General features: G+C 65.0%; 93 protein-coding genes and 2 pseudogenes (2 of these 95 running past the window's edge). 49 read left to right on the top strand and 46 right to left on the bottom strand.

What is annotated here, in order from left to right; translation table 11 throughout:
* The 3 genes in view from moaCB to ACZK08_RS09825 are tightly spaced (at most 31 nt apart) and all read right to left on the bottom strand, a layout consistent with a single transcriptional unit that may run on beyond the window.
* A protein-coding gene (moaCB, locus tag ACZK08_RS09835) for a bifunctional molybdenum cofactor biosynthesis protein MoaC/MoaB (protein WP_026070513.1) crosses the window boundary here: on the bottom strand, positions 1 to 552 show its 5' portion. The gene continues 447 nt to the left of window position 1, outside the view; 552 of the gene's 999 nt are visible here — the first part of the coding sequence; it begins with the start codon at positions 550 to 552; its stop codon lies off the left edge, out of view.
* An 8-nt stretch (positions 553 to 560) separates the two neighbouring features.
* On the bottom strand, positions 561 to 1601 hold the full coding sequence (moaA, locus tag ACZK08_RS09830) for a GTP 3',8-cyclase MoaA (RefSeq protein ID WP_017354497.1): 1041 nt from the start codon (positions 1599 to 1601) through the stop codon (positions 561 to 563).
* 31 nt (positions 1602 to 1632) lie between these two features.
* Positions 1633 to 3906: an FdhF/YdeP family oxidoreductase gene (locus tag ACZK08_RS09825; protein WP_026070515.1), complete on the bottom strand. Its 2274-nt coding sequence runs from the start codon at positions 3904 to 3906 to the stop codon at positions 1633 to 1635.
* Positions 3907 to 4383: 477 nt separating this feature from the next.
* Between ACZK08_RS09825 and fdhD the strand changes: the two genes are divergently transcribed.
* The 3 genes from fdhD to cydB all read left to right on the top strand — a co-directional run bounded on the left by fdhD (position 4384) and on the right by cydB (position 7767).
* The gene (gene fdhD, locus ACZK08_RS09820; RefSeq protein ID WP_026070516.1) at positions 4384 to 5244 is read left to right on the top strand and encodes a formate dehydrogenase accessory sulfurtransferase FdhD; all 861 of its coding nucleotides are present in this window, start codon (positions 4384 to 4386) and stop codon (positions 5242 to 5244) included.
* Between the two features lie 109 nt (positions 5245 to 5353).
* The gene (locus tag ACZK08_RS09815; protein WP_017354500.1) at positions 5354 to 6742 is read left to right on the top strand and encodes a cytochrome ubiquinol oxidase subunit I; all 1389 of its coding nucleotides are present in this window, start codon (positions 5354 to 5356) and stop codon (positions 6740 to 6742) included.
* Between the two features lie 11 nt (positions 6743 to 6753).
* Positions 6754 to 7767 carry a cytochrome d ubiquinol oxidase subunit II gene (gene cydB, locus ACZK08_RS09810; RefSeq protein ID WP_017354501.1) on the top strand — a complete coding sequence of 338 codons (1014 nt, stop codon included), beginning with the start codon at positions 6754 to 6756 and terminating at the stop codon, positions 7765 to 7767.
* A gap of 2286 nt (positions 7768 to 10053) precedes the next feature.
* On the opposite strand, the gene ACZK08_RS09805 is transcribed toward cydB, so the two are convergent.
* From ACZK08_RS09805 to ACZK08_RS09795, 3 genes are all read right to left on the bottom strand, one after another.
* Complete coding sequence (locus ACZK08_RS09805; protein WP_017354502.1) at positions 10054 to 10503, bottom strand: phosphatase domain-containing protein; 450 nt, start codon at positions 10501 to 10503, stop codon at positions 10054 to 10056.
* Between the two features lie 206 nt (positions 10504 to 10709).
* Complete coding sequence (locus ACZK08_RS09800) at positions 10710 to 11144, bottom strand: NIF family HAD-type phosphatase (protein WP_017354503.1); 435 nt, start codon at positions 11142 to 11144, stop codon at positions 10710 to 10712.
* Positions 11145 to 11239: 95 nt separating this feature from the next.
* The gene (locus tag ACZK08_RS09795) at positions 11240 to 12040 is read right to left on the bottom strand and encodes a hypothetical protein (RefSeq protein ID WP_017354504.1); all 801 of its coding nucleotides are present in this window, start codon (positions 12038 to 12040) and stop codon (positions 11240 to 11242) included.
* 95 nt (positions 12041 to 12135) lie between these two features.
* On the opposite strand from ACZK08_RS09795, the gene ACZK08_RS09790 reads away from it, so the two are divergent.
* A complete protein-coding gene (locus ACZK08_RS09790; protein ID WP_017354505.1) occupies positions 12136 to 12381 on the top strand; it encodes a helix-turn-helix domain-containing protein in 246 nt (81 codons plus the stop codon).
* 432 nt (positions 12382 to 12813) lie between these two features.
* Here ACZK08_RS09790 and ACZK08_RS09785 read toward each other — a convergent pair whose 3' ends face one another.
* The gene (locus tag ACZK08_RS09785) at positions 12814 to 14001 is read right to left on the bottom strand and encodes a hypothetical protein (protein ID WP_146257381.1); all 1188 of its coding nucleotides are present in this window, start codon (positions 13999 to 14001) and stop codon (positions 12814 to 12816) included.
* A gap of 119 nt (positions 14002 to 14120) precedes the next feature.
* On the opposite strand from ACZK08_RS09785, the gene ACZK08_RS09780 reads away from it, so the two are divergent.
* The 10 genes and pseudogenes from ACZK08_RS09780 to ACZK08_RS09735 all read left to right on the top strand — a co-directional run bounded on the left by ACZK08_RS09780 (position 14121) and on the right by ACZK08_RS09735 (position 24931).
* Positions 14121 to 14360, top strand: coding sequence for a hypothetical protein (locus ACZK08_RS09780; protein WP_049399270.1), 240 nt, complete (start codon positions 14121 to 14123; stop codon positions 14358 to 14360).
* Between the two features lie 532 nt (positions 14361 to 14892).
* Positions 14893 to 15636: a hypothetical protein gene (locus ACZK08_RS09775; RefSeq protein WP_017354507.1), complete on the top strand. Its 744-nt coding sequence runs from the start codon at positions 14893 to 14895 to the stop codon at positions 15634 to 15636.
* The gene (locus ACZK08_RS09770) at positions 15633 to 17483 is read left to right on the top strand and encodes a hypothetical protein (protein ID WP_049399271.1); all 1851 of its coding nucleotides are present in this window, start codon (positions 15633 to 15635) and stop codon (positions 17481 to 17483) included. Before ACZK08_RS09775 ends, ACZK08_RS09770 begins: the two co-directional genes overlap by 4 nt.
* Positions 17483 to 18487, top strand: a complete 1005-nt coding sequence (locus tag ACZK08_RS09765) for an ATP-binding protein (RefSeq protein WP_332840906.1) — start codon at positions 17483 to 17485, stop codon at positions 18485 to 18487. Before ACZK08_RS09770 ends, ACZK08_RS09765 begins: the two co-directional genes overlap by 1 nt.
* A gap of 1717 nt (positions 18488 to 20204) precedes the next feature.
* Positions 20205 to 20413 (top strand): annotated as a pseudogene (locus ACZK08_RS09760) (integrase); the annotation flags it as partial.
* Between the two features lie 215 nt (positions 20414 to 20628).
* Positions 20629 to 21594: a CBASS oligonucleotide cyclase gene (locus ACZK08_RS09755; RefSeq protein WP_026070609.1), complete on the top strand. Its 966-nt coding sequence runs from the start codon at positions 20629 to 20631 to the stop codon at positions 21592 to 21594.
* A gap of 7 nt (positions 21595 to 21601) precedes the next feature.
* Positions 21602 to 22117 carry an HORMA-1 domain-containing protein gene (locus ACZK08_RS09750; RefSeq protein ID WP_026070608.1) on the top strand — a complete coding sequence of 172 codons (516 nt, stop codon included), beginning with the start codon at positions 21602 to 21604 and terminating at the stop codon, positions 22115 to 22117.
* On the top strand, positions 22117 to 23049 hold the full coding sequence (locus ACZK08_RS09745; protein ID WP_017355006.1) for an AAA family ATPase: 933 nt from the start codon (positions 22117 to 22119) through the stop codon (positions 23047 to 23049). Before ACZK08_RS09750 ends, ACZK08_RS09745 begins: the two co-directional genes overlap by 1 nt.
* 135 nt (positions 23050 to 23184) lie before the next feature.
* The gene (locus ACZK08_RS09740) at positions 23185 to 23910 is read left to right on the top strand and encodes a DUF6602 domain-containing protein (protein ID WP_026070607.1); all 726 of its coding nucleotides are present in this window, start codon (positions 23185 to 23187) and stop codon (positions 23908 to 23910) included.
* 670 nt (positions 23911 to 24580) lie between these two features.
* Positions 24581 to 24931 carry a DUF3653 domain-containing protein gene (locus ACZK08_RS09735; protein WP_065182347.1) on the top strand — a complete coding sequence of 117 codons (351 nt, stop codon included), beginning with the start codon at positions 24581 to 24583 and terminating at the stop codon, positions 24929 to 24931.
* 38 nt (positions 24932 to 24969) lie between these two features.
* On the opposite strand, the gene ACZK08_RS09730 is transcribed toward ACZK08_RS09735, so the two are convergent.
* From ACZK08_RS09730 to ACZK08_RS09695, 8 genes are all read right to left on the bottom strand, one after another.
* Positions 24970 to 25368 carry a DUF4124 domain-containing protein gene (locus ACZK08_RS09730; protein WP_065182240.1) on the bottom strand — a complete coding sequence of 133 codons (399 nt, stop codon included), beginning with the start codon at positions 25366 to 25368 and terminating at the stop codon, positions 24970 to 24972.
* Positions 25369 to 26064: 696 nt separating this feature from the next.
* Positions 26065 to 26916, bottom strand: coding sequence for an aldose epimerase family protein (locus tag ACZK08_RS09725; protein WP_065182239.1), 852 nt, complete (start codon positions 26914 to 26916; stop codon positions 26065 to 26067).
* Complete coding sequence (locus ACZK08_RS09720) at positions 26906 to 27943, bottom strand: glycoside hydrolase family 43 protein (protein WP_065182237.1); 1038 nt, start codon at positions 27941 to 27943, stop codon at positions 26906 to 26908. Before ACZK08_RS09720 ends, ACZK08_RS09725 begins: the two co-directional genes overlap by 11 nt.
* Positions 27944 to 27959: 16 nt before the next feature.
* The gene (locus ACZK08_RS09715) at positions 27960 to 29444 is read right to left on the bottom strand and encodes an MFS transporter (protein WP_065182236.1); all 1485 of its coding nucleotides are present in this window, start codon (positions 29442 to 29444) and stop codon (positions 27960 to 27962) included.
* Positions 29431 to 32136, bottom strand: coding sequence for a glycoside hydrolase family 3 protein (locus tag ACZK08_RS09710; RefSeq protein WP_478452706.1), 2706 nt, complete (start codon positions 32134 to 32136; stop codon positions 29431 to 29433). The genes ACZK08_RS09715 and ACZK08_RS09710 overlap by 14 nt, the downstream gene beginning before the upstream one ends.
* Entirely contained in the window at positions 32136 to 33818 is a 1683-nt protein-coding gene (locus tag ACZK08_RS09705; RefSeq protein ID WP_478452718.1) for a glycoside hydrolase family 43 protein, read from the bottom strand. The genes ACZK08_RS09710 and ACZK08_RS09705 overlap by 1 nt, the downstream gene beginning before the upstream one ends.
* A 59-nt stretch (positions 33819 to 33877) precedes the next feature.
* Positions 33878 to 35854 carry a sialate O-acetylesterase gene (locus ACZK08_RS09700; RefSeq protein ID WP_478452717.1) on the bottom strand — a complete coding sequence of 659 codons (1977 nt, stop codon included), beginning with the start codon at positions 35852 to 35854 and terminating at the stop codon, positions 33878 to 33880.
* A 2-nt stretch (positions 35855 to 35856) separates the two neighbouring features.
* Positions 35857 to 38031, bottom strand: a complete 2175-nt coding sequence (locus ACZK08_RS09695; protein WP_065182233.1) for an alpha-glucuronidase family glycosyl hydrolase — start codon at positions 38029 to 38031, stop codon at positions 35857 to 35859.
* A gap of 92 nt (positions 38032 to 38123) precedes the next feature.
* Between ACZK08_RS09695 and ACZK08_RS09690 the strand changes: the two genes are divergently transcribed.
* On the top strand, positions 38124 to 39182 hold the full coding sequence (locus ACZK08_RS09690; RefSeq protein WP_053516379.1) for a LacI family DNA-binding transcriptional regulator: 1059 nt from the start codon (positions 38124 to 38126) through the stop codon (positions 39180 to 39182).
* Positions 39183 to 39255: 73 nt separating this feature from the next.
* Here ACZK08_RS09690 and ACZK08_RS09685 read toward each other — a convergent pair whose 3' ends face one another.
* The 8 genes from ACZK08_RS09685 to ACZK08_RS09650 all read right to left on the bottom strand — a co-directional run bounded on the left by ACZK08_RS09685 (position 39256) and on the right by ACZK08_RS09650 (position 52938).
* Positions 39256 to 41814, bottom strand: coding sequence for a glycoside hydrolase family 3 N-terminal domain-containing protein (locus tag ACZK08_RS09685; protein ID WP_478452705.1), 2559 nt, complete (start codon positions 41812 to 41814; stop codon positions 39256 to 39258).
* Positions 41811 to 43220 (bottom strand): sugar porter family MFS transporter, encoded by a 1410-nt coding sequence (locus ACZK08_RS09680; protein ID WP_081284415.1) that lies wholly within the window; start codon positions 43218 to 43220, stop codon positions 41811 to 41813. Before ACZK08_RS09680 ends, ACZK08_RS09685 begins: the two co-directional genes overlap by 4 nt.
* Before the next feature lie 45 nt (positions 43221 to 43265).
* Positions 43266 to 44600: a xylose isomerase gene (xylA, locus tag ACZK08_RS09675; RefSeq protein ID WP_065182230.1), complete on the bottom strand. Its 1335-nt coding sequence runs from the start codon at positions 44598 to 44600 to the stop codon at positions 43266 to 43268.
* Between the two features lie 46 nt (positions 44601 to 44646).
* Complete coding sequence (gene xylB / locus ACZK08_RS09670) at positions 44647 to 46140, bottom strand: xylulokinase (protein ID WP_065182229.1); 1494 nt, start codon at positions 46138 to 46140, stop codon at positions 44647 to 44649.
* Positions 46141 to 46337: 197 nt separating this feature from the next.
* Entirely contained in the window at positions 46338 to 47870 is a 1533-nt protein-coding gene (locus ACZK08_RS09665) for a tryptophan halogenase family protein (protein WP_065182228.1), read from the bottom strand.
* 8 nt (positions 47871 to 47878) lie between these two features.
* Positions 47879 to 48895: a cupin-like domain-containing protein gene (locus ACZK08_RS09660; RefSeq protein ID WP_065182227.1), complete on the bottom strand. Its 1017-nt coding sequence runs from the start codon at positions 48893 to 48895 to the stop codon at positions 47879 to 47881.
* Positions 48896 to 48904: 9 nt separating this feature from the next.
* Positions 48905 to 49663, bottom strand: coding sequence for a SapC family protein (locus tag ACZK08_RS09655; RefSeq protein WP_065182226.1), 759 nt, complete (start codon positions 49661 to 49663; stop codon positions 48905 to 48907).
* 137 nt (positions 49664 to 49800) lie between these two features.
* Entirely contained in the window at positions 49801 to 52938 is a 3138-nt protein-coding gene (locus ACZK08_RS09650; RefSeq protein WP_065182225.1) for a TonB-dependent receptor, read from the bottom strand.
* A gap of 402 nt (positions 52939 to 53340) precedes the next feature.
* On the opposite strand from ACZK08_RS09650, the gene ACZK08_RS09645 reads away from it, so the two are divergent.
* On the top strand, positions 53341 to 54588 hold the full coding sequence (locus ACZK08_RS09645) for an arsenic transporter (protein ID WP_065182224.1): 1248 nt from the start codon (positions 53341 to 53343) through the stop codon (positions 54586 to 54588).
* Positions 54589 to 54612: 24 nt separating this feature from the next.
* Here ACZK08_RS09645 and ACZK08_RS09640 read toward each other — a convergent pair whose 3' ends face one another.
* Entirely contained in the window at positions 54613 to 54675 is a 63-nt protein-coding gene (locus ACZK08_RS09640; protein ID WP_196768755.1) for a CGNR zinc finger domain-containing protein, read from the bottom strand.
* 86 nt (positions 54676 to 54761) lie between these two features.
* On the opposite strand from ACZK08_RS09640, the gene ACZK08_RS09635 reads away from it, so the two are divergent.
* Both ACZK08_RS09635 and ACZK08_RS09630 read left to right on the top strand, forming a co-directional pair.
* Positions 54762 to 56957 (top strand): AsmA family protein, encoded by a 2196-nt coding sequence (locus ACZK08_RS09635; protein WP_065182223.1) that lies wholly within the window; start codon positions 54762 to 54764, stop codon positions 56955 to 56957.
* Positions 56958 to 57023: 66 nt separating this feature from the next.
* Positions 57024 to 57509, top strand: a complete 486-nt coding sequence (locus ACZK08_RS09630) for a TspO/MBR family protein (RefSeq protein ID WP_065182222.1) — start codon at positions 57024 to 57026, stop codon at positions 57507 to 57509.
* 13 nt (positions 57510 to 57522) lie between these two features.
* On the opposite strand, the gene ACZK08_RS09625 is transcribed toward ACZK08_RS09630, so the two are convergent.
* Positions 57523 to 57822 carry a hypothetical protein gene (locus ACZK08_RS09625; protein WP_065175681.1) on the bottom strand — a complete coding sequence of 100 codons (300 nt, stop codon included), beginning with the start codon at positions 57820 to 57822 and terminating at the stop codon, positions 57523 to 57525.
* Positions 57823 to 58017: 195 nt separating this feature from the next.
* On the opposite strand from ACZK08_RS09625, the gene ACZK08_RS09620 reads away from it, so the two are divergent.
* The 4 genes from ACZK08_RS09620 (at position 58018) to ACZK08_RS09605 (ending at position 63748) form a co-directional block, all read left to right on the top strand.
* Complete coding sequence (locus tag ACZK08_RS09620) at positions 58018 to 58560, top strand: biliverdin-producing heme oxygenase (protein ID WP_231107782.1); 543 nt, start codon at positions 58018 to 58020, stop codon at positions 58558 to 58560.
* 97 nt (positions 58561 to 58657) lie between these two features.
* Positions 58658 to 60895: an ATP-binding protein gene (locus ACZK08_RS09615; protein WP_065182220.1), complete on the top strand. Its 2238-nt coding sequence runs from the start codon at positions 58658 to 58660 to the stop codon at positions 60893 to 60895.
* A complete protein-coding gene (locus ACZK08_RS09610) occupies positions 60892 to 61359 on the top strand; it encodes a response regulator (RefSeq protein ID WP_053518529.1) in 468 nt (155 codons plus the stop codon). The genes ACZK08_RS09615 and ACZK08_RS09610 overlap by 4 nt, the downstream gene beginning before the upstream one ends.
* Entirely contained in the window at positions 61352 to 63748 is a 2397-nt protein-coding gene (locus ACZK08_RS09605; RefSeq protein ID WP_065182219.1) for a hybrid sensor histidine kinase/response regulator, read from the top strand. Before ACZK08_RS09610 ends, ACZK08_RS09605 begins: the two co-directional genes overlap by 8 nt.
* Before the next feature lie 21 nt (positions 63749 to 63769).
* Here ACZK08_RS09605 and ACZK08_RS09600 read toward each other — a convergent pair whose 3' ends face one another.
* The 3 genes from ACZK08_RS09600 to ACZK08_RS09590 are packed head-to-tail and all read right to left on the bottom strand — an operon-like array spanning position 63770 to position 65771.
* Complete coding sequence (locus ACZK08_RS09600; protein ID WP_231107772.1) at positions 63770 to 64438, bottom strand: NAD(P)H-binding protein; 669 nt, start codon at positions 64436 to 64438, stop codon at positions 63770 to 63772.
* A gap of 32 nt (positions 64439 to 64470) precedes the next feature.
* Positions 64471 to 65151 (bottom strand): ChrR family anti-sigma-E factor, encoded by a 681-nt coding sequence (locus ACZK08_RS09595; protein WP_065182217.1) that lies wholly within the window; start codon positions 65149 to 65151, stop codon positions 64471 to 64473.
* Positions 65148 to 65771, bottom strand: coding sequence for a sigma-70 family RNA polymerase sigma factor (locus tag ACZK08_RS09590; protein WP_065182216.1), 624 nt, complete (start codon positions 65769 to 65771; stop codon positions 65148 to 65150). Before ACZK08_RS09590 ends, ACZK08_RS09595 begins: the two co-directional genes overlap by 4 nt.
* Before the next feature lie 132 nt (positions 65772 to 65903).
* Here ACZK08_RS09590 and ACZK08_RS09585 point away from each other — a divergent pair, with 132 nt between their 5' ends.
* From ACZK08_RS09585 to ACZK08_RS09545, 9 genes are all read left to right on the top strand, one after another.
* Positions 65904 to 66671 (top strand): hypothetical protein, encoded by a 768-nt coding sequence (locus ACZK08_RS09585; protein WP_065182215.1) that lies wholly within the window; start codon positions 65904 to 65906, stop codon positions 66669 to 66671.
* 175 nt (positions 66672 to 66846) lie between these two features.
* On the top strand, positions 66847 to 67716 hold the full coding sequence (locus ACZK08_RS09580) for an acyl-CoA desaturase (protein WP_478452702.1): 870 nt from the start codon (positions 66847 to 66849) through the stop codon (positions 67714 to 67716).
* Between the two features lies 1 nt (position 67717).
* Complete coding sequence (locus ACZK08_RS09575) at positions 67718 to 68995, top strand: NAD(P)/FAD-dependent oxidoreductase (RefSeq protein WP_065182213.1); 1278 nt, start codon at positions 67718 to 67720, stop codon at positions 68993 to 68995.
* Positions 68992 to 69759 (top strand): DUF1365 domain-containing protein, encoded by a 768-nt coding sequence (locus ACZK08_RS09570; protein ID WP_065182212.1) that lies wholly within the window; start codon positions 68992 to 68994, stop codon positions 69757 to 69759. The genes ACZK08_RS09575 and ACZK08_RS09570 overlap by 4 nt, the downstream gene beginning before the upstream one ends.
* A complete protein-coding gene (locus ACZK08_RS09565; RefSeq protein ID WP_065182211.1) occupies positions 69756 to 71015 on the top strand; it encodes an SAM-dependent methyltransferase in 1260 nt (419 codons plus the stop codon). Before ACZK08_RS09570 ends, ACZK08_RS09565 begins: the two co-directional genes overlap by 4 nt.
* Before the next feature lies 1 nt (position 71016).
* Positions 71017 to 71565: a DUF2878 domain-containing protein gene (locus ACZK08_RS09560; protein ID WP_053518549.1), complete on the top strand. Its 549-nt coding sequence runs from the start codon at positions 71017 to 71019 to the stop codon at positions 71563 to 71565.
* The gene (locus tag ACZK08_RS09555) at positions 71562 to 72347 is read left to right on the top strand and encodes a DUF1295 domain-containing protein (RefSeq protein WP_065182210.1); all 786 of its coding nucleotides are present in this window, start codon (positions 71562 to 71564) and stop codon (positions 72345 to 72347) included. Before ACZK08_RS09560 ends, ACZK08_RS09555 begins: the two co-directional genes overlap by 4 nt.
* Positions 72344 to 73417, top strand: a complete 1074-nt coding sequence (locus ACZK08_RS09550; RefSeq protein ID WP_065175693.1) for an SAM-dependent methyltransferase — start codon at positions 72344 to 72346, stop codon at positions 73415 to 73417. Before ACZK08_RS09555 ends, ACZK08_RS09550 begins: the two co-directional genes overlap by 4 nt.
* 7 nt (positions 73418 to 73424) lie before the next feature.
* Positions 73425 to 73958, top strand: coding sequence for a lipocalin family protein (locus ACZK08_RS09545; RefSeq protein ID WP_065175694.1), 534 nt, complete (start codon positions 73425 to 73427; stop codon positions 73956 to 73958).
* 31 nt (positions 73959 to 73989) lie between these two features.
* Here the strand turns inward: ACZK08_RS09545 and ACZK08_RS09540 are convergent, their stop codons facing one another.
* The 12 genes from ACZK08_RS09540 to ACZK08_RS09485 form a co-directional block, all read right to left on the bottom strand.
* Positions 73990 to 74895 (bottom strand): hypothetical protein, encoded by a 906-nt coding sequence (locus ACZK08_RS09540; protein WP_065182209.1) that lies wholly within the window; start codon positions 74893 to 74895, stop codon positions 73990 to 73992.
* Entirely contained in the window at positions 74892 to 76826 is a 1935-nt protein-coding gene (locus ACZK08_RS09535) for a caspase family protein (RefSeq protein WP_196768751.1), read from the bottom strand. The genes ACZK08_RS09540 and ACZK08_RS09535 overlap by 4 nt, the downstream gene beginning before the upstream one ends.
* 187 nt (positions 76827 to 77013) lie before the next feature.
* Positions 77014 to 77766 (bottom strand): SapC family protein, encoded by a 753-nt coding sequence (locus ACZK08_RS09530; RefSeq protein ID WP_065182207.1) that lies wholly within the window; start codon positions 77764 to 77766, stop codon positions 77014 to 77016.
* Positions 77767 to 77876: 110 nt separating this feature from the next.
* Entirely contained in the window at positions 77877 to 78149 is a 273-nt protein-coding gene (locus tag ACZK08_RS09525) for a hypothetical protein (protein WP_019659661.1), read from the bottom strand.
* 156 nt (positions 78150 to 78305) lie between these two features.
* Positions 78306 to 80342, bottom strand: coding sequence for an elongation factor G (gene fusA / locus ACZK08_RS09520; protein ID WP_065182206.1), 2037 nt, complete (start codon positions 80340 to 80342; stop codon positions 78306 to 78308).
* A 370-nt stretch (positions 80343 to 80712) separates the two neighbouring features.
* Positions 80713 to 81474: a heme ABC transporter ATP-binding protein gene (locus ACZK08_RS09515; RefSeq protein ID WP_065182205.1), complete on the bottom strand. Its 762-nt coding sequence runs from the start codon at positions 81472 to 81474 to the stop codon at positions 80713 to 80715.
* The gene (locus ACZK08_RS09510; protein ID WP_065182204.1) at positions 81471 to 82514 is read right to left on the bottom strand and encodes a FecCD family ABC transporter permease; all 1044 of its coding nucleotides are present in this window, start codon (positions 82512 to 82514) and stop codon (positions 81471 to 81473) included. Before ACZK08_RS09510 ends, ACZK08_RS09515 begins: the two co-directional genes overlap by 4 nt.
* The gene (locus ACZK08_RS09505) at positions 82511 to 83563 is read right to left on the bottom strand and encodes a heme/hemin ABC transporter substrate-binding protein (RefSeq protein WP_065182203.1); all 1053 of its coding nucleotides are present in this window, start codon (positions 83561 to 83563) and stop codon (positions 82511 to 82513) included. Before ACZK08_RS09505 ends, ACZK08_RS09510 begins: the two co-directional genes overlap by 4 nt.
* Positions 83564 to 83614: 51 nt before the next feature.
* Positions 83615 to 85003 (bottom strand): YncE family protein, encoded by a 1389-nt coding sequence (locus tag ACZK08_RS09500; protein WP_065182202.1) that lies wholly within the window; start codon positions 85001 to 85003, stop codon positions 83615 to 83617.
* Positions 85004 to 85125: 122 nt separating this feature from the next.
* The gene (locus ACZK08_RS09495; protein ID WP_065182201.1) at positions 85126 to 86154 is read right to left on the bottom strand and encodes an alpha/beta hydrolase; all 1029 of its coding nucleotides are present in this window, start codon (positions 86152 to 86154) and stop codon (positions 85126 to 85128) included.
* Positions 86155 to 86355: 201 nt separating this feature from the next.
* Entirely contained in the window at positions 86356 to 86745 is a 390-nt protein-coding gene (locus ACZK08_RS09490) for a DUF805 domain-containing protein (protein ID WP_065182200.1), read from the bottom strand.
* Positions 86746 to 86826: 81 nt separating this feature from the next.
* The gene (locus ACZK08_RS09485) at positions 86827 to 88104 is read right to left on the bottom strand and encodes a replication-associated recombination protein A (protein ID WP_227255445.1); all 1278 of its coding nucleotides are present in this window, start codon (positions 88102 to 88104) and stop codon (positions 86827 to 86829) included.
* A 320-nt stretch (positions 88105 to 88424) separates the two neighbouring features.
* Here ACZK08_RS09485 and ACZK08_RS09480 point away from each other — a divergent pair, with 320 nt between their 5' ends.
* Positions 88425 to 89585 (top strand): hypothetical protein, encoded by a 1161-nt coding sequence (locus ACZK08_RS09480; protein WP_065182199.1) that lies wholly within the window; start codon positions 88425 to 88427, stop codon positions 89583 to 89585.
* A gap of 34 nt (positions 89586 to 89619) precedes the next feature.
* On the opposite strand, the gene lolA is transcribed toward ACZK08_RS09480, so the two are convergent.
* From lolA to ACZK08_RS09465, 3 genes are all read right to left on the bottom strand, one after another.
* Positions 89620 to 90258, bottom strand: coding sequence for an outer membrane lipoprotein periplasmic chaperone LolA (lolA, locus tag ACZK08_RS09475; RefSeq protein WP_065182198.1), 639 nt, complete (start codon positions 90256 to 90258; stop codon positions 89620 to 89622).
* Positions 90259 to 90369: 111 nt separating this feature from the next.
* Complete coding sequence (locus tag ACZK08_RS09470) at positions 90370 to 92313, bottom strand: DUF3857 domain-containing protein (RefSeq protein WP_065182197.1); 1944 nt, start codon at positions 92311 to 92313, stop codon at positions 90370 to 90372.
* A gap of 38 nt (positions 92314 to 92351) precedes the next feature.
* Positions 92352 to 94715 (bottom strand): DNA translocase FtsK, encoded by a 2364-nt coding sequence (locus ACZK08_RS09465; protein ID WP_053517949.1) that lies wholly within the window; start codon positions 94713 to 94715, stop codon positions 92352 to 92354.
* Between the two features lie 233 nt (positions 94716 to 94948).
* Between ACZK08_RS09465 and trxB the strand changes: the two genes are divergently transcribed.
* The 5 genes from trxB (at position 94949) to ACZK08_RS09440 (ending at position 98796) form a co-directional block, all read left to right on the top strand.
* Positions 94949 to 95920 (top strand): thioredoxin-disulfide reductase, encoded by a 972-nt coding sequence (trxB, locus tag ACZK08_RS09460; protein WP_053517948.1) that lies wholly within the window; start codon positions 94949 to 94951, stop codon positions 95918 to 95920.
* Between the two features lie 83 nt (positions 95921 to 96003).
* Positions 96004 to 97128: a GNAT family N-acetyltransferase gene (locus ACZK08_RS09455; protein WP_065182196.1), complete on the top strand. Its 1125-nt coding sequence runs from the start codon at positions 96004 to 96006 to the stop codon at positions 97126 to 97128.
* A gap of 43 nt (positions 97129 to 97171) precedes the next feature.
* Complete coding sequence (gene aat, locus ACZK08_RS09450; RefSeq protein ID WP_053517945.1) at positions 97172 to 97912, top strand: leucyl/phenylalanyl-tRNA--protein transferase; 741 nt, start codon at positions 97172 to 97174, stop codon at positions 97910 to 97912.
* A gap of 86 nt (positions 97913 to 97998) precedes the next feature.
* Complete coding sequence (gene infA / locus ACZK08_RS09445) at positions 97999 to 98217, top strand: translation initiation factor IF-1 (RefSeq protein WP_005409596.1); 219 nt, start codon at positions 97999 to 98001, stop codon at positions 98215 to 98217.
* A gap of 201 nt (positions 98218 to 98418) precedes the next feature.
* Entirely contained in the window at positions 98419 to 98796 is a 378-nt protein-coding gene (locus ACZK08_RS09440) for a hypothetical protein (protein WP_065182195.1), read from the top strand.
* Between the two features lie 75 nt (positions 98797 to 98871).
* On the opposite strand, the gene clpA is transcribed toward ACZK08_RS09440, so the two are convergent.
* Positions 98872 to 101151 carry an ATP-dependent Clp protease ATP-binding subunit ClpA gene (gene clpA / locus ACZK08_RS09435; protein ID WP_065182194.1) on the bottom strand — a complete coding sequence of 760 codons (2280 nt, stop codon included), beginning with the start codon at positions 101149 to 101151 and terminating at the stop codon, positions 98872 to 98874.
* Between the two features lie 135 nt (positions 101152 to 101286).
* Here clpA and ACZK08_RS09430 point away from each other — a divergent pair.
* Positions 101287 to 102093, top strand: a pseudogene (locus ACZK08_RS09430) (APH(6) family putative aminoglycoside O-phosphotransferase); the annotation flags it as partial.
* 49 nt (positions 102094 to 102142) lie between these two features.
* On the opposite strand, the gene clpS reads toward ACZK08_RS09430, so the two are convergent.
* Complete coding sequence (gene clpS, locus ACZK08_RS09425) at positions 102143 to 102469, bottom strand: ATP-dependent Clp protease adapter ClpS (protein WP_053517940.1); 327 nt, start codon at positions 102467 to 102469, stop codon at positions 102143 to 102145.
* 108 nt (positions 102470 to 102577) lie between these two features.
* Here clpS and ACZK08_RS09420 point away from each other — a divergent pair, with 108 nt between their 5' ends.
* The 9 genes from ACZK08_RS09420 to ACZK08_RS09380 all read left to right on the top strand — a co-directional run bounded on the left by ACZK08_RS09420 (position 102578) and on the right by ACZK08_RS09380 (position 109286).
* A complete protein-coding gene (locus ACZK08_RS09420; RefSeq protein WP_053517939.1) occupies positions 102578 to 103048 on the top strand; it encodes a hypothetical protein in 471 nt (156 codons plus the stop codon).
* A 1-nt stretch (position 103049) separates the two neighbouring features.
* Complete coding sequence (locus ACZK08_RS09415) at positions 103050 to 103511, top strand: NUDIX hydrolase (protein WP_065182192.1); 462 nt, start codon at positions 103050 to 103052, stop codon at positions 103509 to 103511.
* Positions 103508 to 104650, top strand: coding sequence for a tRNA 2-thiouridine(34) synthase MnmA (mnmA, locus tag ACZK08_RS09410; protein ID WP_053517935.1), 1143 nt, complete (start codon positions 103508 to 103510; stop codon positions 104648 to 104650). The genes ACZK08_RS09415 and mnmA overlap by 4 nt, the downstream gene beginning before the upstream one ends.
* On the top strand, positions 104647 to 105261 hold the full coding sequence (hflD, locus tag ACZK08_RS09405; protein ID WP_065182191.1) for a high frequency lysogenization protein HflD: 615 nt from the start codon (positions 104647 to 104649) through the stop codon (positions 105259 to 105261). Before mnmA ends, hflD begins: the two co-directional genes overlap by 4 nt.
* 191 nt (positions 105262 to 105452) lie before the next feature.
* Complete coding sequence (locus ACZK08_RS09400) at positions 105453 to 106643, top strand: methyl-accepting chemotaxis protein (RefSeq protein ID WP_053517932.1); 1191 nt, start codon at positions 105453 to 105455, stop codon at positions 106641 to 106643.
* Positions 106644 to 106741: 98 nt separating this feature from the next.
* Positions 106742 to 106960, top strand: coding sequence for a hypothetical protein (locus ACZK08_RS09395; RefSeq protein WP_065182190.1), 219 nt, complete (start codon positions 106742 to 106744; stop codon positions 106958 to 106960).
* A gap of 119 nt (positions 106961 to 107079) precedes the next feature.
* Positions 107080 to 107544, top strand: a complete 465-nt coding sequence (locus ACZK08_RS09390; protein ID WP_065182345.1) for a hypothetical protein — start codon at positions 107080 to 107082, stop codon at positions 107542 to 107544.
* A gap of 144 nt (positions 107545 to 107688) precedes the next feature.
* The gene (locus ACZK08_RS09385) at positions 107689 to 107871 is read left to right on the top strand and encodes a hypothetical protein (RefSeq protein WP_231107771.1); all 183 of its coding nucleotides are present in this window, start codon (positions 107689 to 107691) and stop codon (positions 107869 to 107871) included.
* A 5-nt stretch (positions 107872 to 107876) separates the two neighbouring features.
* Positions 107877 to 109286 carry a GAD-like domain-containing protein gene (locus ACZK08_RS09380; protein ID WP_231107770.1) on the top strand — a complete coding sequence of 470 codons (1410 nt, stop codon included), beginning with the start codon at positions 107877 to 107879 and terminating at the stop codon, positions 109284 to 109286.
* Between the two features lie 84 nt (positions 109287 to 109370).
* On the opposite strand, the gene ACZK08_RS09375 is transcribed toward ACZK08_RS09380, so the two are convergent.
* Positions 109371 to 112133, bottom strand: coding sequence for a bifunctional diguanylate cyclase/phosphodiesterase (locus ACZK08_RS09375; RefSeq protein WP_065182188.1), 2763 nt, complete (start codon positions 112131 to 112133; stop codon positions 109371 to 109373).
* A 131-nt stretch (positions 112134 to 112264) separates the two neighbouring features.
* Between ACZK08_RS09375 and ACZK08_RS09370 the strand changes: the two genes are divergently transcribed.
* A complete protein-coding gene (locus ACZK08_RS09370) occupies positions 112265 to 114367 on the top strand; it encodes a sensor histidine kinase (RefSeq protein ID WP_065182187.1) in 2103 nt (700 codons plus the stop codon).
* Between the two features lie 4 nt (positions 114368 to 114371).
* Positions 114372 to 115343 carry the 5' portion of an EAL domain-containing protein gene (locus ACZK08_RS09365; protein WP_065182186.1) on the top strand. The gene runs 804 nt beyond the window's last position, so the window shows 972 of its 1776 coding nt (coding positions 1-972); it begins with the start codon at positions 114372 to 114374; its stop codon lies beyond the right edge, outside the window.

Raw genomic sequence — 115343 nt, 5'->3', positions numbered from 1 at the left:
GCTCAGCGTGATCACCGCGCAGGCCGCGCCCTCCAGGCCCTTCGGCGCACGCGGCTTGAAACGCGTGCGCTCGGCATCGTCCATGCCGTCGGGGTGCAGCCAGACACCGCGCTTGCCGCCTTCCTTGAACAGCAGGCGGATACCTTCGATGCGCAGGGCCGGTTCCACCGGCTTGCTCAGGTCGTACAGGGTAAGCAGCGCCGCGTTGACGCCGGCCAGTGCCTCCATCTCCACGCCGGTGCGCGCCTCGCTGGCGCACTCGCACCACACGCGGATCGCCTGCCGTTCCGGTACCGGCGCGCAGAACACCTGCACCAGTTCCAGCGGCAGCGGGTGGCACAGTGGCATCAGCATCGAGGCCATCTTGGCGCCCTGCAGGCCGGCAATCTCGGCCATCACCAGCGCATCGCCCTTGGGCAGGCGGCGCTCGACGATCAGCGGATAGGCCACTGGACCGGCATGCAGCTCGCCCACCGCCACCGCACGTCGGCGGGTGATGCGCTTGTCGCGGACATCGGCCATATGGAAGGCCGCATTCAATTCCCCACTCATCGTGTTGCTCATCCTCCGATGGAGGCCAGGTGCGGGGTCAGCCCGGTCTGGCCCTGGTGCAGTCCATGCCCGGCCGCTTTCAGGCCAAGCTGCGTGGTAATGCGTGCCAGCAGCGCGTCATGGTCATCGTCGCTCTGCAGCAGCGGGCGCAGCGGCACGCCGAACTCGCCGAACAGGCACAGCCGCAGGTCACCCTTGGCGGTCACCCGCAGGCGGTTGCAGCCCTTGCAGAAGTCACGCGAATACGGGGCGATGATGCCCACCGTGCCGCGATGGTCCGGGTGGCTGTACTCACGCGCCGGGCCGGCATCGGCGGCGCGCGGCCGTTCGTGCCAGCCAGCCGCCAGCAGCTGCTCGATCACCACGTCGGCGCGCAGGTGGTGGCGCTGGAAATAGGCTTCGTTGTCGCCGGTGCGCATCAGTTCGATGAAGCGCACGCTGAAGGGGCGGTCACGCAGGTAGTCCATCCACTGCGGCAGCTCGTCGTCGTTCAGGCCACGCAGCAGCACCGCATTGAGCTTGATCGCCGGCAGGCCCAGCGCCTGCGCCAGGGCCAGGCCCTGTTCGATCTCCGGCAGGCGGTCATGCCCGGTGATGGTCTTGAAACGTTCGCGCTGCAGGCTGTCCATGCTCACGTTCAGCGCGGTCAGGCCGGCGCGGTGCCAGCCCGGCAGGCGCCGCGGTAGCAACGTGCCATTGGTGGTGATGGCCACCTTGCGGATGCCCGGCACCGCCGCCACGGTGGCGATGATCTCATCCAGGTCCTTGCGCAGGCTGGGCTCGCCGCCGGTCAGGCGGATCTTGCTCATGCCCAGCGCGGCAAACGCACGCACCAGGCGCGCGATTTCTTCCACCTGCAGGAAGCGCGGGCGGCCATCGGCCTGGTAGCCGTCGGGCAGGCAGTAGCTGCAACGGAAGTTGCAGGCTTCGGTCAACGAAAGGCGCAGGTACGGAAAGCTGCGTCCGAAACCGTCGGTGAGTTGGCGGGGATGATCTGCCAGTGCGCCCTCACCTACCGGCTCTGGCGCCCGAATGAGCTCGGCTGACATTCTTAGTCCTCCCTACGACATGCCGGCGCAATCACTGTGAAATGACCACCCTGACCGGGATCGACTTCGCCGCGGGGGTACCACTGATGCGATCGAAGTAATCCAGAGGTAGCAGTGGATTGAGTTCAGGGTAGTAGCCCGCAATCGCGCCACGCGGCATCGGATAGTCAAGCACAGTCAACCCATCGACCCGCCGGCAGACGCCATCACTGGAGATCGTCTCGAGGCTCACCTGTTCCTCCTTCCCAATCCCTCGTGCTACTCGATCTTCCAGGTTCATGAAGAGGATCATTCGATCGTTATACACACCGCGATAGCGATCGTTGTAGCTGTAGATTGTCGTGTTGTACTGGTCATGGGAGCGAACCGTGGCCAGCCGAAGCATAGTGGGATCCTCGACCAGGTCGTTCACTTCAAGACCCGGCAACACCAGAATATTGGCCTTCCCGTTAGGTGTCGGCCACTCACGGCGGCGCGGCGGAATGTCCAAGTGGAAGCCACGCGGCGCCTGGATCCGTTCATTGAAGTCTGCGTAGATGCTGGGATAGACCGCCGCGATCAGCTCACGAACATGGTTGTAATCGTGCATGCAAGCTGCCCAGTCGACCTTGCTGTCCGGCAGTGTTGCCATTGCCATGCGGCACACGATCTCAACTTCCGGAAGAACATGTTCACTCACAGGCTCCAGTACTCCACGGGATGCGGTGACATTCGACATGGCATCCTCAATGGTGACAAACTGCTCACCCAGCGGGGTATGGATCCACTCCGAGCGCGCCACCACCGGTAGGATCAGCGCCTCCTTGCCATGCACTAGGTGGCCACGGTTGAGTTTGGTGGCGATGCCAACCGTAAGCTCAAGACCACGCATTGCCCTGTAGGCAATTTCGGTATCAGGAACAGCATGGATGAAGTTCCCGCCCATGCCGATGAAGACCTTGGCGGTTCCAGCCAGCATCGCCTCAATAGACTCAACCACATGGTGCCCATGTTCGCGCGGCGGTTCGAACCCGAACACGTCGCGAACTTGGTCCAGGTAGCGTTGCGTCGGCTTCTCATCAATGCCGACGGTACGGTCGCCTTGCACGTTGGAATGGCCGCGAATAGGAGCAATGCCCGCCCCGGGCTTTCCGAAGTTGCCGCGCAGCATCAGCAGATTGGCAACCTGCTGCAAAAGGCGAGATCCTTGCTGGTGCTGGGTCAGGCCCATGCCATAGCAGATAATGGTCGCACGGGAACGGATGTAGATCTCTGCACAACGCAGAATCTGCTCCTTCTTGATCCCGGACACTTGGACGATCTGGCTCCACTCCAGGGACATCACTTCTTCACGCAATGCCTCCAGCCCGACGGTGTGCTCGGTCAGGAATTCGTGATCGAGAACAGACTCGCCGGCCGCTTCCCGCTCGAACATAGCCTTCATGATGCCCTTGATCAGGGCCAGGTCACCGCCGATGCGAATGTGTACAAATTCACTGGAAATCTCGGTGGAGCCAAACGTGGCCATCTGCACGACGTCCTGGGGCTCGGCAAAGCGAATCAGCGCACGTTCCGGCATAGGATTGACCGCGACAATTGGAGCATTACGCTTCCGCGCCTCCACCAAGTTGGACATCATTCGTGGTGAGTTGGTGCCTGTGTTCTGGCCGATGACGAAGATGGCCTCAGCATGCTCAAAGTCATCGAGCACGATAGTGCCCTTGCCGACACCAATTGCCGGCGGCAACCCCCGGCTGGTCGGCTCGTGGCACATGTTCGAGCAGTCCGGGAAGTTGTTGGTTCCGAACTCGCGCACGAAGATCGAGTACAGGAACGCGGCTTCGTTCGGCGTCCTCCCCGAGGTGTAGAACTCAGCCTCATGCGGGCTGGACAGGGCCTGCAGGTGTCGCCCGATCAGCGCGAAGGCCTCATCCCAGCTACAAGGAACGTAATGGTCGGATACCGGGTCATATCGCATCGGCTCGGTCAATCGACCCTGCATCTCCAGCCAATAGTCGGACTGCGCCATCAGCTCCTGGACAGTGTGCTCCGCGAAGAACTCACGCGTGGCGCGATGCTTGGTTGCCTCCCATGCCAAGGCCTTCGCACCGTTTTCGCAGAACTCCAGCTTCTTGGTGTGATCTGCATCCGGGAAAGCGCAACTGGGGCACTTGAATCCCCCAGGCTGATTCATCGACAAAAGCGCTTTAGATCCCTTGGCAATGACGCTCTGCTGCATCAGAACCTTGGCGGTTGCACCGGCGGCACCCCAACCACCGGCAGGATGGTCGTAGGCTTTGTAACGGGGGATCTTCTGCTCTGACATGACAGGCACTCGCAGCATGCAATTGGGAGTGGGAAAAGTTAAGCACGCGACGGCCTCCCCTTCCACGGACAGTATGTCCACCCTGCCCAGACAAGACGTCCGGCGTACACGCCGGGGATCGAATCGAGGCACTGGTGTCCGATACGAGTGCCTCAACGGACCCGAAGCGCTCATCCTGGCCCTCACCACGAACAGGTCTTCACGCCACCCGCCATCGATTGTAACTATCTAATTTATCGGGCGTTTTCTAGCTACAGGCACATGTAGCGGACAGGCGGGCCACAGCCCCTCGAACAGAATGTCGGATCAACTCAGCCAAACTGTCCATCTGCGAACATTTGTAAATTTTGACCGCAGCGGGGTGTACGCCTTGGGATACTCTCCGCACTGTCAAACCACTAAGAAGTCCCCGACCCGAGGGACCCTGCACGCCCAGATCATCGTTACCGGCTTCCCTCCCCGCCAGGCCTCATCTCCATGCAAGCGCCCAGCCCAGTACCTGCCAACGAGCCCTGCGGCATCGCATATCGAAGAACCCTTCGGTGGCGTGGTGGCGAGCGCGGCTCAATCATGGACAGCGTTGCCGAAGAAGTGCCTGTCGCGATGCTCTACAACGACAGTCCTTTCTCGGTGATGATGGCCAGCCCAACGGATCTGGAAGACTTTGCGCTGGGCTTTTCCATGACGGAGGGAACAATTTCTGATCCCTCCCAACTTCTCCGGATTGAAGTGAGGCCATCGCTGGAAGGCATTGAGCTGGCGATGGAAGTCACAGATAGTGCGCCCATCGTGTCAATGCCCAACGACGCCACCCGCAACCTACCCGGGCGTAGCGGTTGCGGGCTATGTGGAGCTAGTCGACTGGAGCAAGTGCTCAGAATGCCTTTGCCAATCGACCGACCCACCACCTACTCCGCCTTGGCGCTACGCGTAGCACTGTCCTCGCTAAAAGGGCTACAGCCAATGAACGAGGCTGCCGGCTCAACCCACGCAGCAGCATGGGTTCTCCCGGACGGAGCTATCGAAGTGGTACGCGAAGACGTGGGCAGGCACAACGCACTAGATAAGCTCATTGGTGCAATGAGGCGCTCATCGACTTCAACCAACGAAGGTCTCGTGCTTCTATCTAGCCGTGCTAGCTACGAAATGGTGAGTAAGGCCGCCTATGCAGGCATGGCGATCGTTGCAGCGGTATCGGCACCCACAGCCTTAGCCATAGATCTCGCAAAGGCCGCAGGGATCTGTCTTGTCGGTTTCGCGCGCTCGGATGGCTTCAACATCTATTCACACCCCCAGCGCCTACTCGATTTGGAAGCTGCACACCTAGCAGCCGTATGACGCCAGATGACGCCTGCCGTGCAATGAGCAAGGATCTCCGCCGATGAAATTGCTAGGCACCATCGGAACTTGAGCCGCTAGCCACCACCCACCCCCTATTGGGATCGTTATGGACGCCCTCCTCCTTTCCCGAATTCAGTTCGGCTTTCTCATCAGCTTCCATGTGCTCTTCCCTGCCTTCACCATTGGCTTGGCCAGTTGGCTTGGTTTCGTGGAATGGCGCTGGCTTCGAACCCGCAACCCGGTGTGGCGGGATCTGTTCTTCTTCTGGCAGAAGATCTTTGCCGTGTCCTTCGGCATGGGCGTGGTAAGCGGTATCGTCATGGCGTTCCAGTTCGGCACAAACTGGCCTCGTTTGAGCCAGATCGCCGGAACCGTAATCGGCCCCCTACTGACTTACGAGGTCCTGACAGCCTTCTTCCTGGAGGCAAGTTTCCTCGGAGTGATGATGTTCGGCTGGGGGCGAGTATCACCACGCCTGCACTTCTTTTCCACATGCATGGTCGCACTTGGAACGCTCTTTTCAACGTTCTGGATTCTTGCCTCCAACAGCTGGTTGCATACGCCTGCGGGCTACGAAATGATCAACGGAGTGGTCCATCCGGTTGACTGGTTCGAGGTTGTGTTCAATCCATCGTTCCCCTATCGACTGGCCCATATGGCAATAGGGTCATTCATAACAACCTGCTTCGTGGTGGGTGGTGTTGGCGCCTGGTACCTGCGGCGTAAGGAGCACGTCGAAGCCGGCCGCAAGATGCTTGGGGCGGCTGTGATATTTGCGGCCATTACCGTTCCTGTTCAGATTTTCGTGGGTGACATGCATGGTCTGAACACCCTCAAGCACCAGCCGATGAAGATCGCAGCGGTAGAGGCTCACTGGCATCAGGGCCAAGAAGGTGAAGGAGTTCCGCTGGTCGTCTTCGCTGTACCAAATGAGAAGGAAGAGCGGAACGATCTTGAGATCGCGATTCCGCGTGTTGGCAGCCTCATCCTGACTCACTCCATGGATGGAACCTTCGCACCGCTGACATCCGTACCGGCGAGCGAACGACCTCCGGTCACGCCTGTGTTCTTCGCATTCCGGATCATGGTTGGGATAGGCACCCTCATGCTACTGCTCGCCTGGCTTTCTGCTTTCACCCTGGCCCGCCGTAAGCTGTTCGATTCCGGGGCCCTGCTGCGCGCTTGGAACTGGATGCTTCCAAGTGGGTTCGTTGCTTTGGTGGCCGGCTGGTTTGTCACCGAGATGGGGCGCCAGCCTTGGATTGTCTATGGCGTTTTGCGAACGGCTGATGCCGTGGGACCGCAAACGGCCTGGATGACAGCGATCTCACTCGCGGTCTATGTCGCTGGATATGCGTTCGTATTTGGTTGGGGCATCTGGTATCTGGTCAAGATCCTCCGACATGGCCCACATGCCCAAGACGGAAGTCCGTCGCTAGAGGGTGGTGATCGCACACCTGCACGGCCTATCTCGGCCGCTGATCAATCTCTCTGAGGAACGCTGACATGGACTCGATGACCTGGTTGCCCATCGCCTGGTTCGCCGTCATCAGCTTCGGCGTCCTGATGTACGTCGTCCTCGACGGCTTCGTACTCGGTATTGGCATTCTCGCGCCCTTTGCCGAGGATGAAGAGCAGCTCGATGTGATGATGAACACCGCTGCCCCAATATGGGATGGCAACGAAACCTGGCTGGTGCTCGGCGGAGCCGGATTGCTAGCAGCGTTTCCAACAGCCTATGCAGCGCTTCTTTCGGCCCTGTACCTTCCAGTACTTCTGCTGCTTGTATCATTGGTTTTCCGGGGGGTCGCCTTTGAGTTCAGGTTCAAAGCCCATCGCTCCAAGAGGCTTTGGAGCGTGGCTTTCGGCCTTGGCTCGCTTCTGGCCGCGTTCTCTCAAGGAGTGATTCTTGGCACGGTGGTGCAAGGCGTGCCAATGACTGGTGACACCTACGCTGGCGGGCCATTCCTATGGTTCAGCCCCTTTGCCATGCTTACCGGAGCAGCCTTGGTTGCCGGCTACGCCTTGCTTGGAGGCACCTGGCTAATCTTGAAGACCGAGGGGCGAACCCACGCACTTGCCAGGCGCCTGACCCGCCCCCTGGTGGTCGCCGTGATCGTGGCCATGGGGCTCGTGAGCAGCTGGCTGCCGTTCCTTGATCTGCGACTAATGACTCGCTGGTTCAGTGACGGGAATTTCTGGTGGCTGTCCCCCGTCCCCCTTCTTACGCTCGCCGTGGCAGTGGCGCTGTGGCGCGCGGAGAAACGCCCCACTCATGATCTTGCCCCTTTCCTACTGAGCCTGTCGTTGTTTGTCCTGGGTTACCTAGGCCTCGTACTCGGCATGTGGCCGTACCTGCTCCCCCCGGCATTGACGATCTGGGATGCAGCAGCGCCAGTGTCGTCGCTTGGCTTCAGCCTGGTCGGCTTGGCGGTCATGCTTCCTGTCATCCTGGGCTACACCGCCTGGTCATACCGCGTTTTCCGCGGCAAGGTGAGTGCGAGCACGAGCTATCATTGAGCGTGATATGCCGCCCATTCGCCTGAAGTGGAGAATGGGCTCAACTAAAGCCCGGAAAGGGCGAGTGGGTTCGGTGGCGGCCGACTCATGAACTGAATGTCACTGGACTATCTTCAGCTAAGCCGAAGGTCAAATGCCACCGCCTCTGGCCCTCGACTTGACTCAATCAGTTAGCCAATACGCCCGGCCTCCCAGAATCGTGTATCGCCCTAAGACACACAGGATGTGATGAGTGGGGCCTTCAGCCGACCCTGAATCGTATGCCTTCGGATCGAACTGACTTGAAGGAAAGTCGATGATTCACGGTGAGGTGGTAGAAGAACGCCTCACACCAACGAAGTCGCCTAGAAAGAAGGACTACATCATGTATGGGGCCGCTACGAGATAGCCACCTGACAAGAGTGAGTGGGTCCCTTCCCGACAGCATGGGGCTAAGTAGCTCAACAGTAGAGCCTCTGGCCAACGTGCAAACCCACGGCCGTACGGATCTTAACCATAGGTGGAAGCCCTCCCGCTCAAGCCTACGCCTTTCAGCAAGCTCCGCTCTGAGCTGACGCCGGCGAACTTGGCGGGCTATCTCCAAGTGTGGCGAGTACTCCCCCTTGCCATGATAGGCAACCTTCAGGACGTAGCCCCGGGCCCTGGTAGGAATCGGTGAGTACGAAGCTCGAACACGCGCAAAGAAGTACCCCGCGAAAACGGCAGTTGCGACGAGAACAACATGAAGTTCGCTCGGGGCGATACGGTATCCACTCGCGGTGAAGAACTGGACGCAAACAAGTCCATCACAACCCGTAGGAATCAACGTTCGATACAACGTCGTCCCGGGAACATACAAGAGAAAAATGAAGCCATAGGCGCACCATTTCCAGCAATGAACTCGCTGATCCAGCACCGGCTCCCAACTGAGCTCTCTTTTGGGGCGGCGCAGAACGTAAGCGCCAATGAAGAGCAGCGAAGGAACGCCCAATAGCAGCAGCAGGTCGATGATCTTCTGAATTGAGTACATGGCAGGGTACTTAGAACGTCGCTCCGGAGCTCCTGGGCAAACGGGATGCCATCGACTGGATTCGTGGCCGGGACGACCCGCCAGGAGTCTGGACAGGGCTGTATCGGCCGCGCGACATGGAACTTGAACCACTGATTCGTCCATGCTCAATGGCCTACTCGCGCTCCTCGGCATAGCACGGCTCCCCAAAGAACCTAGAACACCGCTGGAGGAAGCGACGGGACTTTCACTCACAACTCCAGCGCAGCCACGGACAGCAGTGTGGCGATATCTGAAGATCAGATAGACGCGGACTCGCCTCGCTGCTATGCTGGTGAGCTAGGCGAGCGATCTGAGAGACAAGTGGCCTATGTTGTCACCCAACCGACCCTCATTTCGCATTGGCCAGAGTTGGACGATTTCGTTCGTTCAATCGGCCCGTTCTTAGCCTGCGCCTGGTGCGCACTGGAGCGCTCAAGGACCGTAAGCGGGCCTGTTGCCGCCGAGGGCTTGGCCTCAGCCGCACTCGATACGCTTGCCTCACTTCGCGTACTGCAGCGCATTCCCATCGCAGCCCCCAATTCCGGGGCGAGGTCCTTGTATGAGCCTCTGGCATGGACCTATCAGGCCGCTTGGTCACGTCAGGACGTGAGTCTGGAGGCCAGGTTGACCAGTACGCTTACCCGATGGGCTGCCGAATGCCCGTCCACTGCCAAACGGACCTTGGGAACCTCGCTCGCAGAGAGCGAAGCCCGTGCATACCTGGCCAACCTGCTACGCAAGTATCGGCTATCTCCCACGCTGGGCAATGGCCTGAGATCGACCCAGCTCCCGGAGTGGAATGCACTGAGCTTGGGACGCAAGAGGTATGTACTGTGGGCCGGCATGCGCAACGTTGCGTCGGAGTTCCTGAAAGCTGATCTGGACGAGGAGGCCGCCCGTCGGGTACTTGATCGAGAGATCAGCAGGAGATGCACTTGGCTCGTTAGCCGAGTTCAATCGGGAGCACTTGGCCCGACTGACTTTTGCTTCGTGCCAGGCCATGGCTGGCGTCAGCCGTTGATCTTGGACGTGGCAATGGAGACGTTTATCCCTCTGGGCAGACAGTACTGGCTGCAGCCAAGTAGCGACTGGAGGCTTTAGCGGATACTCTCCGCGCCGCGTCCACTAGTGGGCGCGCGACCCAGCGAATCCGGTGTCAGCGGTCGACTAGATCGCGTAGGTATCGGTGGCGCCAATAGCCAGGGCTGGCCTTGAACGACTGATGAGCTCGCCACGCGTTTGATCTGGAAGGGCAACTACGAGCGCAGTCCCTGTGCCCATTGCTGCAGGAAATCCTCCTGGACAGCGGTCTCGATGGCACCCGGCCTGACACGTCGCACCGAGCCAATGGCAGCCTGCGCTGTTCGCTCAGCCCCTGACTGCAGTAGAAGCATCGCTGCGACAGTGCCGGCTCGCCCCAGCCCACCCTTGCAGTGGACCACAATGCGCAGGCCCGAATGCAAACTCCGAACGAGCATTGACCCCAGTACTGGCCATCGTTCGAGCAACCTCTGGTCAGGTGCTGCGCCATCCGTGATTGGAAGGCCATGCCATGAGATGCCCTGCCCTTCAACCACTTGAGGCAAGCACTCGATCCGCAACTCACTGAACTCCCACGGCTCGAGTAGCGTGATCAGGTGGCTGGCTCCCCAACACTGAATCACAGAGACATCCACATCGATGTCTCTCGCCCATGCCCCCGTCATCGCAACTTCTTGGTACTTACCTGGCGCGAAGGTCACACCAATTGCCCCTCCCCTTTCGCCAACCGGGAGTTCCGCGATAGCTAAAGGGTGGGTCAAACTTGTTCGAATCATGTCGGATCTCCTGAACGACAGCCCATTCCTATGCAGCAACCGGCGCTGCTGGCTGGAAGAGCTGCACCCGCCAACCCACTCACTAAGCACACCAACTACAACGGAACAACCAATCGTTCCTTCAGCATCTCAAGGGCCACTTCCAGGCCGGCGTCATCCGCGTCATATGGAGCGCCGAACAAAGAGACCTCAATCCAATAGCGCTCCTGCCCCGGATGGATGTAGTCCGCGTGATCGTCCAGCAACAGCGCTGCACCCAGGATCGGAGACACATACCGGAGGTCCTTCGTTGCCCCTCCCCAGAATGTATATGGCAACTCAGCGAACCAGCCTGGCGCGCTCCCTTCCTCGACCAGCAGCCGCGAAATCCTGCGGAAAGCTGCCTCAGGGACCGTGGTGTAGATGACCAGATGCTCGAAGAGTTCATGAGCGACCTCAAGGAACTGATAAAGCCCTGGGCGTGGAATCTGGCTGACAGCATTTGAGATCAGCGTCCCCTCGAGATCGAGAGCAAGGATGGTCGGTCGCATTGAGCGCTAGGATCCTCATCAGCAGTTGGACACTTGGATCTGGAGCGTTCCGCGCTGCGCTTGGTCATCGGACGCAGTTGCGGAACGCCAATGAGTCAGATATCTGAGAACTTCTCGGCTTGCTTAAGCTGATTCTCCAGAGACTGGATCTTTTCCCTATAGTTGGCAGCTATGTAGGGCTTGTCATTGAAGTCCAAAGCCGTCTGAGGAATTAGTTCGAGCTCGACTCGCGTTGAAGACGCTTGTCGAATTGCCAGTGTCGACCACGCATCATCACCTTTTACGAAGCCAACATTGAAGCGCGCCGTGACGCCGCGGCTCGGCTTGAGGCCATCAATCGATCGGAAGTCGCTGTGCACCCGCGACTTTGCCGTGGGCTGAGCTTCGCCATTGATGTAGAGCGTCGCCGCCCAGCTGGCCTGGCTGAGCGCCAAAGTTGAGCTATTCGCAATTCGCGCCTCAATGACCGGCTTCGGGCCAAAGAAGCTGTCCTCGATCCGTAACGTTGCGCCACTCGCACGCACTCTTTCTAGTTCGGTGATCGTCGGCCGCTGCGCGTTGGCCTGCTCCTGCAGAGCAAGAATTTCTTTTGGATGGGCATCCCTAATCTGCTTGATGTGCCCCCTAACCACCTGTCTTATAGATGCATTCGGGTAGGCCTTGTTCAGCTCAGCCAGATCAAGGCCGGCAACGGCCCAGTTGAAGGCATCCCGCTCATGGGCACTCAGCTCGGCGTCAATTGCGTCAATCGACGCTCTGTATTGCTCCTGCGTGCCGTCAGTGACCAACTTCCTGTCTACTGGACCGCTGCAGGCGGCAACTAGGACCGTCAGAGCAAGCAGCAAGCCCTGCCTGCCCCAGCCAGCTGCGTCGCGTCGACGTTGTTCTTTGATCATGCCCTTCCCCTGTCAATGAGAAGCACAGGATATCTGGTTTTTAGATATCGGAGAACTGGATATAGCTTCTGAAGCCGCTCAACCAGGGTGCGGCCGTGGCCAAGACAATCCATCGCAAGGAATACGCCGCCCTGATTGAGACCGTCAGAGACGCGCGCTTGGCTGCTGGCCTTACCCAAGTACAAGTGTCCAGCAAGCTGGGGCGCAGCCAGTCGTTCATTAGCGATGTTGAGACAGGGAAGCGCAGGGTTGACGTCGTGGAGCTTAGGGACATAGCGCGCCTGACAGGCCTATCCCTGGGCAAGCTCATTGCCGACTTTGAGAAGCGACTCAAAGACTGACTTTACTGAGCTAAGGCTCAGTCTTCTTCAGATGCGTACCACTAGGCTCACGCCTAGTGCCCACCCCACTATCCCGCTCAACGAGCATGCGACCACTTTGAGCAAATGGCTTCTTGCCAGTTCTGGCTACACAGGACTGGCTGGTCAAGTGGTGGCCTCCAGCGCACCATCCGAGCTAGAAGGGAAAGCATTCATAAGCCCTGTCGGCGCGCTTGACTGACGATTCCTTCGCAATAAGAGGTTCAGCGCTTCAAGGAAATCCCTTTGGGGCGACCTCTTCGTACTGACCATAGCTTAAAAGGCTCGGCATGCATTGCAGAACCAGCATGCGCATCTCCCCGCAAGAACAGTGACCTCCACCGCGCGGCTAGCGTTGATACCTCTCCCTTGTTGACGCCACTTCAAGGTAACGAAAGATCCTGGAGGCGCATCTCACGGCTCATCAACCATGGGATGCGGATGCTCAACGTCAACCAGCATGTCGACAGAACGCATGAACTTCAGAAGCACTGCGCCCAGAGGCTTGATGCGGGTGTAAGGCGAGCTTCCGATGCTAGAAGTGGGCAGGACTTCCGCCACGCATGCCGCTACCGGACTGATTGGCGCAAACTGCTTGAGAGTTGCAACCTCGCCGTGACAAACATCCTCCGGCACGTCCAGCAGCCCAAGAAACAGGTCGTCAATTGCATCTTGAGTCGGCAAAGATCCGCCGAGCTCAGTCCCAGCCAGCTGCGCGAATGCTCCTTGCCTTGTCAGATCATTCACGAAAGCAAGATAGTGCGAGTGAAACCGGGCGAAGAATGTATCCACCCCACCTGTGCGAGGAGTCACCGGAAGCATGCACGGATAGTCATCTGCGAAGAATACCCCCTTCGCCGAATTGCTACTAAACGCGCTGGAATCCGTATTGCCAAGTGGAAACCCAACATCCTTTGGCAACAGCGATCCCCTACGAAGCCTGACCACCCGCTGCTCCATCAACAGCTGGATTGCCGTGCATGCGTCGGGGCGCAATCCCCAAACAGCACAAAAACGAATAATTGCCCAGCGTAGTGCATCCCGGACATCTACTGCAGTCTCGAGCCTACCGCTGTCTATAGCTAACAGATAGTTACACGCACACAGGCCTATCGCGTCCAAGGAGCCACCTTCGGCCACGTTGAACATGGACTCCAAGGCATCTACCCGACTTGGCGCATAGCTGCTGAGGCCAGGGAGATTGTGATGAGAAGCCACCAGGCGTTCGGTGATGGACGGCATCAGTAGCCCAAGACGCTCCATTAGTGATCGACGTACGCCCCGCAATTGCTCCGCAGTGGGAGCCTCTGTGCTGCAGATCATCCAGATCGGATGCTCGAAGGCCTCCTTTGCAGCCGCGAACGCTGGATCCCCATGCACCGAGTCAATCAAGTATCCACCAGGACCGCGTAGCTTCCCTGGATGATGCCCCTTGCTGAAGAACCGGTAGAAGGATCGGGGACGACCGTTGGCCGCTTGCGCGTGTATATCGAGCCCAACTCTAGGCAAGAGCAACTGATCAAGATCATCCCAGGTCAGTCGATCGCCATGCAGCCTTCGCACAACGCAGGCCCACACGCTATTGCGGACGACCAGCGCCACGTCTGTTGGAATCTTGCCACGAGGCATACTTATGGATCTTCTGAAGCGGGACTAAAGAATCCCCTAGAACTGGCTGCAATTGTGCATGATGGGGTCCAACGGTAGCTAGGAGTTGCGTCATGCCTATCCAGAATCCAGAAGCAGCAGTCTCCACCGAACTCAGTCGCGAGCTGCTAGAGCGGCATGGGGAGCTCATGGGCGGCAGCGACCTCCAGCGGAACCTTGGCTTTCCAAACGGCCGCACCTTCGGCCGAGCCGTCCAGCGTGAACTTTTGCCGGTTCGCACCTTTCCGCTGCCAGGTCGGCGGGGGTTGTTCGCCAAAACGCGAGATGTCGCTGAGTGGCTGAACTCGCTGTAATTCCTGAGCACGCGAGCTGAGGCCGAAGCCAAAAGGCCCGCACCACTTCTGATCTGCTGAAACTCACCTAGGCGCACAGTGCGCCCCTGAACGGCTTGACGCCAAAACTCCAGCTTCAAAGGAGGCATTTAGCCCCCCAGTTCATCAAATCTCCGACCCCGGAAATGAAATCGCCCCCGCAGCAACGGGGGCGATAGCCTCTCGCCGGAGCGAGAGGGGGTGAAGCTCTACGATAACGTATGTAGGCTCCCGCAATTCCGACTTCGTGTCAAGCGGCAAAGCTGCTTGAGCGGGCATCTGCGCGCTCCGACTGCCATCGTATGGCAATCGGCACGGCACCCCATGCCCGAAATCCCCAATGACCCTGCTGGCCATTGCCGCCAGTACCGAGCCTCATTCTCCGAGGCCAACCGGGAAGTCGATCGATGAAGATCCAACACTCAGCTGACCATGCATTGAGTCATCCCTCAATCGCGATTGCGCAGCGCCACTCCTCGACCATGCGAACTGCAGTCATCCACAAGGAGGCAGCATGAGCAACCACGCGACCAATCCCGTGAGCCCGTTCCAAGGCGTAGCGTCTGCACGCGCCTCCGACCCGCTCCACAATGGGAAGGATCGACCGCTGGCCCCCCGTGAACTAACCGCTGGCCAGATCAAGAGGGGGGACATCTTCACCTTCTTTAGCCCGAAAGAGAACCGGACGGTTACCGTACACGGCCCCCTGCAACTCGCGCTTCGACTGCAATTGGAGTTTGATCCATCAGTGGCGGCCGTGACCGAGAGGCCTCGGTCCATCCCGGTAGGACTTGACAGCATGGAACTCCATTTCTGGTTTCAGAGGCGCGGAGGCCAGGAGATCTATGCAAACGTCATTCCGAATTCGCAGACAGTACCCGGCGTGGATGGCAAGCGTCGTCCTCGCGAGCTGGACCGGCTTCGTTCAGCAGCCAAGGATGCAGGCATCTCTTTGTGGCTAATCACGGAGGACGAACTCAAGGCGCCCGGCGGCAGGAATGAGCTCTGCTACCAACTGCTCGGGTTCTGCCAGTCAGCCAAGGATCTGGGGAGCAGCCTGGCGTTGCGACAGGAAATCGCCGCGACCATCGAGCGAAGCGGCAGCATCAGTGCAGATGAACTCATCCATGAGCTCAGGCACCACCCTCGAACTCACATTCAGGGGGTCGTGGCTGAGTTGCTTCACGTCGGATTTCTGGCGACCGATGCATTTCCTCGAATGACGGGGCGATCAAGGATCTGGAGGGCCGACCCATGAGTTCCAAGTTCAATGCCGTCGACCTCGAGTCGATCCGGGCAACTCCAAGGCCAAATGGGATCGTACTTCCAGCTGATCAACAGTCGGAATTTCAAGCCCGCCTGTCAGCACTCACCAGCGTCCTTGATGGGGCAACCTTGGTCGACGCAGCCCTTCGATGGGGCGTGCCGCGAAATACCCTCTCTCGAATGATCCGGACCGCACTGCTCTTCGACGAGAGCGGTCATCGAGTCGGATACCGAGCCTGCATTCCCTATGCGCGATTCAGCGTGTCAGATCGCAACAACTCGGTCGTCCCCGATAGTTCACATCCGTTCGCCATAGATGCTGTCCTGCAAGCGATCCCCGAACTCGGCGATGCAGTCGCAAGATTCAAGGGCGCCTTGCCAACACAGTCCAAAAGGAGCCCCGCGTTCGACAGGCTGCATTCCCAGTTCGTGAAGGTGCTGACTGGGAAGGGCTTTCAGGCCATGTATCCGCTCAACATCCGTGACAAGGGAAGACGAGCACTGACCTCCCTCATAAAGCGCATCCGAGGCACAAAGAGCGAAAATGAGATGCTCTTGGCTGCGGATGAGCCTACTTCCACCCGAATCGAGAACCTACTCAGCATTCGGCCATTTGATCGAGTTGAGTACGACGAGCATTCCGTCGACATCGACGCATGGCTGGCCATGCCGATGGCGGACGGCTCATTCCGGCTAGAGAAGATTAGTCGGATCTGGCTACTGGCAGTTGTTGATGTCGGGAGTGGCGCCATCCTTGGTTGGGAAATGGTGCTTGGCCGGAAGTACGAGCAACACGATGTAGTCAGCCTGTTCGCGAAGATCATGAGCCCCTGGCAACCAAGGGATCTGAGCACGTCGAACTTGAGCTACTCGACTAGTGCATGGATGCCGTCGATCTACCTAGTGGATGAGGTAGTGATGAGAAGCGCAATGATCGCAATGGACAACGACTCATCCCATCACGCCAAGATGACAGTCCGAAATCTCATTGATCATCACAAGGGAATCCTGCACTTTGGACGATCCGGGATGGGCGAAGGTCGCCCCTACATCGAGGCTCTATTCAAGAAGATTGAGAATGGCCTGCTGCGCCACATCGCCGGCGGCTTTGCTCCCGCAACGCAAGTGAATGAGCGTCAAGTCACTACAAAGCTTGACGGGAAAGACCACCCCATTCTCCTGGAGGTCTTGAAAGACCTCATTGACACCTATGTTACCTCGCACAATGTGACGAGCCGGTCCACTCGCGAACCCAGGTCGCCCAAGCGAATCATTGATGAGCATCTGGCATCTGGGGAGTGGGTGTGGCATGCACCTGGCACCGAAGATGACGTGAGAAACATGACCGTTAGGCGGATGAAGGTGACCATCAGAGGCTCCAGAAGGAGTGGTGTACCTCCCCTCGTCTATCTCGACCACGCTAGGTACAGGTCACCAACACTGTCTGGACAGTGGCACCTGATTGGGCAGTCATTTGACGCAACCTACGAAGACTGGCGAGACATTCGCAAGCTGACCCTCTGGAGAGGCGGTAAGCGTGTACTCACACTTCACGCTCTCGCCCCATATGCGAGCGTGGCCCACACGCTGTCGATCAGGAAGCGCGCGGCACGCTGGGCGAAGAGCGACGCGTCACGGGAGCCCGGTAACTACTGTTTAGCCGACAACATTGAGGCCTATCACGCAGCCGTCCGATCGGCGGCCGCTGGCGTCAGGGACAGCGCCTCGCTCATGGCAGCTGGCGATGTGCCCAAGCCACCTTCCACGACCAACAGTCAGGGGCAAGGCTCTCCACTGATGGGAATCCGCAGGGCCACGTTCAACACGAGGCTCCGCTGATGAAGGCCCCGGCGAGCCTTGAGAACCACCCAATGCACGCGCGACATCGCCCCAATATCCAGACTCTCCCCTTACTGCGAATGGCATCTGGATTCGCCACGTGCCTGGAGTATGGGCGGCCGAGCCTGAGGATCATTGGCGATGGCCGGTGTGGGAAGTCAACTGCCACGCGAATACTTGAAACCACCACTTCTTGGCGACCATTTCCTATTGGATTCCTCCGGATGGTCGTCGGAAAACCGACTACCCCTAGCGAAGGCAACTTCTTCCGCGAGGTCATCCTTGGACTGGGCATGAGGGCAACAACCGTAGCCAGCCCACAGGATCTCCTCCTCAGGATCATCCGGGCAATTGAGCAGGAAGCCGCTAGAGCATCGGCCGACGTGGTCGTGATTGCGATCGATACGGCTGAGCAGCTCACGCTCAAGGACTACGCCCACCTTGCAAAGCTTCAGAACCACTTCCTCGGATCATCAGTGCAACCGTTCTTTCTCTTCATCCACCAGAGCAACAGCGTGATTGGAGGCGCAGACGATCTTAGTCAGCTGGCGCCGCCACATCTGTATGGCCGATTCTTTGTCGACAGCCATCCTTTTACCGGGCTTCTCTGGGACATCCCGACGGAGGACGCTGACGTGCAGGACGCATGTGATGTCGCCTTGGCATTTCGCCAGCTTGACCAAGTTATGAGGTGGCCGGACGAGGGAGGAAAGACCTACACCGAAGCATTCGCACCCTATGCTTACAGCGTTGGCTGGCGCCTTGAGAAGGAGACCGAAGCGATACGCGAACGAATTGAGAACCTTGCCAATCAAGGCAACTATCCCGTTCCCAAGGATTGGCTCATGGCCTCCTTCAACCAGTTTGTCTACCACCTACTCACCAAGATCGCTGCTGGGCGCAACGATTTCGAAGGGCTTACTACCCAGCACATTGATGAAGCTCTCCTGCGCAGCGCATACGCCGGCTTCGAAAGCTCAAGAAATAGGGCCGTAGGCAAATGAGGAGCGGCGCTCAGCTGGTCGGCGGCAACCTCCGACTTGTTCCATACCAATCGGCTTTTGGCTGCGTCGCGAGGCTATCGCGACTGAACCAGGCCAGGCGGGTCACGGAGTACTCACAACTCCTCGGAATCAAGCCAAACAGAAACATCAACCTGCTCTTGAGCCTGACGACCTCGCAAGTACAACAAGAGGCACTCTCTACAACCCTTGGGATCGAGACTCCGCCCGAGTGGGACTTGGCGGCGTGGTATCCGTTCATGACGGACGACCCGAGACTGCCCTCCCATCTCAGGTTGAGGTACTGCCTTCCTTGCATCAGACTCGGGTATCACACCACACTGCATCAGCTGCCCTGGATTTCCACGTGTCCCTGGCATGGCGTTCGCCTGCGCCAGAGTTGCCCACGATGCAATGGATTTCCGGTGACAGTCGCTGGCACGCCCACGAAGTTGCTCACCTGTGCGTGCGGCTTTGACCTTATGAATGAGTCGGCTTCCGCCTTGCAGAGACACCCCCACCCCAATGCCACGGCGTATCTACAGGCCTACCTCAACTGGTGTGCGGAGCAAAGGCGTACAAGTCGGCTGATCGTAACTCCAGGGGTACACGTTGATCCCAGCAGGATTTCCAGCCTTGTGGACCTTCCTCCTGGCCTGGCGCTACGCCAGGCCAGGAGGGTCTGCAACGCTAAAAGGTACAGGCTCACGACACACCCAGATCAACAATCACCACCAGCAGGCGCAGATACAGCACTACGTGCAAACCATACGGGCTCTGAGGACGACTCAGGCCCAATCCTCCGTTACATTGACCAGAATGCAGCCAGAGGTTCCCGACGAGGTCGATCAGATCAGGCCTTTAGCCCTCAAGGCGAGCGAGTCGCCGGAGCTCGGGATCAACCGGCTCCGGATGGATGGAGCAGCTACGCCGCGACCAGGCCAGGCGGGCGCTATCGAGTGATTCACCCCAACTATTTGAACTTCGTAGATGAGCTCCTGGGCAAATTCAGCCATTCCAGCCCGCAGCGGGTGAGCAACTCGGGATTGGGACTACGAGTGAGACTAGCGGTGCTCGCCCAGGGCTACGCGGACGGCATCCTCCTCTCGGAGCATGAGGGCAACTTGAGCGCGCTTCCGGAGCGTTATAGATCGCCCAGTCCCATTGCGCTTTTGGATACGAGCCATCCACACGAATTGCGCGTGGCGTTCGGATAACGCAACCCTAAGCAAAGGCATCGATCGCCCCACCCTAAACTTCTGACGCACAACTCAGCTGCCGAGATAGAGAAGCCGCCTGTTTGCACCTGGAAATGGGCGGCACCCATTTATTCGTAGCATTTGCCAACAACAGCAATCGAATCCACGCCAGGGCCAGGCGCCTTCAATCCGTGATGCTGATGCACCAGTCAATGCCAGATGGCGCCATCGGGCAGAGACTCTGGCTGGTCTACCATCAGTAGATAGTCAGGAGCAAGATGACGCTGAGGGTTCGGCGCCGCGCGATAGGCCTGAATGACGTACTGGACCAGCGGGACTTCCACCCCAAACCGAAGACCTTAGGTGCCCCGCATGTACTCCTCGCGCACCATCTGCCGTTGTGCGCCAGTCAGTTGCGGATACTGCCCACCGCTAGGATCACCGATGACGCGCTGTCCTGCCGCGTGCGGGCACCCGGGTTGACTTGGCGATAGGCGCCCCACACCACCGCCGTGGTCATCCAGCACCGCGCCGCACTCGCCGGCCTGGAGGGGACTTCGGCGGACACAACCTGCGCTCGGGCTTCATCACCGAAGGGGCGCACCAAGGCTTGGCGCTGCCCGCCCTGATGGCGAATACCGATCACCGCTCGGTGGCCAGCGCGGCTGGCTACTTCCAGCAGGGCGGCGCCCAGCACAACCCGGCCGCACGGCTGCTCGACGCGGATTGAGCCCGTCCCAGGCGCGCCGCGTCCCGGCACCCACCCACGCCCTTGAAACTGTGAAAGCCATCCCAATGTTGATCGGGAGCTATCAGCTTTCCGGCCCGTGATCGGGGAAGAGTCGCAGTTCCTGCGACAACGAGCCGGCAAGTTGGCAGCGGGGAAGTCGCAGTACCACCTCACCTATCCGCCGGTCGGCACGCGCCCGGCTTGGAGATCGATGCATGGGAACGCAGCACGTAGGCCATAGGGAGCTTGTCAATTTTGCCGACGATCGGGTCAATCTGCCACGCGATAAAGCCAATGAGCTACGCGCGCAGGCGCGTGGACTGAGAGAGCGTCTGGAGACCTACCTAGGGCAGCACCCGGATTTCACCCTTCGAAAGATGATCCTTTCGGGAAGTCTGGCAAAAGGCACCGCATTGCGGTCGCTCAACGACATTGACGTGGCCTGTTACATCAGTGGGGCAGACGCCCCCAAGGACATTGGGAGGCTGCTGGAGTACTTGGCAGAGCGGCTTCGAAAGGCTTATCCAAATTTCAAGCCCGAACAAGTCAAGCCCCAGACTTACTCCGTAACAGTCTCGTTCCAAGGTTCTGGGCTGGATGTGGACGTGGTGCCGATCCTCTATGACGGCGATCCTGACTGGTATGGCAACCTAGTCAGTCAGGATGATGGCTCGTTCTTGAGAACCAGCATTCCCCGGCACCTAGAGTTTGCCAAGCGGCGTAAACAATTGCAGCCTTCGGATTTTGTGCAGGTGGTGCGCTTGGTCAAGTTCTGGGCAAGGCGCATGAAGACGGAAGTTCCCGGCTTTCGTTTCAAGTCCTTCATGATCGAGATGATCCTGGCAAAGCTGTGCGATGAGGGGCGTGATTTCTCCAACTACCCCGAAGCGCTCCAGCACTTCTTCACCTACGTGGCGCAGAGCGGCCTTCGCGAACAAATCGCATTCCAGGATTACTACCCTACCGCCATTATCGCCGCCTTCTCCGAGCCTATGCAGATCATTGATCCGGTGAACGAGAAGAACAACGTGGCCAAATTGTACGGTCACGCGCAGGTCGATGCCATTGTCGAGGCGGCATTGGATGCCGGCGACGCGATTGATGCGGCACTGGCTGCACCGACCAAGCAGGAGACCGTGCGCTACTGGCAAAAGGTCTTCGGCTCTTCCTTCCAAGCGTGAGGGCCCTATGACTGGCAGCTACACACAATCAAGCACCAGCACCTTTACGATCACTCATGCCCGCCACATGGCAGCGAAATTGGCCGCCGACCTCAAGCGTATGCAGCGCTTCTATGGGGCGCCCAGCGATGACAGAATCGCCGCTTATGAGACCGAAGTGGTTGAATTGTTGAAGGCCGGCTATCTGGACACAGTCACCTACGGTTTCAAGCGGGGTGATAACTGGATCGAGCCCACACTGCGCTACACCGCAAAAGATCTTGCAGGCATGTCCGGAATCGATGACGATCCCGGCAAGCTCCGCCCAGGCGCAGATGTATCCGGGGCGAGCTTCTACAACTACCTGACGTATTCCTCTGCCTGGTTCACGCTGTCGGCTCCTCAGCGGGAGTCATTTGAAAAGTCGCTTCCATTTCAGCGTACCGGGGCAGCCGAGCCTGGTATCAGCGGAAGCCTGGTGTCTGACCGCAGCTACTCTGCGGGTGGCAAGGCACTCGACCGCCTCAGTGTCAGGAGCTACTAATGCACTCAAAGCCAACCCTTGACGAGTTGTTTGATCAACGTCGCATCTATCCGGACATCGACGCCCGCACCCGATTGGATCGGCTGATTGGCGTGGACGATCAGAAGGCTCGCTTGTCGAAGATTCTCGGCCTGCTAGTCCACCCAGCTGGCCTGGAATTGTGGGCCAAGCGCCATCACCCAGGTGCCGCAACGCTGCTTGATTCCGTACTGCGCCGACCTCCTTTGGTCATTCTTTCCGGTGACGTCGGCTCTGGCAAAACCGAATTGGCAGAGACTATCGGTGATGCCGTGGCGCGACAGGAGAAGATTGATATCACCTTGTTCCCGCTCAGCCTGGCCACCCGAGGCAAGGGACAGGTTGGCGAGATGACCCAGCTACTCACCACAGCGTTCGACTACGCGCTGGCAGAAGCGACCAAATTGCAAGGTCGCGGAAAAAGCACCGGAGGGGTCATCTTGCTGGTGGATGAGGCCGATGCGCTGACCCAGTCTCGGGAATCGGCGCAGATGCACCATGAGGATCGAGCAGGGGTCAATGCCTTCATCAGGGGTATCGATCGTCTGGCGCAGACGAAGGTGCCCGCCGCCGTGATCATGTGCACCAATCGCCTCAACGCGCTGGATCCGGCCGTACGCCGTCGCGCCGCTGACATTTTGACCTTCAACCGTCCTGATTCAGCTCAGCGACGCTACGTCCTGGAACACCAGTTGCGACCGCTGGGTCTATCCTCCGTGCAGATCGAAGGGCTGGTAGAGGCCACTGGAGCGAAGGATGGACAAGAGGTCGGCTTCACCTACTCTGACATCACACAGCGGTTGATCCCCTCGATCGTACTAGATGCTTATCCAGACCGATCGATTGAGAGCAAACGCGCGCTTGAGATTGCTCGCCCAATGCAGCCAACGCCGGCGTTTCAGGATCATGGCTGAGATGCCTTCCCAGCACGCGCCGGGGCGCCGCTGACACTGTTTCGTGTGGCACAGCTGGCTGCCCCACCCCAGTCGCTGCTATTTCACATTGTTGACCAGGCAAGCGCCTGCTGCTGAGTGTATGGAGGTCCCAAGATGTCCCAATGGTCACTTTCACAGCTGCTTTCTTCATTGCATGAGGATGTTCAGCTGCGCCTTGCCACTGTCCGGAAGACGTTCAATCACCCAGGGTCCAAGGGGGATGCCAGTGAGAACGTGTGGATCAGCTTGCTGGATACCTACCTACCAAAGCGCTATCAAGCTGCGAAGGCACACGTGGTGGATAGTCAAGGAAATTTCAGCCAGCAGATTGATGTGGTGATTTTCGATCGGCAGTATTCACCGTTTATTTTCACCTACGAGGGTGAAATCATTGTTCCTGCCGAGAGCGTCTATGCGGTGTTCGAAGCCAAGCAGACAGCGAATGCAGAGCTGGTGGCGTACGCCCAGCAGAAGGTGGCAAGCGTTCGACAGTTGCAGCGCACTAGCCTGCCAATCCCGCACGCGGGTGGGGTCTATCCGCCAAAGGCCTTGATGCCAATTCTTGGCGGGCTGCTGACCTTTGAAAGTGACTGGAGTCCAGCGCTTGGGCCCTCCCTGGAAAGGGCACTGACCGCCAATCCCGGCGACGGGCGCTTGGACCTTGGCTGCGTTGCTGCGCATGGTCACTTCTTCTTTGACCATTCCAAGGATCGCTATCTCTTTGTGAATGAGAACAAGCCCGCGACGGCGTTCCTCTTCAAACTCATCGCCCAACTTCAGTTCAGTGGGACCGTACCGATGATTGATGTTGAGGCTTACGGCCAGTGGCTGACGAAGTGATGGCTTGGTCATGGCAGCTGTTGGGCGCGACATGAGGCATGCCTGCCCGGGTACTCCGCGCTGTTTAGCGAGGAAGCTTGCCTGAGGGAGACGCCTCTAGGCTTCACGCGCTTCGTGCCCAGCTCGAGGTGCACCGAGTGAGGTCGCTGCCTTCCGGCCCGGAGCACGGATGTTTCAACTTGGGGCGTCGCGCGATTAGCTTGTGCACAATCAGCGTCAGCGGGCCAGCGCGAGGCTGGCTGAATCTCTAGCGATGCCGCGACTATCCCTTCCTCCGAGTCCGAGTCCGAGCCCCACCTCGACCACGTGGCGGGGCCGACCTAAAGGAAGAGGTTCGCAACCTCCAATGGCCACCTCGACTGCTGCGAGAGCGGCTCGGCCACAATCATCGATAGCCTGCCGGACAAGAGCATTCCAGTCCCCACAGCATTGATTACGCTCGTTTGAACTACGCCGCCGGGCACAGCCGCTCCATTGGCTTTGCCTCAAATTAGAAGCCGTGCATTGGCGCCGCACCAAATTCATGCACTAGCGTTGTGCAATGTCCAACTACACAGCATTGGCGCGCGCGCGATTGTGGTGCAACACCGCATCGATCCATTGATTAATCAATGAGATACAGAATCATAGTTTTGCGCGTGCAACACCTACTCTGGCATGGAGCCTGATCGTGCGTGATCGGAAACTGACCGGTCCTTGGGCTGCTTTTTCGTTTAAGGGTGGCCGACTGGTCACGCCCGAGGGCCGCGAGCTGGAGCCGCAAGACCTCGCATGGCTGTCGCTCACCGCTGCGCAGGCACAGGAATGGCGCCGGATGATGGAGAGCGGCCGCGCGATCGGCAAGCCTCGCAAACCCTTGTCCTTCAACGCCGCCAGCGTGGTGAGCCTCTCCGATGCCTTGGCACAGCGCCGGAAAGTGCGGTCACCGGGAGCGATCGCTGGCCCCGACACCGAGCCACCCGCAGCTGGCCAGCTGGTACCGGGTCGGGACCTCACCAGCGCGTGTGAGGCGCTTCCGTAGGGCGCTGCCCCTACACCCGGCGTGATGCGTCACGATAATTACTTGCACGCCCGCCAGACCAAATCGTCCATACGCCTGCCAACATCAAACGGGCGGTTGGTACCGTAGGCCCTGAAAACGCGCTCACGCTCCGCACGTGCGGCCTCGCACGCGTTGGCATCCCTGTACTGAGAGATATGGTGCAACTGCCCGCCACCGCCGCCTTTTCTGTAAACAGGTGCTGGGCGCGGCGCCGGCCGAGGCGCGACGGAAGCCGAGTTCTGCTGCCGGATCATGTCCAAGCGCCGCTCATTGGCTACCGATTCCGCGGAACGTGGCGCGACCTCTACATTCCACGTCTTGGCGGCTTCACCGCTGGCGCATGGCATTGACTGGTACTCGACGCCGCCCTGGGTGACGCACTTGTAAATCTGCTGGGCGCCCAATGGCGCAGCCATCACACACAGCAGCACTGCTGTCGCAATCCTTGTGACCATGACTTCCCCCTGTAGCTGGGCCGAAGCTTACCCCCTTCGCCTTCGGGTTGGCGAGCACAGGCGGAGTCACAGTCTTGTAGGGATCGCCGGCGTGGTCATGTGGCTGGCGGACTGGAACGAGGGCGTATCCGGGAAGCTGCCGAGTGCCCTATCCCCGCGCGCAATGGCGTTCCCATTGATGACCGCCCCACTCTGCTCGATCCGTTCTGCTTGTGCCGCTGGCTGCTGCTTGTGCCCAGCGGCAACGCCGCGATCCTCACGTGCCTGGACTGCGCCGGGAGCCTTGAACGGGTTGTCCGGCTCACCCCACCTTGCAATGTCGCGACAAATGTCATCAGCCATCGTTAACGGTGTACCACGCGCCTCCGGGGGAAAGCGCGGCAACCGGAAGGATCATCAGTGCACGCATTCACCAATGCTGGCATCTGATACTTGATCTGATGCGTCTGCGCGGAGTCGTAGCACGCGAAGTATCGCGGCTTGAACTTGTAGACCTCTGCGCCGAACCTGCACTACATCGTGCATCCTGACCAGTTCAACGAACCTGCGCGCCAGCGTGACCTGCCGGATGCGCTGATTGCAGGCCTGCGCATCGATTGGAGCCTGTGATGGCCCGCTCCGTCGCAGTTCCCGCCCTGCGCTGGACCGCGCCGCAGTTCAGGGGGCGTCCTGGTCCCAGACCAGCTCGAACGTCTGCGCCAGCTGCTGACCGGGCTGCAGCCGGCGCGGCGCAAGCGTGAAGCCATCAGGTGGCCCGCTCTGCGGTTCGACGCAGGTGGCGTGGGGGGCACCGTCGTAGACAACCCAGTGGTCGCCGTCCGATCGCAGCCGCAGGCGCTGCCCGCCGCGCACCAGCGCGATGTCACGATCACGGTCGGTGATGAAACAGTCATCCCATGGACCTGGCGTGGGCGGCACGCACGGCAGAACGGCAATACCCTCCTCGTCACGCGGGTACATCGCGCGAGGCTTGAACAGCAGCCGGTCCGGCTTACGGAACCACGGGTGCCAGCCCAGTACTGCCGGCATGGCCTGCTGCGCAGCCTGCACCGAGAGGTGCAGCTGCAGGCAGTGTGCCTGCAGGCGTATGACCTGTCGGGCAACGCCACCGAAGGGCCAGTACCTGTCACGCGGCAGATCAAGCGTCAGCGTGGTACTCGTCGCGTCGAGGCTGTCGATCTGCCAGGGCCTGGAGAAGCCGACCCCGTGAATGGCGTGCCCGCCGAAGTTGACCGGCAATTCATGGGGTGCACCGTCGAAGCTGAACTGTCCACGACGAATGCGCCCAGCCCACGGCACCATCGGATAGCAGCCCCAGGCGATCGTCGCCGCTCCGCCCTCCTCTGCGTCCACCAGCCAGTCCACGCCCCGGTAACGCATCTGTGCCAGGCGCCCCCCTGCCCCGGCCGCCAGCGCCACTTCGAGATCGCCTGCCTGAAGCCAGTGCAGCTCACCGGCCGGTAGCGGAGCAAGTGCGTCGTCCACCGGCAGCATGCGCTCATGCACCATAGGGTTCGATGGTCCGGATGCGACCATCGGCCTCCATGTGCAGCGGCGTGCACTTGGCCGAGCGCAGATGCGTCACGCCGCCGGACATCAGCGCATCGTGGTAGAACAGATACCACTGTCCCTTGAAGCTGCAGATAGAGTGGTGCGTGGTCCAGCCCACCACGGGCGTCAGCAGCACGCCGGCATAGGTGAACGGGCCATAGGGGCTGTCGCCGATCGCATAACACAGCAGATGCGTGTTGCCCGTGGAATAGGACAGGTAGTACCGGCCCTGATACTTGTGCACCCACGGCCCTTCAAAGAAGCGGCGCGCATGATCGTCCGCGCGCAGCGGCTGGCCGTGCTCGTCCAGGATCTGCACCTCGCGCGTGGGCTCGGCCAGTTCGGTCATGCCGGCATCGAGCCGGCCCACCCTCGGCCCCAGCGCCGGCGCACTGCCTGTCGGCTCCTCGTGCGCGGTGTCGTACCGATTGTCACGATAGTGCTGCAGCTGCCCGCCCCAGATACCACCGAAGTACAGATAGTGGCTGCCGTCCTCGTCCTCGAATACGGCCGGGTCGATCGAGTACGCGCTCTGCATCGGTTCGGGCCGGGGAATGAATGGTCCCTCCGGCCGTTCGCCGACCGCCACACCGATGCGGAACAGGCCCTGCGCATCCTTGGCCGGGAAATAGAAGTAGTAGCGCCCGTCGCGGCAGGCGGCGTCGGGCGCCCACATCTGCTTGTGCGCCCATGGCACGTCGTCAAGGTGCAGCGCTTGGCCGCAATCGATGGCGTCGCCGTCGGGCGCATCCATCCGCAGTACGTGGTAGTCCTGCATGCCGAAGTGCCCACCCTCGTCGTCGAACGGCTGGCCGCCGTCGATGTCGTGCGAGGGATAGATGTAGAGCCGTCCCTCGAATACATGGGCCGACGGATCGGCGGTGTAGATATGGGTCACCAGCGGCTGCGAGATGGCGTGCCGGGTGAGCTGCGCGAGGCGGGCGTCGTCGGCCCGGCCGTCGTCGCCTGGAGAGAGGTCGATCATGGTCGTCATCGTTGGGTTACGCGGACGCGTCGGCCGTGCGGCGACGCAGTTGGAGGTCCTGTTCGATGCGGGCTTCCGCGCGCTTGTCGATTTCGTACGCGAACAGCAGCGCCACGGCGAGCAGGAAAGGAAGGGAGCAGTAGACGCTTACGGTCAGGCGGATGCCCTCAACCACGCCCTCGGGCTGTGTCGCCATACCCGCCTGGTAGCCGTAGTGGGCAAGAATGCCGGCGACCAGGGCGCCTCCCACGCTGAGGCCGATCTTCAGGCCGCACAGCATCGCCGAGAAGATGATCGCGGTGGCCCGGCGATGGTTCTTCCATTCCGAGTAGTCGGCAACGTCGGCGATCATCGCCCACAGCAGCGGGATGGTGATGCCGTAGCAGAATCCATGCAGCATGAAGGCAGCAAAGGCGACGCCGACCGCCGTCGGCGGAAACAGGTAGAAGGCCAGCAGGAACAGGGTTGAGATGAACAGTGCGCCGCCGAAGACGTCACGCTTGCCGAAGCGGTCTGCCAGCCGTCGCGACACGCCGATGCCCAGGATCATGCAGATGATTCCGCAGGCATTGAACAGGCTGAAGGCCGAGGTTGCCGCGTCCCTGGGCCAGCTGAAGCCAGCGAATCCGGCACTACCCAGACCTGCATTCAGGGCCCTGATCAGGCCGTTGAATCCTGAGTTCTCCAGGAAGCCGGCCAGCGCAGCGTCGCTCATGTAGTACTGGAAGTAGTAGATGTACGTGCCGCCCTTCAGCGCCAGGTTGATGAACACCAGGACGGTCAGGGCCAGCATCACCTGCCACGGCCGGTTGTGCAGCAGGTCAGACAGATCCTGCAGCACGCCTCCGGTCTGCTCGCGGGTGGGAACGATGCGCTCGCGCGTGGTGGCGAAGGTGATCAGGAAGAACACCGTCCCGACGATGGCGAACACGGTCATCACCTGTTCGAAGCCCCGCACGCGGTCACCGTCACCCAGGATCAGCACCAGCGGCATCAGCAGGACCTGGATGATGAACTGCGCGATCATCACGGCCACGAAACGGTAGGCCGACAGGCTGTTGCGCTGTGCCATGCTGCCGGTCAGCACACCACTCAGTGCGGAGTACGGCAGATTGTTCGCTGCATAGACGAAGACCAGCAGAGCGTAGGTGCCCAGCGCATAGATGACCTTGCCGCGCTCGCCCAGTTCTGGCGTGCTGAACGCCAGCAGCGACAGCACGCCGAACGGGATCGCCGTCCACAGGATCCACGGACGGAACCGCCCCCAGCGCGTCGAGGTGCGGTCTGCGGCGATGCCGATCAGCGGGGTGAAAACGAACGCGCCGAGCATGCCGACCACGAAGATGATCGTAGCCGCCGTTGCCGGCGGCAGCCGGTAGACATCGGTGTAGAAGAACGCCAGATAGGTGATCAGGGTCTGGAAGATCAGGTTCGCCGCGAGATCGCCCAGGCTGTAGCCCAGCTTCTCGCGCACCGTGAGGGTGTGTTCAGTGCTTGCCATGCACGGCCTCCACCGAGAACCCGGCCCGCGCGCGGATATCGGCACTCGAGGCGCCGACCCGCACCTCGTAGGCCCCGGGCAGCACCGCATAGGCACCGCCCGCTTCGTCGTAGCGGCGCAGGTCCCGCGGTGCCTCAAGCGAGAACGTCACGGTGCGCCGTTCGCCGGCGGCGAGATGGACACGCTGGAAGCCACGCAGTTCCTGCACGGCCTCGTCGCTGCCAGCCTGCTGGCGTCGCACATAGAGCTGCACGACCTCGTCACCGCTGCGTGTGCCGGTGTTGGTCACGTCCACGTGCACACCCAGCCGGCCATCGGCATTGATCCTGTCCGCATCAATGCGCAGTGCGGCGTAATCGAAGCGGGTGTACGAGAGCCCGTGGCCAAACGGATACAGGGGGGTGCCGCGGAAGTATCGGTAGGTACGGCCCTCCATGCTGTAGTCGTCGAACGCCGGGAGCGCTTCACCGGCCTTGTAGAAGGTCACCGGCAGACGACCTGCGGGGTTGACGTCGCCGAACAGCGCCTGGCCCACGGCAGTGCCGCCGCGCTGCCCCGGGTACCAGCTCATCAGGATCGCCGGCAGATGGTCCTGGGCCCAGTCAACGGCCATTGCCGATCCGCCGGTCAGCACCATCACCACCGGCTTGCCGGTGGCATGCAGTGCCTCCAGCAGGGTGCGCTGAGGTGCAGGCAGCCGCAGATCGGTCCGGTCCCCGCCCGCGAAGCCCGGATAGTTGACGGTCATCTCCTCGCCCTCGACGTCGCCGGTCAGGCCGCCGACAAACACCACGACATCGGCGTCGCGGGCCGCATCAAGGGCTTCGTCGAAGGGTGCCTTGGCGCCCGGCATGCGCCAGCCCAGCCGCACGCCCGCATCACGCTCGTCGTCGTAGTACTCCAGCTTCAGCTCGTAGGCGCGGTCCGCCTGCAGATCGACGTCGATGCCTTCGGCGTGCAGACGATCCGAGTTCACCCAGTGGTCCAGCACGCGCTTGCCGTCCAGATACAGCCGGAAGCCGTCGTCGCCGGCCACCTCCAGCCGATAGCGCCCGGATACCGGCGGCAGCAGCTGTCCGGTCCAGCGGATGCTGAAACCATCGCTCGGAATGCCCTGCCCCGGCGCCGCCTCGCCACGGGCAAGCAGATTGTCGGTTGGCGAGCCGCGGTCCCAGCGGAAGCCGATCTGCGCGTCGGTGCGGACCAGTGCCGGCGTGCCCGACAGGTCGGCCGTGCGGAAGTACTCGCCACGCAGGCCACGCTCGGTCGACGCCGCCGACGGCCGCAGGAAGGTCGGCTCGATCAGCGGCGTCGCGCTGGGATCATCACGCCCCTCGACCAGGTCCACGCCACGGGCGTAGCGCACGTCGATACCCTTCGCCGCATCGCGGATACCCTGCAGTATCGTGACCGGCGCGGCCGGTGTGCCGAAGTAGTTGCCGAGCAGCGCCATGGTGTCGTCAGCCGTGGGACCGACCACGGCAATGCGCTTGAGGTCACGCGACAACGGCAGTACCCCCTCGTTCTTCAGCAGGACCAGCGATTCCTGGGCGGCCTTCAGCGCCAGGGTGTCGTGCGCGGGCGCCTGGTTGACCGAGGCGGGAATCCGCGCCCAACGCACCCGCTCCGGTGGATCGAACATGCCCAGGCGCATCCGTGCGGCGAACAGGCGTGTCACCGCGTCGTCGATCTCCGCTTCGGTGATCAGGCCCTGGCGCACGGCTGCGGGCAGCGTGGCGTACTCCTGTCCGCACTCCAGCTCGGTGCCATTCCTGACCGCCAGCGCTGCGGCGGCTTCGCGGGTGGCAACGATCCGGTGATGTTTCCAGATATCGACGATCGCCCAGCAGTCCGAGACGACGTAGCCCTTGAAGCCCCAGTCACGCCGCAGCACGTCGCGCAGCAGGAACCGGCTGGCACTGGCTGACTCGCCATACACCCGGTTGTATGCGCCCATCACCGCATCGACATCGCCCTCCTTCACCAGCGCCTCGAACGCCGGCAGGTAGGTGTCGTACAGGTCGCGCCGGCTGGGCCGCGCGTCGAAGTGGTGACGGTCGGCCTCCGGCCCGCTGTGCACGGCCAGATGCTTGGCCGTGGCATCGAGCTTGCGGTACACCGGGTCATCGCCCTGCAGGCCACGTACGAAGGCGACGCCCATGCGGGCAGTCAGGTAGGGATCCTCGCCGTAGGTTTCCTGGCCACGGCCCCAGCGCGGGTCACGGAAGATGTTGACGTTCGGGGACCAGAACGTGAGCCCCTGGTAACGCCCGTGCGATCCCTCGCGGAGAAACTGGTGATGCTTGGCACGGGCCTCGTCGCTGATGGTCGTCGCCACCTCGCCCATCAGCGGCACGTCGAACGTTGCCGCCAGGCCGATGGCCTGTGGAAAGACAGTGGCCTGCCCTGCCCGCGCCACGCCATGCAGCCCCTCGTTCCACCAGTCGTAGGCCGGCACACCGAGGCGCTCGATCGCCGGCGCGGCATTCTGCATCTGCGCGGCTTTCTCCTCCAGCGTCATCTGGGCGACCAGCGATGCGGCCCGCTGCTCGAAGCTGGCCGAAGCATCCAGCCATGGCCGCGGCGCAGCGGCCGACGCGGCGGTCGCCACGCACAGCAGCGCAGCATAAAGCGCCCGCCGGCCATGCCGCGTGCCGCGGTGGACAGCGTCTTTGGACGAAGTCGATATCATCACTTGCTCCTCCCGGCGCGCTCATCGCGCGCGAATGGTCCCAGCAGTGCGCCTACGAAGCCGCCTGCGCGATCAGTACTCAGAACCGTGCCATCCACACCGCGTGCCAGCGTTTGCCAGCCCTGCCCGTCACCGGTATCGAACGAGAACGCGTAGTCGGCCTCATCCCCGGCGATCTTCAGACGCAGGACCGCGGATGCGGGGACCTCGCGGCTGGCCAGCGTTCGCGTGGTGCCGCTGCCGTCGCGGCCCTCGAGGAAGACCGACAGACGATCACCGCGTACGCTGCGGACGCCAAGGAAGTACCAGTAGGCCTCGCTCTGGAATGCAGCCAGGCCCGCCGCGACACCGATGGCCGGACGGGACATCTCGGTACTCGCCTCGAAGCGCAGATGCTGCTGGCGGCGACCGAGGAACGCCGGATTGCGCAGCGTGTCCAGATTCTCCGCAAGCGGGTGCACGGCCAGCATGCCCGGCCGGTCACCCAGGTCGGCCCAGGCCTGTTTGGGCACCCGAACGCGCAGCCAGTGGGCGGCAAGCGTCGGCCCATCAAAGGTGTCGCGGTCGACGAAGTTGCCGGTCAGCGGCGCCTGGGACGCCTGCCCCTGCATCCAGGACGGTGCCTTGACCACATAGGGAATGGCCTGGTCGGTCGGCAGGATCTGCGGCCAGCCATCCTGCCAACGGACCGGCAGCAGATAGGTTTCGCGCCCGGTGTTGTAGTGCCGCTTCTGGTAGTTGCGGCTGGCAAGGAACACTGCCCACCACGAGCCGTCCGGGCCCTCGATCAGATCGGCGTGCCCTGCATTGGTGATCGGCAGCGGCCGGTCGTCCGGCAGCTCGCGCTGGGTCAGGATGGGATTGCCCGGATAGGGGATGTACGGCCCCCACACATCACGGCTGCGCAGCACCACCTGCGAATGCTGCGGCCCTGTGCCGCCTTCGGCGTCGGACAGGTAGTACCAACCCTCACGCTTGTAGATGTGCGGCCCTTCGATCCAGATGGGGTTCTTCGCCGGCTCCACGCCACCATCGACCAGCACCCTGCGCGGGCCGACCGGCTTGAAGGTCGACAGATCGATCTGCTGCATCCAGATGGCGCGGTGGCCGTCGTAGCGCGCCGGACCAGGCGGCACATCGTTGTTGATCAGATAGACCTTGCCATCGTCGTCGAAGAACAGTGACGGATCGATGCCATCGATGCTGGGCAACCAGTGCGGATCGGACCACGGTCCCGCCGGATCCCGCGCGGTGGCAATGAAATTGCCACCACTGTCGGTCGCGGTGGTGACGACGTAGAAGGTTCCCTCGTGGAACTCGATGGTGGGCGCGAAGATGCCGCGGGAGACGCTCAGACCGTCGAAATCCAGCTGTGTCGGACGGTCGATCACGTTGCCGATCTGCTTCCAGTGGACCAGGTCGACGCTCTCGAACACCGGAATGCCCGGGTAGTAGGTGAAGCTGGAGTTAACCAGATAGAACTTCCCGTTCGCGCCCACGATGCTCGGATCGGCGTGGAAGCCGGCCAGGATCGGGTTGCGGTAGTGGCCCGCCGGCAGCGGCGCCTCAAACGCGGTGTCATGACCGCGGTACTCGAACCAGTCGAAGTACACCGGCGGCGCGGCCTCTGGCGAGGCGGCATGGGCGGTCGCCGCCGACAGCGCGAACATCGCTGCCAGCATCCGGCGCGCCAGTGACACCCGGGCGCGCCGGGCAGAAGGGTGCTGCAGGGACAACATCTTCATCGTCGGGCCTCGGCGTCGGCAATGGGAAGTTCGAACGGACCGGCCGGCGCCCCGCTGCTGTCACGCAGCGTGCACACCGGGCCATCGGCCCAGCAGTAGCGGACATGCGTCGGGCGCAGGGAAGGCAGGCTGCGCAACACCACCCGGCGTCCATCCAGTTCGGCGTCGCTGTACTCACAGCGCGGGGCAGCGGCATCGCAGAGTTCAAAGCCGATGGGGTGCTTCGAACCGATTGCTGCCAGGGCGCCGTCGACATCCTCGAATTCGACGGCCACGCCTGCCGGCACGCGCAGGGCCCTGGCCGCATCCGGCCCTGACGGGGCCACTGCGTGCTCGCCGTAGATGACGTGGCGCGCGACCCGGGCCAGACGGCGACCCAGTTCCTGCTTGTTCGGTGGGTGGATGTCGTAGGCATCGCCGATGTCGATGGCCACGGCGAGGCCACTGCGGGGATCTTCGGCCGCGACCCGGCGCTGTGCGTCGCGCACCTGCGCCCATCCGCTGTCCGCAGGGGCGACGGGCGGTTGGCCATAGCCAGCCAGTTGCACCAGCAGCAACGGCGTGCCTGCACCGAACTGGCGTCGCCAGTCATCCCGCAGCGAGCGCAGCAGTGCCGCATATCCGGCGCCGTCGCCGGTGTTCGACTCCCCCTGGTACCACAGCATGCCGCGCAGTCCGAACGCGCCCAGCGGCGCGATCATGCCGTTGTACAACGTCGATAGACCCGTCGCCGCCTGCCAGGGAGCGAACGGGGGCGCTTGTCCGCCAGGTGCCATCCGGTACTGCCAGGACGCATCCAGCACCACCCGCTGACCGTCCTCCAGGATCACCGCATGTGCGGTGGCAGGGCCGGCCAGGCCACCTTCACCGTAGGTGTCCAGCACGTTGACCACGACACTGTTGGACCCGGCCTTCAACAGCCCCTTCGGCAGCGGATAGCGCCGCTCACCGGCGCCATACTGGCTGCCCACGGCGACACCGTTCACCCAGGTCATGTCCGTCTCGTCAACGGATGCCAGTTCGAGCGTCGCGCCCTGCGCCGCCTGTTCCGCACTCAGCGTGACCTGCGTGCGATACCACACCATGCCGTTGTAATCGGCAAGCGCCGGGACGTTCCAATGCTCCCATGCGCCCAGCGCTGCCGGCGCCGGTTGCCATCCGCTGTCGCTGGCCTCCGCGCGCCACGGCGCTGCGCCGGGCACAGCCTCATCGCGCGTCGCCCACCACTGCTGCCAGTACCGCCCCCAGCGTGCGCGTGCCGCCAGGGGGTCACCGGCATACAGCGCGAGGATATCCAGGGGCTCTGCCATGCCCCGCTGCGCGCGCAGCGCCTCGACGCTGGTCCATGCCTCGATCCGCGAGCCGCCCCAGGCGGCCTGGATCAATCCCATCGGCACGGCGACCGTGCGCTGCAGCTCGCGTGCGAAGTAGAGGCAGGTCGCGGAGAAGTCGCCCACCGTGGCGGGCGATGCCGGCGTCCAGGCAACCGCGCTCTGGAATGTCGTCTGCGCCTGCACCGCCGCGGCCTGCGGCACGGTGAACAGGCGGATCGTCGGCAGCGTGGCGGAGGCGATCTCGCTGCCTGCATTGAGCGCGCGCCACACGGGCAGCTCCATGTTCGACTGTCCGGAGCACAGCCAGACATCGCCGACCAGGATGTCGCGGGCGGTCTGGATGTCCTTGCCGGACGTTGCCTGCAGCATGTGGGGGCCGCCTGCCGGAGTCGGCTGCAGCGTGGCGTGCCATCGGCCCTTGGCATCCGCCTGCGTGGTCACCGCCTGCCCGGCGAAGGTCACGGAAACCTCCTGTCCCGCAAGCGCCTGGCCCCAGACCGCGATCGGCCGATCACGCTGCAGGACGGCATGATCCTGGAACAGCGGATGCAGCAACGCCGCCGGCTCCCGTGCCGCCACGGACCCGGCCATCGCAGCCAGGGCCAGCAGCAAGGCCGTCCTCCCGGCCCGTCCGATCATGCTCATCGTCCATCCCCCGGTGCGAAAGGAAACTGCAATGCCTGGTAATACGACAGCGGGTGCGGCGGTGGCGGTTCGCCGGGCGGCAACGGCCGGCCGCTGAGCGACTGGAAGTACGCCACGCTGGCATCGCGCCACCATTGCGCCTCCTCCTGCTGGATCTGCAGGAACGCGGCCACGTGCTGATAGCGTTGTGGATCGATCCGGCCCTGCAGGGTTGCCCAGGCAGCCTGCAGGGACTGCACCTGGCGCACGCCACGCGAGTAGCGTCCTACCAGTTCGTCCCACAGCATCTGCCCCGAACGCATGCGGTGATCCCACGGCACATGATGGAACCACAGCAGCAGCGACTCCGGCACCCGCGCCAGGTCGCCGTACTCCGCGGCGACCGCCGGGGCGTACTGGGATACCGCGTTGCTCCCGGCCGAGGTGCGGTCGAAGCCCACGCCGTGCCGGTCCGCGCGGTGGTAGTACACGGACGTCCAGTCGGCGCGTGGCCCTCCATCCACCCAGGGACCGGGGCCGTAGTGATGCCCGCGGGCCATGAGGTGATGCAGGCCCAGCGGGGTCATGTAGTCCACCGCCGCCTCACGCGAGGCCATCATCATCCGCACGATCGGGCCGGTCACCTGCGGGTCCGGCGAGAACGTCAGCGCGGCCCAGTCTTCAGCGATGGCGCGGGCAGACTGCTGCGGATTCCAGGCCAGCCGCCCGAAGGCATACCAGTTGGCCTGATCGAAGTGCGAGCCGCTCCAGGTCCGGTCCACGCCGATGTTGGCGACGCCGGCGATGCCGGTCAGCGCATGGCCGTGCAGCGAACCGTCGACCACGCGCGCGACCGTGGAGCCCGGCCCGCGTACCCGGGTGTCGGCCCGCAGCACTTCCTCGTAAAGCGTGCCCAGGTACACCAGGTGCGTCGCAAATCCCAGATACTCCTTGGTGATCTGGAACTCCATCATCAACGGCGTGCGTGGCATCGCGCCGAACAGCGGATGGAACGGCTCGCGGGGCTGGAAATCGATCGGCCCGTTCTTCACCTGCACGATCACGTTGCGGCGGAAGGCACCGTCCAGGCCGATGAACTCACCGTAGGCCTGCTTGGCGCGATCTTCGGGTACCTCGTGCGAGTAGACGAAGGCACGCCACATCACCACGCCGTTGTGCGGCGCCAGGGCATCGCCCAGCAGGTTGGCACCGTCGGCATGGGAGCGGCCGTAATCCTGCGGGCCCGGTTGGCCCTCCGAGTTCGCCTTGACCAAGAAGCCGCCGAAATCCGGGATGAGGGCGTAGATCTCTTCGACCTTTTCCCGCCACCAGCGCTGCACCTCCGGATCCAGCGGATCGGCCGTGGCCAGGCCGCCGAGCTCGATGGGCGCGCTGAAGCGTGCGCTCAGGTACACACGGATGCCGTAGGGGCGGAACAGGTCCGCCAGCGCGGCGGCCTTGGCGAGATAGGCCGGCGACAGGCTCAGGGCGCTGGCATTGACGTTGTTCAGTACGGTGCCATTGATGCCCAGCGACGCGTTGGCGCGGGCGTAGTCGGTATAGCGCGGGTCACGCCACTGCGGCAGGGTCTGCCAGTCCCACAGGGAGCTGCCCGCGTAGCCGCGTTCGACGTAGCGATCCAGGTTGTCCCAGTGATCGAGCACCCGCAGCGCAACCCGGGGCGATTCCCGCACGTCCAGCGACTCCAGCGATCCGCCACGCTGCAGCAGCCGCAGCAGGTGGAACACGCCGTACAGCACACCGATGTCCTGCCGTGCCGCCACCAGCAGAAGATCGCGTCCTCCGCTGCGGACCTTCCTGATCAGGTAGCCATCCTCGCCCAAGGTGGCAATGTCTTCGTGGAACGGCGCGACCAGCATCGAGGACTGCGGCGTGCCCAGCACCAGGGCGTGATCACCGGCGAGGTCCGTGCGGATGGGCGGTGCCTTTCCCAGTACCCCGGGAAGGCCGCGCGCCAGTTCATCACGCGCGGCGCGCTGGGTGGGCGTCTGGTCAGGGGCGACCACCTCGCCCAGCTGCAGCCGATAGCCGGCAGCGACCTCCGCGGCCGCCGGCACGTAGCGCATCCACAATGCGTAGCCATCCTCCGCATGTGCGCCACCGGCGCATGCCAGCAAGGCAAGGGCGGCGCACAGCCGTCCGCCGACAGCACGGAACAACGGCGTTAACATTCGACTTTGTAGACTACGACCGGCGCCGGAACGGTTCATCATCTGCCCTCGCACCTGCGCGGCAACGCCACCAAGAACAAAGGGATCGTGCATTGGACAAGCCGAAGAAATCGGTTCGCCGCAGAACCGCTGGCGTGACGATCGACGAGGTTGCGGCCCTTGCCGGCGTTTCGCCGATGACCGTGTCGCGGGTGATCAACCAGGGCAAGGTGCGGGACGTCACCCGCGAGCGGGTGATGCGTGCCGTGCGTGAGCTGGGCTATACGCCCAATCTGGCGGCCAGTTCGCTGGCCGCTGCGCAGCACACGCGCATTGCGTTGATCTATACCAATCCCAGCGGTGCCTACCTGCGCGAACTGCTGGTCGGGCTGCTGCGCGTCGCGTCCAGTTCTGCCATCCAACTGGTCATCGACTACTGGGACAACCTTGACGATGAGTCCGAGCGCACGGCAGCGCGTGCCCTGGCCAGCCGCGTCGACGGGGTGATCCTGCCGCCGCCGCTGTGCGAATCGCAGGCGGCCGTGAGTGAACTGGTGAAGGCCGGCATCCCGGTGGTGGCCATCGCATCGGGGCGCCTGAGCGAGGCCCTGTCCTGCGTCCGCATCGACGACTTCAACGCAGGCAAGGAAATGACCGAGCACCTGATCCGGCAGGGCCACAGCCGCATCGGCTTCATCCGAGGGCGCCGGGATCTGAGCGCGAGTGCGCGTCGCTACGATGGTTTCGTCACCGCGTTGCAGGAAGCCGGACTGTCGGTGGAACCCGGCCTGGTCCAGCACGGCGACTACACCTACCGGTCCGGACTGGCCGCCGCCGAGAAGCTGCTGTCCCAGCGTCGGCCACCGACGGCCATCTTCGCCAGCAACGATGACATGGCGGCAGCCGCCATCTCCGTGGCGCACCGACGCGGCCTGGAGGTCCCCCGCGACCTGTCGGTGGTGGGCTTCGATGACACATCGGCCGCGACCACCGTGTGGCCGGAACTGACGACGATCCATCAGCCGATCGCCTCGATGGCCAATGCTGCCATCGATATCCTGCTGCGCACCATCCGTCGCCCGGCCGGAAACGCCCCCGTACTGCGGGATCATGTCGTGCCGCATCGCCTGATCGCACGCGATTCGGTGGCGGCCCCGCCCACGCACCGGTAGCGCACAGGCCCGTGTCATGCCGGCACCCGCACGGTGCCTGTGTCCAGCGCGCTGGCCTTCAGGCAGGATGCCATCACGCACCGCATCCGAGGGTGGTCTCGGCTTCGTTCAGCGCGCCCAGCGCCACGCGGGACACGGAGATCGTCATTGCATCAGCCGTCCCCACCGACCACGGCCGATCCAGCGCACCCACCTTCGCTCCGGCCGCAGCCAGGCATTTCAGGGGAATGCCCACGCGCGTCCACTGGCCGACCGGAAGCGCCGCCAGCGTGGGCCCGATGGCGATGCGGGCCGAGCACCCGGCACCACAGCCCACCGCCAGCCACGCGTCGCCACGTGGTGCCACGTCGACACGCAGCGTGGTCAACAGCATCAGATCACCGTTGGCTTCCCGCTGCAGGTCCAGCGGCGTGTGCGACTGCAGTGCGGCCACAGCTTCCCCCTGACCCGACCAGGCAAGACGCCGGCCATCCTCCTGGGCAAGATGGTCCACACCGGTGATCTTCAGACGGTCATCTGCCAGTGCATCCGGCACGCTGATCACGGTCATGCCCTGCCCGGCACCATCCTCCAGCCGCAGCGCCATGCCGGCACCTGCATCGCCGCGGGCAAAGAAGACACCGGTTGCCCCCTCGTTGCCGGTGACGCCCGAAACTTCCGGCAGTGCCGCCAGATCGCCCTTGTCGGCATAGCTCAGACCGAAGCCGAACGGGAACAGCGGGGCGTAGTCCTTCTGGCCGACGTTGTTGGCGTACTGCGTGGCCGTACGTGGCCAGCTGAAGCTGAGTCTGCCCTTGAAGTCGTGCTGCATGCGGCCATCCGGACCACGCAGCAGTACGTCGGCAACGCCACCGCCTTCCGATCCCGGCAGCCACGCCGCCACGAAGGCGTCCGCGGCATTGATTTCCCGGTTCACCCAGAGAGGTCGCCCGCTCAGGAAGACCGCCACCACTGGAATGCCGTCTTCCTTGAGCCGGCGAATCAATCCCAGATCCGTTTCATCGCCGGGCTTGTAGGCCAGCGTGGGCAGGTCGCCCTGGAACTCGGCATACGGATCTTCACCGAACACCACCACCGCCACATCCGGCTTCACTGTGTATCTGCCATCGATGGCAAGCGTGGCCTCGCCACCCGCGGCCCTGGCCTGCTGCGCAATGCCCTCGAAGATCGTATCCGCATTGGGGAAGTCCTTGCGGGTGGTGCCGGTGCCCTGCCAGTTCAGCGTCCAGCCGCCGGCCTGCTTGCCGACATCATCGGCACCGTCGCCGGCCACGAGGATCCGCTGCTTCGGCGACAGCGGCAGGATGCCGTTCTGGTTCTTCAGCAGCACCAGCGACTCGCGCACCGCCTGCCGCGCCACCGCGCGATGCTCAGGGGCGCCGATCAGCGCGAACTGGCCGCCGACCGCCCGGGTGGAAGGCCTGCCCGCCTCGAACAGGCCCAGGCGGAACTTCACCCGCAGGATCCTGCGCACCGCATCATCCAGCCGCTCAGCAGTGATCCTGCCGTCCTTCACGGCTGCCAGGGTGGTTTCGTAGAAGCCCTTCCAGCTGTCCGACGCCATGGCCATGTCCAGGCCCGCATTGATGGTGGCGGGACAGTCGGTGGTCGTGCAGCCCTTGATCTGTCCATGGCCATTCCAGTCGCCGACCACGAAGCCGCCGAAGTTCATCCGCCCTTTCAGCACGTCGGTGAGGTAGTGCCGGTGGCCGTGCATCTTCTCGCCGTTGACGCTGTTGAACGACGCCATGGCGGTCTGTGCTCCGGCAGCGATCGCCGGCGGATAGCCGGCCGCATGGATGCGCACGAGCTCGGCCTCGCTGATGCGGGTGTCGCCCTGGTCCTTCCCGCCGGTCGTGCCACCATCGCCCAGGAAGTGCTTCACCGACGCGATCACATGGCGGCCATCAAGAAAGTCAGGCGCCCCTATCCTGCCCTGCAGGCCCTCCACCATGGCACCCGCATAACTGGCCACTACGGTGGGAGACTCCGAATAGCCCTCGTAGGTGCGCCCCCAGCGGTCATCCTGCGGAACCGCGACCGTTGGCGCGAACGTCCATTCCATGCCGGTGACGCGTGTCTCCAGCGCGGTGATCTCGCCGATCCTGCGCAGCAGCTCGGGATTGCGAGCAGCGCCGAGCCCGATGTTATGTGGGAACAGCGTGGCGCCGATGATGTTGCTCTGCCCGTGCACCGCGTCGATGCCGAACAGCAGCGGAATTGCCTTTCCACCCTGCGAGGTGTCCATGGAGGCGTCGTAGAACGCGTCCGCCAGCGCCAGCCACTCGGCGGGCGATGCATCGTAGCGACCGCCAGGATCGGAGTTGCCTCCGGCCAGGATCGAGCCGAGCCGGTATCTGCGCACGTCGTCGGAGGTGATGCTGGCGATGTCTCCCTGCACCAGCTGGCCGACCTTTTCCTCCACGGTCATGCCGGCCATCAGGTCGGTGATGCGTTTCTCCAGTGCGGCATCCTCGGCCAGGGGCCAGGCCACCTGTGGCCATGGATCAGCCTCGGTAGCGGTGGCCTGCGCTGGCCGGCCTCCCCCCTCGCAACCGACCAGCGCCAGCATCAGTCCGGCGATCAGCGCGCCGGCACGGCGCATGGAATCCTGCGATGTCATGGCGCTCATCCTTCCATCTGCTCCAGTTCCTTGCCCTTGGTCTCGTGCACATGGCGCAGCACGAACGCGACCGAGACCACCGCGGCCACCAGGTAGATGCTGTAGGTTGCCGCCAGCCCGGCCGCGGCCAGCAGCATCGGAAACGTCACCGTGACCGCGAAGTTCGACGTCCACTGCGCTGCACCGGCGACGGCCAGTGCCGAGCCCCGGATCTGGTTGGGGAACATCTCGCCCAGCATCACCCACATCACCGGTCCCCAGGACAGATTGAAGAACACGACGTAGGCATTGGCGGCGACCAGCGCCAGGGTGCCCATGCGGCCCGGCAGCTGCAGGTGCCCGTCGGCCAGCGAGCCGCTGGCGAAGGCCACCACCACCAGCGCCAGGGATACGGACATGCCCACCGAGCCGATCCACAGCAGCGGCTTGCGACCGATACGGTCGATCAGCAGCACGGTGACGAGGCATGCGCCGATGCTCAGTGCGCCGGACAGCACATTGATCAGCAGCGCGTCGTTCTCCGAGAACCCGACCGCCTGCCACAGCACGGCGCCGTAGTAGAAGACCACGTTGATGCCGACCAGCTGCTGGAAACAGGCCAGGCCGACACCCACCCAGACGATGGGACGGATCCGCCCGGTCGCTCTGCTCCTCAGGTCGGACAGCCGCGGACGATGATGGTCGGTGGACAGGGAGGCCTCGATCTCGTCGAGCGTGAGCTGTGCCTTGTCGCGGCCCAGCAGCCGGGTGAGAACCCGCAGTGCGTCCTCCTTGCGCCGCTTCACCACCAGGTAGCGGGGGCTCTCGGGGATGGTCAGCAACAGCAGCAGGAACACCAGCGAGGGCACCGCCTGCATCCAGAACATCCAGCGCCAGGCGGCCTGCCCTGCCCACAGAGGCTCCGTCGATGCCCCGGCGGCGGCGGCCAGCAGGTAGTTGGACAGGAACGCTGCGGTCAGCCCGCTGATGATCGCGATCTGCTGCACCGTAGCCAGTCGGCCACGGTAACGGGCGGGTGCCACCTCGGCGATGTAGGCCGGTGAAATCACGCTCGCCGCGCCAACTGCAAATCCCCCTATCACCCGCGCGACGATGAACCACGCGGAAGAACCCGCAGCGCCGGCCCCCAGCGCCGACAGCAGGAACATCACCGCCGACAGGATCAGCACATTGCGCCGCCCCAGCCGGTCGGCCAACCTGCCGGCGCTGAAGGCACCCACGGCGCAGCCCAGCAACATCGAGGCGATCTCGAAGCCCTGCATCCATTCCCCGGAGCGGAACGCCTGGTGCAGGCCGTCCTGGGTGCCGTTGATGACGCCACTGTCAAACCCGAACAGGAACCCGCCAATCGTTGCCACCACGCTGATCAGAACGATCAGCCGTGTGTTCTCTCCGCCATCTGCTGCCTGGTTCATCGACATCCCCTCGATCGCTCCATTGCCGCCTTGACGCTGCCGTGCTCAGCGCAGCAGATACTGGTTGAGCAGGTTCTCGTAGCGTTCCTGCTTGCCGCTGGTCTGGCGCGGCTCGCCGATATCGGCGGCCAGCGTGGCCAGGTCGGCAAGGCTCAGCGTGCCGCGCTCGAAATCCTTGCCGGCTCCCGTGTCGAAGCTGGCGTAGCGCTCCCTGCGCCACTGCTCCCACGGCGACTCGGTGAGCAGTGCGTGTGCCACTTCCAGACCTCGTGCGAACGCGTCCATGCCGCCGATGTGGGCAATGAACAGGTCTTCCAGGTCAGTCGACTCCCGGCGCACCTTGGCGTCGAAATTCAGCCCCCCCTCCAGGCCACCCTGCCGCAGCACGACCAGCATCGCGCCTACGGTGTCGTACAGATCGCTCGGGAACTGATCGGTGTCCCACCCGTTCTGCGCATTGCCACGGTTGGCATCGATGCTGCCAAGCAGGCCATGGTCGGAGGCCACCTGCAGGTCATGCTCGAAGGTGTGCCCCGAGAGCGTGGCGTGGTTCGCTTCGATGTTGAGCTTGAAGTCCTTGTCCAGCCCGTGCTCCTTCAGGAAGCCCACCACGGTCGCGCTGTCGAAATCGTACTGGTGCTTCATCGGCTCCATCGGCTTGGGCTCGATGAGGAAGTTGCCTTTCAGGCCGATGCTGCGGCCGTAGTCGCGGGCCATCGTCAGGAACCGCGCGAAATGCTCGATCTCGCGCTTCATCTGCGTATTGGCCAGCGACGCGTAGCCTTCGCGCCCACCCCAGAACACGTAGTGCTCGCCCCCCAGCTCGACGGTGGCATCCAGCACGGCCTTCACCTGCACCGCGGCACGGGCAACCACGGCGAAATCAGGATTGGTCGATGCGCCGTTCATGTAGCGCGGGTGCGAGAACAGATTGGCCGTACCCCACAGCAGCTTGACCCCCGTGGCGTCCTGGCGGGCCTTGGCCAGGCGCACCATGTGCGTGAGATTCTTCTGGTACTGGCCAATGTCGTCTGCATCCGGCGCCAGGTCGATGTCATGGAAGCACCAGTACGGCACGCCCAGCTTGGTGAAGAACTCGAAGGCTGCATCGACCTTCGCCTCTGCAGTGGCCAGCGGCGAACCGGCCTCCCACGGAAACTGCCGGGTTCCCGGTCCGAACGGATCGTGGCCGGCGTTGCAGAAGGTGTGCCAGTAGCACACGGCGAAGCGCAGGTGCTCCTGCATGGTCTTGCCGCCGATGACCCGGTTCGCGTCGTAGACCTTGAAGGCGAGCGGATTGTCCGAGTCCCTGCCCTCGAACGGAATGCGGCCGACGCCCGGGAAGTACTCTTTGGCGCCGATGAAGGGCTGCGTGGTCATGGTACGTGCTCCTGTCGTTGTGCGGGATGTTGGAGGGAGGCGGACCTCAGCCGCGCTGCAGCGGCGTGACGGCCTCGAGATGGCGGAGAAAACGCGAATAGGCGGAGGCATAGGCGGCGCTGCGGCCGGAATCCGGACGCGCGGACAGTGCCGGGTCCACGCGGACATGCTGCGCGGTGACCTCGCTGACCGGCGCGGCATCACCCTGCGACCGCCCGATGGCCCACAGGGCCTGCAGCGCCGCACCGAATGCCGCGCCTTCGGCCTGCACCGGCACGTCGACCGGCAGTCCGAACACATCGGCCACCAGCTGCCGCCACGCGGCACTGTTGCTGCCACCCCCGGTAAGCACGATGCGGTCGAACTGCATCCCGGCGCGCCTGAACGCGTCGTAGCCGAACTTCAGGCTGTAGGTCGCCCCTTCCATGGCAGCGCGGTAGATGTGCGCCGGCGTGAAGTTATGGGTGTCCAGGCCGGCCAGCACGCCCTTGCCCAGCGGCAGGTCGGGGGTGCGCTCGCCATTGAGGAACGGCAGCATGACCAATCCGCCAGCGCCGGGCGACGTCGCGTCGAGGTGGGCATCGCCGTCACGCGTACTGAAACCAAAGGTACTCGCTACCTGCTCGGTCACGACGGTGCAGTTCATCGTGCAGATCAGCGGCAGCCAGCCGCCGGTGGAAGAGCAGAAGGCGGCCCAGGCCCCGTCCGGATCGATCACCGGTGAATCGGAGTAGGCAAACAACGTGCCCGACGTTCCCAGGCTCATCGCCAGGCGGCCTTCCGTGACGCAGCCGGTGCCGATGGCCGCCATCATGTTGTCGCCACCGCCGACCGCCACCTTCACCGTCACCGGCAGTCCGAGCATGCTGGCAGCCGCGGGGTCGATATCGAACAACGCATCAGGTGGGGCGATGGGGGGAAGGCAGGCAGCAAGATCGCGGTCCGGATCCGTGGCGCGCAGCAGCGCCTGCGACCACGTGCGCGTGCGCACATCGAGCCAGCCCGTGCCGGAGGCATCTCCGTGCTCGCAGAACCGCTGCCCGGTCAACACGAAATTGAGATAGTCGTGCGGCAGCAGGATGGTCGCCAGCCGCGCATAGGCTGCCGGGCGATGCGTCTTCGTCCACGGCAGCTTGGAGGCCGTATAGCCGGCAAGGATCGGATTGCCGGCCAGCGCGATGGTCCGGTCGATTCCGCCGGCGGCATCCATGATCCGGGTGCATTCGGCCGACGTGCTGGTATCGCACCAGAGCTTGGCCGGCGCCAGCACGTCGCCCGCCGCATCCAGCGGCACGAAGCCGTGCTGCTGGCCCGATACGGCCAGACCTGCAATGCGTGACCGGAGCGATGGATCAATCCCGTCGAAGCAGGTGCGCAGCGCTGCCACCCAGTCGGCCGGCACTTGTTCCCGGCTGCCATCGGCGGCGCTGCTCATCTCCAGCGCCGCGCTGGTGCGGGCGACAACGGCACGCGCCTCCGGGTCGTAGACCAGCACCTTCAAACTCTGCGTTCCTGCGTCGACACCGGCAACCAGACCCATCGAAACCGCCTCCGAACACCGAAAAGTTAGCGCTACCATTTCTGACATTCAAAAAAGGAGGCCTTGTTGCACTGCCTCCTCGTTTGCACGGCGTGCGTGCCGCCCGCCGTGATGCCGCACTGTAACCAGCCGCGGCGGAAAAAGCGTGCTGCAACGCAAAACCCTGCTCGCCGTCGCGGCATCTGCAGGCAGACCTGTTACGACGCCGCCCTGTTCGCGTGCCATACCTCGGGGCCCGAACGGCAATAGCGGTCGATGAATTCCGCCTGCGATGGCATCTGCGTGGCCGCCTGCCGCACCGGCTGCTGGATGCGTTTCAGCAGCGTGCGCAGGTCGGCGTCACTCAGTGCCCGCGCAAGCGGGTGCGGGCGGCCCGGTTGGATGCCCTGGCCAAGCAGCACACTGGTCCACGACTCGACCCGGAACAGCTCGCCGGGGTCCTGCCACGCGTGCGCGCGCTCACGCCACGCGCGCAGCCGCTGCTGCAACGACTCGGGCACCGCCATCTCGCGGCACGCCTTCCACAACGGCTCTTCGCGCTGGGTGGCGTGGTAATGCAGGATGATGAAATCGCGCACGTGTTCCATCTCCTGGCGACTGACCTCGTTGTAGAGCTGCACCAGTGAGGCCGCGATCCCATCGAACGGAAACAACTGGATCAGCCGCACCACGGCGCTGATCGTCAGATGGATGCTGGTGGATTCCAACGGTTCGATGAAGCCACTGGCCAGCCCCAGCGCAACCACGTTCCTGTTCCAGGCCTGCAGACGGCGTCCACTGCGGAAGGGCACCTGCCAGGGTTCGCGCAGCGGCGGTGCGCCCACGTCGCGCAGCAGCTTCGCCCTCGCCTCATCATCGGACATGTGCCGGCTGGAGTAGACCAGCCCGCATCCGACGCGGTGCTGCAGCGCGATATGCCAACGCCATCCGGCTTCATGGGCGATGGCCCGGGTGTACGGCACCGGCGGCGCGATTGATTCGGTCTGTACCGCGACGGCACGATCGCACGGCAGCCATTCGTGCCAGTCCTCATAGCCGGTCTTCAATGTCTGCTCGATCAGAAGGCCACGGAAGCCGGTGCAGTCGATGAACAGATCGCCCTCGATGACCTGCCCGTCGTCCAGCACCAGCGACTGCACCGAACCATCATGCGCATGCTGTCTGACCTCGGCGATCCTGCCCTCCACCCGTCGCAGGCCTTGCGCTTCGGCTCTGCGGCGCAGGAACCGGGCGTAGAGACCGGCATCGAAGTGATAGGCGTAGCTGGGCTGCGGCTGGGTCTGCAGCGAGAAGCGGTCGTCGCGCGAGGCGACGCTCTCCAGGCAGAAATCGCCCAGGTCCGATGGCATCCCGCGGCGGAGGCTGTCCAGCCAGAAATGGTGGAACGGCGTGGCCCAGGTGCCATGTCCGATGGTGCCGAACGGATGGAAGAAGCGCTCGCCCGGCAGGCGCCAGTTCTCGAACGAGATCGACAGCTTGAACGTGCCGGCCACCGCGCGCAGGAACTCCTGCTCGTCGATCTGCAGAAAGTGATGGAAAGTGCGGATGGGCGGTACGGTGGACTCGCCGACACCGACCGTACCGATCTGCTCGGACTCGACCAGGGTGATGTCCAGCTGGTCACGGAATTGATGGGACAGCGCACATCCGGCCAGCCAACCGGCGGTGCCACCGCCGGCAATGACCACCTTGCGGATGCGCCCTTCTGCTGTGCTCGCGGTATCGATCACGGTGCCCCTCAGCGGTTGAGTCTGCCCAGCAGCATCGCGCGCATGCGGCGCGCGCGCTGCTCGTCGAACGGTGCAAGATCCCCCCGCGCATCGTCGGGCAGGTGCTGCCCCGCGCGCGCGCCGGGGCCGAATACGTAGTACTGGAAGAGCGCTTCCCACGCCTTCTTTTCACGCGCGGGCAGATCGCGCAGGGCCCACATCGCATGGTGCAGCGCCGGCAGGGGCGAGCCGAGGAAGGCCGGCGAGCTACGCCACCAGTAGTTCACCAGCACATTGAACGGCGCCAGGCTGCGCACATGGTGCCACCACATGCTGGGAATGAAGATGGCATCCCCTGGCTCCAGCACTGCGCTGCGCGCATTCGCCAGGGCCTCCCTGAAGCGGGGATACCGGTCGAAGTCGGGACGTTCGAAGTCCACCACGCTCACCACCTGGCCGCCTGGCGTGGGATCCAGCGGGCCTGGGTAGAGATTGTCGATCTGTTCGGGCGGGAACAGCGTGAACTCGCGTCGGCCCACCGCGCAGCACGCAAGGTTGTCGGGGGTATCGAAATGGCACGATGCGGTGACGCGGTTGCCGATCCAGATGCTGGCCAACGCGTCGATGCCCTGCCCTGCCAACCCTGCCTGGTTGGCCTGTGCGAATGCCGGCAGCAATGCCCGCTCCACCGGCAGCGACGCCACGTAGTAGGTGGGCGGTCTTGGCTCATGCAGCGTCGAGGCGATCCCGTCCAGCACCTCGCTGAGCGATGCCCGACGGACCTCGAAGTTCAGCCGGCTGAAGTCGGCGGTGTAGAACGGGCGCCCGTCGATGTCTGGCCCGCCGAACGAGTACTGGATGGGCACGCCCGCGTCGACGCCGCCCAGGTAGCCCAGCGCGTCCAGCGTGGAGCGCTGTCCAGCCTCGACCAGCGGCCAGTTTGACGCAATGCCTCGCAGCACTACCGGCTCTCCGGCCTCGACCAGCGAGGCCAGAGGCAGCGCAGCAGGATCGATGCCCTCCAGTATCCGCATCGTAGCCCCCATCGCCCGCCCTCAGTTCCTGGCCGTGGACGCTGCTGCATCCTGCGCGCGCAGGCGTCGCTGCTTCTCGGCGATCAGGCGGCGCATGTTGTGCAGCGACGCCAGCATCAGGTAGGCGCCCTCAAGGCAGCCAGCGCGATTCAGCGCGGCCAGCGTCGAGTCGTCCAGCAGCGCCAGGCGCTCACGGTCGATGCCGTGCAATCCGTTCACGCTCACCCGGTGATGCTGCGTGATCTGCACATCGAGCGTGACCGGCTGGATCAGTCCGCTTTCATCGAGCATTGCAAACATCGCGGCGCCGAATGCGCTGCCATCATGGATGCCACGCAGCACGCCGGCGATGTGGTCGAGGTAGGGGGTGTTGCCACCCTGCGGCAGGAACAACGGCTCGCCGGCATCGGTGTTGACCCGGGGATGGTCCAGATCGACATGCATCACCGCCTCCCGGGTGAGCACACCGTCGATGTAATGCTCCTGGAATCCGATCAGGAACGGCCCCTTCGCTGCGGCTCCCGGAAGATAGGAGGCGTTCCAGCGGCCGTCCTGCAGGAACAGGTTCTCGTGCTGTTCAAACCCGAGCAGGGCGACGGCCTGCCATTCGCCCGATCCGGCCTGTTTGCGCAGGAAGATGGGATATTCCCGCTGCAGTTCGGCGAACTCGCTGGGATAGGCCGGCACCATGCCAACGGCGTCGCCGAACTCGGGGCCGAAGCCGGTGGCGACCCTCAGGTCCCGATGGGCGATGTTGTTGAGCATTTCATAGCGGGCCATCAGGGTGTCCAGTCCGGTGCGGGGCCAGTGGCCGGCAGGGTACCGCCGGCACGTGCGACAGGTGCTGCGTCAGGACAGGCCCGTGCGGTACCGTTGCCGGGACAACGGTACCGCGCCGGACGGGTCCGTCGCCAGACTCAGAACTTGTAACGGACACCCAGCATGTAGCGTGGGCTCTGGTCAGCCAGCTTCACGATCATCTGCGACGTGCGCGAGCGCCAGCGTACGTCCTCGCCGGTCAGGTTGATCGCTTCCAGTCCGAACGACCAGTGGTCGTCCAGCGTGTAGTTCACGCTCAGATCCCACTGCTCGTAAGCCTCCACATAGTAGGGATTGCGGCTGGCGCCCTGGTTGGCCAGGATCAGGTACTGGTCGCGCCAGTTCCACGCCAGGCGGACCGACCAGCCGTACTTCTCGTACATGAGCATGGCGTTGGCGGTATCACTCAGACCGGTGAGCGAGAACTGGTCGATGCCCGGATCGCCGCCATTGTTGTAGCCGACGTCGCCGCTGACGATCGTGTAGTTGGCCAGCACGCCGAAACCGGTGTCGCCGAAGAAGTACTGCCCGCCGAGCTCCCAGCCGTGCAGCTTGGACTTGTTCTGGTTGATCGGGCGGTTGACATTGAACTGGTACAGCGGATCGTCCGCCTGGCCATACAGATCGTAGGCCGCTTCGGTGGCCAGCACCTGCGCGTCGGTTCCGTTGTAGGCCGCCAGTCCGACGGGGTTGTTGCGCAGCAACGCCAGCGCGGTGAACAGCGAGGTGTCGTTGGCCGAGCAGGCGGCCGCATTGGCGGCACCGACCTGGGAGACGCAGGCTGCACTGGTGAGGAAGTCCAGAGCCGCACGCGCATCCGGGCCGGACGTGGGATCGGTCAGCCCGTACAGGCTCTCCTGGACAACGGTATTGCCGATGAAGTTGTCGACCGACTTGTTCCAGTAGGTCAACGACACATAGCTGGCGTCGGCGAAATACCACTCCAGCCCGAGGTCGAGGTTGTCCGATTCCAGCGGCTTCAGGCTGGGATTCTGCGCGTTGCCGCTGGCGCGCGACGACGGATCGATCAGCACCGATCCGAACGGCTGCTGTGCGCCCGGGCCCGCATAGAGATTGCCGTAGGGCGCGCGGGCGATGCTCTTGCCGAACGAGGCACGGCCTTTCAGCTCATCGGTGAAATCGATGCTGAAATCGAGATTGGGCAGGATGTAGCTGTACCTTGCCTTCTCGGTGAAGGGCTGCTGCTCGTCGGACAGCACGATGCGGAAATCGTTGTTGGCCTGCCACTCGATGGACTCGGGAACGGCGATGACCGAGGTCGAGACCACGTCGGTGGTTTCGTAGCGCACGCCCAGCCGGGTATTGGTGCGCATGCTGCCCAGCTGGCCATCCAGTTCCACCTGGAAGTAGGCCGCCTTGGTCTTCTCTTCCACGAAGTTGTCGGCCGCGCGTTGCGGGCTGACTCCCAGTCCCACGCCATATTCGTCCGCCGCCCACTGTGCGAGCTGGCCGGCGTTGCCGCGCCATGCGGGCCAGCTGCTGGCGCTGTAGTCGTCGAACAGGCCGACGATGTTGACCGGACGCAGCAGATCCATGAGCCCGGCATCGGTATCCCGGTTCACGTTGGCCACGCCCCAGTCACCCAGGGTCGAGTAGGCCTCGGCTGCCTGGATGCGGTGCGTGGTCGACTTGTTGGTATCCACGCCGAACTGGAACCGCCCCTGGTCGAAATTCCATTCGCCGTCCACGCGGGCCTGCTTGATCTCGCTCACCTGCGACTGTGCGTTGACACGCAGCACCTGGGTGCCGATCTCGCCCTCCTGGAAGCCCGGGTTGACCACGCCGTTGGTGCCGGCGATCGCATCTGCCGTGCTGGGATACCAGGTCTGGGTGCCGACCGGCAGACCATTGTTGAACTCCAGTTCCTGCACCCAGGAACCACCGCAATGGGGGCCACGGGTACAGTTGTTGGTGCCGGCAATGCTCATGAAGATCGAGCCGCCGCCGGTGAGCGGATCATTCGGACGACTCTCGTTCTTCGAATTGTGTGCGTCGAAGCTCAGCTTGAAGCGGTCGGTGACATTCCACACGGCATTGAAGCCAAGCGATCCCAGCTTGTACTCCTGCATGCTGCGCTGCTGTTCCAACCCGAAATCCTTGGTGCCGGCGATCTCACGGATGTAAACCGGGGTGGCCACCGCACCACTGGTATCGAACTGGACGTTGGTGTAGTTGCTGTTCTGCAGCCACATGCCCTGCTCGCCACGGTTCTCGGTGATCTCGTTGGTCGAGTAGGTGTAGTCCACGGTCAGGGTCAGGCTGTCCGTGGGCGCGAACTGCAGAACGGCCTGGCCGTTCACGCGTTCCCGCTCGAACTCCGAGAATGCATAGCGCAGGTCGTTCGGGCGTGCATAGAGCTGGCCGATCTCCGGCGCGTTGACCACCGTCGGGTTACCGGGCATCGAGCCCGTCCACGGCTGCACGTTCCAGTAGTTCTCCGTGGCCTGCACCGAGCCGCCCTTGCGCTTCTGCTGGCTCGCGCTCAGGCTCACACCGAAGGTCTTTTCCGGGTTGCTGTAACTGAAGATACCCGACAGCTCCGGCGTCAGATCATTGTCGAACGGCTGGCTACGGTCCGAGACGAGCTTCGCGCCGGCATTGGCGATGATGCCTTCGTGATCCAGCGGCCGCGCCGTCAGGATGTTGATCGTCGCGCCGATGCCGCCGCTGGGTACCTGCGCCTGGCTGGTCTTGTAGACCTCGATGCCGTTGATGGCCTCGGCGGCCAGCTGCGCGAAGTTGAAGGCGCGGGTGCCACCGTCGACGCCACCGATGGCGACCTGCCCGGACGCACCGAATGCATCGGCACCAGGCATCTGGCGTCCGTTGAGGGTCACCATGTTGAACTGCGGACCGAAGCCACGTGCAGTGACCTGTGCACCTTCGCCGTCACGACGCTCGATGGAGATGCCGGTGATGCGCTGCAGCGACTCCGCCAGGTTGGTATCGGGGAACTTGCCGATATCCTCGGCACTGATCGCGTCCACCACGCCAGCCGAATCACGCTTGATGTCCATGGCCTGGCTGAGGCTGTTGCGGATACCGGTCACCTGCACCGCGTCCAGCTGAGTAGGCTGCGTGGGCTGCGTCTGCGCCGTAGGCGGCTGTGCGGTGGTCGTGGAGGCCTCCTGTGCGAAGGCGGGATTGATCACCAGGACGCCGCCGACGAACGTGAACATGGCCCTGGAGCGGAACTTCGCCAAGGTCCGGCTCATGGACGGGTCCTCGGGTCTGGAGTAGCACGGAAACTGCGAGCGCTCATGAAAGTCCCCTATGACATACGATCGAATGGATGTACCGCCCCCTCCCAGGGGCACGCACGGGCGAGGCCCGTATTCCAAACCGAACATCGCGGGCGCCGGACGCGCCGCGACTCAAACTCGCTTTCAAGCCTGCCAGGACGAACACGCGGTAAAGAAGGCAGCCCCTGGACCCAAAACCCCGAATCTATTGGTAGCGCTACCATCGCGTTGAGGCGCAGACTAATCACCCTGGTTCCCGCTTGTCACCGTGCAGCGCAGCAAATCATTCCCGCGGCAGTCCCCTTGTGCGCATCGCACACGCGGCCGCGGCGCGACCCACACGGTATGATGCCGCGTTTCCTGCTCCCCCTCCCCATGCTCGCTTCCTACTCCTCCGCCATCATCTGGTCGGCGGTGGCGCTCGCCACCGTGGGTCTGCTGTTCCGTCCTTTCCGCCTGCCCGAGTATGTCTGGGCCGTCGTGGCGGCGGCGCTGCTGCCGCTGACCGGTGTGATGCAGGTCGGCACGGTCCTGGGCGCGGTCGCCGAAGGCGGTGATGTCTATCTGTTCCTGGTTGGGATGATGGTTCTGGCAGAGCTCGCGCGGCGGGAGGGCCTGTTCGACTGGCTGGCGCTGTACGCGGTGCGGCACGCGGGGGGCTCCGGGCGGCGGCTGTTCGACCTGGTGTTCCTGGTGGGCACGCTGGTGACGGTATTCCTCTCCAACGACGCGACCGCGGTCGTGCTGACCCCCGCGGTCTATGCCGCGTGCAGGGCGGCCCGCGCCAATCCCCTGCCCTACCTGTTCGTCTGTGCGTTCATCGCCAATGCGGCAAGCTTCGTGCTGCCCATCTCCAATCCGGCCAATCTGGTGGTGTATGGCAGGCACATGCCACCGCTGCAGCAGTGGCTGGCGCAGTTCGCGTTGCCGTCGCTGGCGGCGATCGGTGCGACCTATCTGGTCCTGCGCTGGGTGCACCGCCGCGAGATCGCGCAGCCACTGGCCCCGGCGCCGGAACATCGCCCCCTGTCTGCTGGCGGTCGCCTGAGTGCTTACGGCGTGCTGTTCACCGGCTCAGCGCTGCTGGTGACGTCGGCGTTGAACGGCCCGCTGGGTCTGGTGACCTTCTGCGCAGGCAGCGCGAGCGTCGTCGCCGTCGCCCTTCGCCAGCGCCAGAGCCCACTGCCGCTTCTGCGCAACGTGTCCTGGGGCGTGCTGCCGTTGGTGGCAGGTCTGTTCGTGCTGGTCGAAGGCGTGGCACAGACCGGCGTGATACAGATGGCGGCCAGTGCGCTGGAGTCCCTTGCCCGCACCTCACCGCAGCAGGCCGGGTGGCTGGCCGGCTCGGCCGCAGCCCTGCTCAGCAACCTCGCCAACAATCTGCCGGTGGGCCTGGCCGCAGGCTCACTGGGGCAGATGGCCGACCTGCCGGCGCAGACGCGCGCGGCACTGCTGATTGGTGTAGACCTCGGCCCGAACCTGTCGGTGACCGGTTCGCTGGCGACCCTGCTGTGGTTGGTGGCCCTGCGTCGGGAAGGCGAACATGTCAGCGGGCTCGACTTCCTGCGCATCGGCGTACTGGTGATGCCGCCCGCGCTGCTCGGGGCATTGCTGCTGCTCTGAGCCATCGCAGGTCCGGCACAGGGTTCAGTGCGGCTGCCTGCGCGAGCGGAACGCCGCCACCTTCATGCGGTTTCCGCACTGGGCCATGCTGCACCAGCGCCGCCAGTCACTTCACATGGTGAACCACGGTACTCGGCCATAGTGGCCGGAGTTCGTCATCATGTTGAGCGTTCATGGCAGCAGTCCGCGCGCACCTCAAGCATTTGCCTCGCCGGTGGCGCACAGCGCTCTACATCCTGCTCGGCCTCTACGCAGCCTATCTGTTGGCGGGCAACGTCTTCCTCAACACGCCGCTGTTCGACAACGTCACCAACCGCAAGCCGCAGAAGTTCGTGATGACCACGGGCCCGGCGATCACACTGGTGCCGGGCCACGTGATCGCCTGGAACGTGCACATGCGCGGCCACGTCAACCACACGGTCTATGTGCTGCATGCGGAACGTGCCAGTGCGCGCCTTGCCCTCCTCCCCCTGTTCCGGCGCGAAGTCCGGGTGCCGCGGCTGCAGGCGACCGGTGTTTCGGCCGACGTCAGTCGCGTCGATCAGGTCGTCCCCTCGCCCCCCCGCGGCACCCGCGGGTGGACGCTGCGCTTCAACGCCATCCATAGCGACAGCATCCGCAGTGCCCGGCTGGGCAAGCTGCTGATCATCGGCAAGGGAGCCGGAACGGTCGGTTTCCTCAAGCAACTGCGCGGCGGTCCGTCGGAACTGTTCGATTCCCAGGTCCGCTTCGATGCCGCCGACGTCAGCTATGACGGCGTCCAGCTGTTGGGGGACACAGAACTCACGTCCCGCTTCAGCTATCCCCGCCATTTCCGCGACCAGGCGCCCGGCCTGGCCAAACTGGGCCTGTTGCGGGCTGCGCTCGAGGTCAACGCACGAAGCCAGGGGCTTCGCCTGGATACCGGCCTGGCGCAGCCGCGGATCGCCAGTGCCCCGGTGCCGGGGCGACTGCAGATGGACATCCGGATGGACCATGGACGCCTGCAGCCCGGCAGCCACGCGCTGTGGCACGTGCCCCTGCTGCTCGGTGACGGCGCTCCCGGCCGTGGCGTTCTGGCCCTGCAGCTCAACACCGCCGACGACATTCGGCTGCAGGCCCGGCTGCCTCCCAAGGAAGGAACGGGCGCAGCGCTGGACGCCGATCTGCGGATTGCTGGCCGTGAGATTCCTTTCCGCCAGATCGACCAGTTGATCGAACGTACCTCGGGAACGGTGCGCGGCGAGTGGACCTTCACCTCGCTCAACTGGATCCCCGCGCTGTTCGTTCGCAAACCCTGGCTGCAGCTCGATGGCGGCGGCGTCCTGCAGGCGGATCTGAAGCTCCGCAACGGTGAACTGGTGGCGGGCAGCACGGTCGACATTCCCTCCGCCAAAGCGGTTGCCGGTATTGCCGGCGTGACGATGGCGGGCACGGCCAGCGCGCATGGTGAGCTCAAGGACGGATCGCCCACCCGCGCCGAGCTGTCGGTACGCCTGCCCCGCTTCACTGCCAACCCGACGGACGCGCCGCGCACACGGCTGTTCGATGGCCGCGATCTGCAGGTGACGCTGAGCGGTGACGGCCGTATCCGCGAGCTGCGCAACGGTGTGCGCGCGCACCTGCGTTTCAGTGACGCCACCATTCCGGACCTGGCGGCCTACAACCGCTATCTGGGCACGGACCAGGTACGGCTGCTCGGCGGCACCGGCCAGGTGAGCGGCGAGATGCGGCTGGACACCAATGGTCGCATCGGCCAGGGCAGCGCCCGCCTGCTGGGCCGGCAGGCACGTGCGCAGGTCGCCGGGCTGTCACTGGCCGGCGACGTGCAGCTGGATGCAGCCCTGCGCCGCGGCAACTTCACTGACCGCCATTTCGACGTCTCCGGCAGCACCGTCGAGCTGCGCAACATCCAGATGGCCGGTGTCGCACGCAAGACGCCGTGGCGCGGACGTATCGACATCCAGTCCGGGCGCATCGATGCACAGTCGCCGTTCCAGGTGGACGCACGTGGCGCCGTGGCAATGAGCGATGCCTCGCCCCTGCTGGCGGTGTTTGCCGAGCGCGGCGACTATCCGCGCTGGGTGCTGTCGCTGCTCGACGCTGGCCAGGTCGATGCGCAGACCGCACTGCGCTGGCGGCCGGGGCATCTCACCCTGGACGAGCTGACTGCGGAGAATGACCGGTGGTCCGTCCGCGCCCGCCTCGATCTTCCCGGTCAGCACAAGCGCGGCGATCTCTATCTGCGCTGGGGCGTGCTCGGCGCCGGCCTCGAGCTCGACGGCGATCAGCGCCGCTGGCACCTGGCAAAGGCCCGCGAGTGGTTTGATGAGCGCCCCTCCCTGCTGCCCGCCTCGGCGGCCCCTGCGCAACAAGCGCCTGGGGACTGACGGCCGGCGCTGCATCCAAACGTGCCACTCGTTCGTATTGGTTCGAGACCCACGCGAGGATGCCCGATGAAACGAACAACGCAGGCCCTTGGACTGGCCGGCTGGCTTACGCTGACCTTCGTGGCAGCGGCGCTTGGCGCACGGGCCTCGATCTCGGCATCGGATTTCTACTCCACCCTGTCGCTGCCCGCGTGGGCGCCTCCCGCCGGGCTGTTCGGACCGGTCTGGACGGTGTTGTACGCGCTGATGGCAGTGGCCGCGTGGCTGGTCTGGCGCGAGAAGGAACGGCGTCCCAACACGGTGGCATTGGTGCTCTACGTCGTGCAGCTGGCAGCCAACACCGCATGGAGCTGGCTGTTCTTTGGATGGAAACAGGGTGCGCTCGCCTTCGTGGATATCCTGGCCCTGCTGGCGCTCATCATCGCCACCGTGATTGCCTTCGCGCGCATCCGGACGCTGGCGGCGATCCTGCTACTGCCCTATCTGCTGTGGGTAGGGTTCGCCGCCGTACTTAACTACGCGGTGTGGCAGGCCAACCCCGGGGCCCTGTAAGGCGGTGCGCGCTTCAGGCGGTTGCTTCAGGCGCAGGCTGCCAGCTGCGCAGGGTCGCGCCCTTCAGCGACTGCTGCCCGCAGCCGGTCGGGCAGCGCAGCACGCGGATGGCCGACATACTGACCAGGCCCTGCCCCTCCACCGCCTTGAACACCGTCTCGCAGCGCAGGCAGCGTGCCACCATGGAATACAGGTGAACGATGCGGCGGGTGCCGGGGTCCTGCAGAAGATCCACATCCAGCAGCTGGAACTGGCAGCTGTCCGGCATCGCGCGCATGGAGTGGGACGTGTTCGGGGGTGTGTGCAGGTTCACGACGGAGCGCCAGTGGAAGTGTCCTGCGTACGTTATGGAAACCGGCGTGCAGCGGGTGTGCAGTGCACATGCAGTGACCGCGAAATCTTGTGCGGGCCGCGGACCGATTCTGCTAGGGTGCCGCAGATGCACAGTCCATTGCCGTCCTCCGATCCACCCGCCCGCTGCCAGCAGTCTGCCGGTAGTCCGTTGAGCGTGTACCTGAGGGACGCCACGCGGTCGGTGCACGGCAGCCTCGATGCGTTCCTGATCGGGCAACGCCTGTTCGAATCCACATTGCGCTACGGGCGCTTTCTCCAGGTCCAATGGCATTTCCACCACGCCGCCGCGCCGCTGTACATGGACGGGCTGATGCTTCCGGCAACGGCACGACTGCAGCTGGTTGAACAGGATCTGCTGGATATGGGCGCCCCGCTGCCACGCGCGCATGCCTGGCGTCCCAGGCTGCAGCACGCATCCCGTGCGTCGGCATTGGGTTGGCTGTATACCGTCGAGGGTTCTGCCCTGGGTTCGGCTGTCCTGCTCAAGTACGCGGCCGCGCTGGGGCTGGGTGCCGGCCATGGCGCCCGTCACCTTGCACCTTCGCCTGCAGGCGTGGCCGAGCAATGGCGGATCACCCGCGCGCATCTGGATGCGGAACCCCTCACGCAGCAGCAACGCCAGCAGGCCTGCAGCGCGGCTCAACAGGCGTTTGCATTCGTGCGGCGTTGCGCAGCTGAAGTGTTCAGCAATGCGTGAACAGGCATTCACATCGTCCGGACGGTATGCGGCCGCAGCATTTTCCGTCACCATTCCATTCCGCCCGGCCCGTCACGAATCATGAGTACCGCCCTTGATGCCTTCCGCTGATCGCACCTGGAACGATGCACTGTCGGACTGTGCGCGGGAACCCATCCACACACCGGGCGCCATCCAGCCCTACGGCGTGCTGCTGGTGCTGGATCCGCTGACGCTGCTGGTGCGGGAATGTGCCGTTAGCCAGCCCATCGCGCTGCGCCAGTACGGTGATCCGTTGATGCAGCATGTCGAGAACGCACTGGGCGGTGTGATCGGCCCCTTCGTACATCGCCTGCGGCACATCGCACCCGGCGGCACGCTGCACCTGGGCGCGGTCCACCTGGATGGGCTGGGGCGCCACCAGTTGCTCGCGCATCGTTCAGATGACGATCTTCTGATCGAACTGGAAGCCCCCGTTGCCGGTCAACCCGCCTCGCTGGAGGAGCTGTACCCCGCGATCCGCGAACTGATGCTCGCCATCGAGGGGGCCGCGACGGTCGAGGATCTCTGCCAGCTGGCGGCTGCGCACATACGCAGGATCGCCGGATTCGACCGTACCCTCGTCTACCAGTTCGACGCCGGCTGGAATGGAACCGTCGTGGCCGAAGATGGCAACGGCATCCTGCCTTCGTATCTTGATCTGCGCTTCCCGGAATCGGATATTCCGGCGCAGGCGCGCGCCCTGTATCTGCATAACCGGGTGCGGCTGATCGCCGATTGCGATTACACGCCCGTGCCCCTGGTGCGGGCCGGGCATCATCGCCAGGCCCCGCCCACCGACCTGAGCCTTTCCACGCTCCGCAGCGTCTCGCCGGTGCACCTGCAGTACATGCGCAACATGGGCACGGCGGCATCGATGTCGGTCTCGCTGATCCACGAGGGACAGCTGTGGGGGCTGGTGTCGTGCCACAGCGCACAGCCGCGCCGGCTGCCCTATCACGTGCGCACGGCCTGCGAGTTCATGGGGCAGATCCTGTCGCTGCAGATCGCACTGAAGCAGCGCGCACGCGCCGTGGAGGAACGGGTCGGGCGCCGGTCCTTGCTGGTCAAGCTGCTGGGCCGCATGGCCGGCGACGAGGACTTCATGGCCGCGCTCCGCCGGGACCCCGACAGCCTGCTTTCACTGACCGGCGCGCAGGGCGCGGCCATCGTGCACAGGAACGACTGCGTGCGCCTGGGCCAATGCCCCGGGAATCCGGAGGTACTTGCGCTGGCACAGTGGCTCGCGACCGCGCACGTGGGCGAGGAAATGTACTTCACCGATCATCTGACCGCGGCCTGGCCGCCTGCGGAGCAGTTCAGCGATGTCGCCAGCGGCGTGATCGCCGTATCCATCTCCCAGCTGCATGACAGCTACCTGATGTGGTTCCGCCCAGAGGTGGTACGCACGGTCAAATGGGGTGGCGATCCACGCAAGAGCGCAGGCGGCAGCGACGCCCTGTCGCCACGGCATTCATTCGAGGCATGGAAAGAGACCGTGCAGCAGCGCAGCCTGCCGTGGAACGAGGCCGACTGCGATGCGGCGCTCGAGATGCGCAACGCCATCGTCGACATCGTGCTGCGAAAGGCGGAAGAGATGGCCGAACTGAACGAGCAGCTGATGCGCAGCAACAAGGAGCTGGAAGCGTTCTCGTATTCCATCAGCCATGATCTGCGCGCCCCGTTCCGGCATATCGTGGGCTATTCCGAACTGCTGGGCAGCTCGGCAGGCGAGCGCTTGAACGAGACCGAGCGGCGTTTCCTCGACACCATCGTTGATTCGGCCAAATCGGCCGGCACGCTGGTGGATGATCTTCTGAGCTTCTCCCAGATGGGCCGCTCGACGCTGGGTCGCGCACGCATCGACATGGCAGCCATGGTGGAGGATGTGCGGAAGATGCTGGAGTTCGAATACCACGGACGCGACGTCCACTGGCAGATCGGGGACCTGCCCCAGGTTGAGGCCGACCCCACCATGATGCGCCTGGTCTGGCAGAACCTGCTGTCCAATGCAGTGAAGTTCACCCGCGAGCGCACGCACGCGGTGATCGCAGTGGCGCACGAGCGTTCGGCAGGCGAGGATGTCTTCACTGTGCGCGACAACGGCTGCGGCTTCGACATGCGCTATGTGGACAAGCTGTTCGGCGTCTTCCAGCGGCTGCACCATGTCGAGGAGTTCGAAGGCACCGGCATCGGCCTGGCCAACGTGCGCCGCATCATCGGCCGCCATGGCGGCCGCACCTGGGCCGAGGGCGAGCCGGGCAAAGGCGCCACCCTCCATTTCACCCTGCCCCTGCATTCTGGAGATGTTCAATGAGGGACCTGCGGCCGATCCTGCTTGTCGAGGACAGCCCCAAGGATGCTGAGTTGACCCTGGCCGCGCTGTCACGTTGCCAGCTGCTCAATGATGTCATCCATGTGCGTGACGGCGCCGAGGCGCTGGACTATCTGCGATGCGAGGGCGCCTTTTCCGGTGCCCGCCATGGCGGCCCCGTGGTCGTGCTGCTCGATCTCAAGCTGCCGAAGGTCAATGGACTGGAGGTGCTCGAGCAGGTTCGTGGCGATCCCGTTCTCAGCAGTACCCCGATCGTGATGCTGACCTCGTCGCGGGAGGAGCAGGATCTGATCCGCAGCTATGAGCTGGGGGTCAACGCGTTCGTGGTCAAGCCCGTGGATTTCAAGGAATTCTTCGACGCGATCCAGGGTCTTGGCATGTTCTGGGGAATCACCAATCAACCACCGCCGCATCGCCCGAACGGCTCGGGACACCACCATGGGTGATATCACCGACCGCAGCGAGCGCCTGCGCATCCTCATGCTGGAGGACAGCGCACTCGATGCGGAGCTGATCTCCGCCCAGCTGCTGCGGGCCGGCCTGGATTTCGAGGCGGAGCGCGTATGGACGCGTCGGGGCTTCCTCGATGCCATCGACAGCGGCACGCATGACGTCATCCTCGCCGATCATGTATTGCCCGGCTTCGATGGCGATGCGGCCCTGGCTCTGGCGCGCGAACGCATCCCGCATACACCATTCATTTTTGTTTCCGGCACGCTTACCGAAGAACTGGCGGTGCAGGCCCTGACCCGTGGCGCTCGCGACTACGTGGTGAAGCAGCGGCTGCAACGACTGCCGGACGCGATACGGCGTGCGCGGCAGGAGGCCCGCGAGCGTGGCAAGCTGGCTCAGGCCCAGGCGGCGCTGAATGACAGCCAGGCGCAGTTGCAGCAGATCACCGACGTGGTTCCGGCGCTGATCGCGCAGTTCGATCACGAACACCGCTTCCGCTTCGCCAACCGTGCGTTTCTCGACTGGCACGGGGTAAGCCTGGCCGAGCTGCAGGGCCGGACTGCGCGCGAGATCAGTGGGATTTCAGCCTTCGAGGAGGCGCTGCCCAGCCTGCAGCAGGTCCTGCAGGGAGAGCGCGCCAACTTCCAGGCACGTCTTGCCCATCGCAGCGGTGAGACGCGCTTCGTACAGATGGACTGCGTACCGGAGCGCGCAGCCGATGGCCGCGTGGTCGGCTACATCTGCGTGGGCAGCGACGTTTCCCAGCTCAAGCGCGCCGAACTGGCCCTGCGCGAGGACAACCAGTCGCTTGAGCGGCAGGTTCAGGCGCGCACCGCCGAGCTCCGGGCCAGCAAGCGACGTCTGCAGTCCATCTTCGAGTCCAGCTTCCAGCATCAGGTGCTGCTTGACCTGTCCGGGCGTGTCGTCGACGCCAACGTCGCCTCGCTGGCCGCGGTGCTGGCCGAGAAGGCGCAGGTTGTGGATACCCCCTACTGGCAGACGCCCTGGTTCACCACCACGCCCGGAATGAGCGAGGTGATCGACAAGGCGGTTGCCGATGCCGTAAGTGGGCGCAGCTCCCTGCACTCGCTCGAACTGGAGCTGCCCACCGGCCGGCGAAGTTTCGACGTTTCATTCCGTCCGTTGCAGGACGGCGCCGGCGAGGTCACCGCGGTGGTGTCCGAAGCCGTGGAGACCACCGCACGACTACAGGCTGAGCATGCACTCCGGCAGGCGCAGAAGATCGAGGCCGTCGGGCAGCTGACCGGCGGCATCGCCCATGACTTCAACAATATCCTGACGGTCATCTCCGGCAACGTCGAGCACGCGATGCTGTTGAGCGGCCATCCTGGAGCGTCGGCCGAGGCGACCACACGCGCACTGGACAACGCCCTGAAGGGCGTCTCGCGCGCGGCAAGCCTGACCCAGCGGCTGCTGGCCTTCGCGCGCCGCCAGCCGCTGCGCAGCCAGGCCGTCAACCTCAACGACTGCATGCTCGGAATGCAGGACATGCTGCAGCGGGCGCTGGGCGAGCTGGTGCGACTGGAGATCAGCACGGCTGCCGGCATCTGGTGCGTGGAACTGGACGTCGCGCAGCTGGAGGCATCCGTGCTCAACCTCGCGGTGAATGCACGCGATGCGATGCCCAGCGGCGGCCGGCTGAAGGTCGAGATCGACAACAGCCATCTCGACGGCGACTACGCCGCCCTGTTCCCCGATGCGGCTCCGGGCGAGTACGTGATGCTGCGTGTCCGCGACAACGGCCACGGCATGCCGGCCGATACGCTGGCGCGGGTGTTCGAGCCGTTCTTCACCACGAAACAGGTGGGGCGTGGCACGGGCCTGGGGCTCTCCATGGTGCATGGTTTCGTCAAGCAGTCCGGCGGCCACGTCCTGATCGACTCCGTGGAGGGCGGAGGAACCAGCATCACCATGATGTTCCCGCGCTCGCCGCTGCCACTGCCCTGTGAATCTCCCGCGCCGGCAGCAGGCCTGGCCGGCTATGAACAGCGCGGCGAAACCATCCTGGTCGCTGAAGACAATGACGATGTCCGCGCATACACCGTCGACGCCCTGCGCCAGCTGGGCTACCGCGTGCTGGAGGCACATGACGGGCCGTCCGCGCTGCGCCTGCTGGAACGCCCGGACGCGCGCATCGATCTGCTGTTCTCCGATATCGTGATGCCCGGCATGTCCGGCTGGGAACTGGGTCGCGAAGTCCGGGAGCGCTGGCCTGAGGTGGCGATTCTGTTCACATCCGGCTATCCGCGCGATCATGACGCCCCGGGGGGCGCGGGCCGCTCTGCGGCGCTGCTGAGCAAGCCATTCACGCGCGCCGATCTGGCCGAATCGATCCGCGGCGTGTTGGCGTCCTCCAGCTGACGGACCGGGGCGCGCGCCGGCTCAGGGCCCTTGTCTGGTTCCGAGCCGGTTGATCTGCGCGCACTCAACGACGCCCGGCGGCTGTGGCATGTCGGCCAATGCAATCATCGCCCGCCCCAGGGCCACATTGCTGGTCGCGATGGAAGGGGCCATGCGTGCGACCAGCCCCAGCACCGGGGCGCCGACACCATAGAGTGGCTTCATCCACGAATGCACCGTGCCTGTACCTGCAACAGGCTGGACACCGCCTGGTCGCAACATCACCGTACGGATCGGCAAGCGGGCCAGTGCCTGTTCGGTCTGCCCCTTCACCCGCAATGGCATGATGCGGCTCTGCGGATCGGCATGCGCCCCGGACACGTACAGGAAGCGCCCCTGCGGACATGCCTGGGCGAACGCCGAAGCCACGGCAAGCGTGGCATCGAAGGTCACCGCGCGGTACTCGGCTTCGCGGGTTCCCACCGGCGGCGCTCCGGCGCAGTAAAGGCAGGCGTCGAATCCCGAAAACAGGTCAACACTGCCGGCGGCCTGCCGGAAATCGGCGAGCAGCAGTTCGGCGACCTGCTGCCCCGGCCGGCTGCCCGGCCTGCGGACCAGTGCCGTGACACGCTGCACCCGGGGCGATTCCAGGCAGGCCAGGACAACGCCCTGCCCCACCAGCCCCGTTGCGCCGGCAACGAGCAGCTTCATGCGGCCAGGGGCGGCGTGGCTGTCCATAAGGCTCAGAGTTTCACGAAACGCTGGATGCGCCGCGCCAGCCAACCACTGAACACCAGCGGAGCATCCAGCGCGGATACACAGATGCATGGCACGCCCGGCGCGGTCACCGGCTGGTGCTCAACGTCCTCGTCAAGATCCGCGACATCGCCAGGCGCGAACAGGCCCAACGCATCGTTGTAGGAACCGCGCAGGATCTGCGTCAGCTCGCTGCGCCCGTGGCTGTGCATCGGCAGGCACTTTCCGGGTGCGATCTTCAGCATGATCAACGATGGCATCTGTTCGGCCCGGATGCAGTGCACGCCAGGCGCCATCCAGCGCCAACGCAGCGCTGCCAGTGACCTGCCGAAATACGGGTGCAGCGATGCCGGCAGGTAGTCCGGATCAGCCTCCGGCCGTTCATGCGGCACCTCCCGTGGCGATGATGGCTCGGCCGCTGCTGAGACCGCCTGCGAGGACAGATGGGCCAGCATGGCCTCGCGCAGGGCGTCCCGGCGGTCTTCGGCAAGCGCAGGCTGGGTGTGTTCCAGCAGCGCCGAACCGATCGCCTCAGCCTCCCGCAGGCGCTGCCGGCACACCGGGCAGCGCTCCAGATGCGTGCCGGCGACGATACTCAGTGGCGCCGGCAGTGCGCCGGCCGCATAACTCATCAACGTCGATTCGTGCAGATGGTGCTGCGGGCTCATTGCGCACCTCCGATCCGCGACTGCAGGCGCAGGAATGCGCGGCGGAGATGCGACTTCACGGTCCCCAGCGGCATGCCCAGAATGGAGGCGATCTCACCGTGGCTCTTGGCCTCGAAGTACGACATCCGGACCATGCGCGCCTGCACGGCCGGCAGTTCGTTGATGCGCTGGCGCAGCCGTGCATGGTCGGCAAACTGCTCGGCGCTGCTGCGCTCGACCAGGTCCGCGGCAGCGGCCTCTTCGACGGCCGCCTGGACCTGCATCCAGCTGCGCTCGCGCCGGACCCGGTCGATATGCAGGTTGCGGGCGATCCGGTAGAGCCATGTACTCAGTGCCGCCTGCGCCGGATCGTAGTCTCCAGCGCGCAGCCACACCTTCAACAGGCATTCCTGCGCAAGCTCTTCAGCCACGGCATCCGGCACGCCGAGTCCGCGCAGATAGACGCACAACCTGGGCATGAAGTGGTCATAGATGCGCATGAAGCAGTCGCGGTCGCGCAACCGCGCCACCGCGTCCATGTCACCGGTCCAGTTCAGTGCGTCAGTGCTGGGCTGCTGGGAACTGGACACGAGGCGGGCGGTGTCGAAGGGAACGGGAGGGCTGGCGGCGTCAGGGTACATCTGCGGTCGCGGCGGGCTGGTGAAGGTCTGTCCTGAGTACGGGCCACGGGCCCGTTTGGATGCAGCGCCGACCTGCATCCAGCAACGGCCCTGCCGCGTATGCCAGGACGTCCCCCCGCCGGAGCGCCTTCGATGCGCATCACTCTCCTGCTGCTGTGCCTGCCCTGCCCCGCCCTCGCGGCCACCCTGCTGCACAACGAGGGCATCGCCACCCTGCCGGATGGCCGGGTGGCCTACCGCGAGATGCACTGGCAGCGGGGCGCCACGGAAGGCGCCGAGCGCTGGGTCCAGTACCTGTGCCCGGACGGCCAGCCCTTTGCAAGAAAACACATGGCGGCCACGGATCGACCGCTGGCGCGCGGCTACCGGCTGCTCGACCAGCGCTCCGGTCAGCAGGCTGACGTGGAGATGTCCAGCGATACAGTCCGCATCTCGTGGAAGGAGAGTGCCTCGTCCACATCGCGGCAGGCACGCCTGCCAGCGCCTGCCGGTGCAGTCGTCGATGCCGGCTTCGATGCGGCCGTGCGCCAGCACTGGACACCGCTGCTGCAGGGAGCCGAGGTGACCCTGCCCTTTCTCGTCCCCGGGCGCCAGCGCTTCTATCCGGTCAAGGTCAGCTGGCGTGGTGCGAACCGCTGGCGCGGGCTGGCTGCACAGTCATTCGAGGTCCAGCTGGACACCTGGTATGGCGGCGTGGCCCCACGCCTGTCACTGGTCTACGCCGAGGCCGATCGTCGCCTGCTGGAGTTCCGCGGCACCAGCAACCTGCGCGATGCACGTGGCACTTACCCCGCCGTGGTGGTGCGCTTCGACAGCCCGCCTGCGCCCCAGCCGGACAGCCAGTGGCAGCAGGCGTGGGCGCGGCCTCTGGTCGCCGGGTGCGCCGTTACGGCGAAGTGAAGACAAACAGGAAGACGAAGAATCTGCGACGAGGCGCATCCATTTCCCGCCCTGCTGCGTAGAGAAACACACGCCTCTCTCGAGATCCGCCCCATGGCTTCCGCAGCGCCCCCTCCGCAGCCGACGCGAACGCCTTCTGAGCACCATCCGGCGCTGGTTCGACGCCGGCACTGCAATGGACACCGACAGTGGGCGTGCGGATCGGATCGACTGGCTGCGCGCGGTGCCATTCGCACTGATGCACCTGGCCTGCCTCGGTGTGATCTGGGTGGGGGTGTCCTGGATCGCCGTGGCCGTGGCAGCTGCGCTCTACGCGATCAGGATGTTTGCGATCACCGCGTTCTATCACCGCTACTTCTCGCATCGAACCTTCCAGGCGCCGCGCTGGGTGCAGTTCGTATTCGCGGTGATCGGCGCCTCCAGCGTGCAGCGCGGCCCGCTGTGGTGGGCCGCGCACCACCGGCATCACCACCGCCACGCCGACCAGCCGCAGGACCCCCATTCCCCACGCCAGCGCGGATTCTGGCGCAGTCACATGGGCTGGTTCCTGACCCGCGAGGCATTCACCACCGACCTTGCCCGGGTGCCTGATCTGGCCCGGTTCCCGGAACTGCGCTGGCTGGACCGCTTCGACATCGCAGTGCCGGTACTGCTGGCGGCAGGCCTTTATGCACTGGGCGAACTGCTCGAACGGGCAGCGCCCGGCCTGCACACGTCCGGGCCGCAGCTTCTGGTCTGGGGCTTCTTCGTTTCCACCGTCGTCCTGTTCCATGCCACCGTCACCATCAACTCGCTGGCGCATCGCTTCGGCCGGCGCCGCTTCGATACCCGTGACGACAGCCGCAACAATCTGTGGCTGGCACTGCTGACCTTCGGCGAGGGTTGGCACAACAATCATCACTTCTTCCCCGGCTCGGTCAGGCAGGGCTTCCGCTGGTGGGAGGTGGACATGACCTGGTACGGGCTGCGCGCAATGGCCGCCCTGCGGCTGGTCAGCGGGCTCAAACCCATCCCTGCGTGGGTCCTGGACAAGGCGAGATACTGACATGCGCATCGCAGTCATCGGCTCGGGAATCTCTGGTCTGGCCAGTGCATGGTGGCTGGACGGCGAACATGACGTCACGTTGTTCGAGGCCAACGACTATCTCGGCGGACACACCCACACCCACGACATCGAGCTGGGCGGGACGCGGATGGCTGTGGACACCGGGTTCATCGTGTTCAATCCGCTGCACTATCCGCTGCTGAGCGCGCTGTTCGACGAGCTGGGCGTCACCTCGCAGCCCACCACCATGAGTTTCTCCATGCACAGCGAGCGTTCGGGCGTGGAGTACAACGCCACCTCGCTGGACGGCCTGTTCTGCCAGCGACGCAACCTCGTTTCGCCGCGCTTCTGGGGAATGCTCTCCGACCTGCGGCGCTTCTACCGCGATGCGCCGCTGCTGCTGGCCGAGCGGGAAGGCCCAACGCTGGGCGACTATCTGCGCAGCCAGCGCTATGGCAAGGCCTTCGTCGACGAGCATCTGCTGCCGATGGCGTCGGCGTTGTGGTCGTCGCCGACGGCGACCGTCCTGGACTTCCCCGCACGCTACCTGGCCCAGTTCATGGCCAACCACCAGATGCTGCAGATGACCGGCCGCGCGCCGTGGCGCGTGGTGGAAGGTGGTTCGGCGCGCTACGTGGACGCCCTGCGCCGCCGCTGGCGGGTGCACGAGCGCCTGGAGTGTCCCGTCCTCGCCGTCGAGCGGATGCCTTGTGGCGCGCGCGTGCACAGCGCTGCGGGCGTGGAAGGATTCGATGAAGTGATCCTCGCCTGCCACAGCAACCAGGCGCTGGCACTGCTGGCCGATGCCGATCCGATCGAGCGTGACGTACTCGGTGCCATCCGCTACCAGCCCAACGACGTCGTACTGCACACCGATGCATCCCTGCTGCCCCGCAACCGCAAGGCATGGGCTGCATGGAACGCGCATGTGCCGCGCGATCCCGCCGCTCCCTGCACCGTGAGCTACTGCATGAACCTGCTGCAGGGACTGCCCGGCGACATCCCGCTGGTCGTGACGCTCAACCGCACCGAGGCGATCGACCCACGCCGCATACTGCGTCGCATGAGCTATGCACACCCGGTGCACGATCATGCTGCGGTCCGAGCCCAGCAGCGCTGGGCCGACGTACAGGGCCGCCGCCACACCTGGTTCGCCGGAGCCTATTGGGGGTGGGGTTTCCACGAAGATGGCATCCGCAGTGCCCGTCGTGTCGTCGACGCGATGCGGACCTGTTCGCCGCAGCCACGTCCCATGACGCAGGACGAGGCCGCCGCATGAGCGCCAGCGCCCTCTACTTCGGCCACGTGATACACCGCAGGCACCAGCCGCACGCGCACGCCTTCCGCTACCCGGTCGCGCAGCTGCTGCTTGATCTCGACGAGCTGGACACGATCTTTGCCGGACGATGGCTGTGGTCCTTGAACCGCCGCAATCTGGCGGAGTTCCGGCGCAGCGACTACTTCGGTGACCCCTCGATGCCGCTTCCCGAGGCGGTCCGCCGCCATGTCGCAGGCGTGCGGGGTCATCGCCCGGCGGGCCCCATCCGCCTGCTGACCCATCTGCGCTTCGGCGGGCACGTCTTCAACCCGGTCAGTTTCTATTACTGCTACCAGCCTGACGGCAGCACACTGGACTGCATCGTGGCCGACATCACCAATACGCCCTGGAAAGAGCGCCACGCCTACGTCCTGTCAGTGGCAGAAGCGGCCAGCGAGCCGGGCTCACTGCGCTGGCAGTTCCAGAAGCGCTTCCATGTGTCGCCCTTCATGGCGATGGACTGCACCTACGACTGGCGGTTCAGCACGCCCGGCGAGGACCTCAGGGTCCACATGCAGGTTCTGCAGGAGGGCGTGCGCCAGTTCGACGCCACGCAGCACATGCAGCGACGACCGCTGGACGGGCGCGGCCTGGCGAAGGTGCTCACCCTGTATCCCTTGATGACCGTGCAGGTCGTTGCGGCGATTCACTGGCATGCGCTGCGGTTGTGGCTCAAGCGCAACCCGGTCCATGACCACCCCTCACTTGCCGGAAAACCGCGATGAACGAGATGACTCCATCGGCAGCCATGCCCCGGGCCGGCGCGCTCGACGCATACCTGCGCCAACGCCTGCTGTCCCAGCTTGCGCCGCTGCGCGAAGGCCAGCTGCGGGTACGGGATGCCCTCGGCGAAACACTGCTGGGCGACGTTGCGGGGGAACTGCATGTCACTGTGACCATCGATGACCCGGCGTTCTACCGCAAAGTCGCCGCACAAGGCAGCGTAGGCGCAGGCGAGAGCTACATCCATGGCGACTGGCAATGCGACGACCTGGTTGCGCTGGTACGCCTGCTGGTGCGCAACCGCGATCTGCTGGACGGCATGGAACGTGGCCCGGCACGCATCGGCGGCTGGCTGCTGCGCGGCTGGAACCGGCTGCGCCGCAACAGCCGCGAAGGCAGCCGGCGCAACATCGCGGCTCACTACGATCTCGGCAACGACTTCTTCGCCCTGTTCCTGTCAACGGACCTGATGTATTCATCGGCACTGTTCGCCAGCGAGCAGGACACGCTCGAGGACGCCTCGCGGCGCAAGCTCGATCGCATCTGCCAGCAGCTGCGCCTGGCACCCGGAGACCGGGTGGTCGAGATCGGCACGGGGTGGGGCGGGTTCGCACTGCATGCCGCGCAGCATTACGGCTGCCATGTCACTACCACCACGATCTCCGCCGAGCAGCATGCGCTCGCCGTGGCGCGGGTCCGTGCCGCGGGCCTGGAGGATCGCATCACCCTGTTGATGAAGGACTATCGCGACCTCGACGGGCAGTACGACAAGCTGGTCTCGATCGAGATGATCGAAGCGATCGGCGCCCAGTATCTGGACACCTACATGGCCACCCTGCAACGGCTGCTCAAGCCGGACGGGCTGGCCCTGCTGCAGGCGATCACCATTGAAGACCACCGCTACGAGCAGGCGCGCCGAAGCGTGGACTACATCAAGCGCCACGTGTTCCCCGGCAGCTTCATCCCTTCCATCAACGCGATCATGGCCGCCAAGACCCGTGCCAGCGATCTGCAGCTGCTGGCGCAGCAGGACTTCGGCCATTCCTATGCCCTCACGCTGCGGGCGTGGCGCCAGCGATTCCTCGCACAGCTTCCTGCAGTGCATGCGCAGGGGTTCGACGCCCGGTTCTGCCGTCTGTGGGAGTTCTACCTGGCCTACTGCGAGGGCGGCTTCCTGGAACGTTCGATCGGCGTTTCACACCTGCTGCTGGCACGCCCCGGCCATCGGGGCAGCGCGCACGCCACGGGCGCACACTGACATGCGCCGCACCTGGCTCAATCTGCTCGGCAACCAGGCGGTCTGGCTGTGCGCGGTCGCTGGCGCCGGGCGCGGGCTGCAATGGCCAGCACTGCTGGCCGCCACACTGTTCGTGGCCAGCCAGCTCAGCACCAGTCCCCTGCCCCGGGTCGAGCTCCGCCTGCTGGTCCTGGCCCTGGCCTGTGCGTGGCTGGTCGATGGCGCCGCTGCCGCCGCGGGCGTGGTGCGTTATGCCGCTGCGCCCCTGGGCTGGATGCCACCGCCCTGGATCCTCGCACTCTGGGCGTCCTTCGCGATGACGATCAATGCATCGATGGCCTTCCTGCAGCGGAACACGGCGCTCCCCGTGTGCTTTGGCCTGCTGCTTGCCCCGCTGGCGTACCTGTCCGCCAGCCGCGGCTTCGACGCCGTGCAGCTTTCGCCCCCGGCCTGGAAAGGCCTGCTGACGCTGGGTATCGGCTGGAGCATCGCCCTGCCGCTGCTGTGTATCGCTGCGCGTCGCTGGTCGAGGCTGGCCATCCGCCCACCGTTTGCCGGAGCCCGACCATGAACGCCCTGCCCTGGGTTGCCCTGTATGCCCTGCTCATCATGGCCTGGGGATGGGCATGGCAACGCCGCCACCGCAACATCGGCATCGTCGATGTGCTGTGGGCGAAGGGCGTCGCTGCGTCAGCGCTGATACTGGCCCTGCTCGGTGACGGCGCCGCGCTGCCGCGTGTGGCCCTTGCGGTGCTGGGCGGCCTGTGGGGCGGCCGACTCGCGCTGCACCTGTGGAGCCGCGTGCGGCGCGAGGCCGAGGACGGGCGTTACCGATACCTGCGAGATCACTGGCAGAGCCACCAGGGCAAGATCTTCGGCTTCTTCATCGCCCAGGCGCTGCTGATCGTGCTGTTCTCCCTGCCATTCGTGGCCGTCGCCAGCAACGACTCGCCCGCCGCGGCGGGCTGGGTTGCCGCCGCTGCCGCAGTCTGGCTGTTGAGCGTCGGCGGCGAGGCGCTGGCCGACCATCAGCTCGCACGGTTCCGCGCCGACCCGGCCAACAAGGGGCGCACCTGCCGCACCGGCCTCTGGCGGTACTCGCGGCACCCCAACTACTTCTTCGAATGGCTGCACTGGTTCACCTACGTCCTGCTCGCGGTCGGCTCGCCATTGGGCTGGCTTGCGTGGACAGGACCGGTGCTGATGTACCTGTTCCTGCGCTATCTCAGCGGCATTCCCTTCACCGAAAAGCAGGCGTTGCGCAGCCGTGGTGAGGACTACCGCGACTACCAGCGCAGCACGCCGATGTTCTTCCCGTGGTTCCCGCGTTCGTCCAAGGAGCACCTGCCATGACTGTCGCCACATCGCTCGCAACGCCTGCCGATCCGGAAACCGGGCTGATCGCCTGGGCCGAGCGCGGCCTCATTCCGGATGTGGCCCTGCGCTCCGGTATCCGCCGGCTGTGCGCCCAACGCCTCCAGGAAGAGAGTGCCGGGGGCATCGAGGCGCAGTCCGCGCGCTTCAACCAGTGCCTTGAGCAGTTGGCCGGCAGCCCGGTCGCGCTTCATGTCGATGCCGCCAACCGGCAACACTATGAAGTCCCCGCCGCATTCTTCCAGGCCTGCCTGGGCAAGCGCCTGAAATACAGCAGCTGCTACTACCCGAGCGGTCGCGAGACCCTGGACGAAGCCGAAGTCGCCATGCTCGAGCTCTACGGCGAGCGTGCCAGCCTGGCTGACGGGCAGCACATCCTTGAACTGGGGTGTGGCTGGGGCTCGCTGACCCTGTGGATGGCCGAGCGCTTCCCGGGCGCGCGCATCACGGCGGTGTCCAATTCGCACAGCCAGCGCCAGCACATCCTTGAACAGTGCAGGCTGCGCGGGCTGGGCAATGTCGAGGTGATCACCTGCGATGTGAACCGGCTGGAGCTGCCCGCCGGCCGTTTCGACCGCTGCGTTTCGGTGGAGATGTTCGAGCACGTCCGCAACCATGCGCAGCTGATGTCACGCATCGCGCAGTGGCTGAAGCCCGACGGCGCGCTGTTCGTGCACATCTTCGCCCACCGCACCCTGATGTACCCCTTTGAAACCGAAGGCGGCGACAACTGGATGGGGCGGCACTTCTTCACGGGCGGGCTGATGCCCGCTGCCGACACTCTGCTGCACTTCCAGCAGGACCTGCGCCTGCAGCGGCGCTGGCTGCTGGATGGCACGCATTACCAGCGTACGGCTGACCACTGGCTGGCGAACCAGGATGCCGCGCGTGAACGCATCATGCCGATCCTGGAGGCAACCTATGGCAGGCCGGCGGCAAGGCAATGGTGGAACCGCTGGCGCATGTTCTGGATGGCCTGCGCCGAGTTGTTCGGCTACGACAACGGCCAGCAGTGGCTGGTTGCCCATTACCTGTTCCGGCCACGTTGAGGTCACCATGCGCCCCCTTCCGCTGCTCTCGTTCCTGGCGATCGCCCTGTTCGGCACCGGCTGCAGTTCAAGTGACCTGCGCCCTCTGCCGCGACCGCAGGCGGTCGACGTTCCCCGCTTCATGGGCGACTGGTACGTCATCGCCCATATCCCTTCCTGGCCAGAACGCGAAGCGTTTGACGCCATTGAAAGCTACGCGCCGCGGCCGGACGGCCGCATCCAGACCACCTTCACCTATCGCAAGGGCAGTTTCGACGCACCACAGCGATCGATGCACCCGATCGGCAGGGTCGAGAAGGAAGGCAACGGCGCCATCTGGGGCATGCAGTTCGTATGGCCCATTCAGGCCGAGTACGTCATTGCCTGGATCGATAGCGACTACCAGCAGACCATCGTGGCGCGTAGCAAGCGCGACTACGTGTGGTACATGGCGCGCACCCCGCAGGTCTCTGCGGAGGACTATGCGCAGGCGGTGAAACGCATCGCCGCGATGGGATATGACACCCGCGAGCTGCGGCGCGTGCCGCAGTCACTGCGTTAGTCCAACGACTCAGCGGAGGCTCCATCACCTGCTAGAGAGCCTTCCGCAGCTCCCGGAACACAGCTGGATGTGCCAGGTATCGAAGCACGTCGTGTGCATCCTCAACACCGTTGTCGACGTCCGCCATGTTGTGCACTTGGTCGCAGCCAAAGCTCTTGACGGTCAATTCCGGGTGCAGGGCGACGAAGTCCTCCTCATCGGAAACGTTCAACCAATGCTTCACATTCGGAAGGCATCGAAGCGGCGGGCCAATTCCGACCTTGACCACATTCACCCCAAGCGGCGAACCGCAGGTCAGCAGGAGCCGGCAGCCGACCACGGAATGCAAGCGACGCAGAAGGTCATAGGCGATGACCGATCCGAGCGAATGCCCGATCACCACCACCTCTTCATCTGTCCGGAGTGAATCGAACAACTGTTCACGGACCTTTGCGTCGATGCGCGCCTTCAATCCGGGCTTCTGCAGGTACGCCGACGCCTGCCGCAGGAATTGACGCGCAACCGCCTTTCCTCGATCCGGCAGGATGCTCTCCAAAGCGCGTGCGATCGCTTTCAGCCACTTTTTGTGGACTCCTTTTGCCATGCGCTTTGCGGACAAAGGTTCATCGCCGGGATCAAGGGCCAGCGCAACCTGCGCATCGGAGATGCCATTGCCCCGCTGATACTCAATATAGAGTTCGGCGATCCGATCATCCACATAGTCCGAGTCCAGTGCATCCGGCCCCATCGGCGTGACTGCCGGCCCACTCTTGCCCCACGACTCGGTCTCCTCATGCAGCAGATCGCCGTAGAAGGCCGCGTGGAAGGTCACGTCGTCAGGAATGCTCATGCCCGCCGCCACCGCCCCCTTGCGCAAGGCATCGCCCCAGCTGCTGCGGATGATCTCCTCGGACTTTCCCTGGTTGTTGATTCCATGGATCAGCAGAATCTTGGTCACAGCAGAACCTCCGTTGGGACATCAATCAGCACGTCATCACCGCCACCCTGCCCCAGCTCGACAAAGCGATAGTTGAAGGCCTTGAGGAAGACGGGCACACCCTTGCCGAAAAGGCGGGGCGTAGCGCCGCCATGGATGTGTTCGGCGATGACCCGGATATCGCGTGGCACGTAGAAATCCGCTGAGCGCAGCAGGCTCCAGCCCGAGCCATGGGCAGGCAGCGTCCCCCAAAGGGGCACCCCTCTCAAGCCGCTGTAGCCGGGCCAGCCTATGTGCGGCGAAACAGCTTTGAATCCGCCGCCATCGCGCTCTCCCTCCACCGCAGGCAGAGCCGCAAACGCGACTTTTCGTGAACCCTCCTGCACCCATTCGATGTTGTCGGCACACAGCAGGGCCAGGTCGAATGGAAGAACGGGCTGCCCTGCTCCCGCGTCCAGTCCCCGTCGTGCCAGACGTTGCGCCAGCTGGATGACCCGATCGCGCCGACCCGAATACTCGTAGAGGTAGCCTGCCAGCACCGCCAGGTGCGGGAATGCCTCTTCATCCCTGGCAAAGGCCGTTGCCAATGCATCGGCGCGCGCCAGGGGACGGCGCGCACGCCTCTCGCCCTGGCCCGACTCGTTCAGGCCGGGCTGCCATTCGTTGGTGTCGGGCCGGTAGAAAACGGCCTGCTTCGGCTTCTCTCCCAGGACTGCCGTAGCCACGCCCGGGTAGCTGGACAGCAGCAGGAAGTCGCCACCTGCAGGCATAAGCATCGGCATACCGTCAAACTGCGAGGTACGGATCGCGCGCATACCGGCGACGCTCAGGGTATCCACGCGACTGCTCGCCCCCACGGCCACGGCCGCCGGCAGGTGATCGCAGAAAACAGCCAAAGCTTCATCATCCCGTGATCGATCCACGAAGCCATCGCGCTGCCAGGACGGCCTCACGCTCCGCTCCAACCCACTACGAGATGCAAGGGGCATCTGCAACGAAAACTGCATGTGCGCGACCCTCATCTGCGAACGTCGCGCCGCGAGCTCGAGGGCATTCCTTGATGGAGGCTCCGCTCCCGGGCGATTGTCCGCTGGAGGCCCGTAGCGACCTGCCGCAACGGGGAGAGCTGACACTGGCGCGAGACCCTGCAGCCGCTTGTAGTCATTGTGAGGCGGCCGGATCTGCGTGTCGATTGTCGGGCAACATGCCTCGCCGAGCAGCTCGGCCCGGCGAGGTACTTCGAACTCCAGATAGTCTGCAAGCCGATGGTTGGTCACGACCGGCCTGAACTCGTGGTTGTCGTGCTCAACGGCTTCGGCGACATTGCCGGACAACGCATCGATCAGCACGTCTGAGAAAAGACAATAGGCAGGCGCTTCACCGGTAGCATCGATGTGGAAAGCCGCCTGGCCCTGTTGGCAGGACAGGAAACGGTCCACCTGCAGCGGGCGTGCAATCCCCTTCTTGCTCACGATCGAGTCGCCGGTCAGCCTCAATGAGTCACTATCGACCACGCGGCAGGCGTCACCGACCAGGCACAACTGACCCGCGCGCGCCTGCTGGTTGCTGCCGCCGATGTTGTACTCCACCAGGCTGCGGCGCAGCGCTTCCACGTCGATCGCTTCCCGCCGGTCGGTGCCAGCATTGGTCAGCAGCCAGAACTCGTTGACATCCGAAGCAATCGCGCCGTGTCCGGCGAAGTACACCACCAAGCGGTCGATGAAATTCGTGGCAAGAAACTGCTCGATCCGGCGCCGCAACAGGTCCACGGTGATGCCATCCTGCGCGATCTCCGGGGTCTCGTCATCGTCCCCCAGATAGAGAACGGTGTAGCTCTCCTGCAACGCCCATTCCTGCAGGCGGCGGGCTGAATTCACCGTCCCCGGCAGGTCGCCGTACGCCCCCATGTAGCGGGATACGGCGATGATGACCATTGCCTTGTTCATCCCCATGCACGTCATCTCCGGACCTGCCGACAGCCGCTTAGCCCCCCCCTTCACCCCTGGGGAGACTGCCCCTCCTTCCCAGCCTAGCACTCCAGCAACCAGCACCCCAAGCGCCCGACGTTGCTCGCGCCAGGTGCCACACAACCCGCACGGACCGGGCCCCGCTGCGCGGGAGCCCGGCCCTTCAGCCCGCTCAGGCTGCCAGGCGTGCCACCTGGCGACGGGTCAGGTCGTTGAAGCGGCCCAGCGACATCAGGTGCTGGTGGATCAGGGCCAGCCAGCCGCTGCGGTGCCATTCGATCACGGTTTCCTCGGGCAGCGCGACGAACTTCTCGACGTCGACCACCTGGAAGCCGTTGAGGTTGAACTCCTGGCCGTTCGGAGCGCGTACGGTCGCGTTGCGCTCGACCAGCAGTCCCTTCTCGATGAGCGCCTTGGAGAAGGCCTGGGTCTGTTCGTGCTCGCGGGTGTACTGGCCGCAGAACTCCAGCGCCTGCTGCACCATGTCGGTAGCCTTGCCGTCGGCGAACAGCGCCTGGCCTTCCTCGCCTCCCTTGACCACGCGCGGGCTCGCTTCATCGATGCCGAGCAGGAAATCATTGTCCGCGCCGGTGTCGATGAAGATGAAGGGGTGGCGACGCAGATAGGCCGGAACGTAGGCCTCGTCTTCCCACAGCCCGTCCTTGATGAACAGGTTCTCGTTGGTCACGCCGACGGCAGCCATCGGAACGGCGCCGGGGCCGGCGAACAGGATCGGGAAATGGTGCAGTGCCAGCGAGAACTCGCCGAGCACCAGCGGAATGGCGTTGTTGCCGGCGGCGAAATCAAGCTTGCCCGGCAGGATGCGCAGGTCGGCGTGCACATCAGCCTGCAGCGGCACCGGACGGGTGTAGAACAGGGGGGTGCCGGCCTGCGCCGCTTCGGTGGTGGTGTCGCTGGTGGTCATCGTAGGAACCGTTTCATCATGCGCGCCTGCCATCCCGGGCGCGCCAGCGGGAACAACCTGAATCCCGCATTATCAACAAGCCGGGTGACGACCACCACCCCGGCACTGACTTATTTCAGCTGCAGCGGATAGCGCTGCCACAGGACGTGGACAAGGAAGCCCGCCAGTTCGGTGTCGCGCGCACTGACCGCGGCGCGGATCTTGTCCAGCAGGACCATGTCACTGCAGGAGCGCACATCGGCGTGGTTGGCCTGGCCCGACCTGCGTGCGCGGTAACGCGCGGCGCGCTGCGCATCGCTCATCGCGTACCCGAATTTGGGCGGACGACCGCGCTTGCGCGGCAGGGTCAGCTCCAGGGTTCCGGGGTCTTTGTCATCACGCATGAGTGGGGGCAGACAGCGGCAAGCAACGACGGGTGCGCAATTTATCGTGAGGCATCACTTTAATCCAGCTTTTTCTACACTTTTGTTGCACTGCAATGCGCCCTGCCGCCGCTCGCCGGCAGCAAGAGGGGCCCGCGAACGGGCCCCTTGCACACTTCAGGCAGCGCGTACCGGCTCGTAACCGTGCAGGTGCGCTTCACTGCTGGCGCGCCCCTGGCTGAGCGAGCGCAACGCAGTGGTGTAGCCCACCAGTTGCGCCAGCGGTGCAAAGCCGCTCACTTCGGCACGGCCCTCCTGGTCCTCGATGCGCGCGACGCGACCGTGGCGACGGTTGAGGTCGCCGACCACGTCGCCTACCGACGCCGAGGGCGAATGCACCGTTACCGCCATCACCGGCTCCAGCACCTGCGTGCCGGCACTGGCCAGCGCGGCCCTGACGGCCTCACTGCCGGCCCGGTGGAACGCCATGTCCGAGGAATCCTTGGCATGGGTCTGGCCGTCCACCAGGGTCACTTCGATGCCCACGACCGGATGCCCCTGCGGTCCCTCCGACAGCGCCGCACGCACACCCTTCTCCACCGCTGCGATGAAACCACGGGGGATCACGCCTCCCGCAATGCGGTCGTTGAACACCACCTGGTCGTCCTCGCGCGGCGCCACGTCCAGCACCACATGGGCGAACTGGCCCTGGCCACCGCTCTGCTTGACGACCCTGCCGACCACGCCGGAGACCGCACGCAACGGCATTTCCTGGTAGGCAACGCGCGGCGAACCGATGCCGACATCGACCTTCCATTCGCTGCGCAGGCGCTCGACCATCACCTCCAGGTGCAGTTCGCCCATGCCCCATACCAGCGTTTCGCCGCTCTCACGATCGGTTTCCACGCGGAACGAGGGATCCTCCTGGGCGAGGCTGGCCAGCCCCTGCGCCATGCGGATCAGGTCCGCTGCACGCGCAGGTTCCAGGCGCCACGCCAGCACCGGCGCCTGTGCCTGGATGCTCTCCAGGCGCAACGGCTGATCGCGTGCGCTCAGCGTTTCACCGCTGACTGCATCCTTCCAGCCCAGCACCGCGACGATGTCACCGGCCACGGCCTGCTCGATGTCATGGGTCTGGTCTGCCTGCACCCGCACCAGGCGGCTCACGCGCCGACCCTGCGGATGCTGCGAGCTGGCCACAGCGTCGCCTGCCTTCAGCGTTCCCGAATACAGCCTCACGAAGCTCAGCGCACCGTGCTGCTGATGGGTGATCTTGAACAACAGGCCCGCCAGCGGACCCTCCGGATCCGGCGGCAGCAGCACGTCGCCGGCCTCGCCTTCGGCAGTGACGGCAGGCCGATCCAACGGCGAAGGCAGGTAATCGACCACCGCATCCAGCAGCGCCTCGATGCCTTTGTCCTTGAACGCCGCACCCGCAAGCACCGGCACGCCCGCACCGGCCAGCGTCGCCCGCCGGAGTGCCGCGCGCAGCAGTTCCGCATCGATCACCCGGCCTTCCAGCCACGCATCGGCCAGACCCTCGTCATGGTCGGCCACGGCCTCCACCAGCGCGTCGCGCCGCGGTTGCCACTGGCTGCGTGCAGCGTCATCCCACGGCGTGATGGTCACCACGCCGCCGTCGCGCCACTGCAGCACGCGCTCATCCACCAGATCGACCCAGCCGCTGAAGTCGCTTTCGCTGCCCAGCGGCACACCCAGCGCCCACGGCCGCGCCTGCAGCTTGTCCCGCAGCTGCTCCAGCACGCGCTCGAACGAGGCGCCGACACGATCCATCTTGTTGACGAAGGCGATCAACGGCACCCGGTGCCGGCGCGCCTGGCGCCACACCGTTTCCGACTGCGGCTGCACGCCATCCACGGCAGAGAACACCGCGACGGCACCGTCGAGCACCCGCAGCGAACGCTCGACTTCAATGGCGAAATCGATGTGGCCCGGGGTGTCGATCAGGGTCAGCCGATGCGGCGGCAGATCGCGCGGCGCCCACTGCGCCTGCACGGCTGCTGCGCCGATGGTGATGCCACGTTCGCGCTCGATCGCCGAGAAATCGGTGGTGGCGTTGCCGTCATGGACCTCACCGACGCGGTGGATCTCGCCGCTCTTCCACAGCAGTCGTTCGGTGAGCGTGGTCTTGCCGGCGTCGATGTGGGCAATGATGCCGAGGTTGCGACGACGGGAAAGGATCTGGGTGTTCATGTGATGGGTTCCTGCAAGCCAACTTCGGGGGCCGCGCACCCCGGTTGGCGACAGGGTGCGCGGCTAGCGTTCGGTCTCGGCGATCTGGTGCATGGCACGTTCTCCTTGCGGTGCAGCGGGTGGATGAAAGGGACTGCGGAAACGAAAAGAGCGCCCCGGAGGGCGCTCTGTGGATGGTCCAACGGTGGCCGATTCAGCGGCCCCGTCGAGCTCCAGGCAGACACGCCCGTTCCGCGCTTGCGCGGGTCAGGGTGAAAAACTTCAGGAGCGGCATCCGGTTCATGGGGCGCATTCTAGACCTGCCAATCTGGCGCGCAAGTGCTGATTGCGCGCACCAGTGGAACGATGAGGATTCCTTTCGCCGCCCGGATCAGGTGACCACCACCAGCGGCACGCCCCGCTTCGGATGCTCCAGCACGACCACGTCCTGCTGGTAGACCCGCTGCAGCGTGTCCACGGTCAACACCTGCGCGGGTGAGCCGTCGGCGGCCACCCTGCCCTGTTCCAGCAGCACGATGCGGTCGGCATGGCCGGCGGCCAGATTCAGGTCGTGCAACACCACGATCACGCAGGCCCCGGCCTCGGCACAGGCACGCACGCTGCGCAGCGTACGCTCCTGGTGGCGCAGATCCAGCGCAGCGGTCGGCTCGTCGAGAAGCAGCAGCGGCGTGTCCTGCGCCAGCACGCGCGCGAACGTGGTCCGGGCCGACTCGCCACCGGACAACTGCTGCACCTCGCGCAGGCGCAGCGCCTGCAGTTCGGTCGCGTCGATCGCGGCCTCCACCTGCGTGCCATCGCGTACGGGATCGGGCGGGTGTGGCAGGCGCCCCATCGCCACCACCTCCTCCACGCTGAAGGCGAAGCGCACGCCGTGCTCCTGCGGCATCACCGCGCGCTCGCGCGCCAGTGGACCGGCCTTGTAGCCGGCCAGCGGCCTGCCAAGCAGGCTCACCTCACCCGCATCGGCATGCAGATCGCCCGCAGCCACTGCCAGCAGCGTCGATTTGCCAGCGCCATTGGGCCCCACCAAGGCAGTGACTGTCGCCGGCTCGAACGCCAGGTTGATGCCGTGCAGGATCTCGCGCTGCCCGCGTCGCACCACGACGTCGCGCAGATGAAGCAGGGCCGTCATGGGGCTGCCTTGCGGCGCTGCTGCAGCACCAGCCAGAGGAAGAACGGTGCACCCAGTGCAGCCGAGAACAGACCGAGTGGAATCTCCGCCGGCGGGTCGAGCGTGCGCGCGGCCGTATCGGCCACCACGATCAGCAGCGCCCCCAGCAGGCCGGAAAGGGGCAGCAACCAGCGGTGCCCCGGCCCCACCAGCATGCGCGCCACGTGTGGCACCACCAGGCCGACAAAGCTGATCGAACCGGCAAACGCGACGGCCGCACCCACCAGCAGGGCACTGAACGCCACCAGCCGGCGGCGGGTCCGTGCCACGTCCAGGCCCAGATGCTGGGCCTGGCGCTCCCCCAGCGCCAGCATGTCCAGTGGCGTTGCCAGGCGCTGCAGCGCGAACACGCCGATGGCGAACAACGGCACCACGGCGGCGACATCACTCCAGCTGGCGCGGGCCAGCGAACCCATCTGCCAGAACACCAGCGACTGCAGTTCGCTCTCGCTGGCGATGTAGGTCAGGAAACCGATCAGCGCCGAGCAGAACGCCGCCATGGCGATGCCGACCAGCAACAGCGTGGCATTGCCACTGCCCTTGCCCGGCCGGGCAAGGGCGTAGGTCAGGCCGATCGCCAGCGCACCGCCGGCAAACGCGGCCACCGGCACCAACCAGCCGGCCGCACCTGCAGCACCGAGCACGATGGCGGCGACCGCGCCCAGCGCGGCGCCCTGGCTGACGCCGACAATACCCGGGTCCGCCAACGGATTGCCGAACAGGCCCTGCAGGCTGGCACCGGCCATCGCCAGCGATGCCCCCACCACCGCGCCCAACAGGGCGCGCGGGATGCGCAGCTGCCAGATCACCGCCAGGTCGCGGCTGCTCACCGCCTGCGGATCGAGCAGCCCCATCTTCACCGCCAGCGCCTGCAGCACCTCCAGCGGTGGCAAGCGCAGTGGCCCGACCGCAAACGAGGCCAGAATGGCGGCCAGCAGTGCCAGCATCGCCACCATCAACATCGTCCGCCCGCGACGACGGCGCCGGTCCGCCGGACTCATGCCTTCGGCAGCGCCGCCAGCGCCCGCGCCAGCGCCAGTGCGCCAGCCCCGGAACCTACGCTGGTGTACTTGAGCTGCACATCCGGCATCACCCAGACCCGGTTGGCCTGCCCGGCCGGTGTCTGCTTCAGCGTCGGGTACGACTTCCACAGGCCCTCGGCACCGCCGAACAGCTGCAGATCGTGCTCGGTCACCAGAATCACCTCCGGTGCCGCGGCGACCACGCCCTCATTGCTCAGCTGCGAGTAGTTCTTCACTCCCGCTTCGGTGCCGATGTTGACGCCGCCGGCCAGCGCGATCAGTTGCGCCGATGCGCTGTCGGCGCCCGCAACGGTCGGTGCGCCACCGGCACCGGTGGCCGACACATGGATCACACGCGGCGCATGGCCCAGGCCCCGGCCGATCGCTGCGGCCTCATCCAGCTGACGCTGCACCTGCGTGGCAAGCGTCTGCCCTGCTTCGGCCAGCCCGAGTGCGGCGGCGACCTTGCGCACCTTGTCCGGCGCCGGCTGCAGATCGTCGATGACCACCGCCGGCTCCCCCACCTCGCGCAGCTTCTTCGCCAGCTCGGTGTGGCGGCGCAGGCTGTTGCCCAGGAACAGCGAACCCCGCAGGCTCAGCACACCCTCCACACCCGTGGTGCGGTTGAACAGGAACTGGTGCGGCGCAGCCCGGCCAGCCTCGGTGGTGGTGTTGGTCGGGGCGGCAAATACCTGCTTGCCCAGCCCCAGCGCCTCGATCACCGCGATGACGTCGTCGCCACCGGCGATGATCCGGCTGGTGTCGGTCACCGCGATATCGGCGCCGTCATCGGAATGCACCTTGGCCGGCAGCACGACCTTCTGGTCATGCACGGCCGGCATCTCGGCACCGGCCACGCGTTTCCAGCCTGCCGGCAACGCGGTGTCCGCGGCGGCCGCCATTGCCGCCGGCGGCGGTTCGGAAGGCTTCTTGGCATCGGAGGGAGCCGACGCGCCGCCACAGGCAGCCAGTGCCAGCGAAACAGCCAACGGAAGTGCGCACAGGCGCAGACGGGGCACGATGTTCATGGACGTTCTCCTTGCTGGCAGGGCGACGCGCGCGCCGCCCTGCCGTCTGACTTACTGCTTCGGGGTGATGCGGGTGATGCGGTCACCCTTCGGGTCTTCAGCGCCGCGCGACTTGTTCACCGCGAACACGTTGCCCTTGCCATCGGCACGGACGTGGTTCGGCAAAGTGCCGCCGTCGAGGTTGGCGACCACCTTGCCCTCGCGGTCGACCACGGTCACGGTGCCAGCGCCACGGTTGCTGACATAGGCCAGGCCGGATGCATCATCGAAGGCGACGTTCAGCGCACCCGCGCCCACCGGCACATCGTGCAGCACCTTGCCGGCTGCGACGTCGACGATCAGCAGGTTGTCGGTGCCCTGCGACGCCACGTACAACCGGTTGCGCGCCGCGTCGAACGCCACGCCCGACGCGCTGATCGAGTTGCCCAGATCGATCACCTTCTCGACCTCACCGCTGGCCACGTCGATCACCGCCGCCTCCGGCGTGCCGATGCTGACGGTGAACAGCTTGCCGCCCTTCTCGTCCAGCACCAGGCTCATCGGCGTGAACTTTCCGTCATCCACGCCCGATTCAAGCGTCACCGCGGGCAGCTCCTTGAACGTCTTCGCATCGAATACCGACAGGTGATCCTCACCGGTGGCCGAGGCAAACACCTTGCCGCGGGTACCATCGATCACCACGTCGCGCGCATGCGGCACCGCATCGACCGGGAACTGGTGCACCAGCGACAGATCCTTCTGGCGATAGACGGCCACGCTGTTCTGACGGGTATTGGTCACCCACACGTTGCCGTTGGCATCATCCACGCCCACGCCGTACACCGCATAGACCGCGCCGTTGGTACTGCCCGGCACCTGCGCCGGAGTGATCGCCTTGCTGACCTTCAGCGACGCCGGGTCGATCTTCAGCAGCTGCGACTGGGTCACCGGCGGCCGGCCGACCGCGGAGGTCACGTACAGCGCATTGCTGGCGGCGCTGTAGGCGGACTGGTACAGGCCCGGCACCAGCTTGTTGGACTGGGTGGTGAACTGCGCCTGGCCCGACAGCGGCAGCTGCGGCGAGACGCGCAGCTTCAGCACCGTCGCGGCGGCCGGCTGGCTCGCCCGCACCACGACCGGATGGGTGCCCGGCACGGCATCGGCGGGAATGGCCAGCTGGGTCTTGAAGTTGCCATCGGCATCAACCACCACCGGCTGGGCGTTCAACACGCTGTCGCCGCGCAGCAGGCTGACCTTCTGGCCCGGCACGAAGCCGCGACCGACCACATCGGCGGTGCTGCCCGGCACCACATTGTCGCCGCGCGAAACCACCTGGCCCTTGAACGTGGCGTTGGCCGGTTGATCGAATACCGGCTGTGCGGTGGCCGCGACGGCCAGCAGCAGGCCGGTGGCCAGGGTGGTGAAGCGAAGCGAAGGACGAAGGGAGGAACGGAACGACATGACAGGCTCCTTGCACACGTAGGCCGCGCCACGTGGCGCGGGATTCATCGGTTGCCTGGGCCGCTGCACGCGGGCAGCCTCGCCTGGGTAGTGGGGTCGCACGGCACGCCGCGCGAAGGGATTCATTCGCTGGACGGCCCATCCGTTGCACTGGCGCCATCGCCTGCACTGCGATCGGTCACCCCGTACAGCTCATGCAGCGCCGCGTGGAAGGACGCCGGCAGCATCGGGCCATGGCCCAGGCCAGGAAACTCGCGGTACTGCACGCTCAGCCCCGGCACCCGGCGCAGCCGCTCGGACAACTGCATCGCCGCGTCAGGCGTGGCGCCGCCGATGCGGCGCAGGTGCGCGACCACCCGCGGGTTGTTCAGGTCACGCTTGCCGCGGTCGCCGACGCGCTCAGCGCCTCCCAGCATCAACCAGACCCTGGCCGGCTGCCCATGGACGTTCTGCACGAACTGCTGTTCGGGATCGCCCAGCGCCGCGCCCTGCGCCCACCACAGTGAGGGACTGGCGGCGAGATAGGCCTGGAACGCGGCCGGCCGGGTGTACAGCGCGTTGAGCACGAACAGGCCACCGAGCGAGTGCCCCCACAGCGCCTGCTGCCCGGTGTCGACGCGCGCGCGACGCTCCACCTCGGGCTTGATGCGGCGCTCGATCACATCAAGAAACGCCGCAGCGCCGCCGCCGACCGCCTGGGTTGCGCCGCTCTCATCGTCGGCGCGGTCGATCCATGCCGTGTAGTCACGGGTCCGCGCCTTCGAGTCGATGCGCAGATCATTGTCGTAGCCGATCAGCACCAGCACCGGAGGCGCCTTGAGTGCTGCAAGTTCAGCCAACAGCGGCTGGTCGAGCACCATCGCCACCGCATTGCCATCCAGCGCGTACAACACCGGCGAAGGTGCACTGGAGGCGCGGACCGGAATCGCCAGATTCACCCGCCAGCGGCGCTGCGTGTCGGCACTGTCGATCACGAAATGCTCGAAGCGATAGCTGGCGGCCGGCTCATCCAGCACGGTGTGGCCGATCTTCTGCAGCGGATTGCGCTGCTGCGCGTACGCATACGGGGTAGCCAGGAGCAGACCCATCATCAGGACGGCAAGGCCGCGGGCCAGCGGACCACGGTGCGGAGGAAGGACGAAATGCTTCATCGGCGGGCGACGTCAGCGGCCTGGGCCGCTGTTTCACAAGGGACCGCAGTCTACCTTAAACGCGAATGATTATCACAACGATCAAACGTCACACTGTGTATCACGCGCGCGATAACGCGGCGTCATGGGACGCATCATCTCGTTCCCGCCAAGGCGGGCGGGCCGAATCCCAGGACCGGGCGCTGCCCGGCGGGTGCCGCGTCAAGGGCCCGCAGGCACGGGGCCGTACGGGTTTTCCTGCGGCGTGCCGGGCAGCAGAGCGAACACCAGGATCACCAGGCCGCCCATCGGCACCAATGCCAGAAGATAGAGCCAGCCGGACTGGTTGCAGTCATGGAGACGGCGCACGGTGACGGCGATCAGCGGCACGATCGTCGCCAGCCACATCAGGCCCAGCAGCACCATCGTGCCGATCAGGATGGCGCTCAGTGCATCCGGACTGGAGCGCATGAGGATCGCCAGCACGCCGGCCAGCAGCGACACCGCCGTGGCCACCAGAAACAGGAACAGCTGGAACATCCAGTATTCGCGGCGATTGGCCCGACCCTCGAACTGGGCGTAGCGCTTCAACGCCAGAGTCATGTCCTGCATGAACGTCATCCTTGAGAAGTGAACCGGGGATTCTCTCGAATCAGCGTGGACCCGACAATCGGATTGGTTGCGTAACGGCGATCAACGCCGCTTCGCCGCCCGCGCCGCCTCGCGCTCGGCGCGCAACCGATCGAGCTTTTCCTTCAGCTTGATCTCCAGTCCGCGCGGCACCGGGTTGTAGTACACGCGCTCGCCCATCGCATCGGGGAAGCCGGTCTGATCCAGCGCGATCCCGCCTTCCGCATCGTGGTCATACTGGTACTCGGCACCGTAGCCCAGTTCCTTCATCAGCTTGGTCGGCGCGTTGCGCAGGTGCAGCGGCACCTCTTCGGTACCGCTCTGGCGCACGTCGGCCTTGGCCTGGTTGAACGCCGCGTAGCCTGCATTCGACTTGGCGGTGCTGGCCAGGTACAGCACCAGCTGGGCGAACGCGAGCTCGCCTTCGGGGCTGCCCAGCCGTTCGTAGATGTCCCACGCTTCCAGCGCCATGCTCTGTGCTCGCGGATCGGCCAGGCCGATGTCCTCGATCGCCATGCGGGTCAGCCGGCGCGCCAGGTACGACGGATCACAGCCGCCGTCGAGCATGCGGGTCAGCCAGTACAGCGCCGCATCGGGATTGGAACTGCGCACCGACTTGTGCAACGCCGAGATCTGGTCGTAGAACTGCTCGCCACCCTTGTCGAAACGGCGGGTACGGTCGGCCAGCACCTGGGTGAGCGTCTGCGGGGTGATGTGCCCGCCCTCGCCCCCTGCCAGTTCGGCGGCGATTTCCAGCAGGGTCAACGCGCGGCGCACGTCGCCATCGGCAGCGGTGGCGATCTCCAGCAGCAGCTCGGGCGCAACCTCGATGGACTCCTGGCCCAGGCCGCGCTCGCGATCGCCCAGCGCCCGCTGCAGTGCCTCGACGATGTCGGTGGGCGAGACCGCCTCCAGCACGTGCACACGGCAGCGTGACAGCAGCGCCGAGTTCAACTCGAAGGACGGGTTCTCGGTCGTGGCACCCACGAACAGGATGGTGCCGCGCTCGATATGCGGCAGGAACGCGTCCTGCTGCGCCTTGTTGAAGCGATGCACCTCATCGACGAACAGCACGGTACGCCGGCCTTCGGCGAAACGCTGCGCCGCTTCTGCCAGGACCTGGCGCACCTCCGGCAGGCCGGACAGCACGGCGGAGATGGCGCGGAACTCGGCATCGGAATACTCGGCCAGCAGCAGCGACAACGTGGTCTTGCCACAGCCCGGCGGGCCCCACAGGATCATCGAATGCACCCGACCGGACTCGACCGCCCGGCGCAGTGCGCTGTCCGGAGCGAGCAGGCGCTTCTGCCCGACCATTTCATCGAGCGTCTGCGGACGCATGCGCTCGGCGAGCGGGCGCAGATGATCCCGATCGACACTCAGCAGATCGGGGCCGGGGAAGGAAGTGGAGCGTTGTCTTGGCACCCGCTCATTGTACCGCGCCCCCCGTCGGTCGCGCCGGGCCATGCGCGGCGGATCAGGCCACAGGGATCGATGGCGCCGGCCTCTGGCCGACAGTCCCAGAATGTGTCGGGAATGGACCGGAGCCGGCGCCCCCTTACATCGGTAAGCCACTGATTCACCATGAGCATGTTTTGCCCGGGTCGGTGCGTCCTCATCAGTAACGGAGAATTCGCAACTCAACCACTCAGAACCCACTCGTGCGCGATCCCGAATCCAATGTCCTTGAGTTTGTTGCCGGCTGCGCTGTCAATGCGGACGTCTACTATCTGGCTGCAGCCCTCGGCCCAGGCCATGAATACTACGACCCGGATCCCGGCCCGCCCACCCGGATGTTCGTCTTTGGCCGTATACCCCAGGAAGGTTGGTTCCATCACGACCTGCTGGACTTCCAGGTCATGTCCACACTATTCATCCCACCGGAAGACAGCGGTGGCCCACAGCGCCTACTCGCGCTGGACTATTGGGGGCAGCTGGAATACCACGCCCGCGTTGGCGCCACTATTGAGCGCGTGAAGGCGGATACAGGCGGCCTGACCCGGATTCGGCAGTTGGGTGAAGATCTGTTCTGCTGCGGTGTGCACGGAATGATCTATCACCGCACCGAGGCCGGATGGAAGCAACTTCCCACGCACTTTCCGGCAGCCGAGCACAGCAGTATTGAGGACGATCTGAAGTCGATCGACTTTGAAACGTGGCTTTTGTATTGCGGCCACATATTCGAACGTGACGGCGCTGCCCCACTGCCCGCTGATCCGGCGAAGCGTGAGGCCGAGCTGCGCCGAAAGTTCGACGAAACGCGCAGCCAGATTGCCGAGGGCCGCAAAGACCCTGGTCATCGGGAGTGGCTCGCCAGTCTCGACGCGCCCAGCGTGAATGACCTCTGCGGAACCGGCTTAACAGACCTCTACGCGATCGGCTCTGATGGCCTGATTGCACACTGGAACGGCTTGAACTGGACGCTGCCCGAACAAGTCACCACTGCGGAGCTGTTTCATGCCTGCAGAACCGACCTAGGCCGCCTCGTCCTTGTTGGCGAGGAAGGCACCGTCGTTACCGGCAACATATCCACTGGATTTGAGCGCCTGCGCCACGACGTAGGCGATGAAGTCAATTTCTGCTTGGCCTGCCAACATGGGCAACAGATCTACATCGGCGCTGAATATGGAGGCCTCTACGTCTACAGCCTCGAAACCGGTGCAATTGAACCCTTGCTGGAAGGCATCCCCGAAGAACTGAGAGATGCAACGATTGTTGATATCAGTTCCGTCGGCAACGTGCTGTGGGTGCTGACGCCCTGGGACCTGATTCGATTTGATGGCACCGCGTGGCAGGTCATCGTTCACCCCGACAACGGATGAACTGGTAGCGCCGGGCCATGCCCGGCGTCACCCATCAGTTGCCGATGACGTCGGTGCCGGCCGGCGGGCTGAAGCGGAAGGTCGAGGCCGCGAACGTCGGGTTGCGCTTCCAGCCGCTGAAATTGATCACGGTGCGCTGGCCGACCGCGTCGGTGATCTCCATCCTCGCCAGCCCCTGGGCATTGAAGCCTAGTGCAGCGTACTGGAAGCTGGCCTCGGTATCGCGCTTCGGCGACAGCGACAGCCACTGCAGGCCATCCCGTTGTGCCGCCTCCTCGCTGAGGTCGTACTGCTGCTCCAGCAGCGCCGGGTTGATCAGCGCGGTCAAGGGGCTGTTCTGCTCTTCCTTGCCCTGCTCGCGCACGGTGGCCTGCTCCAGGTCCGGCTCGTACATCCAGACCTTCTTGCCGTCGGCCACGATCAGCTGTTCATGCGGCCGCACGTACTCCCACCGGAACAGGCGCGGGGCCGACAGGGCCACGCGGCCGCTGGTCGACTCCTTGACCTTGCCGCGGCTGTCGAACACCTGCTGGCTGAACTGGCCATCCAGGCCCTTCAGGCCGCTGGTGAAGTTCTTCAGGTCATCGCGGGCACCCGCCCACGCGCTGCCCGCGGCGGCGCAGGCCATGGCGAGAGTGCTGGCGGCAAGAATACGGCGGAGGCGGACGTTCATGCGGGAATCCTGTGGGCGCGGGCGCAAGGAAAGGTGGATGTCAGTGTGCCCGGGCAAAGATGAATGGGCGATCAGGGCGACATTATGCCGCCCCGCACGTCCATCGGCGATTCAGTTGGCCGGCGCAGGCAGCCTTCCGTACAGAACCTGCCCGCGGAAGCCGCGACGCACTTCGCGATACAGCGCGCGGAACGCGGTGTAGTCCTGCGGCTGGCACAGTGCCTCCGGTCCACGCACGGCATTCTGCTGCAGGCGATGGTGGACGATCACCTCCTGGCCCTGCCGGCTCCAGTCCACCCGGTACTCGCCCGCGGCATTGGCAAAACGCTGGCTGGCCGGAACGGCGATTATCGGCGCGTTGGCCGGGAACTGCAGGCGATAGGTTTCTTCACGCAGGCTCGCGTTGCAGTAGAACGGCGTCTCGTTGGCCGGTGCAGACGCGGTAGCGTACAGCCCGCGCACCGACTCGCCGCCTGGCGGATCCGGCACCGCCATGCCCCCGGCCACGCTGAAGTCCACGTAGTCTTCCGCCTGGAAGGCCATGCGGTAGCCGAACGGCCGGGTCAGATCGACCGGGACGCCCTGCAGCTGCAGCTGGCCGCGGCCATCAAAACCGGACGCCGCCATGATCGACTCCTCGGCGCGCGCCCGATTCTGCGCATTGAGCTGGGCGAACTGTGCGCGCATGCCGATCTCCGCATTCTCGCCCAGCTGCGGAATCGTCTCGCCACGCAGATTGCCGTTGGCATCGAACGTGAAGCGCACCTCCATCGAGGTTGCGTTGCGCTGCGGACCATTGGCCGGCGTGCGTGCCAGGCTCGCGTCGGCCGTGCGCATCACCGGCGCGCCCAGGTCGCCCTCGGGCAACTGGCCGAAGCGCGCCCAGGCGGTGGTCGAATCCAGGTACAGATCGAACTCGGGAATGTAGGTGATGGCGTGGTTGAAGCGCCCCAGCACCGGAATCTTCGGCAGCGTCGGCCCGCCACCGGCGCCGATCAGCACCGGCGAACTGGCAATTCCCTTGGCGGCCAGCAGGGCTTCCAGCAGGGTCACATGGTCCTTGCAGTCCCCATAGTGGTTGTCGAGGATGCTCTGCGCGCTGTTGGGCTCCAGCCCGCCATTGCCCAGGTACACCGCGACGTAGCGGATGTTCTGAGCGACCCAGCGGTACAGCGCATCGGCCTGCGAGCGACGGTCGCCGATGCCTGCGGTGACCTGGTCGGCCAGCGCCTGGATCTCCGCCGTGACCTGCGCGGCGGGACCGGCCTTGAGCTGGTACGCCCGGCCCATCTGCGCCCAGTCACGATAGGTGCTGGCCATGATGTTCGGGCCGAACTCCCAGCCGGCGGCCGACCAGTTCTGCGCCTGCATCGCCTCGCGGCGCTGGTAGCGCCAGCGCCACTGCGCCTGGCCGTTCCTCACCACCGGGCGATCGCTGCCCTGCACGCCGCGGCTGTCGACGAACATCGGCAGGTTGGCCGGTGCGCTCAGCGTCACCTCGGCATCCTCGTATTCGGTGAACACATTGAAGGTCTCCCACAGGCCGAAGTAGCCCGGGAAGTACGGCGTGGCCTGGGTGCGGCGCACCTGGTAATACAGGCGCGTGCCCGGCGCCAGGTTCGGGAACACGATCACCCGCACCTTGCGGTCGGCGTACATCGCTGCCGAGGCGCTGGAATAGCTTTCCTGGGTGTAGATGCGATCTGCCGGAACGTCACGGCGCTGGCCATCGGCGGTGATGGTGTAGGCGTCGAGCACCTCCAGCGTCTCCATCTTCTCGCTGTAGCTCAGCCGCACCTGGCTGAACTGCTCGACCGAGGCCTTGGTCTTGAGCAGGACCTCGTAGGTCTCGGTCTGCACATTGCCTGCGTCGGGCCGCACCTGGTAGTCGGCGCGATAGCGGACGATGCTGAAGTTGTTGCTGGCTTCGGTATCGCCGCTGGTGGAAGGCGGCGCCGTAGCGGGCGCGGGGGTGGCGGTCTCCGCCAGGGCCGGGCTGGCGGCCATCAGGCCAGCCAGCGCCAGCGCCAGCGCGCGTGGTACGGGATGAAGCATTCGTCGGATCCTTGGACGTCGTGGGGGTACGTCGGGCCTTACTTCGGCGGCGGCGGTGCCAGCACCGTCCGGTCGCCATTGTGCTCGGGCGCACTGACAACGCCGGCCGCTTCCATGGCCTCGATCAGTCGCGCCGCACGGTTGTAGCCAATCTTCAGCCGGCGCTGCACGCCAGAAATCGACGCGCGGCGGGTCTCCGTGACCACCCTCAGCGCCTCGTCATACAGCGGATCCGACTCGTCGCCGCCGGCACTGGTTTCCGGCAGGCCGGTGGCACCCACCACCACGCCGTCCCCCAGGGTCTGAACCTCGTCCAGCACGCCCTCGATGTAATCGGCCGGACCCATCGCCTTGAGATGCTCGACCACGCGATGCACTTCATCGTCGGAGACGAACGCGCCGTGCACACGCTCGGGCATGGCGGTGCCCGGCGGCAGGTACAGCATGTCGCCGTGACCCAGCAGCGTCTCCGCGCCGGACTGGTCAAGAATGGTGCGCGAGTCGATCTTCGAGCTCACCTGGAACGCGATGCGGGTGGGAATATTGGCCTTGATCAAGCCGGTGATCACATCCACCGACGGACGCTGGGTGGCCAGGATCAGGTGGATGCCGGCTGCACGGGCCTTCTGTGCCAGACGTGCGATCAGTTCTTCGACCTTCTTGCCGACGATCATCATCATGTCGGCGAATTCGTCGATGAAGATGACGATGAACGGCAGCGTCTCCAGCGGGCGCGGCGCCTCGCCCAGCTCCGGGTTCGGCTTGAACAACGGGTCCATCAGCGGCTGGCCGGCGTCCTCGGCGTCCTTCACCTTCTTGTTGAAGCCGGCCAGGTTGCGCACGCCCACCGCGCTCATCAGCTTGTAGCGGCGCTCCATCTCCGCCACGCACCAGCGCAGGCCGTTGGCGGCCTCCTTCATGTCGGTGACCACAGGCGCGAGCAGATGCGGGATGCCCTGGTAGACGCTCAGTTCGAGCATCTTCGGGTCGATCATCAGCATCCGCAGATCTTTCGGCGAGCCCTTGTACAGCAGGCTCAGTACCATCGCATTGACGGCCACGGACTTGCCCGAGCCGGTGGTACCGGCCACCAGCAGGTGTGGCATGCGCGCCAGGTCGGCCACGGTCGGGCGGCCGGCGATGTCCTTGCCCAGCGCCAGGGTCAGCACGCTGGAGGCCTTGTCGTACTCCTTCGAGCGCAGCAGCTCGGACAGGAAGATCATCTCGCGGGTGACGTTGGGAATCTCCAGGCCGATCACCGACTTGCCGGGAATCACATCGACCACGCGCACCGACTTGACCGACAGGCCGCGGGCGATGTCCTTGTCCAGCGAGCTGATCTGGCTGACCTTGATGCCCGGCGCCGGCTCGATCTCGAAGCGGGTGATGACCGGGCCCGGATAGGCGCCAACCACCTGTGCGTCGATGCGGAAATCCTTCAGCTTGAACTCGATCTGCCGCGACAGGGTCTCCAGTGTCTCCTCGTCGTAGCCCTTGGGCTGCGGCTTGGGATCATCCAGCAGGGCCAGCGGCGGCAGGTCCGAACCATCGCCGTTGACGCCGCGGAACATCGGTATCTGGTTGTCACGCTTGGCCCGGTCGCTCTTCTCGATCACCGGTTCCGGGCGCGGTTCGATCTTCACCGGCTCGCGCTTGGCGCGCACCTCGGCGTCCGCCTTGCGGACTTCCTGGCGCTCCTCGCGCAGGGCACGGGTCTGCTTCCACTCGGTCGCCTGTTCCTTCTTGCGCTCCAGCAGCGGCGCCAGCGACATCACCCCACGGCCGATCTTCTCCATCACCGTGAACCACGACAGGCCGGTGGCCAGGGTGATCGAGGCCAGCAGCAGCACCAGCACGAACAGGTTCGCGCCCAGCGCTCCGAACCCGACGGTGAGCGAGTTGCCCACCAGCTTGCCAAGGATGCCGCCCGCACTGGACACATCACCATTGAACAGGCGCACATGCAGGAAGCCGGTACCGGCGATCAGGAAGCCGACCAGACCGACCAGGCGCAGGGCCGGATCGAGGTCGTTCTCGCCCTTGCTTTCCCGCTTGAGGCCGAACATGGCGATCCAGGCCAGCGCGCCGAGCACCACCGGCAGCAGGAACGCGATGTAGCCGAACAACTGCAGCAGCACGTCGGCGATCCAGGCACCGGCGCGGCCGCCCATGTTGTGCACCGGCGCGACCACGCTGCCCGTATGCGACCAGCCGGGGTCCGACGCCGAGTAGGTGAACAGACTTGCCGCCAGGTACAGCAGGGCCGGCGCGATCGCGATCAGGCCCAGGTCGCGCCAGAGGCGCTGGCGGCGGGGGTTGTCGGTCGTCGCCGCCGCCGCGGCCGTGCGACGTGACGCCTTGCTGTCGTCGGACTTGGAGCGTTCGGGGACCTGCTTCGCCACCTTAGACCATACCTTTGGAATGCGCTGTTAGTGATTGATAATAAATGAGACGGCGTCAGTTTTCAGTTATGCGACGCTGCGAGGCGCCCTCCGGGGCCGGAAACCGTCGATGGGCGACGGCGTTCTGTTCATCGGCTTGAATCGCCCTGCCCCAGCCGCCACTCTATGACCTGCCATGGATGCTGCGCAAACATCGCCAGCGCCTTGTCCCACTTACCTTTTCGCGAGTTTACATGAGCACCAGCCTGCCCTCCCGCCACCAACGGCTTGTCATCCTCGGTTCCGGCCCGGCCGGCTGGACCGCTGCGGTCTACGCCGCCCGCGCCAACCTGAAGCCGGTCGTCATCACCGGCCTGCAGCAGGGCGGTCAGCTGATGACCACGACCGAGGTCGACAACTGGCCGGGTGACGCCCATGGCCTGATGGGCCCGGACCTGATGGCGCGCATGCAGGCTCACGCCGAGCGCTTCGAGACCGAGGTCATCTTCGACCACATCCACACCGCCGACCTGTCCCAGCGCCCGTTCCGGCTGATCGGCGACAGTCACGAATACACCTGTGACGCCCTGATCATCGCCACCGGCGCCACCGCCAAGTACCTGGGCATCCCGACCGAAGAGGCCTTCAAGGGCCGCGGCGTGTCCGCCTGCGCCACCTGCGACGGGTTCTTCTACCGTGACCAGGACGTGGTCGTGGTCGGCGGTGGCAACACTGCGGTGGAAGAGGCCCTGTACCTGTCCAACATCGCCCGCAAGGTCTACCTGGTCCACCGCCGCGACACCCTCAAGGCGGAAAAGATCATGCAGGACAAGCTGTTCGCCAAGGTCGCGGCCGGCAAGATCGAAACCGTCTGGCACCACCAGGTCGAGGAAGTGCTGGGCAACGATGCCGGCGTGACCGGTGTGCGCGTGAAGTCCACCCTGGACGGCAGCACCCGCGACATCGACGCGCACGGCTTCTTCGTGGCCATCGGTCATCACCCGAACACCACCCTGTTCGATGGCCAGCTGGCGATGAACAACGGCTACCTGGAAATCCGCTCGGGCCTGGGCGGCAACGCCACCCAGACCTCGGTGGAAGGCGTGTTCGCCGCGGGCGACGTGGCCGACCAGCACTATCGGCAGGCCATCACCTCCGCCGGCTTCGGCTGCATGGCCGCACTGGATGCCGAGCGCTATCTGGATGCACAGGGCAAGGCCGGCTGAAGATTGCTCCACGCCATGACTGATCCTGGGGGCCGGCGCGGAAGCGCCGGCCTTTCTGTTTTCTTCTGACCTATCCTTGGCCCATGCCCTCCCCCCGTTTCCTCGACTCGCTGCAGTCCGTTACCGCCACCGACTGGGACGCGCTGCATGATGGCCGCAATCCCTTCGTCAGCTACGCCTTCCTGGCCGGACTCGAAGCCCACGGTTGCCTGCGCGGGGATTGGGGTTGGCAGGCATGGCATTTCACCCTGTGGGAGGGCGATGTCCTGGTCGCGGCGATTCCCGGCTACCTGAAGACCAACTCCCACGGCGAATTCGTGTTCGACCACGCCTGGGCCAATGCCTATGCCCGGCATGGCCGCGACTACTACCCGAAATGGCTCGGCGCCGTGCCGTACTCGCCGGTGACCGGGCCGCGGCTGCTGGCCCGGGACGATCCAGCCCGCGCGGGCGTGCTGTCGGCCCTGCGCGGGGCGCTGCCCGCGCTGGACGTGTCCTCGGCGCATATCAACTTCCACACCGCAGCGGATGAAGCGGTGTTCGGCGATGACTGGCTGCTGCGCGAGGACATCCAGTTCCAGTGGCAGAACCCGGGCGACTGGACGACGTTCGATCAGTTCCTTGGCGCCATGGACCACAAGCACCGCAAGAACATCCGCCAGGAGCGCGCCAGGGTCACCCGCCAGGGCATCGGCTTCCGCGTCGTGCACGGCGATGAGGCCAGCCGTGCCGACCTGCAGGCGATGTACCGTTTCTACCTGCAGACCTTCGTCGAGTACGGCAATGCACCGGCGCTCACCGAGCCCTTCCTGCGCCACCTGGCCAGCAGCCTCGGGCGCGGCCTGGTGATGTTCCTGGCCGAACAGAACGGCGAACCGATTGCCGGCGCCCTGTGCCTGCGTGGGGGCGACACGCTGTATGGCCGCTACTGGGGTGGCGCTACCCTGCCTGGCCTGCACTTCGAGGCCTGCTACTACCAGGGCATCGAGTACTGCCTGCGCGAAGGCCTGACCCGCTTCGAGCCCGGCGCACAGGGCGAACACAAGCTGGCGCGCGGCTTCCTGCCGACGCGGGTGCGCAGCCGGCACTGGGTGGCCGATGCGGATTTCGCAGAAGCTCTGCAGGACTGGTGCCGGCAGGAGCGCAGGGACGTGCGGCGCTATGAGCAGGCGTTGCAGCAACACAGCCCGTTCCGCACGCAGGACTAGCGCCGCCGCGGAATGGATGCGCCGGCATCGCTACACTCCCGGCATGACCCGTCAATTGCCCTGGCGCCTGGACGATGCGCCGGACGCCCCCTTCCCGCCCGCTGAAACCGCGCTGCGCAGTCCCGACGGCCTGCTGGCCGTAGGCGGCGACCTGCATCCTGCACGCCTGTTGAATGCCTATGCCGGCGGCATCTTCCCGTGGTTCAGCGACGGCGAGCCGATCCTGTGGTGGTCACCGGACCCACGCATGGTGTTCCGCACCTCCGGCGTACACCTGTCCAGCCGCTTCCGCCGCCAGCTGCGCGGCAGCCACTGGGAGGTGACTGCCGACACCGCCTTCAGCCAGGTGATGCGCGCCTGTGCTGCCGCGCCGCGCCCCGGACAGGACGGCACCTGGATCAGCCCGGCAATGGTCGAGGCCTACAGCCGGCTGCACGACCTCGGGTTCGCCCATTCCGTCGAGGTCTGGGACCGGCAGACCCTGGTCGGTGGCATCTATGGCGTGGCCATCGGTACGGTGTTCTTCGGCGAAAGCATGTTCAGCGGCGCCAGCGGCGGCTCCAAGATCGCGCTGGCCGCGCTGGCGGCCACCCTGCATGGCTGGGGCTGGGAACTGATCGATGCACAGGTGGAGAATCCGCATCTGCTGCGGATGGGTGCGGTGCACCTGCCACGCGCCGCGTTTCTGGACCACGTGCGGCAGGCCGTGCGCTGCCCGGGGCGTGAAGGCCCGTGGACCCGGCACATGGGCCGCTTGCCGGCCCGCGTCCTGGCGGGGGGTTAACATAAACTTTGCAAGCCGGCCGCGTCCCGCGTAAAATACTGCGCCTTAGGCCCAGCGTGGCCGTTTTCTGAACCGCACAGGACTACATGTCGAAAGACGATTCCATCGAGTTCGAGGGCACCGTCAGCGAGACGCTGCCGAACACCACTTTCCGCGTTCGTCTGGAAAATGGGCACGAGATCATCGCCCACATCTCCGGCCGCATGCGCAAGAACTACATCCGCATCCTCACCGGTGACCGGGTCAAGGTTGAAATGACCCCGTACGACCTGACCAAGGGTCGCATCACCTACCGCATGAAGTAAGCGGTCGGCGCGTCGCGCCACTTCGACAAGGCCAGCCTGGGTTGCTGGCCTTTTGTCATGCCCGCTCTCCGGCCCTGCCGGAGGTCATCGTGACCGATCTCACCATGACGTCAGTCAGCCCTGCTTGCGGCAGATTCGCAGTTGCGACAGCGGCAGCATTCTGGGATCCGATCCACTCCGGATCGCCACCCCTGCCCCGCCATGAACCTCACTTCCCTGCTCGCCCCCTTGGCCTTGTCCGCCATCGCCCTGCTGGCCCCGTCCGCCCATGCGGCCGACACCCCGGCGGCGCAGTGCGTGCCGCTGTCCGGCGAACAGCAGATCGTTCGCGCCGGCGCCGACAGGAACATCCTGCTCCGCTCCGGCGAAGCGCACTATGTCGTGCACTTCCGCAACAGCTGCCCTTCCGCCGTGCTGGCCACCCGCCTCGGCTTCACGACCGACGGCAAGGAGGCTGACACGCTGTGCAGCGAGGGCCGAAGCAAGCTGGACACCGGTCGCGGCTCCTGCGAGGTGGCGCGCATCGAGCCGATCGATGCCGAGCGGTTCACGCGTGAAGCGCGCCGTCGCAGCCGCTGACACCTGACAGCACAAGGGCGGCCGAAGCCGCCCTTGCCGTTTCCAGTCCTTCACGCCACAGCCCGTGGCGTCAGCTCACTCCACCGTGGCCGGCAGCAGCCGCTCCGGCTCGGCCTGGGTCTCGACCACCAGTTCGTCGTCGCGGACATCGATGCTGACCTTGCCGCCGTTGACCAGCTTGCCGAACAACAGCTCGTCGGCCAGCGGACGCTTGATCTTGTCCTGGATCACGCGCGCCATCGGACGGGCACCCATCAGCGGGTCGAAGCCATGGTGGGCCAGCCAGTCGCGCGCGGTCGGCGTGGCCGACAGGCTGACGTGCTTCTCCTGCAGCAGCATCTCCAGCTCGATCAGGAACTTGTCCACCACACGCAGGATGTGCTCGAAGCCCAGCGCCTGGAACTGCACCACCGCATCGAGGCGGTTGCGGAATTCCGGGGTGAAGCTGCGGCGGATGGTCTCCATCGCGTCGGTGGCGTGGTCCTGCTTGGTGAAGCCAATCGAACGCCGCGAGGCCTGGGCCGCGCCGGCATTGGTGGTCATCACCAGCACCACGTTCTTGAAGTTCGCTTCACGTCCGTTGGTGTCGGTCAGCACGCCCCGGTCCATGACCTGCAGCAGGATGTTGAAGATGTCCGGGTGCGCCTTCTCGATTTCGTCCAGCAGCAGCACGCAATGCGGCGTCTTGACGATCTTCTCGGTCAGCAGGCCGCCCTGGTCGAAGCCGACGTATCCCGGGGGCGCACCGATCAGGCGGCTGATCGAATGCGGCTCCATGTACTCGGACATATCGAAGCGGACCAGCTCGATGCCCAGCTGCAGGGCCAGCTGCTTGGTCACCTCGGTCTTGCCGACACCGGTCGGGCCGGCAAACAGGAAGTTGCCGATCGGCTTCTCCGGATTGCCCAGGCCCGAGCGCGCCAGCTTGATCGCCGACGACAGGGTCTCGATGGCCGGGTCCTGGCCGAAGATCACCATCTTCAGGTTGCGCTCCAGGTGCTGCAGCACATCCTTGTCGGTGGCGCTGACCTGCTTGGTCGGGATGCGCGCCATCTTGGCAATGATGGCCTCCACTTCCTCCACGTCGATCAGTTCCTTGCGCTGGTCCTCCGGCAACAGCCGCTGGCGCGCACCTGCCTCGTCGATCACGTCGATGGCCTTGTCCGGCAGCAGGCGGTCACCGATATGCTTGACCGACAGGTCCACCGCGGCCTGCAGCGCCTCGTCGGAGTACGTCACGCCGTGGTGGGCTTCGTACTTGCCCTTCAGGCCCTGCAGGATCTCGTAGGTCTCACCCACGGTCGGCTCGACGATGTCGATCTTCTGGAAGCGGCGCGCCAGGGCGCGATCCTTCTCGAAGATGCCGCGGTACTCCTGGAACGTGGTCGAGCCGATGCAGCGCAGCTCGCCCGACGCCAACGCCGGCTTGATCAGGTTGGACGCATCCATGGTGCCGCCCGACGCCGAACCGGCACCGATGATGGTGTGGATCTCGTCGATGAACAGTACGGCGTTGGGCACCTTCTTCAGGGCCGTCAGCACGCTCTTCAGGCGCTTCTCGAAGTCGCCACGGTACTTGGTGCCAGCCACCAGTGCGCCCAGGTCGAGCGAATAGATGACGGCATCGGCCAGCACCTCCGGCACCGAGCCCTCGACGATGCGCCGGGCCAGGCCTTCGGCGATCGCGGTCTTGCCGACGCCGGCCTCGCCCACGTAGAGCGGGTTGTTCTTGCGACGGCGGCACAGGACCTGGATGGTCCGCTCGATCTCATCGGCACGCCCGACCAGCGGGTCGATGCGTCCGGCCCGGGCCTGCTCGTTGAGGTTGCTGGCGAACTCGGTCAGGGCATCCCCCTTCGGCTCGCCCTCCCCGCCCTCGGCCCGGCTCTCGCCTTCGGAGGAAGGCTGTTCGCCCTCCTCGCCCAGCTTGGCGATGCCATGGGACAGGTAATTGACCACGTCCAGGCGGGTCACGTCCTGCTGGTTGAGGTAGTAGACGGCATGGGAGTCCTTCTCGCCGAAGATGGCGACCAGCACATTGGCGCCGGTGACCTCCTTCTTGCCCGAGGACTGCACGTGGTACACAGCCCGCTGCAGCACGCGCTGGAAGCCCAGCGTCGGCTGGGTGTCGCGGCCATCGTCTTCCGCCAGGCGGGACACGGAGGCCTCGATGGCCTGCTCCAGCTCCTGGCGCAGGCGGTCGGCATCGGCACCACAGGCCTTCAGTACGGCCTGGGCGGACGGGTTGTCGAGCAGTGCCAGCAGCAGGTGTTCGACCGTCATGAACTCATGCCGGGCCTCACGGGCGCGCTTGTAGCACTGGCCGATGGTGTGTTCGAGGTCTTTGCTGAACATGGATTACTCCGGCGGCAGATGGGGACAATATGCGGCCTGACTACGCGATTTCCATCACCCTAGCGGATTGCTGCGTTCAGATGGCGTTAGCAGTGCGGATTGCTTGATCTTCATTCACTCCCGGACAGCCCACCCATGAGCAAACCCTACCTGAGCCGCTGGCGATTGCGACGTGATGGTCCCGCCATCCGGACCCCGCACGCCCGGCTCTGGCCGGTACTGACCGCCGACGACCTGCCGGCAATGCTGAAGATCAGCAGTGAAACCGAAGAACAGAACAGCCATCGCCTGCTGCGCTGGTGGGACGGCGACGGTGCCGCGCGCCTGCTGGCGCACGAGGGGCCGGCCATCCTGATCGAGCGCGCCGGCGGCCAATCGCTGCGGGAGCGCTCGATCGGCGGCGATGACAGCACCTGTACCACGATCCTGTGCCAGGTCCTGCAGCGGCTGCACCGGCCACGGAGCGCACCGCCAGCGGAGCTGGTCTGCCTGCCTACATGGTTCGCCGACCTGCTGCAGCCAAGGGGCTCGCTGCCGCCACTGCTGGAACAGTGCAGATCGCTGGCGGTCGCGCTGCTGGAGGCCGAACAGGAGGTCCGGCCGCTGCACGGTGACCTGCACCACGACAACGTGCTCGACTTCGGCACACGCGGCTGGCTGGCGATCGACCCGAAACGGCTGATCGGTGATCGCGCGTTCGACTACACCACGCTGTTCAGCAATCCCGACCTGTGCGGTCCCGGCATCCACGTCGCGACCCGGCCGGAGCGCTTTGCGGCCCGGGTGACCGAGGTCAGCGCCCTGGCGGACCTGGATCGCACGCGCCTGCTGCGCTGGATCGCTGCCAGCGCCGGGCTGTCGGCCGTATGGTTCCGCAATGATGGCGACCCGGCCGATATCGACGAGACAGTCGCGGCGATGGCACTGGAGGCGCTGGCGGAGGGGGGATCCCGCTGTAGCCGAGCATGGGCTCGGCTCTACAAGAGGCCGGTCAGGCCTTTTCCATCGTGCACAGCAGCGGATGCTGGTTCATCCGTGAATACTCGTTGACCTGGCCGACCTTGGTTTCGGCCACTTCGCGGGTGAACACGCCGCAGACGCCGCGACCGCGGGTATGGACATGCAGCATCACCTGCGTCGCCTTGTCCAGGTCCATGTTGAAGAACTGCTGCAGCACGTCCACCACGAAATCCATCGGGGTGTAGTCGTCGTTGAGCAGCATGACCTGGTAGAACGGCGGCGGCGCCACTTCCGGGCGCGCGGGCTCCACGGCGATGCCGTGCTCGTGGTGGGAATCGGGGGAAGACTCGCGGGGCATCCGGTCATTATAGAGGTTGCCGCGCGCCCGCGTCGGCCCACCCGGAATGGACGGCACGGACGGCCGCCGTCACAATTGCCCTTCCCACCCCGGTTTCACAGGATTTTCATGAAAAGGACCCTTCTGCCTGCCCTGCTGATCGCCCTGGCCTGTGCCGGTCCGGCGAGCGCAGCCGATGCCGACGCCGCTGTCGGCCGCCTGCTGGACAAGCTGGGCTACAACTACGAGGTCGACGAGGATGGCGACTACCGGCTGGTGTTCGACGTCGAGGGCGACCGCACCCAGATGGTGTACGTGCGCTCGGCGGTGGAAGACTTCGGCAGCCACAACATCCGTGAGATCTGGTCGCCAGGCTACACGTCCAAGACCAAGCAGTTCCCGGTCGCGGTCGCCAACCGCCTGCTGGAGGACTCGCAGGACGCCAAGATGGGCGGCTGGGTGAAACAGGAGGCGACCGCGATGTTCGTGGTGAAGATCGACGCCGATGCCACCGCCGACCAGCTCAGCGACGCCATCGATGCCGCGATCCGCACCGCCGACGCGATGGAACTGGAACTGACCAAGAAGGACGATCTCTGAGGTGAACGCCACGCCGGACCCGCGCTGGGCACCGCACGCCACCGTCGCCACCATCGTGGTCGACGGCGGCCGCGTGCTGCTGGTCGAGGAGACCATCGATGGCCGCGCCGTGCTCAACCAGCCTGCCGGGCACCTCGAGCCCGGCGAGAGCCTGGCCGAGGCGGCGCTGCGCGAGACCCGCGAGGAGACCGGCTGGACGGTTCAGCTGACCGACTTCATCGGCTGTTACCAATGGACGGCGGGCGACGGTACGACGTTCCTTCGCTTCTGCTACGCGGCGCGCCCGGTCTCGCATGATCCGGCGCAGCCGCTCGACACCGGCATCGACCGCGCGCTGTGGATGACCCCGGCCGAGCTGCAGGCCGCCGGGCAGCGCCAGCGCAGCCCGCTGGTATGGCAGGTCGTGGCGGACTATCTGGGTGGCCAGCGCCACCCGCTTTCGCTGGTCCGGGAGGTCGCATGAGCACCCCGCGCGTGATGGTGGGCGTTTCCGGTGGCGTCGATTCGTCGGTCGCCGCCTGGCGGCTGGTGCAGCAGGGCGAGGCCGTGGCCGGCCTGTTCATGCAGAACTGGGCCGACGACGGCAGCGGCGACTGCCGCGCCGAGGATGATCGCCGCGATGCGGTGGCGGTCTGCGGCCTGCTGGGCATTCCCTTCCATTTCCGCGACTTCTCCAGCGAGTACTGGCAAGGCGTGTTCGAGCATTTCCTGGCCGAGTACGCCGCCGGCCGCACCCCCAATCCGGACGTGCTGTGCAACCGCGAGGTGAAGTTCAAGCACTTCCTGGACGCGGCGCGTGAACTGGGCGCCGAGCGCATCGCCACCGGCCATTACGCGCGGGTGACCCAGCGCGGCCACCAGTGGCTGCTGCTGCGCGGCGCCGACCGCTCCAAGGACCAGAGCTATTTCCTGCACCAGCTGGGGCAGGAGCAGCTGGCCGCCACCCTGTTCCCGATCGGCGACCTGGAAAAGAGCGACCTGCGCCGGATCGCCCGTGACGTCAGCCTGCCGACCCATGCCAAGAAGGACTCCACCGGCATCTGCTTCATCGGCGAACGCGACTTCCGCGAGTTCCTGGGCCGCTACCTGCCGGCCCGGCCGGGACAGATCCTCGACCCGGCCGACGGCAGCGTGATTGCCGAGCATCCGGGCGTGTTCTATTTCACGCTCGGCCAGCGCGAGGGCCTGAACATCGGCGGCGTGCGTGGCCGCCCGGCCGCGCCGTGGTACGTGGTGGGCAAGGACGTGGCCAGCAACGTGCTGTATGTCGATCAGGACCGCGACAGCCCGTGGATGCTCTCCGAACGCCTGCGTTCGGAAACCGCGCACTGGATCGCCGGCGCACCACCGGCCCGGCGTTTCGAATGCACTGCCCAGACCCGCTACCGCCAGCCCGACGAGCCGTGTACGGTCGATGTGCTGGACGATGGCAGCGTGCTGGTCACCTTTGCCCGCCCGCAGCGGGCCGTCACGCCCGGCCAGTCGCTGGTGCTGTATGACGGCGAGATCTGCCTGGGCGGTGCGGTGATCGCCGCCACCGATGCGCCGCTGGAACAGCGCCTGCGCACCACCCCTTCTCCTTTTGAGGTAATCGCTGCATGAGTTTCACTGTCGACGACCGCGTCCTGGCCCTGGCCGGCATTGCCCAGGCCCTGCAGCAGGTGCGCCGCATCGCCGATACCGGCCATTCCGACGCCGCCGCTGTACGTACCGCGGTGGACAGCGTGTTCCGCGTCGACGCGTCCTCTCCGCAGGAGGTGTTCGGCGACCGCCACGCACTGAAGTCGGGCCTGCGCCTGCTGCACAACTACTTCCGCAACCAGGGCCAGGATCCGATCCTGCCCAAGCTGGCATTGTCGGTGCTGCAGCTGGAGCGCCGCTTCGTGCAGGACGGCGCAACCGTCAACAAGGTGGCCTCGGGCATCGAGCAGGCGCAGCGCAAGGCCGCCGAACTGGGCGACAGCGGTCACCCGGATGTGCTGGCCAGCCTCGGCAGCGTCTATGCGGACACCATCAGCCATCTCAAGCCGCGGGTGATGGTGCAGGGCAACCCGCATTACCTGGGCCAGGCCGGTGTGGTCTCCGAGATCCGTGCCCTGCTGCTGGCCGCCGTCCGCGCCGCGGTGCTGTGGCGGCAGGTGGGCGGCAGCTACTGGGACTTCCTGTTTGGTCGCAAGGCGATGGTCGAGGCCGTGGACCGCCTGCTGGCCTGACCGTTGCATCCGCCGGGCATGGCCCGGCGCTACCGCATGGCCTGACCGTCGCGCAGCGCTGCCGGGGTAGCGCCGGGCCATGCCCGGCGAGCGTCCGGCGCCGGAAATCCGACGCATTCAGAAAGCGCATCGACGTTAAAGAGAAAGGGCACACGGCCGATACATCCTCCGTGCACCTCCCGAGAACGTCCATGTACTCACGCATTTTCATCCGTCTGGCCGCCCCCCTGGCCCTGACCCTGCTGCTCCCCTTCGCCATCGGTTTCGAATGGCCGGCCGCCCTGCGCTGGGCGATCCTGACCACGATGACGCTGAGCTGGCTGGGCTTTGCGTGGTGGACCGCCCGCGCCCAGGCGCACCGCTCACCGGAACAGGCCCGCGTCCTGCGTGAGCAGGACCAGCTGCTGACCGAACTGCGCAGCTTCGTCGGCAACGAAATCGACGGTTCGCGCGGCGAAGTGGAACGCGCCCGCGACCTGATCCGCCAGGCGGTATCGAGCCTGGGCGGCAGCTTCGATGCAATGAACCGCAAGTCGCGCCAGCAGAGCCAGGCGCTGTCGCGCATCGTCGACCGTGCCGGCGATGAAGGCAGTGCGGGCCTCGACGTTGCGCGGTTCGCCCAGCATGCCAGTCATCGCATGGAACAGCTGGTGGAAGCGCTGGAACAGGTCAGCGGCCAGAGCTCTACCACCGTGCAGCACATCGACCAGATGGCGCAGCACCTGGACGGCATCTTCGCGCTGCTGGAAGACGTCAAGTCGATTGCCGACCAGACCAACCTGCTGGCACTGAATGCCGCCATCGAAGCGGCCCGTGCCGGCGAGGCCGGCCGCGGCTTCGCGGTGGTCGCCGACGAAGTGCGCAACCTGTCCGAGCGCTCGACCACCTTCAACGAACAGATCCGAAAGCTGGCCCACAGCTCCAAGGACGCCATCGCCAAGGTCCGCGAGACGGTCTCGCACATGGCATCGCGCGACATGGACCGCTCCCGCGAAGCACGCCAGGAAGCAGCAGCCATGCTGGACAACGTGGCACAGATCAATGCTTCTCTGGGCGAAGGCATGCGAGAGGTGTCCGAGTGTGCGCGTGCCATCGACGGCAGCGTCGCCGAGGCCGTGCGCGCGCTGCAGTTCGAAGATATCGCCACGCAGGCGCTGGGTGGCGTGCATACCCACCTCGACCGCCTGACCGCGATCAACCGCGAAGCGGTGGCCCTGCAGGAACTGCTGCACCGCAATGGCGGCGTCTTCGACGAAGAGATCGCCAGCGCGCTGCAGCGCACCGGCAACCGTCTGCGCGAACTGCGCAACGAGTGGGAGCGCCCGCCGCACAAGCCGGTCGCCCAGCAGAACATGGGCGCCGGTACCGTCGAACTGTTCTGAGACGCGTGTCCGCTGCCCTCTCCGGCAGTCTGCAAGGCCCCGGCTCGACCGGGGCCTTTGCCTGTGATCCACCGCCGAATGCATCCTGTACGCGCCCCATGGCCCTGATCAGCGCCCCGCCCTCCTCCCTCGCCGACATCGAACGCCCGCGCAACGCCAGTGTGCGAGAACAGCTGCAGCGGCTGGAAAAGGTCGCGCATGAGGAGATCCGCGAGCTGCAGCAGCTCGCCGATGCGCGCCCGCCCTCGCCCGGTACCGCCAGCGAACTGCTGGGCATGGCCTGGGACCTGGGGTTGGATGGAGATGCCCTGAAGTAGATCCACGCCATGCGTGGATGCACCTGCACGCCCCTGCACCTTCCACCCTTTCGGACTTGTTGCATGGCCTGGGTCATCGGCTCCGGGCACACTCACCGCCCTCCCTCCTTGGCAGCGTCATGACATTCAATCCGGAAGAAGCGCAAGAAACCTTCGAACAGTTTCTGATCATCATGGACGATCAGATTGAATGGCTGATCGAGCAAGCGCAGCAGCGCGGCGTCGACCTTGACGGTAGCCTGGAGAGCCTTGATCGCCTCGAAACCCTGTACACGTTGATGGCCGCAACGTTATCGGAGGACGAACAGGCTGCCTTGAGGGTTGTGTTTGCACGATATCTTGGGGAAACCGTGTGTCAGCATCACGGCGGCAAATGGACTCTCCAACTGGATGATCCCAAGGACATCAGTTTCAACATGCCGGTTATCGTGGGGCATTCATCCTGCCCGTGGCTGGAGTTCAATCCCATCCACACGATGCGAGCCTACTCACTTCGGCCCAAGCCCGGAATGATCCGAAGCGTCGTTGCGCACAGTGTTGCTCCGCGGATTCTGGATCTCAGCGATCTGGCGGAAGAGGACTGACGCCAATAGGAGAGACTACTCGGTTCAGTTGACGGACCCATCGAGAATGCGGCTCGTGCCCGGGATCATCCGCGCGTGGCATGGATCTACTGAGGCAGCGCTGTCGCCATGGCATGATGCCACGGTCCCGTTCATGGAAGACCGATGGCCGCCGCCCTGATCGCATTGATGCTGCTGGAACTCCTGCTGCTGTTGTTCTGGGGCACCGATCTTCTTCCGCACCGGCATCGTCCTGTTCAACCAGCGCATCGCCGCCGCTCCTACCGAGCTGACCCAACTGTCAATGATCGGGCTGGGGTACGACCTTACCTACCGACAAGTGGCTGAGCTTTGTGGTCCGTGTACTGCCCGACCGCAATGTGGCGTTGCGGGAGAGCTTCGCACCGGGCTATGGCGGCCGCTGTTTTCCGTTGATGCACGGCCAGCTGGTGTTCTACATCTGCTATCGCATGCAGCGGCGACGCTATGTCGAAGTTGTGGAATCCGTTTGCGCGCGGGTGCGCTCCGATTCCCGCGACGGTTCGTTGACCCAAGCCGGTAGATCCATGCCATGCGTGGATGACGCTCCCGAGATTCACAGTTTTCGGATTGTTTGCATGGAATGCGATCAACGCACCCTTCATCGTGCTGGACCGATTTCGGTTCAGATCAGCCCGATGACCAGCGCCGCCCTTTGCCTTTCGCTTGCCTTGCAGCTTCCGGTTGCCCCCGACCCATTGACCCTGGATTCCGATTCCCTCGCAACGCTTCAGCAGGCACTGCAGACATTCGGAGCGTTCCAGCACCCCTATTCTGCTCCGATCGACGCATACGACCCTGACGCGGGGGTGATCGACGCATCGGTCGAGGTCTCCGCAGGCTGCCTGCAGGAGGGTCCCAAGGTCATCGTCCTGGACGATGACGGCGACGAGACACCCGAGCGCTATCTGGTGCTGGTCGAGCCATGGCAGAGCCTTCCAGCGGGCACATTGCTGCTCGTCTGCGGAGACAGGGCGGTCGTCATTTCAGCTCAGGACTGGAGCCGGGAGCTTGCAAGAGCCGAGATCATGCTGACGTTTCTCGACCTGCTGCCTGGAGATTCGGAAGCCAGGGACCAGCTGGAGAGTTGCTCGGCAGTCTCGGATTCCGATACATCCGATCCCTTCGTGAAGAGCATTCTGGATCAGCTCTGCGCCAGCACTCCAGGTACACCTGTCACTGACACCGCCCTGGCCCTCTGGAAGGGCAGGCTCCCGGATGCATTACTTGCACTGTGGCAGCGCGACGGCCTGGCGCGCTATCACGATGATCGACTGACTATGGTCGATCCTGCCCAATACGAAACCGTCCTGGCTGCCCTTCTGGCAGGCAGTCCGCCGTGGGACAAGGACAACCTTCATGTATATGCGATCTCCCCATTCGGCCAGATGCTGATCTGTGGCGAGAAGACTGGCGTCGACCTCACGCTTGAACCACACGAAGGCTACCTATGCGCGCCTGCAGCGCTGACTCTCCCAGCAAGCAACGCCGTCCGCAACAGGAGCCTTCATGACTTTCTACTGACATTGGATGATCCTGAGCTGGATGTCCTGACCGAGGACGAGGAGCCAATGTTCTGGCGAGTCCGTGAGATGTTGGGGCCGCTGGGCGACGGGGAGATATACACCTCGACAGAATCCGTGTCAGAGCAGGGCTGGCGGCTGAGCACCTTGGTGAAACGCAGGGCGCTGGATGTGCTCGGAGAGCTTGCGCAACGTCGCTGACTGCTGACACATGGAGGGATGTACCTGCGTGCATGCCGACCAAGGTCGGCACCTACCAGAGCACGTGCCGGACAGCGCAGGTTGTCAACGCACCAGCAGCGCTTCGTTGTCGGCATCCGTGCGCGACGGTGACTGATGCTGCTGGCGCAGCCACTGCGCCAGGTCGCGCGGGCTCAGCGGCCGCGAGTACAGGTAGCCCTGGATCTCGTCGCAGCCCTGGCGGCGCAGCATGTCTTCTTCCTGGTGCGTTTCCACGCCTTCGGCCACGACCTTCATGCCCAGCGCGTGACCCAGGTGCACGATGGCCTGTGTCACCTCGGCCGTACCCGAGTCGTGCAGCATGCCCTGCACGAAGCTGCGGTCGATCTTCAGGCGGCCCACCGGGAACCGGTTGAGGTAGTTGAGGTTGGAGAATCCCGTTCCGAAATCGTCCACCGCCAGCGGAACACCGTGCCGTTCCAGCACGTCGAAGCAATGACGCAGGATGTCGGTGTCACGGATCAGCGCCGACTCGGTCAGCTCCAGTTCCAGGCGCTGTGGCGGCCAGCCATGGGCATGGCAGATCTCGATCACCCGCTCGGCGAAGCCGCGATCACGCAGCTGCACGGCCGAGACGTTCACCGCGATGCGGTCGAAGTGCAGACCGGCTCTGTCCCAGGCAGTGGCCTGGCGGCAGGCTTCGTTCAGTACCCAGTCGCCGATGCGCACGATTTCACCGCACTTCTCGGCGATGGGAATGAACTCGGCCGGACTGCAGTAGCCGATGCCGGGTCGATGCCAGCGCAGCAGTGCTTCGATGGCCGGCGGCTCGCCAAGGTGGGCGTGCAGCAGCGGCTGATAGGCCAGGCTGAACTCCTCGCGCTCGATCGCGCCATGCAGTGCATGCTCCAGCTCAAGCCGGCGCTGGATGCGGGCCAGTGCGTCCTGGCTGTAGTACTGGTAGGTGTTGCGACCGGCTTCCTTGGCCGCATACATCGCGGCATCGGCGGCGCGCAGCAGTGAATCGAAATCGGTCTGGGTATCGCCCAGCATGGCGATGCCCACGCTGGCCCCCACCTTCAGCGTGGTATCGCCGCGGCGCAGCGGCTCGGCCAGCGAGCCGATCAGCTTGCGCGCCACGTGGCCAGCGTCTTCCGGTTCGGCCAGGTCGCGCAGCACCACGATGAACTCGTCACCGCTGAAGCGGCCGAACAGATCGTTGTTGCGCAGGTTCTGGTGCAGCCGGGTGGCCGCCGCCTTCAGCAGCGCATCACCGGTGGCATGGCCGAAGCTGTCGTTGATGGTCTTGAAGCCATCCAGGTCGATGAACAGCATCGCCAGCGAGGTGCCGCGATCACGCGCTTCCTCGATTGCTTCAGCCGTCTGCTCGCCCAGCAGCACCCGGTTCGGCAGGCCGGTCAGCAGGTCGTAATGGGCCAGCAGCTCGATGCGCTCGTTGGCCTCGCGCTCTCGCGTGATGTCACGGAACAGCACCACGAAGCGTGGCGGCAGGCCATCGCGCCGATCCAGCTCGATCAGCACCTGCACCCATACGCGCAGGCCGGATTGACGATAGAAGCAAAGATCCAGCTGCTCGGGCAGTCCGCCACCGGCAATCCGGCCCAGCGCCGCCTCGAACGCACTGCGCGAGTCCTCGGTGTACAGCGCCAACGCCTGGTCCAGGGTGATCGGCTCCTTGCGCAGTCCGTGGATGCGATAGCACTCTTCGGTCCATTGCATGTGCCGGGTCTGCACCTCGATCTCGCACCCGCCGATGCGGCCCAGGGCCGAAACGCGGTTGAGCAGCTCGGTACGCCAGCGGATCAGCGCATCGGTCTGGTGCTGTTCGGTGATGTTCTGCACCTGGCCCAGCAGCCGCTTGGGCTGGCCCTCGCCGTCCAGCAGCGGCTGCATCCACAGCCGCAGATGCAGCGATGGTTCGCCGCTGCCGCGGGCCAGCTCCAGTTCGAGGCTGGCGGAGCGGCCATCGCGCCACAAGCGGCGCCAGGCTGCCCGCAGCGCTCCACGTGAACGCGGATGCAGCTGCTTGAGCCAGCGTCGCTGGCCGGGCACGTTGCCGGGCTCAAGTGCGAGCAGCGAACGCAGTTCGGGCGACCACCAGAAGGAGCCCGTGCCTGGATCGAACGACCAGCTGCCCATGCTGGCGATGCGCTGCGCCTCGCTCAGGTGCACCTGCTGTTCGTGCAGCAACGCCTCCAGCTGCTTCTGCTGTTCGATGTCGGTGTGGGTGCCGACCATCCGCAGCGGCTGGCCGTCGGCAGTGCGCGCGACCACGCGGCCACGATCAAGCACCCAGCGCCACTGCCCGTCGGGCTGGCGGAAGCGGAACTGTGCGCTGTACTGGTCGCTGGTTCCACGCAGGTGCTGATCCAGCGCGGCGCGCACGTGGCCGATGTCCTCGCCGTGCACGCGCGCCAGCATACCGCTGGCGGTCTCTTCGCCCAGGCCAGGGGTGCGGGTGACGCGATCGCTGGGAATATCCCAGTCCCACAGGCTGTGGCCGGCGCTGTCCAACGCCAGTTCCCAGCGTCCGCCACCCGCCAGCGGCACCGGTTCCGGCACGCTCAGGGTGAAGGCCAGCAGATTGCCGGCGCCGTCATGCACGGCGCGCAGGTGGCCGTCGTAATGCCCGCGCGGCCCTCCCGGCAGGCTGCACGCAACAATGCCACCGTCGGCGGCCAGCAGACGCAGGTCCTCCAGCATCGGCGCGTAGGCCGCGACCGTCGCCGGCAGGCCATGCTCGCGCGCGGCCGGATTGGCCGCCAGCGGACGGCCAGTGCGGTCGACGATGACCAGCGCCGACGCGAGCGGATGCTGCAGCAGGCTGGCGATGATCCCTTGGTCCACGCGATCTTGCTCCGGATGAAACGCCCGACAGCGGGGCACGCAGTGGTTAACGGCGCCTGCGGCGGATAATTGAGTGGCTACGGGGCACCTGCGCGGTAAGATGGCCGGCGCCCCTACCTGCTGCCCTGTCCATGCCCGCAGAACCGACCGGCACCGCCCCTGTTCCCGACCCGCGGATGGCCCAATCGCTGGGCCGCGATCGTCGGCGGATCGTGCTGAGTTACCTGGCGATGGCCCTGGCCTGGATGGTCGCCACCGACAGCGCCGTGCAGCTGCTGGTACCCGATCCGTACCAGGCTTCACTGTGGCAGAGCCTGAAAGGGTCGTTCTTCGCCCTGGCCAGCGCCGGGCTGCTGTACCTGCTTCTGCGCCCGCTGGCCGAGCACGTGCTGCTCACCCATGCCCGCCTGCAGGCCTCCGAGCTGCGCCTGCGGCAGATGTTCGAGGGCAATCCCGGGCCGATCCTGGTCTACGATCTGGACAGCCTGGCCATTCTCGATGCCAATCCCGCGGCCTGCAGCGCCTTCGGCTGGGAGCGCGAGGAACTGCTTGAGCGCACCATCGACGTGCTCTGGCCGCCCGGCCAGGACCAGGCGCTGCAGACCAAGCTCGAAGCCATCCGGGAGGCGCCCGAGCAGCTGTGCATCCTGCGGGCGCAGCTGCAGCTGCGCGATGGCAGCCTGCGGCAGATGGAGCTGCGCTCGAACGCAATCGGTTACGACGGCCACAACGCACGCCTGCTGATTGCCATCGATCGCACCGCCGAGGACCTTGCACAGCTGCGCCGGGACCAGGCACTGGCACGGGTGGAGGAAGCGCATGAGCTGGCGAAGATCGGCGCCTGGGAACTGGACCCCTCCAGCGGGCTGGGCCGGTACTCCAGCCAGGTCTACCGCCTGCTCGGCCGGCGCCCGCCGGAAGCGCGCCGCTGGCATCGCTTCGACGAACTGCTGGTGGCGGCCGATCCGGCCACTGCCGCGCAGGCGGACCAGCTGCTGGCCGAACTGTGTTCCGGCGAACCGGTGCAGGTGGACGTGCTGCTGCCGCTGCTGTCGATGGATGGCCGCGCGTTGATGGTGCACCTGCGCGCGGCCAGCGGCGTTGACGAGGCCGGCCGCGACCGCGTGCTCGGCACGCTGCAGGACGTGACCGAGCGCGAGCAGTCGCGGCGGCTGCTGCGCGAACGTGAGGAACAGTTCCGCGAACTGGTTCGTGTGCTGCCGGACGGCGTGGTCATCCTCTTCGAGGAGCACGTGCTGTACGCCAACGCCTGGGCCGCGAGTCTGTTCGGCTATGGCGGCCATGCCCTGCTCGGCGAGCCGCTGGCGGCTCTGGTCGCCGACAGCGATCTGGCGCGGGTACGCGTGCAGCTCCGGGCCGGCCAGCCCCAGCACGGCCCCGGCCACAGCAGCGTGGTGGCGATGCAGCGTGCCGATGGCCGCAGCTTCCACGCCGGCCTGGCCGTGGGCGAAGTCCGCTACGGCGGTCGCGACTGCAAGCTGCTGATCGTGCGTGACCTGAGCGATTCCGAGCGCACCCGCAGTGCGCTGGAGACCAGCAACCGCGAACTGCAGGCGATGGCCGGCCGGTTGTTCTCGCTGCAGGAGGACGAGCGCCGCGCGATCTCGCGCGACCTGCACGATGACATCGGGCAGGCCATCACCGCCATCAAGCTCTCCGCCTATGCCGCGCAGGACGAAGACGATCCGAAGCGCCGCAGCGAGGATCTGGCACAGATCGTCAGCCTGGCCGACACCACGGTGGCCAAGCTGCGTGACATCTCCACCCTGCTGCGGCCTCCACAGCTGGATGCGCTGGGCCTGGAGGCGGCACTGAGCTGGCAGGCACGGGTACTGTTCCGCTCCTCACCGGTGGAACTGCTGGCCGAAATCGAGCCCCTGCCGCATCGGCCCGACAACAGCATCGAGCAGGCCTGCTTCCGCATCGCCCAGGAAAGCCTGACCAACGTACTGCGCCACGCCCGCGCCAGCCAGGTGCAGCTGCAGCTGCGCGATGTCGGCCAGCGCGGGCTGCACCTGCAGATCCGCGACGACGGCGAGGGTTTCGACCCTGACGGCCCGCGCGGCCTGGGCCTGATCGTCATGCGCGAACGTGCGCAGAGCGTGGGCGGCCACGTGCGGATCGAGTCGGCGCACGGCGCCGGCACCCTGGTCGATGTCCATCTTCCCTACCAGGCAGCCTGCGCGGCTGCCGTCGAAACACCGGATTACTGAGCCTATGTGGAATCCCAATCTGCCGCTGGTCAGCATCGACGATGCCCCTGACCGCCTTGGCGCCGGCAATCCCGAGCTGCAGGCGATGGTGGCCGAAGCCGCTTCGGGTGGCACGCCGCTGATGCTGATGCATGTGGACATCGACCACTTCGCGTCGGTCAACGAGAACATGAGTGCGGAAGTGGGTGACCAGGCGCTGGTACTGGTGGCGCAACGCCTGCAGTCCTACCTGCGCGGGCGCGGCAAGCTGTGGCGCCATGGCAGCGACGAGTTCCTGATCGCCGTGCCGCGCGACGCCGACCTGCCGCTGCCGGAGGACTTCGCCGAAGAGATCCGCCAGCAGATGGAACTGCCGCTGTCGGTGCTGCCCTACACCCTGTTCATGACCGGCAAGCTGGGCGTCAGCCTGTGCCCGGAGCATGCCAGCAGCACCTCGCGCCTGCTCGATCATGCTGAAGATGCGCTGTACCAGGCCGCCCGCGAGGGTGGCAACGCGGTGCGCATCCATGCCGTGGACACACCACCCAGCGCGCACAGCGAGAGCATCATCGCGCGCCAGATCGTCGATGCCATCCCCAATGCCGAGCTGAAGCTGCGCTACCAGCCCCTGGTCAGCGCACGCGATGGCCATGTGGTGGGCATGGAAGCCCTGCTGCGCTGGCAGTCGCCGACGCTGGGGATGCTGGTACCGGAGCGCTTCATGCGAACGGCCGAGCGGCTCGGCATCATCGTGCAGATCGGTACCTGGGTGCTGGAGGGCGCGCTCAAGCAGGCCCGGCTGTGGCGCGACCAGGGTTTCGACGACTTCACCATTGCGGTGAATGTCTCCACCCTGCAGCTGCTGCGACCGAATTTCTTCGCCGAAGTGATGTCGCTGCTGCAGGCAGCGGGCGTGCCGGCGCAGATGCTGACGCTGGAAATCAACGAAAGCGCGCTGACCAACAACGTCAATTTCGTGCACGAGACCCTGGCCAAC

It is taken from the genome of Stenotrophomonas sp. 112478_Sma, assembly GCF_056479905.1.
The sequence above is the reverse complement of the archived record's forward strand: the minus strand, read 5'-3'. Positions and strand labels throughout refer to the sequence as shown.

Coding starts and splice junctions, on each gene's coding strand:
- moaA (WP_017354497.1), bottom strand. CDS start 1,601: ATGTCAGCCGAGCTCATTCGGGCGCCAGAGCCGGTAGGTGAGGGCGCA.
- ACZK08_RS09825 (WP_026070515.1), bottom strand. CDS start 3,906: ATGTCAGAGCAGAAGATCCCCCGTTACAAAGCCTACGACCATCCTGCC.
- fdhD (WP_026070516.1), top strand. CDS start 4,384: ATGCAAGCGCCCAGCCCAGTACCTGCCAACGAGCCCTGCGGCATCGCA.
- ACZK08_RS09815 (WP_017354500.1), top strand. CDS start 5,354: ATGGACGCCCTCCTCCTTTCCCGAATTCAGTTCGGCTTTCTCATCAGC.
- cydB (WP_017354501.1), top strand. CDS start 6,754: ATGGACTCGATGACCTGGTTGCCCATCGCCTGGTTCGCCGTCATCAGC.
- ACZK08_RS09805 (WP_017354502.1), bottom strand. CDS start 10,503: ATGACGGGGGCATGGGCGAGAGACATCGATGTGGATGTCTCTGTGATT.
- ACZK08_RS09800 (WP_017354503.1), bottom strand. CDS start 11,144: ATGCGACCGACCATCCTTGCTCTCGATCTCGAGGGGACGCTGATCTCA.
- ACZK08_RS09795 (WP_017354504.1), bottom strand. CDS start 12,040: ATGATCAAAGAACAACGTCGACGCGACGCAGCTGGCTGGGGCAGGCAG.
- ACZK08_RS09780 (WP_049399270.1), top strand. CDS start 14,121: ATGCCTATCCAGAATCCAGAAGCAGCAGTCTCCACCGAACTCAGTCGC.
- ACZK08_RS09775 (WP_017354507.1), top strand. CDS start 14,893: ATGAGCAACCACGCGACCAATCCCGTGAGCCCGTTCCAAGGCGTAGCG.
- ACZK08_RS09770 (WP_049399271.1), top strand. CDS start 15,633: ATGAGTTCCAAGTTCAATGCCGTCGACCTCGAGTCGATCCGGGCAACT.
- ACZK08_RS09765 (WP_332840906.1), top strand. CDS start 17,483: ATGAAGGCCCCGGCGAGCCTTGAGAACCACCCAATGCACGCGCGACAT.
- ACZK08_RS09755 (WP_026070609.1), top strand. CDS start 20,629: ATGGGAACGCAGCACGTAGGCCATAGGGAGCTTGTCAATTTTGCCGAC.
- ACZK08_RS09750 (WP_026070608.1), top strand. CDS start 21,602: ATGACTGGCAGCTACACACAATCAAGCACCAGCACCTTTACGATCACT.
- ACZK08_RS09745 (WP_017355006.1), top strand. CDS start 22,117: ATGCACTCAAAGCCAACCCTTGACGAGTTGTTTGATCAACGTCGCATC.
- ACZK08_RS09740 (WP_026070607.1), top strand. CDS start 23,185: ATGTCCCAATGGTCACTTTCACAGCTGCTTTCTTCATTGCATGAGGAT.
- ACZK08_RS09730 (WP_065182240.1), bottom strand. CDS start 25,368: ATGGCTGCGCCATTGGGCGCCCAGCAGATTTACAAGTGCGTCACCCAG.
- ACZK08_RS09725 (WP_065182239.1), bottom strand. CDS start 26,916: ATGGTGCATGAGCGCATGCTGCCGGTGGACGACGCACTTGCTCCGCTA.
- ACZK08_RS09720 (WP_065182237.1), bottom strand. CDS start 27,943: ATGATCGACCTCTCTCCAGGCGACGACGGCCGGGCCGACGACGCCCGC.
- ACZK08_RS09715 (WP_065182236.1), bottom strand. CDS start 29,444: ATGGCAAGCACTGAACACACCCTCACGGTGCGCGAGAAGCTGGGCTAC.
- ACZK08_RS09710 (WP_478452706.1), bottom strand. CDS start 32,136: ATGATATCGACTTCGTCCAAAGACGCTGTCCACCGCGGCACGCGGCAT.
- ACZK08_RS09705 (WP_478452718.1), bottom strand. CDS start 33,818: ATGCTGGCAGCGATGTTCGCGCTGTCGGCGGCGACCGCCCATGCCGCC.
- ACZK08_RS09700 (WP_478452717.1), bottom strand. CDS start 35,854: ATGATCGGACGGGCCGGGAGGACGGCCTTGCTGCTGGCCCTGGCTGCG.
- ACZK08_RS09695 (WP_065182233.1), bottom strand. CDS start 38,031: ATGTTAACGCCGTTGTTCCGTGCTGTCGGCGGACGGCTGTGCGCCGCC.
- ACZK08_RS09685 (WP_478452705.1), bottom strand. CDS start 41,814: ATGAGCGCCATGACATCGCAGGATTCCATGCGCCGTGCCGGCGCGCTG.
- ACZK08_RS09680 (WP_081284415.1), bottom strand. CDS start 43,220: ATGAACCAGGCAGCAGATGGCGGAGAGAACACACGGCTGATCGTTCTG.
- xylA (WP_065182230.1), bottom strand. CDS start 44,600: ATGACCACGCAGCCCTTCATCGGCGCCAAAGAGTACTTCCCGGGCGTC.
- xylB (WP_065182229.1), bottom strand. CDS start 46,140: ATGGGTCTGGTTGCCGGTGTCGACGCAGGAACGCAGAGTTTGAAGGTG.
- ACZK08_RS09660 (WP_065182227.1), bottom strand. CDS start 48,895: ATGGGGGCTACGATGCGGATACTGGAGGGCATCGATCCTGCTGCGCTG.
- ACZK08_RS09655 (WP_065182226.1), bottom strand. CDS start 49,663: ATGGCCCGCTATGAAATGCTCAACAACATCGCCCATCGGGACCTGAGG.
- ACZK08_RS09650 (WP_065182225.1), bottom strand. CDS start 52,938: ATGAGCCGGACCTTGGCGAAGTTCCGCTCCAGGGCCATGTTCACGTTC.
- ACZK08_RS09645 (WP_065182224.1), top strand. CDS start 53,341: ATGCTCGCTTCCTACTCCTCCGCCATCATCTGGTCGGCGGTGGCGCTC.
- ACZK08_RS09635 (WP_065182223.1), top strand. CDS start 54,762: ATGGCAGCAGTCCGCGCGCACCTCAAGCATTTGCCTCGCCGGTGGCGC.
- ACZK08_RS09630 (WP_065182222.1), top strand. CDS start 57,024: ATGAAACGAACAACGCAGGCCCTTGGACTGGCCGGCTGGCTTACGCTG.
- ACZK08_RS09615 (WP_065182220.1), top strand. CDS start 58,658: ATGCCTTCCGCTGATCGCACCTGGAACGATGCACTGTCGGACTGTGCG.
- ACZK08_RS09610 (WP_053518529.1), top strand. CDS start 60,892: ATGAGGGACCTGCGGCCGATCCTGCTTGTCGAGGACAGCCCCAAGGAT.
- ACZK08_RS09605 (WP_065182219.1), top strand. CDS start 61,352: ATGGGTGATATCACCGACCGCAGCGAGCGCCTGCGCATCCTCATGCTG.
- ACZK08_RS09600 (WP_231107772.1), bottom strand. CDS start 64,438: ATGAAGCTGCTCGTTGCCGGCGCAACGGGGCTGGTGGGGCAGGGCGTT.
- ACZK08_RS09595 (WP_065182217.1), bottom strand. CDS start 65,151: ATGAGCCCGCAGCACCATCTGCACGAATCGACGTTGATGAGTTATGCG.
- ACZK08_RS09590 (WP_065182216.1), bottom strand. CDS start 65,771: ATGTACCCTGACGCCGCCAGCCCTCCCGTTCCCTTCGACACCGCCCGC.
- ACZK08_RS09585 (WP_065182215.1), top strand. CDS start 65,904: ATGCGCATCACTCTCCTGCTGCTGTGCCTGCCCTGCCCCGCCCTCGCG.
- ACZK08_RS09580 (WP_478452702.1), top strand. CDS start 66,847: ATGGACACCGACAGTGGGCGTGCGGATCGGATCGACTGGCTGCGCGCG.
- ACZK08_RS09575 (WP_065182213.1), top strand. CDS start 67,718: ATGCGCATCGCAGTCATCGGCTCGGGAATCTCTGGTCTGGCCAGTGCA.
- ACZK08_RS09570 (WP_065182212.1), top strand. CDS start 68,992: ATGAGCGCCAGCGCCCTCTACTTCGGCCACGTGATACACCGCAGGCAC.
- ACZK08_RS09565 (WP_065182211.1), top strand. CDS start 69,756: ATGAACGAGATGACTCCATCGGCAGCCATGCCCCGGGCCGGCGCGCTC.
- ACZK08_RS09560 (WP_053518549.1), top strand. CDS start 71,017: ATGCGCCGCACCTGGCTCAATCTGCTCGGCAACCAGGCGGTCTGGCTG.
- ACZK08_RS09555 (WP_065182210.1), top strand. CDS start 71,562: ATGAACGCCCTGCCCTGGGTTGCCCTGTATGCCCTGCTCATCATGGCC.
- ACZK08_RS09550 (WP_065175693.1), top strand. CDS start 72,344: ATGACTGTCGCCACATCGCTCGCAACGCCTGCCGATCCGGAAACCGGG.
- ACZK08_RS09545 (WP_065175694.1), top strand. CDS start 73,425: ATGCGCCCCCTTCCGCTGCTCTCGTTCCTGGCGATCGCCCTGTTCGGC.
- ACZK08_RS09535 (WP_196768751.1), bottom strand. CDS start 76,826: ATGGGGATGAACAAGGCAATGGTCATCATCGCCGTATCCCGCTACATG.
- ACZK08_RS09530 (WP_065182207.1), bottom strand. CDS start 77,766: ATGACCACCAGCGACACCACCACCGAAGCGGCGCAGGCCGGCACCCCC.
- ACZK08_RS09525 (WP_019659661.1), bottom strand. CDS start 78,149: ATGCGTGATGACAAAGACCCCGGAACCCTGGAGCTGACCCTGCCGCGC.
- fusA (WP_065182206.1), bottom strand. CDS start 80,342: ATGAACACCCAGATCCTTTCCCGTCGTCGCAACCTCGGCATCATTGCC.
- ACZK08_RS09515 (WP_065182205.1), bottom strand. CDS start 81,474: ATGACGGCCCTGCTTCATCTGCGCGACGTCGTGGTGCGACGCGGGCAG.
- ACZK08_RS09510 (WP_065182204.1), bottom strand. CDS start 82,514: ATGAGTCCGGCGGACCGGCGCCGTCGTCGCGGGCGGACGATGTTGATG.
- ACZK08_RS09505 (WP_065182203.1), bottom strand. CDS start 83,563: ATGAACATCGTGCCCCGTCTGCGCCTGTGCGCACTTCCGTTGGCTGTT.
- ACZK08_RS09500 (WP_065182202.1), bottom strand. CDS start 85,003: ATGTCGTTCCGTTCCTCCCTTCGTCCTTCGCTTCGCTTCACCACCCTG.
- ACZK08_RS09495 (WP_065182201.1), bottom strand. CDS start 86,154: ATGAAGCATTTCGTCCTTCCTCCGCACCGTGGTCCGCTGGCCCGCGGC.
- ACZK08_RS09490 (WP_065182200.1), bottom strand. CDS start 86,745: ATGCAGGACATGACTCTGGCGTTGAAGCGCTACGCCCAGTTCGAGGGT.
- ACZK08_RS09485 (WP_227255445.1), bottom strand. CDS start 88,104: ATGCGTCCGCAGACGCTCGATGAAATGGTCGGGCAGAAGCGCCTGCTC.
- lolA (WP_065182198.1), bottom strand. CDS start 90,258: ATGAACGTCCGCCTCCGCCGTATTCTTGCCGCCAGCACTCTCGCCATG.
- ACZK08_RS09470 (WP_065182197.1), bottom strand. CDS start 92,313: ATGCTTCATCCCGTACCACGCGCGCTGGCGCTGGCGCTGGCTGGCCTG.
- trxB (WP_053517948.1), top strand. CDS start 94,949: ATGAGCACCAGCCTGCCCTCCCGCCACCAACGGCTTGTCATCCTCGGT.
- ACZK08_RS09455 (WP_065182196.1), top strand. CDS start 96,004: ATGCCCTCCCCCCGTTTCCTCGACTCGCTGCAGTCCGTTACCGCCACC.
- aat (WP_053517945.1), top strand. CDS start 97,172: ATGACCCGTCAATTGCCCTGGCGCCTGGACGATGCGCCGGACGCCCCC.
- infA (WP_005409596.1), top strand. CDS start 97,999: ATGTCGAAAGACGATTCCATCGAGTTCGAGGGCACCGTCAGCGAGACG.
- ACZK08_RS09440 (WP_065182195.1), top strand. CDS start 98,419: ATGAACCTCACTTCCCTGCTCGCCCCCTTGGCCTTGTCCGCCATCGCC.
- clpA (WP_065182194.1), bottom strand. CDS start 101,151: ATGTTCAGCAAAGACCTCGAACACACCATCGGCCAGTGCTACAAGCGC.
- clpS (WP_053517940.1), bottom strand. CDS start 102,469: ATGCCCCGCGAGTCTTCCCCCGATTCCCACCACGAGCACGGCATCGCC.
- ACZK08_RS09420 (WP_053517939.1), top strand. CDS start 102,578: ATGAAAAGGACCCTTCTGCCTGCCCTGCTGATCGCCCTGGCCTGTGCC.
- mnmA (WP_053517935.1), top strand. CDS start 103,508: ATGAGCACCCCGCGCGTGATGGTGGGCGTTTCCGGTGGCGTCGATTCG.
- hflD (WP_065182191.1), top strand. CDS start 104,647: ATGAGTTTCACTGTCGACGACCGCGTCCTGGCCCTGGCCGGCATTGCC.
- ACZK08_RS09400 (WP_053517932.1), top strand. CDS start 105,453: ATGTACTCACGCATTTTCATCCGTCTGGCCGCCCCCCTGGCCCTGACC.
- ACZK08_RS09395 (WP_065182190.1), top strand. CDS start 106,742: ATGGCCCTGATCAGCGCCCCGCCCTCCTCCCTCGCCGACATCGAACGC.
- ACZK08_RS09390 (WP_065182345.1), top strand. CDS start 107,080: ATGACATTCAATCCGGAAGAAGCGCAAGAAACCTTCGAACAGTTTCTG.
- ACZK08_RS09385 (WP_231107771.1), top strand. CDS start 107,689: ATGGCCGCCGCCCTGATCGCATTGATGCTGCTGGAACTCCTGCTGCTG.
- ACZK08_RS09370 (WP_065182187.1), top strand. CDS start 112,265: ATGCCCGCAGAACCGACCGGCACCGCCCCTGTTCCCGACCCGCGGATG.